The following is a 113,218-nucleotide window of genomic DNA, read 5'->3' on the forward strand; positions in this document are numbered from 1 at the left end:
CATCGCCCCGGAACTCTATGCCCGCCAGGGCAATCCGGCGGCGCAGAGCGACGTGCAACTTCTGATCAAGGACATCGTCTCCAAGGTGCCGGACGCGCAGGTCCTGTCGGACCTGGACCGGACCGTGGCCTGGGCCGGCGCCAACGGCGGCGATGCCAAGCGGCTGGGCATCACCGGCTTCTGCTGGGGCGGCCGCATCACCTGGCTTTACGCTGCCCACACCCCGGCGCTGAAAGCCGGCGTGGCCTGGTATGGACGGCTGGCCAGCCCGCCGACCGACCTGCAGCCCATGGTCCCGATGGATCTGGCCGGCACGCTGAAGGCCCCGGTGCTGGGCCTGTATGGCGAGGCCGACCAGGGCATTCCGGTCAAGGATGTGGAAGCCATGCGCGCCGCCCTGGCCAAGGCCGGAAAGACCGACAGCGAGATCATCCTCTATCCCGAGGCGCCACACGCCTTCTTCGCCGATTACCGGCCCAGCTACCGTCCGGAACCGGCGGCCGATGGCTGGCAGCGCTGCCTGACCTGGTTCAAGCGCCACGGCGTCGCCTGAACCGGACGGGGCCATGCCGCCCGGCATGGCCCCGTCCCCCGCCGCGCTGGCACACCGGCGCCGACACGGCGACATCAAACCGCTGTCTGCACCGGCGCATTAGCGGGTGGAGGCCGTGGGTTCCAGGTTGGCCTGCAGCCCCTGCGCCATCACCAGATGGTGCTGCAGGATCGGCAACTGCTTCTGCGCCAGCTCATGCAGCGGATCGCGCGGGGACGCCTGTTCCGCCACCTCGGCCTTCAGCGCATCCACCACCAGCTGATGCTCCGTGACATTGACGCCGACATACTGCCGGTCGAAGGCCGCGCCGTTCAGCGTGGCCAGGGTCTTGGCCGCCTGCTCCTGGCGTTCGGCGGGGCGGGCCGGCAGGTCGATGTCATAGCGCCGCGCCAGCTGCTGCAGCTGCTGGTGCGCCACCTCGTGGTCCGTGATCATCTGCTGGGCGTAGGCCTTGACCTCTGGGCTCTGGGCGCGGTCCAGGGCCAGCTTGGCGATCACCGGCTCGGCCAGGTTCGACTGGGCCATCATGCGGACAAGGGTCCGGTCCTGTTCGCTGAAGATGAAGCCCGCCTCGGCCGGGACACCGGCCCCGGCCGGCACCTTGGCATCGGAGCCTCCGGCTCCGGCCGTCTGGGCCATGGCCGCCGGGGCGAAAAGCAGGCAGCCCGCGGCCATCAGGGCAAGAGTGCGCATGATCCGTCTCCGTGATCCGTGAAGGTGAGCCCCCAACAGGCCATGGGCGGGAATGTCCCCTTGCGCACCGTCCCCGCCGGACGCATCCTGCGCCCGCCCGGCCAAGGCAGCGCCCTTGCGCGGGGTTCCCGCCGCCCCCATAGTCCCGGCCCATGATGAACAGCCCCGCCCCCGCCCCGGTGCATCCGCACGACCTCGACGGCCGCGCCGCGGCCCTTCCCCACCGCCACCTGCTGGGAATCGAGGGGCTGACGGCCCCCGAGATCAACCTGATCCTGGATCTGGCCGACGGCTATGTGGAGCAGAATCGGGGCACCCGCCCGAAATCGGACGTGCTGGCCGGCCGCACCGTGGTCAACCTGTTCTTCGAGAACAGCACCCGCACCCGCACCAGCTTCGAGCTGGCCGCCAAGCGGCTGGGCGCCGACGCCATCAACATGTCGGTGGATGGCAGCTCGGTGAAGAAGGGCGAGACGCTGATCGACACGGCGATGACCCTGAACGCCATGCATCTGGATGTGCTGGTGGTGCGGCATCAGGAATCGGGCGCGCCGAAGCTGCTGGCCAGCAAGGTCAACTGCGCCGTCATCAACGCCGGCGACGGGCAGCACGAACATCCGACCCAGGCGCTGCTGGATGCGCTGACCATCCGCCGCCACAAGGGAGCCTTGAAGGGGCTGACCGTGGCCATCTGCGGCGACATCCTGCACAGCCGCGTGGCCCGCTCGAACATCCACCTGCTGAACATCATGGGGGCGCAGGTGCGGGTGGTGGCCCCGCCCACCCTGCTGCCCAGCGCCATCGACCGCATGGGCGTCGAGGTGCACCATGACATGAAGAAGGGGCTGAAGGATGCGGACATCGTCATGATGCTGCGCCTGCAGCTGGAGCGCATGCAGGGCCAGTTCCTGCCCAGCCAGCGCGAATATTTCCACTTCTTCGGCCTGGATTACGACAAGCTGGCCCTGGCCAAGCCCGACGCCCTGATCATGCATCCCGGCCCCATGAACCGCGGGGTGGAGATCGACAGCCTGGTGGCCGACGACATCCACCGCAGCGTGATCCTGCAGCAGGTGGAGTTGGGTGTGGCCGTTCGCATGGCCTGCCTGGATCTGCTGACGCGGCCGGACAGCCGCCCGAACCTTTGAGCCCGCCGCCATGACCCAGCGCACCATCTATACCAACGCCCGCCTGCTGGACCCGGCCAGCGGGCTCGACCAGCACGGCTCCCTGCTGGTGGAGGGCAACCGCATCGCCGAAATGGGGCCGGGCCTGTTTCCCGACGGCGTGCCGGAGAGCATCCAGGCCGTGGATTGCGCCGGCGCCTGCCTGGCGCCCGGTCTGGTGGACCTGCGCGCCCAGATCGGCGAGCCGGGGCTGGAGCACAAGGAGACCATCCCCAGCGCCAGCCGCAGCGCCGCCGCCGGCGGCATCACCGCCCTGGCCGCCCTGCCCAACACCGATCCGGTCATCGATGATGTGGCCGGTCTGGAATTCGTGGCCCGCCGGGCCCGCGAGACCAAGCTGGTGAAGATCTTCGCCTATGCCGCCGCCACGCGCGAGACGGCGGGCCGGGAAATCACCGAAATGGGGCTGCTGGCCGAGGCCGGCGCCGTCGGCTTCACCGACGGCACCAGCGCCCTGGCCGATCCGCTGGTCATGCGGCGGGCCCTGGCCTATGCCAGCACCTTCGGCCGCACCATCTTCCAGCGGCCGGAAGAGCCGCGGCTGGCCAGCGGCAGCATGAATGCCGGCGAGATCGCCACGAGGCTGGGCCTGGGCGGCATTTCCGCCATGGCCGAGATCATCATGCTGGAGCGCGATCTGCGGCTGGTGGAGATGACCGGCGGACGCTACCACGCCAGCGGCATCAGCACCGCGGAATCGGTGGAGGTCATCCGCCGGGCCAAGGCCAAGGGGCTGAAGGTCACCTGCGACACCGCCCCGCCCTATTTCGCCCTGACCGAGGTGGATGTGGGCGATTACCGCACCTTCTTCAAACTGTCGCCGCCGCTGCGCGGTGAAATGGACCGGCGCGCCATCGTCGCCGGTCTGGCCGACGGCACCATCGATGCCGTCACCAGCGACCACCAGCCCGAGGATGTGGACAGCAAGCGCGTCCCCTTCGCCCAGGCGGCCTTCGGCGCCGTGGGGCTGGAGACCCTGCTGCCGCTGACGCTGGATCTGGTGCAGAAGGGCGCGCTGCCGCTGCTGCGGGCACTGGCCGCCGTCACCTGCATCCCCGCCGATATCCTGGGCCTGCGGCATCTGGGCCGGCTGACCAAGGGTGGTCCGGCCGACCTAGTGATCTTCGATCCCGACCGGCCCTGGCGCGTGGATGGTGAAAAGCTGCAGTCGAAGTCCAAGAATACCTGCTTCGACAAGCGGCCGGTGCAGGGGATGGTGCTGCGCACCGTCGTCGATGGCCGCAGCGTCTACGCCCGCACCGAGTAAGGGAGCCCCGGGATGAGCTGGTCCGTTCTGCTGGCCGCCTTCGCCGGCGGCTATCTGCTGGGGTCCATCCCCTTCGGTCTGGTGCTGACGCGGCTGGCCGGTTATGGCGACATCCGCAGCATCGGCTCCGGCAATATCGGTGCCACCAATGTGCTGCGCACCGGCAACAAGCCGCTGGCCCTGGCCACGCTGCTGCTGGACAGCGGCAAGGGCGGCATCGCCACGCTGCTGGCCCTGGCCCTGCTGGGACCGGACGCCGCCATCGCCGCCGCGGCCGGCAGCATGCTGGGACACGCCTTCCCGGTCTGGCTGGGCTTCAAGGGCGGCAAGGGCGTGGCCACGGCGCTGGGCGTGCTGCTGGCCATCGACTGGCCGGTCGGCCTGTGCGCCTGCGGCCTGTGGCTGCTGACAGCCCTGCTGTTCCGCATCAGCAGCCTGTCGGCGCTGGTGGCCCTGGCTCTGGCCCCGGCCTTCGCCTGGTGGTGGAGCGGCCCGGCCGTGGCCGGGCTGGGCGCCTTCATCGCCGTGCTGGTGTTCATCCGGCACAAGGACAATATCCGCCGGTTGCTGGATGGCAGTGAGCCGAAGATCGGCACCAAGAAAAAGGCGGCCTGAAGCCCTTCCGCCGCGATTGCGGCGGAAGGTGCGGCGGAAGGTATTGTCCAAGAGCGGCGCGGGCCGGGCTCAGGCCACGGCGGCGGTGCCGTGCGCCTCCAGCCCCTGCTGGAACATCTCGGCTTCGGCCACACGCCGCTTCTGCAGTCCCGGCAGGCGCGGCCATAGCCGCATCATGGCCCGGAACTGGTCGGGCACCTCCTCCGGCCGGCCGGCCTGGATCAGGCTGCGGATGCGCAGCATCTCCACCCGGTTCGGCCCCGCCAGCGACAGGCCGCGGCTGTAGACGAGGCTGACCAGAGCACCGACACAGAGCGGCGGAAGCCCGGCCGCGCCGGGGAAGGCCGCCAGCACCTGCGCTTCCAGCGCCGGCACCGTCACCTCCCGGAAGACCTGGGTCGCCGCGGTCCAGGGGATCACCACATCGCGCAATTGCCGGGTCAGCCCCTGCAACCGGTAATGTCCCGCCGCATCATCGCCGCGCAGACCGATGGCCGGCACCAGCCGGCCCAGGGTTTCCGGTGTCAGCAGGCCGTTCCAGTCCCGCGTCAGCCGCGGGGCGTCGATCTGGCCCAGATCATACCCGATGCCGATGGTGATGCCGGCGGGGCCACCGTGCCAGGCGGGGCGGCTGGCGAATTCCTCATAGAAGGTACGGCCACCACTCTGCTGCACCAAAATATAGTCAACAGACTGCTCCGGAATCATTGTTTCCTCCCGTCACGTGGGCCTGACGCTATCATGGTCATTAAGCCCAAACCATTGTCATACAACTGAAAAGAGATTTGGGCATTGACCTACCGCACATCTCTGGGCATGCTTCCGTCCATGACCGAGAAATCATGCACACTTTCTCCCGCAGATCGACTCGATTGGCTACGGCTGACCCGGACCGAGAATGTAGGTCCGGTCACCTTCCGCCGCCTGCTGGAGCGCTGCGGCAGTGCCGGCGCCGCCTTGGCGGCACTGCCGGAGCTGGCGCGGAAGGGGGGGCGCAACCAGCCCCTGCGCGTCCCCACCCGGTCCGAGGCCGAACGGGAGATGGAGGGGCTGCGGCACCTGGGCGGAACGTTCGTCTTCGCCGCCGAACCGGACTATCCCGAGGCGCTGGCCAGCCTGGACGATGCGCCGCCGGTCCTGGCCCTGCGCGGACATCCCTCGCTGCTGCGCCGGCCGGCCGTGGCCGTGGTCGGCGCCCGCAATGCCAGCATCGCCGGACGTCGCATGGCCGAACGGCTGGCCATGGATCTGTCCAGCGCCGGCTTCCTGGTGGTGTCCGGCATGGCCCGGGGCATCGACACCGCCGCCCATGGCGGGGCGCTGGAGGCGGGAACCGTGGCCGTGCTGGCTGGCGGAATCGATGTGGTCTATCCCCCGGAAAATGGAGGGTTGTACCGGGAGATCGCCGAGCGCGGACTGCTGGTGGCCGAGTCCCCGCTGGGCACGGAGCCGCAGGCCCGCCATTTTCCCCGACGCAACCGCCTGATTTCCGGCCTGTCGCTGGGCGTGGTGGTGGTGGAGGCGGCACTGAAATCGGGCAGCCTGATCACGGCACGGCTGGCGCTGGATCAGGGGCGCGACGTTTTCGCCGTGCCCGGTTCGCCGGTCGATCCCCGCGCCCAGGGCTGCAACCGTCTGATCAAGGACGGCGCCGTGCTGGTGGAGACGGCCGAGGACGTGGTCGCCGTGCTGCGGCAGGCCACGCTGCGCCCGCTGGCCGAGCGGGAGCGCGACCTTTTCCGTGTGCCCGCCCCGGTCCTTCCCGGCGAGCAGGAGCTTGAACGCGCCCGAGCCCTGGTGGTGGAGAGCCTGTCCCCGACCCCGGTTCTCATTGACGAAGTGGTCCGGGGCTGCCAATTGTCTGCCCCTGTGGTGTTGACCGTGCTGCTGGAACTGGAACTGGCGGGACGGTTGCAGCGCCACCCGGGCGGACAGGTCAGCCTGATCTGATCGGGCCTGTCTGGCACCGCCCGTCCCGTTCGTGTTCAGAAGGCGGATGTCCCCGTGGCTGGCAGCAGTGTCCTCATCGTCGAGTCCCCGGCCAAAGCCAAGACGATCAACAAATATCTGGGTTCCGACTTCACGGTCCTGGCCAGCTTCGGCCATGTCCGCGACCTGCCGCCCAAGGACGGCTCGGTGCGGCCGGAGCAGGATTTCGAGATGGACTGGGAGCTGGGCGACCGCTCCAAGCGCCATATGGACGAAATCGCCAAGGCCGTGCGCCATGCCAGCAAAGTCTATCTGGCCACTGACCCGGATCGCGAAGGGGAAGCCATCGCCTGGCATGTGAAGGAACTGCTGGCCGAACGCCGCCTGCTGGGCAAGGCCGACGTCAAGCGCGTCACCTTCAACGAGATCACCAAGAGCGCGGTCCAGGACGCCATCCGCCATCCGCGCGACGTCAACCAGGAGCTGGTACAGGCCTATCTGGCCCGGCGTGCCCTGGATTATCTGGTGGGCTTCACCCTGTCGCCGGTGCTGTGGCGCAAGCTGCCCGGCTCGAAATCGGCCGGCCGCGTGCAGTCGGTGGCGCTGCGTCTGGTCTGCGAGCGGGAATCGGAGATCGAGAGTTTCCGGCCACAGGAATACTGGACCATCGAGGCCGAGTTCAAAACCCATGACGGCCATACCTTCACCGCCCGCCTGACCCAGCTGGACGGCAAGCGGCTGGAGAAATTCTCGCTGGGCGACAAGGGGGCGGCGGACGCCGCCCTGGAGCGCATCCGTCCCATGCTGTTCCGCGTCGGCCGCGTGGAGCGCAAGGAGGTGCGGCGCAACCCCTTCCCGCCCTTCACCACTTCCACCCTGCAGCAGGAGGCCAGCCGCAAGCTGGGCTTCGGCGCCACCAAGACCATGCGCACGGCGCAGAAGCTGTATGAGGGCGTCGATATCGGCGGTGAGACCGTCGGCGTCATCACCTATATGCGAACCGACGGCGTGTCGCTGAGCCAGGAGGCCATCGATGGCGCCCGCGCCCTGATCGGCGGCACCTGGGGCGACGCCTATGTGCCGGACAAGCCGCGGATCTACAAGACCGCCGCCAAGAACGCCCAGGAGGCCCACGAGGCCATCCGCCCCACCGACATGAGCCGGCGGCCGGACCAGATGGCCCGCTATCTCGACCGGGACGAGCTGCGGCTCTACGAGCTGGTCTGGAAGCGCACCGTGGCCAGCCAGATGGCCAGCGCCATTCTGGACCAGGTGACGGTCGACATCATGAGCAAGGGGGCCGAGGCCGTATTCCGCGCCACCGGCTCCGTCGTCCGCTTCGACGGTTTCCTGAAGGTCTATCAGGAGGACCGGGACGATGACGGCGAGGATGAGGAGCATCGCCGCCTGCCGGCCATGAAGGACGGCGACGACCTGACCCGCGGCGCCCTGAAATCCGACCAGCATTTCACCCAGCCGCCGCCCCGCTACACCGAGGCCAGTCTGGTGAAGCGCATGGAGGAGCTGGGCATCGGCCGCCCCTCCACCTATGCCTCGATCCTGCAGGTGCTGCAGGACCGCGAATATGTGCGGCTGGACAAGCGCCGCTTCGTGCCGGAGGACCGTGGCCGGCTGGTCACCACCTTCCTGGAGAGCTTCTTCCCCCGCTATGTGCAGTACGACTTCACGGCGGATCTCGAAGAGAAGCTGGATGACATCTCCGGCGGGCGCATCTTCTGGAAGGAGGTGCTGCGCGACTTCTGGCTGAACTTCTCCAAGGCCATCGACGGGACCAAGGACCTGACCATCACCCAGGTGCTGAACGCCCTGGACGAGGCCCTGGGGCCGCACTTCTTCCCCGCCGTGACCACGCCCGACGGCAAGGTGGTGGACACCCGCGCCTGCCCCCATTGCGGCAGCGGTCGGCTGGGGCTGAAGCTGGGCAAGACCGGCGCCTTCATCGGCTGTTCGCGCTATCCCGAGTGCAAATATACCCGGCCGCTGGCCGTGGCCGGCGAGGAGGGCGAGCAGGCCGAGGGCGACCGCGAACTGGGCAATGATCCGGAGACGGGCCTGCCGGTGGCGCTCAAGCGCGGACCCTATGGCGTCTATGTTCAGCTGGGCGTTGCCGCCAGCAAGGAGGACAAGCCCAAGCGCGTGTCCCTGCCCCGCGGCATGAACCCGGCCGATGTGGACCTGGAGATCGCGCTGAAGCTGCTGGCCCTGCCCCGCAGCCTGGGGCCGCACCCCGAATCCGGGGAGGAGATCCTGGCCGGCATCGGCCGCTTCGGGCCATACCTCAAGCATGGCGATGCGTACAAGAACCTGCCGCCGGATGATGATGTGCTGACCATCGGCCTCAACCGGGCCGTGGTTCTGCTGGGCAACGCCCCGGCCAAGAAGGCGGTGCAGGGCCGCGAGCTGGGGGCCCACCCCAAGGACGGCAAGCCGGTGAAGGTCGGCTCCGGCCGCTTCGGCCCCTATGTCCAGCACAACAAGCTGTTCGCCAGCATCCCCAAGGCCATGAACGCCGACGAGGTGACGCTGGAGCAGGCGCTGGAGCTGCTGGCCGCCAAGGCGGCCAAGGACACGGCGAAGAAGGGTGGGGGCACGGCGGAGGAACCGGCGGCCGACGCGGCCAAGCCGGCGAAGAAGGCCACGACGCGGAAGACCCCGGCCAAGGCCGCGGATGCCGGCAGCAAGGCGGCGACAGCCAAGACCGGCAAGGCGGCGGCCAAAACAGTGGCGGCCAAGAGCACGACCCCGCGCAAGAGCACCACGAAGGCCAAGACCAGCGCCTGATGTCGGGGGCATGGGGGACCCTCCCCATGCCCCGCAGTCCCCAGCCGGACAAGCGGGATGGCCTCCCGCCTGCGGGACGGCATGACGTGTGGTGGTGTGCGTCGCCGCGCCGCCACCCAGGGTTAGCGCAGGTTTCAAACTGAATTTTACAAGTTCTCCGGCATAGTCGGCGGCGTTCCCCCACCGTCGAGGCCCGGCATGTCGCCCGGAGATCTTCCCAAGATCGCCCTTACCCCCGAACTCCTGGCCACAATCAAGCAGGTCGTGGCTTCGGGTGAGTACAATTCGTCCAGTGCGGTCATCCGCGAGGCCCTGGAGCAATGGAAGGAACGGCGGGATCTGCTGGGCCATTCCATCAACAGCCTGCGCCTTCTCTGGGAGGACGGGCTGGCCAGCGGCCGCGCCGAAGAGGGCGAAGGCATGCTGGAGGTGCTGGTCAAGCGCTACCGCGTGCGCGGCAACATGCGGGGAGAGGCGCTGTGAGCTACCTTCTGACCCCCCTGGCCCAGGCCGATATCCAGTCGCTGGGCGAGGAAGCCGCCGCACGCAGCACCAGCGATGCCGCCATCCTGATGGAGCAGCTGCACCGCCGCTTCCAGCTTCTGTCGGAATTTCCGCGATCCGGCGTCGCCCGCGACGATATCCGCCCGCGCATGCGGATCATCACCAGCGGCGATCTGCTGATCCTGTACCGCATCCGCGACCGTTTCGGGGACGAGGATGTGGAGATCATCCGCATCAGTCCGGCCCAACGGCTGACCGGCGCCATCGGCCTGTTTTAAGCGACAGGGAATGGCGCGGCCCGCCGTACAAGAAGGAGATCCCGGCTCGAGGAGCGCCCCCATGCGCCTTATGCTCGCCACCCTGCTGCTGGTCCTGCCCTTCCTGCCGGTGGTGGCCCTGGCCGCCGGTGAGGAGGCCAAGTCCAACGGATTCGTGCTGCTGACCCCGCAGACGGCCGCCCTGCCGGCCGGCGCAAGCGGATCCGTCCATTCCCTGGCGGCCGGAACGGACGATCCGTCCGACAAGGCGGCCGGATGCAGGACGGTACGGACCGTCGAGGCGGGCGTGGCCATGGGCGGCGTCAGCGGCCATTACGGCGCCGCCCGAGTGGATTACGGCCGCGACGACAGGGCCTTGCGCGCCGGGGCTCCGAACCCCTGCCCCTCCTCGGGATTCGCCGCGTCGGTGGCCGTGTCCCAGTCCGACACCACGCTGCATGGCAACCACAACGACCGGCCGGCCGGCCCCTCGCCACGCCCCCCGCCGCGCTAGGACGCCGGCACAGCCGGAGGTGCGACCGGCTGACGGGACATGGCCGGGACAAGATTTCCGGCGGTTGATCTGTTATAGCCAGATCAGAAGGCGCCCCCGGCCCGTGGCCGGGCGGCACCGCTTCCCCGTGGATGATGCTGACCGCTGTGCCGAAGAAAGACGCCCCCTTCCCCACCAAGGACCAGGTCCTGGAATTCATCAAGGACAGTCCCGTCCCCGTGGGCAAGCGGGAGATCGCCCGCGCCTTCCATATCACCGGCGACAACCGCGTGCTGCTGAAGCATCTGCTGAAGGAGCTGGAGCAGGATGGCACCATCGAGAAGGGCGGCAACCGGCGGCTGGCGCCACCGGCCAGCCTGCCCGAGGTCGGCGTGCTGATCGTCACCGGCATCGACCTGGACGGGGAGACGCTGGCGCGGCCGGTCAACTGGACCGACGAGGAGAACGAACCGCCGCGCATCGTGATGATGCCGGAACGGCGCGGCCATCCCGCGCTGACCCCCGGCGACCGGGTCCTGGCCCGGCTGCAGCGCACCCATGACCGGCTGTATGAGGCCCGCACCATCCGCAAGCTGGATGGCGGCGCCGAGGCGCGCATCGTCGGCGTCTATGAGCTGGGGCGCGAGGGCGGACGCCTGCGCCCGGCCGACCGCAAGATGCGCAGCGAGTTCGTCATCCTGCCGCAGAACAGCGAGGGCGCGCGGCCGGGTGAACTGGTGGTGGCGGAGGTGCTGCCCTCGTCCCGCATGGGGCTGAAACAGGCCCGTGTGGTCGAACGGCTGGGCGGCATGGACGAGCCGCGGGCCATCAGCCTGATCGCCATCCACCAGAACGGCATTCCCACCGCCTTCCCCCGCACCGCCATCGAGGAAGCCGAAGCCGCCGCCGAACCGACGCTGGAGGGCCGCAGCGACCTGCGCGACATCCCGCTGGTCACCATCGACGGGCCGGATGCCCGCGATTTCGACGACGCCGTCTTCGCCGAAGCCGACCCGGACAATCCCGGCGGCTGGCACCTGCTGGTGGCCATCGCCGATGTCAGCTTCTATGTGCGGCCCGGCAGCGCCCTGGACCGCAGCGCCTTCGACCGCGGCAACAGCTGCTATTTCCCCGACCGGGTCGTGCCGATGCTGCCGGAAGCCCTGTCCAACGAGCTGTGCAGCCTGAAACCGCAGGTCAACCGCGCCTGTCTGGCCGTGCATCTGTGGATCGACAAGGACGGGCAGTTGAAGCGGCACCGCTTCGTCCGCGGGCTGATGCGCTCGGCCGCGCGCCTGACCTATGAGCAGGTGCAGGCCGCCCATGACGGCGCCCCGGACGAGACGACCGGGCCGCTGCTGGAGCCGGTGATCCGCCCGCTCTACGGCGCCTTCGCCCTGTTGCAGCGGGCGCGGGAAAAGCGTGGCACGCTGGAGCTGGACCTACCGGAACGCAAGGTCAGCATCGGCGCGGACGGACGGGTCGAGGCCATCACCGTGCGGGAACGCCTGGACAGCCACCGGCTGATCGAGGAGTTCATGATCGCCGCCAATGTGGCGGCCGCCGAAGCGCTGGAGGCGCGGCATGCGCCGGTGATGTACCGCGTCCATGCCGAGCCGGCCCGCGACAAGCTGGAACCGCTGCAGGACTTCCTGAAATCCATGGGCTACACCCTGGCCAAGGGCCAGGTGCTGACCCCGTCGGCCTTCACCCGCATTCTCGATAAGGCCAGGGATACCGCCGAAAGCGAGCTGATCAGCACCGTCATCCTGCGCAGCCAGGCCCAGGCCGTCTATGCCCCGGACAATATCGGTCATTTCGGGCTCGCCCTGACCCGCTACGCCCATTTCACCAGCCCGATCCGCCGCTATGCCGACCTGGTCGTCCACCGGGCGCTGGTGCGCGCCTACGGGCTGGGCGATGGCGGGCTGGAGGAACAGGAGGCGGCGTCGATGGAGAAGATCGCCGACCATATCAGCATGACCGAGCGGCGCGCGGCGGATGCCGAGCGCGACAGCCTGGACCGCTATGTGGCCGCCTATCTGGCCGACCGCGTCGGCGCCACCTTCAGCGGCAAGATCGGCGGCGTCACCCGCTTCGGCCTGTTCATCACCCTGGACGAGACCGGCGCCGACGGGCTGGTCCCCGTCTCCACCCTGCCTGACGATTTCTATGACCATGACGAGGCGCGGCACTGCCTGGTGGGACGGCGCACGGGGCGGATGTTCCGCCTGGGCACGCGCGTCCAGGTCCGGCTGCTGGAGGCCGACCCCATCGCCGGCAGCATGGTCTTCCGGCTGCTGGACGAGAGCGGCGCCGACCTTCCCCCCGGCCGCGGCCCCGCCCGTATGGGGAACCACCGGCGCAATGAAGGCCGGCGGCTGCCGCCGCCGAGCCTGGACCAGCCCAAGCCGCCGCGGCGCCGACGCTAGGCCCGGGGAGATGGCGGAGGGCTTTACCTGGGCCACCAACCTGTAGCAGAGTTGCCGCATGGTCATAGAGCCGCCGCACGTTCCCCCGTCCGCTCCCCGTGCTTCCGGCGCACGGCGGGCGGCGCGTTGCGTGCGTCCGGGGGCGGCATGCTGAGGGGCTGGGCTGCGGCGCTTCTGCTCGGGCTCGGTCTCACCGGTGCCGCGACCGCGGCGCCGCCGGACCGGGACAAGGCCGTCCAGGAGAACCCGGCCGCACGGAGCCGTGAACATCCGGCCGCCAACAGCAGCGGCGTGGCCCTGTTCACCAGCGGGTTCACCACCATCGAGGAGACCTTCCTCGATCCCGTCGATATGCGCAGGCTGACCCTGGATGGATTGAGGGGCCTGCAAAGCCTGGACCCCTCCCTGCGGTTCGAGGTCGATGGCCCCTCCCTCCAGCTTGTCAGCGGCGCGGCGGCCCTGGGGCAGTTCACCCTGCCGCCGAACAACGACCCCCGGGCCTGGGCCCTGGTCACGACACGCATCATCGAGCGTCTGCGCGCCAGCGCGTCGCCGCTGGGTGCCATCGACCGGGAGGACATCTATCAGGCCGTCTTCACCGGCATCACCGGCGATCTCGACCCCTATTCCCGCTACACCAGCCCGAAACAGGCGACCGAGGAGCGGTCGATGCGGGAGGGGTATGCCGGTGTCGGGCTGACCCTGGAGCATGTGGGGCGCCAGCACCGCATCGCCGAGATGGTCACGGGCGGGCCGGCCCAGCGGGCCGGTCTGCATGTGGGGGACTTGCTGCTGGCCATCGATGGCGAGAGCACCGTCCCCCTGACACCGGATGAGATTTCCGACCGGCTGCGCGGCCAGTCCGACACGGTGGTGCAACTCAGCATCGGCCCGTCCCTGCATCAGGCCCGGCAAGTGACGCTGCATCGCGCCTGGATCGTTCCCGATACCGTGAGCAGCGAGGTCATCGGTAAGGTCGGGCTGATCCGGATCAGCCGCTTCAACGCCTCCACCGCCGACGGGGTGCGGACGGCCGTGGCCCGGCTGCAGGCCCGCCTGGGCCGCGACGTCCATGGCTATATCCTGGATCTGCGCGGCAATCCCGGTGGCAAGCTGGACCAGGCCACCGCCGTGGCCGATCTGTTCCTGCGCGACGGTCGAATCATCAGCACCCGTGGCCGCCATCGCGGCAGCCTGCAGGAATTCGATGCCCATAGCGACGAGATCCTGGACGACAAGCCGCTGGTGGCGCTGATCGACGGACGCTCGGCCAGTGCAGCGGAAATCGTGGCGGCGGCCCTGCTGGACAGCGGCCGGGCCGTGCTGGTGGGCGCCTCCACCTTCGGCAAGGGCAGTGTCCAGACCGTCACCACCCTGCCGAACGGCGGGGAGCTGTTCCTCACCTGGTCGCGGATGTATGCGCCGAGCGGCTATACCCTGCACCGGCAGGGCGTGCAGCCCACCGTCTGCACCAGCAACGGCTTGCGCAGCGTGGATGAGGCCATGGCGTCCCTGCGTGCCAACCCGACGGTGCCGGCCTCGACCCTGGCCTTGTGGCGGATGCAGGCCCCCGAGAACGAAACGGCCCTGGCCGCCCTGCGCCAGACCTGCCCATGGAAGGAGCATGCTCCGACCCTGGATGTGGACATCGCCCGGGCGCTGCTGGACGATCCCCCCCTCTATAACCGCGCACTGGCCCGGTCGCGGACGAATATGGCGGAGCGCTAGACAGCTTTCTCCTTGACAGGGCGGCGCACATGACTAGATTGCCGCGCTACGCCGCAGCGATGCGGCACGGATTCGTAGTCACTTTTCGGCCGCGCGTGGTGCTGTGGCCGTAGCAAGGCCGCAGGTAGGGCAGGTATCATGGCGAAGCAGAATACCGTACTGATCAAGCTGGTGAGCTCCGCGGACACCGGCTTCTTCTATGTGAAGAAGAAGAACCCCCGCAAGACGACCGAGAAGCTTGAGTTCAACAAGTACGATCCGGTCGCGCGCAAGCACGTTCCGTTCAAGGAATCGAAGATGAAGTAAGCTCTGCGTTCCGCGAGCTTCTCACGATGAAAGGCCGCCCATCCGGGCGGCCTTTTTGTTTATGGCCTCGCGCCATCGGAGCGGCGTCCGCCATCCGGCCCGCATAGAAAAAACAGACCAGCAGAGTCTGAGCCATAGTCCGCCCGATTTGACCCACCGGCTCCGAACGGCCATTTTCATGACCACGCCCCGTAAACACCCGTCAATCATTCCCACAGGGAAGACAAGATGATGGCAGGGCAGTTTTAAAGTCTTTCCTTACGACACATTGATTATTAGACCTTCACGGGAGACACCGAGACATGACCCAGGATTCTGTCAATGTTTTGGATCAGGCGCGCAAGCACATTGAAGAAGCTCTGATCAAGAAGGCCGGCGAGGATGCCGGCTTCCGCGCACGCCTGCTGGCCAATCCCCATGCCGCCATCAAGGAGATGATCGGCATCGATCCCATCCCCGCCACCAAGCTGACGGTGGTCGAGGAGAAGCCCGGCGAAGTGGTCATTGTGCTGCCGGCGGCCCTGTCGAACGTGGAACTGCCGGACGATCTGCTGGACCTCGCCTCCGGCGGCACCAGCTTCAGCGCGTTCCTTCCAGCCGATTACTATATGAATCCTGAGAAGTATCGCCGGAAGAAGTAATCGGACAGCGGGACGTCACGCCTGCCGTTGGGAATGCCACCGACCATGGCCCGCCATGGATCGAGGTCGCGGCAGCCTCTGTGGGGTGGCAGTCCGATCGCAAGGCCGGGAAGGACAACACCGATGGGTCCTCCTCCCGGCCGGCTCCCAGGGTCTGCCGTGGCCTGCACGGGTTCGGCCCCGGGAATGCGTCAGCCCCCCTGCCGATCGGATGGCTTCGCCCCTTTCTTCATCGACCTTTTCAGAAGGACTGAACCGGATGAGCGGTATTTCTTCCGATGCGCTGCATCAGGCGCGCAAACACATCGAAGGCGCGCTGGTCAAGAAGGCCGGCGAGGATGCGGGCTTCCGCGCCCGCCTGCTGGCCAACCCCCATGCCGTCATCGACGAGCTGGTGGGCATGGACCCGATTCCCTCCACCAAAGTGACGGTGATCGAGGAAAAACCCGGTGAGGTGGTCATCGTGCTGCCGGCCGCCCTGTCGGGTGTGGAGCTGCCGGACGATCTGCTGGACCTTGCCTCCGGCGGCACCAGCTTCAGCGCGTTCATCCTCTATGGCCCGCCCTACCCCGACCGCAAGCCCAAGCGGGGCTGACCGCACTCTGCCGCCGGCAGCGATTTCCGCTGCCGGCGGTTCCCGGATCTGGCACAGACAGGTCCGTACCGTGACACGCAGCCGTCGCCATGATCCACGACCTGGTTATCCGCCGGATCCGCCCGGATGAAGCCGGCGTGTTCCGTGGCTTCACCTTCAAGACCTTCTCGGCTCTGCTCGCGCCGCCGGCCGTGCATGCCCCGGAACAGATCTGCCTTGGCGCCTGGGTCCAGGGCATTCCCGTCGGTCTGGCCCTTGCCGGTCCGGCCCTGTTGGCGCTTGGACGTTACCAGCTCTACTCGATCATGGTGGCCCCGGCTTGGCGCCGCCGGGGAATCGGGCGGGAACTGGTCCGGGCGGTCGCGGCTGAAACCGGGCGCCGCGGCGTCGCCACCCTGGCCACGGAATGGTCCGACCGGCTGCCCGGCGCCCACACGTTCGCGGCACTGCTGGCCGGTACGGGCTTCGGGGCACCGCAGGCGACCCTGCTGCGGGTCTCCGGACCGGTGGCCGCGGCAGAGCGGCTGTTCCGTCCGGGATTCGTTGATCGCATCCGGGCCGACGGGCTGCGGCTACGGTCCTGGCAGGACATCGGCCCGGCAGCGCAGGCATTGGCCGATACTCTGGAACGGACCGGCGGGATTCCCCCCTGGGCCAATCCCGTGTCCCAATGGCAGGAGTTGGCCCCCGACCTGTCGCTGGTCCTGACCGACACAGAAGGCAAGATCCAGGGCTGGATCATCTGCACAGCCCAGCGCGCTCTGAACCGCTGGGTCTTTCCCATCGGCTGGGTCTCCCCGGCCTATGCCAAGCGCGGCTGGCTGCTGGCCGGTGTGGCGGAGGCCGCCCGCCTGCTGATGGAGCGGTACGGTCCCGATGCACGCGTGGCCCTGGAAACCAGCCCCCATACCCCCGCCATGTGGCAGATCCTGGAACGGCAGTTCACGCCAGTGGCCCAATGGTCGGACCGCCTGCTTACCGCCTCTGTCACGGTCGACACGATGCAGCCCGCCGCGATGGAGACGACCGCGGCAGCCCCCGGATCCCCATAGAGACATCGCGCAGGCGCGCACGGCCCGAACAATGCCTGAGCGAACCGATCCGACCTAAGCCGCACCCGCGACGTCGGCCACCACCTTGTTGCGGCCCGAGCGCTTGGCCTGATAGAGGGCCACATCGGCGCGCCGCAGCAGACTTTCGCCGGTTTCCACATGCCCGTCGGGACCGGCTTCGGCCACGGCCACCCCGATGCTGATGGATACCCCGATCTCGCCGACGGGCGCCCCCACCTTGAACCCTTCGTCACTGATGCGGCTGCGCAGCCGCTCCGCCACCACCAGAGCCTGAGTCAGGTCGGTGTCCGGCATGACCACGACGAATTCCTCACCCCCCAGCCGCGCCACCAGATCGAAGTTGCGCAGATTGCGACCGGCCCGGCCGGCAACCTCCTTCAGCACCTCGTCGCCGATGGCATGACCATAGCTGTCATTGACCAGCTTGAAATGGTCGATGTCGAACAGCAGGGCCGCCACCGGCTTGGCATTCTCGCGGCCACGGTCGAGCAGGCGCGGCAGATGGGCCGAAAGATAGCGGCGGTTGAACAGGCCGGTCAGGCTGTCGGTCAGCGCCAGGCTGAGGCTCTGTTCGTAATTGGCACGCAGCCGATCCTGGTAACGCTTGCGCCGGACCTGGGTCCGGGCCCTGGCCAGCAGCTCGTTGCGGTCGATCGGTTTGATCAGATAGTCGTTGGCGCCGAGTTCGAGCCCCTTGGCCACCCGGTCCATGTCGGCCTCGTCCGCCAGCAGCAGCACCGGCGCCTGCCGGGTGCGCTCGTGGCTGCGCAGCTGCGAACACAGACGCAGGCCATCCTCGCGCAGCAGGGTCAGGCTGACGATGATCAGCTCGAACTCCTCCTGCTGCGCCCGCTCCAGGGCAGCACCACAACTCTCCAGCGCCACCACGCTGCTGCGGTCCCGGGCCAGCGTCTCGCCGATCTTGTCACGGTCGATGGCGCTGTCTTCCACCACCAGAATCCGCGCGCCCTCGGCCGACTGGGTCTGCACGGAGTCGGTCGAGACCAGCACCCCCAATTGTCCCGAGGTGCTTTCGCGCAGGCGCCACTCGTCCATCATCATCTTCAGCCGCACCAGCGAGCGGACGCGGGCGAACAGGGCCACATCGTTGACCGGCTTGGTCAGGAAATCGTCCGCCCCGGCCTCCAGGCCGCGCACCCGGTCGGCAGCGTCGGACAGGGCTGTGACCATGACCACCGGGATATGCATGATGGCGGGATCGGAACGGATGCGCTCACAGACCTCGAACCCGTCCATGCCCGGCATCATCACGTCGAGAAGAACGATGTCCGGCTGGTGATCCCGGATTCGGTCCAATGCCTCCGGCCCGCTGCTGGCGGTGATGACATCGAAGTACTCCCGCGTCAGCTTGGCGGCGAGCAGCTTCACATTGGGAAGGACGTCATCTACGACCAGAACCCGTGCCGACATGTGTGCTCTTACCTATCGGCCCGGTCCAGGCCGGGCTCATCCAAGAAATTGTCCAATCGTCTGCAGAAAGCCTGCCACCGAGATGGGCTTGGCGATATACCCCTCGCACCCGCCCTGGCGGATCTTTTCCTCATCCCCTTTCATGGCAAAAGCAGTGACGGCGACCACAGGGATGCCCCGCAGCTCGTCATCCTCTTTGATCCATTTGGTGACTTCAAGGCCGGATACCTCCGGCAGTTGAATATCCATCAGGATGAGGTCCGGGCGGTGCTCACGCGCCAGGCGCAGGGCATCCATCCCATCCTTGGTCTGTAGTGTGCGGTAGCCGTGAGCCTCCAGGAGATCGTGGAAGAGCTTCATGTTCAGCTCATTGTCCTCGACGATCAGCACCCGCTTGCAGGGAGCTGTTTCGACGGACGCAGAGCCAGCCCTTGAAATGTCGGCACACATTACGATGCTCCCGGACCCCACACAACAGGGACGGAACGGCCATGGCACTTCGCCCCGACCATCCCGTGCGCTACATTCCAGTGATAGCGCCCAAACGTTAAACGCGCCTTACCCCTTTTGAGCGGAACGAACCGACCGTATCCCGGTCTGGATGCCACCGGGCTGAGCCGGGTCCCACGAGGCCGGATCCAATCGAGCAACCCCATGTCGACTTCGCCGGTAAACGCGACCGATCCCAGCCGGAACTGCCTGTGCCGGACCTGCGGGCGCCTGTTGCCGTCCGGCACCCGGCGCTGCCCGGCCTGTGCCGGCACCCGCATCCTGTCGCACCCTGACGTGCAGGGGTTGGGCATCGCCCATCTGGACTGCGATTCCTTCTATGCCAGTGTGGAGAAGCGGGACGATCCGACCCTGCGCGACCAGCCCGTGATCGTCGGCGGCGGACAGCGCGGCGTGGTGTCCGCCTGCTGCTACGTGGCCCGCATGTATGGCGTGCGCTCGGCCATGCCGATGTTCAAGGCCCGCCAACTCTGTCCCGATGCCGTCGTCATCCGGCCGGACATGCGAAAATATGCCGCTGTCGGCCGGCAAGTGCGGCGGTTACTGGAGTCGGCCACTCCCCTGGTCGAACCCCTGTCCATCGACGAGGCCTTCCTCGACTTGACAGGCACCGAGCAACTGCATGGCGGCAGCCCGGCCCAGACCCTGATCCGGCTGGTCCGGCGCATTGAAACGGAGATCGGCATCACCGCCTCGGTTGGACTGTCCTACAACAAGTTCCTGGCCAAGGTGGCCTCGGACCTGGACAAGCCGCGGGGATTCGCCGTCATCGGCCGGGCCGACGCCCTGTCCTTCCTGGAGGGCAAGCCCGTCTCCATCATCTGGGGCGTGGGCCGGGCCTTGCAGAAGAGGCTGGAGGCCGACGGGATACGGACAGTGGGCCAGTTGCGGGACAGCGATCCGCTGCTGCTGATGCGGCGCTACGGGACCATCGGGCAGAGGCTCTGGCACTTCGCCCGCGGCGAAGACAACCGGACCGTCACGCCGAACGCTCCGGCCAAGAGCATCTCGGCGGAAACCACCTTCGACCGCGACCTCTCGGACGGCGATGCGCTGCGCCGGGCCCTGTGGCCGCTGGCGGAGACCGTGGCCCGGCGGCTGAAGGCCGCCGATCTGGCCGGCCTTACCGTGACGCTGAAGCTGAAATCCGCCGACTTCCACCTGCGCAGCCGCAGCCACCGCCTGCCGTCGCCGACCCAACTGGCCGACCGTCTCTATCAGATGGGGTGCGACCTGCTGCGGCCGGAACTGGACGGGACACCGTTCCGCCTGATCGGCATCGGCTGCGCCGACCTGCGTTCCGGCGCCGATGCCGATCCGCCCGATCTGGCCGATCCGGACCTGGCCCGGCGCAAGCGGGTGGAACAGGTCATCGATCAGGTGCGCGCCAAGCTGGGAACCGGTGCCATCCTGAAAGGGCGCGGCCTGGGCGCCCGCAGCCCCCGTGGGCCGGACAGCGCCGATGATGGGACCACGGACGAGGAGGAGTGAGGTTCAGCAGGGCGGCTTCGGTGCCGCTTCCAGGCTCTCCAGCCGCACATCCACCTTGAAGTCGCCATAGTCGATCTGCATCGAGCGGACGACGCCATTTTCCAGAAGGGTCAGATTGGACTCATACTCCGGCAGAGGCTCCCGGGAGTCGGTCGGGAAAAAGGCCATGTAGACCCGGTGCGCCCTGGCCTGCAGCAGGTCCGTCCCTTTGACGTCGGCCGGTGCCGGCGTCACCATTCTGCCCAGCAGGGCGCCGACATCGCTGGCCCCCTCGGCTTCTGCCCCGTCGAACACCGGCGCCGAGACATACAGGCCCGGCTGCCCCCGGGACAGCAGGTGGAGCGTGTGGGCCGTGGGGAACATGGTGCCGGGCTTCAGCGTCACCTCGTGCGGTTCCGGCAGCACATAGCGGGCCGTCCCGCCCTTGTCGCCGTCCAGCCTGGCTTCGCCCTTCAGCTCCTCATCCAGCTCGCCGTTGGTGCTCTTGCGCACATTGAAGCGATAGGCGCGGCCGTCCTTGGATTCCCAGGTCACATAGCTGGTGTTGAGATCGACCTGCTCCCCCTCGGCGTAGGTGAATTTCACCTGGAAACGCTGCTCGATGGTCCAGGCATCGCAGGCGTCGGCCCAGGTGAAGGTCATGCTGCCGTCGACCCCGGCCACCGAACTCTGAGAGCGGGCATTGGCCAGGCTCAGCTTGTAGGTGGCTTGATGCGGCGCGATGGTAACGACAGCGGCCTGGACGGTGGACGGCAACAGCAGGGCGGCCGCCACCACAAGGCACCGAAGGCCGGCCGCGGCGGAAGAAGCGGGTTTCATCTCGGACACGCGGAACCATCGGGCAGCGGGAACGGTCGGTCATTGTCCCTGATCCCCGGTACGACGCAAGGGAATTTGCGCGAATGCACCGGAACGGGTACCGCCAACCGCAGCCCCCATCCCGGCAACACTTGCCGGCGGCCGGCAGTTTCTACCCGGCCGCCCGGGGCACCGACTCGGCCAGCGGCCATGCATATCCTAGTGTGCGCGGCAGAAAGATTGCATTTTAGCTTTGGCATGTCGTTTGCGACGTCCGATCGGCAGACGTTTCGATCAGGAGCTCGGACATGGGTCCGCTGGATGTCGCCATTGCCCCCCTGCTCACCGGTTCACCGGGCATTCCCCTGGATGCGCCGTTGGCCCGAACCCGCCCCAGCCTGTCGGAAGGAAGCCGCCTGCGCCTCGCCATCCGCCAGTTGCGGGAGGCCGAAGCGCTGATCGCCCGGCAGCAGGCGCGGATCACCGAACTGGAGAAGCTGTCCACCACCGACGTGCTGACCGGCCTGTTGAACCGCCGCGGCTTCGCCGAGGCGTTCCAGCGTGTACTGGCCGACGCGCGCCGCAGCCAGCGCGGTGGCGCCCTGATCTTCGTCGATCTCGATGGATTCAAGGCCATCAATGACCGCAACGGCCACGCCTGCGGCGATGCCTATCTGCAAAGGGCGGCCACGGTCCTGCGCGATCATGTCCGGGGACACGATCTGGTGGCGCGGCTGGGGGGAGACGAGTTCGCCGTGGTGCTGACCGGCAGCACCCCCGCCGCCGCGCGCTCCCGCGCCACCCATCTCGCCGCCCTGTTCCACGGCCGGACCTGCTGCTGGCAGGGCGAGGCCCTGCCATTGCGGGCCAGTTTCGGCCTCCAGCCCTTTGCGCCCGGTGACGCCGTCGACGCGGTTCTGGCGGCGGCCGACGCCGCCATGTACCGGATGAAGCAGGCCCGCCGGGCCATCGCCTGATCCGGCCCGGCACAAGAAAACGCCGCCCGGATCGTCTCCGGGCGGCGTTCGTGCGTCCACCGGTACCCTTGCTGTCAGGCCGTGGCCTTCTTCGGCAGGTCGAGCTTGATATGCAGCTCTTTCAGCCGGTCCGGCGTGACCGTGTTCGGCGCCTGCATCAGCAGATCCTCGGCCCGCTGGTTCAGCGGGAAGACGATGACCTCGCGGATGTTCGGCTCGTCGGCCAGCAGCATGACCATACGGTCGATGCCCGGGGCCGAGCCGCCGTGCGGCGGGGCGCCCAGCTTGAACGCCGACAGCATGCCGCCGAACTTGGCCTCCAGCACCTCCGGCGGATAGCCGGCGATCTCGAAGGCCTTGTACATGATCTCCGGCATGTGGTTCCGGATGGCGCCCGACGACAGTTCCACGCCGTTGCAGACGATGTCGTACTGGTAGGCCTTGATGGTCAGCGGATCGCGGTTCAGCAGCGCGTCCAGACCGCCCTGGGGCATGCTGAACGGGTTGTGGCTGAAATCGACCTTCTTGCGCTCCTCGTCATACTCGAACATCGGGAAGTCGACGATCCAGCAGAACTCGAAGCGGTTCTTGTCGATCAGATCCAGGCGGTTGGCGATCTCCGTGCGGGCCAGACCGGCCAGCTTGGCGGCCGGGCCGGCCTGATCGCAGACGAAGAACACGGCATCGCCGTCCTGGCAGCCGGTCAGGCCGCGCAAGGCCCCCTGGGCCGCCTCCGGCACGAACTTGGCGATGGGGCCGGCACCGGCGCCGTCCTTGAACAGGATGTAGCCGAGGCCTGGAGCGCCCAGGCCGCGGGCCCAGTCGTTGAGCTTGTCGAAGAAGCTGCGCGGCTGCTCGGCCACGGCCGGCACGCGGATGGCGCGCACCACCCCGCCCTTCTCCACCACGCCCTTGAAGGCCTTGAACTCCACATCGTCACGCGTGAACACGGACGTCACGTCGGTGATCAGCAGCGGGTTGCGCAGATCCGGCTTGTCGGAGCCGTATTTCAGCATCGCCTCGTCATAGGGGATGCGGACGAAGGGATAGGCGCTGACCGACTTCTTGGTGCCGGTGAAGCCGCTGAACTCCTCGAAGATGCCGTGGATCACCGGCTCGATGGCGGCGAACACGTCCTCCTGGGTGACGAAGCTCATCTCGAAGTCGAGCTGGTAGAACTCGCCCGGCGAGCGGTCGGCGCGGCTGTCCTCGTCACGGAAACAGGGGGCGATCTGGAAATAGCGGTCGAAGCCCGACACCATCAGCAGCTGCTTGAACTGCTGCGGCGCCTGGGGCAGCGCGTAGAACTTGCCGGGATGGTTGCGCGACGGCACCAGGAAGTCGCGCGCGCCCTCGGGGCTGCTGGCCGTCAGGATCGGGGTCTGGAACTCGACGAAGCCCTGCTCGATCATGCGGCGGCGGGCCGAGGCGATGACATGGCTGCGCAGCAGGATGTTGCGCTGCATCTTCTCGCGGCGCAGATCCAGGAAGCGGTAGCGCAGGCGGAACTCCTCGCCGGCATCCTGTTCGCTGTTGACCTGCAGCGGCAGCGGATCGGCGACCGACTGCACGGCCAGATCCTGCACCTGCACTTCGATATGGCCGGTCGGCAGCTTGTCGTTGATGGTCTCGGCCGTGCGCTTCACCACCTTGCCGGTCACGGTGATGACCGACTCCAGGCGCAGACCCTCGGCGGTCTTGAAGTGGGGACCGGAAATGTCCAGCACGCACTGGGTGATGCCGTAATGGTCCCGCAGGTCCACGAACAGCAGCTGCCCATGGTCGCGCTTGCGGTGAATCCAGCCGGACAGGCGGACGATCTCGCCGGCATTCTCCTGCCGGAGCTGGCCACAATTATGAGTGCGGTACTGGTGCATCGTCGGGACCGATCTCGAGAAAAGGCAAGGTGGCCCGCGGTCCTCCGACCGCAGGCAATGGTGCGCAACACCGCACGGAACCGCCGATCTTGTCAAGGTGCCGCTGGCGCAGCGATTTCATACCTCGTCGCGCCAGCGGGCGATGATGCGGGCCAGCGTGCCGTCCTGGCGGATCATCTCCAGGCCCTGGGCGAGGCGTGCCGCCTTCTCCTCCCGCCCCCGTGGCAGTGCGATGTAGCGGGGGACTTCGGCCAGCACCGTGGGCAGGAAACGGATACGGTCGCCGAGTCCCTCCCGCCGGGCCACCCAGGCCAGGGCCACGCGATCCCCCACCACCGCATCGACCCCGCCGGTCACCAGCTTGCGCAGCGACTGGGCGACGGAAACGGACTCCTCGCGGGTGAAGCCTCTGGCCGCATCGAAATCCGGCGTATAAAGAAAACCGCGCACGGTGCCCACGGTGCGCCCATGCAGGCTGTCGAGTCCGCTGAAGACGAGGCGGCTCTCCTTCGGGACCGCCAGCACCGTCTGGCCGGTCCGGAAGGGACCGACCATCAGATACCGCTCGAACCGGGCCGGAACACCGACCATCTGCACCACGACATCGGCGTCGCCACGATCAAGAGCAGCCAGGACCCGCGGCCAGGGCAGGGTCCGGAATTCCCAGTCGACCCCGATCCGGCCCAATATGGCCTGCACGATCTCCAGATCCATGCCGGAGAAGCGATCACCATCGCGGAAATTATAGGGCGGGAAGGTATCGTCGAAATAGACGGACCAGCGCTCCCGCGCCAATGTCCGCCGCCCCATCAGCAGTCCGCCGCAAAGGGCGGCCAGACCACCCAGGACACGCCGCCGCCTTACGTCGCTCATCCCCCCGCCACACTCCATCCGGCCTGACAACCCACCGCATACAGGTATAACTTTTCCGGCTTTTTTAGCAAAGCCGCTTGCCGCCCGTGTCGAGAGACCCTTGGTTCCCCGGCACCGGGTCGTGTATCTACGGGGAACCATGACTCTGATCACCACCACCGACGCTCTCACCGCCTTCATCCGCAGCCTTCAGGGTGCCGACTACGTCACCGTCGACACCGAGTTCATGCGAGAGAAGACCTATTGGCCTCAGCTCTGCCTGGTCCAGGTGGCCGGCCCCGAGGCCGCCGCCGCCATCGACCCGCTGGCACCGGGCATGGACCTGACGCCGCTGTTCGAGCTGATGGACGATCCGTCGGTGCTGAAGGTGTTCCATGCCGCCCGCCAGGATGTGGAGATCTTCTTCCACCTGACCGGCAAGATCCCCACGCCACTGTTCGATACCCAGGTGGCGGCCATGGTCTGCGGCTTCGGTGATTCCGTGGGCTATGAAACGCTGATCACCAAGCTGACCCCGGCCCGCATCGACAAATCCAGCCGCTTCACCGACTGGTCGCAGCGCCCCCTGACCGACCGGCAGCTGCAATATGCGCTGTCGGATGTGACGCATCTGCGCCCGGCCTTCGAGAAGCTGCGCAAGCGCCTGGCCAAGACCGGGCGGGAACACTGGCTGACCGACGAGATGGCGGTTCTGACCGACCCGGCCACCTATACGCTGACGCCGGAGGATTCCTGGAAGCGGCTGAAGGTGCGCACGGAGAAGCCGCGGTTCCTGGCCATCCTCAAGGAGGTGGCGGCCTGGCGCGAGCGCGAGGCCCAGCGCAAGGATCTGCCGCGCCAGCGCGTGCTGCGCGACGAGGCACTGGTGGAGATCGCCGCCCACGCCCCGGCCACCCCGGACCAGCTGGCCCGCACCCGCGGCCTGGGCGAGAATCTGGCGCGCGGCCGCTATGGCACCGAGCTGCTGGCGACGGTGCAGACGGCCCTGGCCATTCCGGACAGCCAGCTGCCGCGCCCCGAGCCGCGGGTCGAGCCGGCACCGGGCATCGCCCCCATCGTCGAGCTTCTGCGCGTGCTGCTGAAGATGGTCTGCGACGAGAGCGAGGTGGCCAGCCGGCTGGTGGCCAATGCCGCCGACCTGGAGGCCATCGCCGGTGACGATGAGGCCGATGTGCCGGCCCTGCGCGGCTGGCGGCGGGAGCTGTTCGGCGAAGCCGCCCTGCGGCTGAAGCAGGGCCAGCTGGCGCTGGCCATCGCCGGCAAGAAGGTCAAGCTGGTGGAACTGGGAAACTGAAGCCGGAGGCCGCCGGCATCCGGCGAGATGAGTCACTCACGACGTCACGGTCCGAAGGGGACCACCTCCACCCGGCCGGCCTCGGCGGTGAGGAAGCTGCCCTCCGGCACTTCCGTCCAGGTATTGGCATCCTCGTCCAGCGGCTCCGACAGCACCAGCACGCCGTCGCTGCCGCGGGCGAAGCGCACCGTGCCCTGGGAGCATTCGGCCACGCTGCCATGGGCCCAGTACAGGCTGGGCGACTTGCCGTCGCTGGACCAGCGCACGGCGTTGATGCGGCGCCCGTCGGTATAGGCTGCCGTCATGCGGAACGGTTCGCGCACCCCCTCCTCCCGCATCAGGCCGAGGATGGTGGCCAGCATGCGCCGGAATGCCCCCATGGGGTCGTCAGCCAGCCCGTCGCCCAGGGCCAGATAGAACAGGGCCTCGCTGTCGGTCGAGCCCTCCCGGTGCTTGTAGAGGCGTTTGTCGATGCGCCGCTCCACCCCCTGGCGCAGATCGGACCAGCCGCCGACCTGGCCATTGTGCATGAACAGCGACCGGTCATAGCGGAAGGGATGGCAGTTCAGCCGGGCCGTGGCCGGACCTGTGGAGGCACGCACATGGGCGAAGAACAGGGGGGAGCGGATCTGCTCTGCCAGGGAGCGCAGATTGGCATCGTTCCAGGCCGGCATGGTGTCCCGGTAGAGGCCGGGGCGCGGCAGGTCGCCATACCAGCCCAGGCCGAACCCGTCGCCATTGGTGGGGGCGACGCTGCGCTGGGCCGACAGGGACTGGCGGATCAGCGAATTGCACGGCTTGAACAGCAGCGTGTCCATGGCGATCGGTTCACCGCCATAGGCGAGCCACCGGCACATCGCATCATCCTTTCGCAACCCACATCGACCAAGCCAGCCTAGACAGGCTGATGTGGCGGAACAAGGGCGCAAGCAACAGCGGTCCCGGCTGCCCCGCATTGTCCTGCCCGGATCGTGCCCCGGCGCCCCCGCTCCTTTCCGGCCCTCCGGCACTTTCTCGCGGCTGAACTGTTGATCTTTGTGAAGCCGCCACAGCGCGGCTGTTGCAAAGGAGCAGATCATGGCGAATGAAGACAAGATCCGCGGTCGCGGCCAGGAACTGAAGGGCGATGTGAAGCAAACGGCCGGCGACGCTCTGGGCAATGACGATCTCCGCCGTGAAGGTACGACCGACAAGGCCAAGGGCAAGGTCAACCAGGTCAAAGGGGACGTGAAGGACGCCATCGACGATCTGAAGCGCTGAACCGCCAGCCATGGTGCTGACGGCAGAGACCGTTGGAGACAGCCTGCCCTCGCCCGGCCGCCTTTTGCGGCCGGGCGAAACCTGTTGGCGGCTGGAGCGGGCCGAGCGCATGGCGGTCATCGTCGATGCCGCCGATTACTTCGCCACCGTCCGCGACGCGCTATTGCAGGCCCGGCATCAGGTTCTGTTGATCGCCTGGGACTTCGACACGCGGATCAAACTGGTTCCCGGTTCACCAAGGAATGGCATCCCACGGCGACTGGGGCCGTTCCTGACCTGGCTGGTGCGCCGTCGCCCCGACCTGCACATCCATGTGCTGAAATGGCGCCTGAGCGCGGTCAGCGGCGCCTGGAGGGGTATGCTTCCCCTGACGCTGTTGAACTGGCGCGGTGAATCCCGGCTGGAATACCGCTTGGCGGCCGACCATCCCCTCGGCGCCTGCCACCATCAGAAGATCGTCGTCATCGACGATGCCCTGGCCTTCTGCGGCGGGATCGACATGACGGCCGACCGCTGGGACACCCGCGCGCATCTTGATCAGGATCGTCGCCGCCGCCGCCCCAGCGGACTGCGCTATGAACCGTTCCACGACATAACGGCCGCTGTGGACGGCGATGCGGCCCGGTCGTTGGGCGATCTGGCCCGCGGGCGCTGGCGCAGCGCCACCGGCGTTGATCTGCCGGTTCCACCACCGGGACCGGACCTCTGGCCCCAGCGTCTGACACCGTTGCTGCGCCGGGTCGATGTCGGTATCGCCCGCACGCAGCCGGCCCATGACGGGCAGGACGCCGCACATGAAGTAGAGGCATTGTGGCTGGCGGCCATCGCCGGCGCCCGGCGCCGCATCTATATCGAATCCCAGTATTTCGCCTCCCGCCTGATCGCACGCGCGCTGCTCGACCGGCTGGCCGATCCGAACGGGCCGGAGATCGTGGTCATCAACCCGACCGACGCCCACGACTGGCTGGAGCAGCAGGCCATGGGGCGGGCACGCGACCATATCCTGTCCGCCCTGCGCGCCGCGGACACCGGCGGCCGCTTCGCCATCTATGCGCCGGTGACAGCCCGGGGGCGGCGCATCTATGTGCATGCCAAATTGCTGATGGTGGATGACCGTATCCTCCGCATCGGCTCCTCCAACATCAACAACCGTTCCATGGGTCTGGACACCGAGTGCGATCTGGCGGTGGAACCCGGTCCGACACAGGCCCTGACGACGGTGCGCCAGGGGCTGGTGGCGGAACATCTGGGCTGCATGCCCGAGGAGGTGGCGCGGCTGGAGGCGCAGACCGGATCGCTGGTCGCCAGCATCGAGCAGTTGCGCCAGAGGCCCGGCAGAACCCTGCGCCCGCTGGACGCAAAGCCGGTCACCGCCGCCGACGCCTTCGTCGTCGAGCGCGAACTGCTGGACCCGGAACGCCCGCGCTGGCCGTTCCAATCGCTGCTGCACCGGGTGGACTGGTCCTGGCTGCGGCATCACGGGCAGCGCCGTCCGCGCTGATCCGGAACCCGGTTATGGCCCCGCCTGCCAGGGCAGCGCAGCAGACAGCGTGATTCTTCTGCAACACCGGGAGCAAATCCGGCAAAATTTGCCCACTTGATTAAGACCCCCTTCATCCATTCGGTGCATCTTACCTCGAAAAGGCAGGTAAACCCTTGTAGACTCGCGCTGCTTGGGCATCGCGACGTGGGAGCAGCACCCGTGGAGTCGTTTCTGCAGACCTTGCGGAATCTCGGCACCGCCCGTCTGGCGGGCATCGGTGCCGCCGTTCTGGTGACGATCGGCATCATCGGCTATGCCGCGTCGCAATGGTCGACGCCGGACATGGCGCTGCTTTACGGCGATCTCAGCCCGTCCGATGGCGGCGCCATCGTCCAGCAGCTGGAGCAGCAGCAGATCCCCTACCGGGCCAGCCCGGATGGCACCCGCATCGAAGTCCCCTCCGATCAGGTGGGGCGGCTGCGCATGGTGCTGGCCCAGCAGGGCATTCCCACCGGCGGCACGGTGGGCAACGAGATCTTCAACCAGCCGGAAAGTCTGGGCACCACGGCCTTCATGCAGAATGTGCAGCAGCTGCGGGCCAAGGAAGGCGAGCTGGTCAAATCCATCCAGACGCTGCAGCCGGTCATGACCGCCCGCGTACATCTGGTGCTGCCCAAGCGCGAGCTGTTCGCCCGCCAGTCCCAGACCGCCACCGCCAGCGTGCTGTTGAAGCTGCGGCCGGGCCATGCGCTGAAGAAGGAACAGGTGGTGGCGATCCAGACCCTGGTCGCCGCCGCCGTGCCACAGCTGGAGCCGGGCAACGTCTCCATCATCGACGACAAGGGCAATCTGCTGTCGCGCGGGCTGCAGGCCAATTCCGCCGAAGCGCTGGTGGCCAACGCCGAGGAAAAGCGGCTGCAGCGGGAACAGCAACTGACCCAGACCGTGGAAGAGCTGCTGGGCCGCACCGTGGGCCAGGGCCGGGTGCAGGCGCGCGTGTCGGTGGAGATGGATTTCGATCGCATCACCACCAACAGCGAGATCTTCGATCCCGACAGCCAGGTGGTCCGCGGCACCCAGACCGTCAATGAAAGCAGCGAAGCCCAGAACAAGGATGGCGTCGATCCCGTGACCGTGGCCAACAACCTGCCCACGGCCAACGCCGCCGCCAATGCCGCGACCGGCGGCTCCAATGAGAAGCGGAACCGCACCGAAGAGACCGTCAATTACGAGATCAACAAGACGGTCAAGGTGCATGAGCGCGAAACGGGGCAGGTCCGCCGCCTGTCGGTGGCCGTCCTGGTGGATGGCAACTACACCCCGGGCAAGGACGGCGAACAGCCCACCTATCAGCCGCGCAACCAGCAGGATCTGGACCAGCTGCGCCGTCTGGTGGAATCCGCCATCGGCTTCGATGCCGCCCGCGGCGATACCGTCGAAGTCGTCAACATGCAGTTCTCCCGTCCCGACGACATCAGCGCCACCGACGACACCATCCTGGGGCTGGCCCGCGAGGATGTGGTGCGCATCGCCCAGACCATCATCCTGGCCATCGTCGTCATCCTGGTCATCGTCCTGATCATCAAGCCGCTGGTGGCCCGTGCCCTGGACAGGACGCCGCAGCTGGAAGACGAGGTCGATCTGCTGGCCGACGGCAGCGGGGCCATGCCACAGCTGGCCGGCCCTGGCGGCGGCGCCCTGGCCCGCGAACTGGCCATGGAAGCGGCCCAGGCCAACGAGGAGCTGGAGCAGATGATCGACATCAACCGCGTCGACGGCCGCGTCCGCGCCTCGTCGTTGCGCAAGGTCGGCGAGATCGTGGAGAAGCATCCCGAGGAAGCCGTCTCCATCATCCGCAACTGGCTCTACCAGGAAAGCTGAGGGGCCGGCCGTGCCACTGATCCGCAAATTCCAGTTCGACCAGTCCTTCGATGAAGGCGCCGACCTGCTGCCTCCCCCGGCAGCGGAACCCGAGATCATGGCGCCGCCCGAACCGCCGCCACCGCCGGAACCCAGCTTCACCCTGTCCGAGGTGCAGGAGCAGATCCGTCAGGCCAGCGCCGCCGCCCATGCGGCCGGTGTCGAGGAAGGCCGGGTCCGGGGCCGCACCGAAGCCGAAACCGAGACGAGCCAGGCTCTGGCCGCAGCACTGGGCCGGGTGCAGCAGTCCCTTGGCGCCCTGATGCAGGCGCAGTCGGACGAAATGGCCCTGCGCCGCGACAACACGGTCCGCATCGCCCTGGGCGCCGTGGCCAAGCTGCTGCCCGCCTATGTGCAGCAGCACGGGCTGGCCGAGGTGGAGGCTGTGGTCGGCACCTTCCTCGGCGAGCTGGCCGACGAACCCAAGCTGACCATCCGTGTGCATGGGCAATGGCTGGAGGCGTTGCGCGCCAACATCGACGCCCTGGCCACGCGCCAGGGTTTCGGCGGCAGCGTCAGCGTTCTGGCCGACCCGAAGCTGGGGCCGCTGGACGTCAAGGCCGACTGGGGCACCGGCGGCGCCGAGCGTGACGTCACCCGGCTCTGGGCCGATATCGACCGGATCGCCGGCAGCCTGCTGGGGGGACGCACCCCCTTCGCCGGTTCCTAAGACAGCGCAGCCAGGATCACCGCCATGGCAAACGACATGAGCCTCAACGAGTTCGATGCCGGCTCCGGCAAGGGGACCGAGCTGGACATCACGCCGGTGATCAAGGACCTGGAATCGGTCTATGACATCCCGGTGCAGATCTCGGCCGTGCTGGGCAAATGCACCATGCAGGTCAGCCAGCTGATGAAGCTGGGCCGCGGCTCGGTGGTGGAACTGGACCGCAAGGTGGGCGAGGCCATCGACATCTATGTCAACAACCGGCTGGTGGCCCGCGGCGAGGTCGTGGTGGTCGAGGACCGGCTGGGCGTGACCATGACCGAAATCATCAAGACCGACCGGTCGTGACGGGCTGCTGATGGATGATCATCCCGCCACCTCCCGCGCCAGGGCCGCCATGCCCGGACCCGTGTCGGTCATGCCGACGCCGGTGCCGGCATCGCCGGACATGCTGCCGCCCCTGGAGCGGCGGCTGGACCTGACCGTGGTGCTGGGTCTGGGGTCGGCCGCCCTGCTGCTGCTGGCGGCCCTGGCCATGGGGGGCGGTCCCGGCGCCTTTCTGAACCTGCCGTCCATACTGATCGTGCTGGGCGGTACCGCCGCGGTCACCGTCGTCTCCTTCTCCTGGCACGATGTCATGGCGTCCTGGCGTGCCCTGGGCCGCACCGTGCGGACCGGAAGCGCCGAGCCGCAGGATGCCGCCCTGGCGGCGCTGGACATCGCCGACCATGCCCGCCGCAACGGGCCGCTGTCGCTGCAGCCGCTGCTGCAGCCGGCCGCCGACGAGCCGGTGCTGGCCCGTGCCCTGGATCTCATCGTCGACTCGCTGCCGGCCGACAAGATCGAACGCATCCTGCGCACCGAGATCGAGGCCAACCAGGCCCGTGCCCGCATTGCCGCCGCCCTGTTGCGCCGTGGCGCGGAGGTGGCTCCGGCCATGGGGCTGATCGGCACCCTGGTCGGTCTGGTGCAGATGCTGGGCAGCCTCAACGACCCGGCGAAGATCGGCCCGGCCATGGCCGTGGCCCTGCTGACCACCTTCTATGGCGCCATCCTCGGCAGCGTGGTGCTGTCGCCGCTGGCTGCCAAGGTGGAGCGCAATGCCGAACACCAAGCCCTGGTGGAGGGGATCTACCTGCTGACCGCCGGATCGGTGGCACGGCAGGAGAATCCCCGCCATCTGGAGATCCTGATCAACACCGTGCTGCCCCCGGACCTCCGGGTCAGCGCGTATGACTGACTGGGGTCCGGACCCGTGACCGGACCCGGAAGAGGGTATGAGCGATGCGTCTGCTGATCGTTGGAACGCTCGAAGGCTATATCAGTGCGGCCGGCAAGATCGCGCTCCAGAAAGGGGCGAAGGTCGCGCACACCGACAGCATCGACGGCGCCATGACCGCCCTGCGCAGCGGCCAGGGTGCCGATCTGGTCATGGTCGACGTCAAGCTGGATGTGGGCCTGCTGATCGAGGCGCTGAAAGCGGAACGCTTCGCCGTGCCGGTGGTGGCCTGCGGTGTCGGCACCGACGCCCAGTCGGCGGTCAAGGCCATCCGCGCCGGCGCCAAGGAGTACATCCCCCTGCCCCCGGATGCCGCCCTGATCGCCGCGGTGCTGGAGGCGGTGGCGGAGGAAAGCCATGCCATGGTCAGTCACGACCCGGCCATGGCCGTGACCCTGCGCATGGCCGAACAGATCGCCCCGTCCGACGCCAGCGTGCTGATCACCGGCGAGAGCGGCACCGGCAAGGAGCTGATGGCCCGCTTCATCCATCGCAAATCGCGCCGGGCCAACGGCCCCTTCATCAGCGTCAACTGTGCCGCCATCCCCGAGAACCTGCTGGAATCCGAGCTGTTCGGCCATGAAAAGGGCGCCTTCACCGGTGCCGTCAGCCGCCGCATCGGCAAGTTCGAGGAGGCCAATGGCGGCACGCTGCTGCTGGACGAGATCAGCGAGATGGATCTGCGCCTGCAGGCCAAGCTGCTGCGCGCCATCCAGGAACGGGTCATCGACCGGGTCGGCGGCAGCCAGCCGGTGAAGGTGGACATCCGCATCCTCGCCACCTCCAACCGTGACATGCTGGCCGAGGCCAAGGCCGGCAAGTTCCGCGAGGATCTGTATTTCCGCCTCAACGTGGTGAATCTGGCCCTGCCGCCGCTGCGCGAGCGGCCGCAGGACATCGCCCTGCTGGCCCAGCATTTCGCCCGCAAATATTCGGAGGCCAACGGCCTGCCGGAACGCAGCGTCGGGCCGGCGGCCATGGCCATGCTGCAAGCCCATTACTGGCGCGGCAATGTGCGCGAGTTGGAGAACACGCTGCACCGCGCCGTGCTGCTGTCGCGCGGCACCGAGATCGGACCGGAGGCGGTGCTGCTGACCGGCGCCGAGCCGGCCCCGCCGCCCGCCGCCCCCACCCTGGCCCCGGCCGCGGCCCGGGCCAGCGCCACCTATGCCGGTGCCGCCGCGGCCTATGGCGGCGCGGCGCCGGGCCATGCGGGCGCCCCCGCCGGCGGCACGCAGGCGCTGGTCGGACGCACCGTGGCCGAGGTGGAGCGCGACCTCATCCTCGATACCCTTCGGCATACCTTGGGCAACCGCACCCATGCCGCCAACATCCTGGGCATCTCCATCCGCACGCTGCGCAACAAGCTGAAGGAATATTCCGACGATGGTATCCCCGTGCCGCCCGCCGGCGGCCTGGATGCCGCCACCGCCTGAGACAATCCGACCTGTTATCCCCTACTCCCCTAGCCCCTGACTGCCGGCCCCGATGACCGACCAGACGCAGACCAACAGCAATCTTGCCTCCGGGATGGACGCCCTGCGCATCACGCTGGACGCCGTCAAGCGGGGCGAGGTCGGCTTTGCCCTGGCCATCGTCATCATCATCGCGGTGCTGATCTTCCCGCTGCCCACCTTCCTGCTGGATGTGGGTCTGGTGATCTCCTTCGCCTTCTCCATCCTGATCCTGATGGTGGTGCTGAGCATCCAGAAGCCGCTGGAATTCAGCAGCTTTCCCACCATCCTGCTGGTCAGCACCATGCTGCGCCTGTCGCTGAATCTGGCCTCGACCCGGCTGATCCTGGGGCACGGCCATGAAGGCAGTCAGGCCGCCGGCCATGTGATCGCCACCTTCGGCGCCTTCATCATGGGGGGCAACTTCATCATCGGCGTCACGGTGTTCGGCATCCTGATGCTGGTGAACTTCACCGTCATCACCAAGGGGTCCGGCCGTATCGCCGAGGTGGCGGCCCGCTTCACCCTGGACGCCATGCCGGGCAAGCAGATGGCCATCGATGCCGACCTGTCGGCCGGCCTGATCGACGAGACCGAGGCACGGCGGCGCCGCTCGGAACTGGAGCAGGAAAGCCAGTTCTTCGGGTCCATGGACGGTGCCAGCAAGTTCGTGCGCGGCGATGCCGTGGCCGGTCTGGCCATCACCTTCCTGAACATCATCATCGGCATGATCATCGGCATGGCCCAGAAGGACATGGCGTTCCAGGCCGCAGCCAAGTCCTATACGCTGCTGACCGTGGGCGACGGCCTGGTCTCGCAGATCCCGTCGCTGATCGTGTCGCTGGCCGCCGGCCTGATGGTGTCGAAGTCGGGCGGACAGGGTTCCACCGACAAGGCCGTGGTCGGACAGCTGACCTATTATCCGGCGGCCCTGGGGCTGACCGCCGGTCTGGTCTTCTTCTTCGGGCTGATGCCCGGCATGCCGAAGATCCCCTTCTTCCTCATGGGCGCCGGGCTGGCGGCGGCGGCCTATTACCTGCCCAGACTGAAGCTCAAAGCCCAGGAGGAGGCGGTGGAGGCCGAGATCGCCGCCCAGCCGCCGCCGCCGGTGGTGGAGGAACCGATCTCCTCGGCCCTGGCCATCGACCTGATCCGGCTGGAGCTGGGCTACGGCTTGCTGGCCCTGATCAACACCGAGGTCGGACACCGGCTGACCGACCAGATCCGCGGCCTGCGCCGGCAATTGGCCGGCGATATCGGCATCATCCTGCCGTCGGTGCGCATCCAGGACAATCTGCAGCTGCCACCCAACGCCTATGTCATCCGCATCAAGGAGATCGAGGCGGGCCGCGGCGATCTGCGCCCGACCATGCTGCTGTGCATGGACCCGCGCGGCGAGCGCATCACCCTTCCCGGTGAGTCCACGACGGAGCCGACCTTCGGCCTGCCGGCCATGTGGGTCGAGCCGGTCTACCGTGAGGAAGCCCTGTTCAAGGGCTATACCGTGGTTGATCCGCCAACGGTGCTGACCACACACCTGACCGAGATCATCCGGGACAACATGGCGGAACTGTTGTCCTATGCCGAGACGCAGAAGCTGCTGGACGAGCTGGGCAAGGAGCACCAGAAGCTGGTGGCCGACGTCATTCCCAGCCAGATCAATATCGGCGGGCTGCAACGGGTGCTGCAGAGCCTGCTGGCCGAGCGCATCTCCGTCCGCGACCTGCCCACCATCCTGGAAGGCGTGGCCGAGGCCACCGCCTATACCCGCAACATGACGCAGATCAGCGAGCATGTGCGCGCACGCCTGGCCCGCCAGATCTGCGACGCCAATACCAATGACATGGGCTATATCCCGCTGGTAACGCTCAGTCCCGATTGGGAACAGGCCTTTGCCGAATCCATTGTCGGCGAAGGCGAGGACCGGCAATTGTCGATGGCACCGTCGCGGCTGCAGCAGTTCATCAGCAGCGTCCGCCAGACCTATGAGCGCTTCGCCATGCAGGGCGAGGCGCCGGTTCTGCTGACCACACCGGGAATCCGGCCGTTCGTGCGCTCGATCATCGAGCGCTTCCGACCGGCCACGGTGGTGATGTCGCAGAGCGAGATCCACCCGAAGGCCAAGATCAAGACGCTGGGACAGATCTGATGCGAGCGAACCCGGCGAACACCTGGAGTGATGGCATGGCAGAACAGGCAGGCACATCATGCGACTGAAGTCGTTCCATGCGCCCACCATGCATGAGGCCATGCGGCTGGTCCGCGAGGTGCTGGGGGATGACGCCATCATCGTCGCCACCCGCGAGGAGGAGGGCGTCGGCGTCCGCGTCACCGCCGCCATCGAGGAGGATGAGGGGCTGACATCGGGCCATGCCATGCCGCTGGCCGGCCCGCGACTGCCGGAGCCCCTTGGCCCCGACCCGCTGGATCAGGTGTCGGAAGTGCTGATGCGCCATGGCGTGCCGGCCGATCTGAACCAGCAGCTGATGGACACCATCGCCGGTGTCGAGGCGCGGGACCCCATGGCCGCCCTGGCGGGCGGGCTGGACGGCGTCTTCGCATTCCAGCCGCTGCCCGATGGCCGGTCGCCGCGGCCGATCATGCTGGTCGGCCCGCCCGGCGCCGGCAAGACCCTGACCGTCGCCAAGCTCTGTGCCCGGGCGGCGCTGGCCAAGCGGCCGGTGGGGGTCATTTCCACCGATACCATCCGTGCCGGCGGCACCGAACAGTTGCAAGCCTTCACCCGAGTCCTCAAACTAAGGTTGATTACCGTGGAAGACCCGATGGCGCTGGCCGATGCGCTGGAGGTCCACCGCGGGACGGAACAGGTGCTGGTCGACAGTGCCGGCCGTAATCCCTATTCCGAGGCCGACATGAAGGATCTGCGCGACTTCCTGGTGGCGGCCGATATCGAGCCGGTGCTGGTGCTGCCGGCCGGCCTGGACGCCATGGAAGCCGTGGAGATGGCTCAGGCCTTCCGCCAGGTCGGCGCCCGGCGCATGCTGGTCACCCGTCTGGACATGGCCCGCCGCTATGGCAGCATCCTCGCCGCTGCCCATGACGCTGGCCTGGCTTTTGCAGATGCCAGTGCGACGACCAAGGTGGCCGACGGGCTGACCCCCCTGACGCCGATGACGCTCGCCCGATTCATGATGCCCGAACACGAAGCCACCACCCAGCAACCACGCCGAACCAAGCAGACGGGGACACACGCATGACCGACCTGACCATGGCCGCTCCCAATGTGACCCCCCTGCGCCGGCAGAATGTCATCGCCGTTGCCAGCGGCAAGGGTGGAGTAGGCAAAACTTTCTTCTCGATCACTCTTGCCCATGCGCTGTCCCGTCTGGGCAAAAAGACCCTGCTGTTCGACGGCGATCTGGGGCTGGCGAACGTGGACATCCAGCTGGGGCTGATGCCGAAGCGCGACCTGGGACAGGTGATCGACGGGCTGGTCAATCTGTCCGGGGCGACGACCCGGTTCCAGGAGGGGGGTTTCGACATCATCGCCGGCCGGTCCGGCTCCGGCACGTTGGCCAATCTGCCGGCCCAGCGGCTGGGGCATCTGCGGACCGAGCTGGCCGACATGGCCCGCGTCTACGACCATGTGGTCATCGATCTGGGGGCCGGTGTCGACCGCAATGTGCGTACCTTCTCCGGCCCGGCGGGCGTGACCCTGGTGGTCACCACCGACGAGCCCACCAGCATCACCGATGCCTATGCCTTCCTGAAGCTGAGCTATCAGACCAACCCGATGGCGGACCTGCGCGTGGTGGTCAACATGGCCCAGACCCGGGGCGACGGCATGAAGACCTATGAATCGCTGCTGGCGGCCTGCCGCCGGTTCCTGAACAAGTCGCCGCAACTGGCGGGAGTCGTGCGGCGGGACCTGAAGGTGCGGGATTCGATCAAGGCGCAGATGCCGCTGCTGCTGCGCTCGCCCACCAGCGACGCCGCCCATGATGTCGAGGCCATCGCCCAGCGCATCGTCCAGGGCCAATAGGCCGGGACCACCGCGGTGAGCGGCCCCCTGCCCCCGTCCCAGGCCCTCGTCGCCAGCAACGGTCTGACGGTGGCCGGGGTGGCGCTGCCGGTCCCCGTGGGCGAGGTCGAGATCCGGCAACTGCCGGCATGGCTGCTGGGCCTGTCCCGCCCGGTCACGCTGAGCGGGCAGGTGGTGGCGCAGGAGCAGGGCAGCGCCACTTTGCGCACCGCCGCCGGCGATGTGGTGCTGCGCACCAGCACCCCGCTACCGACCGACCGGCCACTGACCCTGCAGATCCCCGGCCAGACCGCGGGGGCCGTCCTGCCGCGGGCACAGATCTATGCGCCGGCGGCCACCACCGCACCGGCATCCCCCTCCCCGGCACCAGCCCCCCAGCCTGCGGCCGGCCAACCGTCCGCGGCCCAGGCGAGCACGGGGCAGGCGAGCACGGGACAAGCCGCCGCGCCCCCCTCGGCGACAACACAGCCGGTGACCAGCCCGCCGTCCGCGCCCGTTCCAGCCGCCTCCCCGCCCCCCACACCGGTACCCGCGGCGCCCCAGGTCCAACCCGGGGCAAGCCTGCCTGCCTTGGTGCTCCCGGCAGCACCAAGGCCCCCATCGCCGCCCGCGGCAAGCCAGTCCGACGGGCGATCCACGGCCGAGGCCCCGATGGATACCGCACCGGAGTCTCCCGGCCTGGGCCTGATCCTTGCCGGCGGCCGGGCGACCGGCAGCGGACAGCAGGGACAGCCGAGCATCGCCTTGCCCACCCCGGCGGCGGCCCCACCAGCGCCGGCGGTCCCCGTGCCTGCCCAGGCCGCCCCGCAGCAGGCCACGCCGCTGCCACGCGTGCCTTCATCGGATGGATCGGTCGCGATCGCGCCCGAGCAGGCGCCCGACCAAGCGCCCGGACCGGTACCGCCGGGTCTGCCCGCCGCCCTGCCTGTCCAGGCGGCAGGCCCGGCGCCAATAGCGGTGTCCCGCGGGGCACTCCCGGTGTCCGCTGAACCGGCACCCACCGGCACGCAGGCGGGGGCCGTCCCCACTGCCCCCGCCATGGCCAACCCCGGGCCGGCAGGACCTGCCGTCCCGGCTTCCCCAGGACCCACCGGCCCATCGACCGCCACCGGTCCTGCCGCGGCAGCCCCCGTTCCTCCCACACCCGGGACGGCCAGCGCGAACCGGTCGGTCCCAGCCGCAGCACCGCCCGCTTCGGGGCGGCCAGACGCCCCGAAGCCCGCCCCGGCCCCAGCCCCAGATGGCCTGCCCCCTCCATCACCATCCGGCCTGGCCATGGCGGCGCCGGCCATGGCACGGGACGGTGCGGGCTGGCGTGGAATGTTGAGCGCGGCAGGGAGGCTGCTGGGGTTCGATCCCGCCCGCCCGCCGGGACAGGTTCCGCCGACGGCCCCGTCGCCCCCGCCTCCATCGGCCACGCCTGTTGCCCAGGACGCGACATCGGCACTGCCGGGGCAGCCACCCCGCGCGGGCACGACCCCGGTCCAGGCCGGAGCCATGACGGCAGTGCTGGCCGCCGCAGATCCCGCCGTTCCGGCACGGTCCATTGCGTCCCAGCCCACGCCGCCGACCGCCCCCCAGAGCCAACCGGCCCAGACGGTACCGGCAGTGGTGCCGGCAGCGGGACCGGCTGTCCTGTCGCCGGGCAGCGTGGTGCAGGTGCGGGTACTGGCGCTGACGCCGCCCGGCCTGACGCTGCCGATGACCGACATGACCGGGCAGGCCCCGCTTGCGGGAACGGTGCTGGCCACGACCACCACGGGCCAGCCGGTGGTGGCGACGGCGCGCGGGACCCTGGTGCTGCAAGGTCAGGCCGATCTGGCACCGGGAACGGCCGTGGCGCTGGAGATCCTGGAGCCGGCCCCCGGCCAGGCCCGGCCCGCGCCCGCCCTGGACCCGCGGCACGGCAGCGACTGGCCGGCCCTGCGGGAGATGATGGAGGTTCTGGCCGGCACCGATCCGGCCCTGGCCCGGACACTGGCCCATGCCGTTCTGCCCCAACCCAACCGGCGCCTGACCACCAACCTGCTGTTCTTCCTCAGCGCCCTGCGCGGGGGCGATGCCGGCGGCTGGTTGGGCGAGGCGACGACGACGGCGCTGGACCGTGGCGGACAGGGCGCGTTGCTGAACCGGCTGATCGAGGATTTCCGCGCCATCGCCCAGCAGGCGGCGGAACCCTTGCCCGATGGCTGGCGCGCCTATGCCATCCCCTTCGGCGAACCGAGCCAGATTGGCCGGCTGCAGCTCTATGTCCGGGCAGCCGGTGACGACGAGGACCAGGCCACCGCCGCCCGCCGCGGCGCCCCCCGGCGCTTCCTGGTGGAGGTGTCGTTCAGTCAGCTCGGTCCCATGCAGCTGGACGGGCTGCTGCAGGCGCGGCGGCTGGATCTGGCGGTGCGGACGCTGGATCTGTTGCCCGGCACGCTGACGGCCGAGCTGTCGGCCCTGTTCCGGACCAGCCTGGACGCCACCGGCTTCACCGGCAGCATCGCCTTCCAGACCGGGGCGCAACGCTGGGCCAAGCTGCACAGCGCGCGGGGCCGTCCGGTCCAGGCCTGAACGGTTCCGCCGCCCCCGGTGGCGCCCCTGGCAAGTTGCCGCGGGACACCGCATAGTTGCCCGGCGGACCCGAACGGAGATAGCGATGGCTGACGCCATGCCGGCGCCCACCGAACATCCCCTGCGCGCCCTGCTGAATGACGAGGTGCATGCACGACCGCACCTGCGCATCGGCACACCGGCCCGCATCACCCATCTGGCCCATCTCACCGGGGAAATGGTGGCGGCCGATCTGGAGCATATTACCGCCCTGTGCCGACAGGCCGGCGCACCGCTGCCGGGGGCGGATGCCCGACAGGTGCAGCTGACGCTGGGCGACCGGCTGCTGAAATGGGAGCGGCATACCGAATTCACCGCCGTGACCATCGCCGCCCCCGATCCCGGCGACGGCCACTGGTCGGCTTTGACCGGGGCGCTGACAGCCTGGACCGATGGGCTGCCGGGACAGCGGCTGGTGGCGGTGCATTTGAGGATCGAGGCGGATACGGCGCCGCCGCACGGGCCGGAGAGCCTGGGCCGCCTGTTCCCCAGCGGCGATCTGGTCGGGTCCGTCATCAATGGCGGTGACGCCCTGGTCTGGACCGATTTCCGCCTGGGTACGGACGGGTTCACCCGCTTCCTGGTGCGCGACCGGGCGCTGACACCATCACGCGCCGGCCGGCTGGCCCGGCGGCTGCTGGAGGTGGAAACCTACCGCATGATGGCGCTGCTGGGCCTACCGCTGGCCCGGGAGGCCCAGCCGATCCTGGCCGGGCTGGAGCGGCGGCTGGATGAGATCGTCTCCCGCACCGCCGCCGCCCGCGGCGTGGAGGAGGAGCACCAGCTGCTGGACGGGCTGACCCGGCTGGCCGCCGAGCTTGAGGCGCTGAATGCCCACAGCCGCTATCGGTTCGGCGCCACCGCCGCCTATGCCGAGCTGGTAGACCAGCGGCTGACGGAGTTGCGGGAGGACCCTATCCCCAGCCTGCAGCGCATCGGCATCTTCCTGGAGCGCCGGTTCCGCCCGGCCGTGCGCACCTGCGAAGCCATGGCCAGGCGCCAGATCCAGCTGGCCCAGGGCGTGGCCCGCGCCAGCGGGCTGCTGCGCACCCGCGTCGATGTCCACCGGGCCGAGCAGAATGTGCAGATCATGCGCTCGCTGGAGCGCCGCACCGCCACCCAGATCCGCATCCAGGAGGCGGTGGAGGGCTTGTCGGTGTTCGCCATCAGCTATTATCTGCTGGGCCTGCTGAAATACGTGTTCGAAGGGTTGCCGGGGCTGGGCCTGCATCTGCCCAAGGAGGCCTTCACGGCCCTGGCCGTGCCGCTGGTGCTGGCCAGCGTCTGGCTGGGGGTCCGCCGTGTCCGCCGCGCCCTGAAACCCGACGAGGAGCATTGAGCCATCGTGCCCGTGGTTCTTCCTGAGCGGCCGCATGTGACGCCGCCGCCAGCCCTGCCGGCCCTGCGCTTCCTGGAACTGGGCAGGCTCGACGGGCGGCGGCCCTGGACCTATGCCGCCGGGCTGGTCCTGGTCTTCGGCATCACCGCCCTGCTGGCCGTGCCGGTGATCGGTCTTCTGGTCCTGATCGGGCAGCGGCTGGGTCCCGGCGCCGCCGGTCCGGCTGCCTTGGACAGCGTGGGCAATGCCCTGCATCTGCTGGCCCTGTTCACCCCGCATCTGCTGGGGCTGCCGATCCTGCTTGTCGTGCTGCGCCGGCTGCACCGCCGCCCGCTGCATACGCTGTGGTCGCCGCGAGCGGGGATCGACGGACGGCTGTTCCTGCGCTCCTTCGGCCTGTCCCTGGGTGTCATTGGCGCCGGGCTGCTGGCCGGGCTGGCACTGGACCAGGACACGCCGCTGCAATGGAGCATCGATCCGCTGCGCTGGATCCTGGCCCTGCTGCTGTTCGGGCCTTTGTGGCTGATCCAGGTGTCGGCGGAGGAGCTGCTGTTCCGCGGCTATCTCAGCCAGGGGCTGATGCGGCTGCTGCCACAACCGGGCCTGGTGGCGCTGGTCGTCGCCGGCCTGTTCGTGCCGCTGCATTACAACCCGGCCTATCCCTGGTGGGCCTATGCCGATCTGATGCTGACCAGCCTGATGCTGTCCGCGCTGACCTGGCGGGCCGACCGGCTGGAGGCGGCCATCGGCCTGCATCTGGCCAACAACCTGTTCCTGTTCGCCGGCATCGGCAATGCGGGCACCGGGATCGTCGATCAGCCGCTGGCCCGCATCCCCGGCGAGGATTTCGGCAGCCCAGAGGGGCTGCTGCTCAGCCTGCTGCAGTTCGCGGTTCTTTATGCGCTGCTGTTCGGCCGCAGCGGAACCGGCCTGTGGCGGCGGGAAACGCCTCCGCCCTGACCGGCAGGGGAGGCCGGGCGTCAGATGCCGGCGCCCTGCTCCACATAATCCGACAGGCGGGTGCGGATGGCGGCGGCTGTCGCCCGCGCCTCGGCATGGTCACGCAAGCGCGGGCGCGGCAGGGCAATGCAATCCTCCGAGCGCACGCCGGCCGGGCTGCCGGCCAGCAGCACCACGCGGTCGGCCAGATAGACGGCCTCGTCGATGTCATGGGTGACGAACAGGATGGTCTTGCCCGTGCGCTGCCACAGATCCACCAGTTCGTCCTGCAGGGTCTGGCGGGTGATGGCGTCCAGCGCCCCGAAGGGCTCGTCCATCATCAGCAGGTCGGGGTCCACGGCCAGGGCGCGGGCAATGGCCACGCGCTGACGCTGACCGCCCGACAGCTGGTGCGGCCAGCGGTCGGCCTTGTCCGCCAGCCCGACCAGGGCCAGGACATCCAGGGCCCGACGTCGCTTCGCCCCGGCATCGAGGCCCAGCCCCTCCAGCCCGAACTCCACGTTCCGCACCACCCGGCGCCAGGGCAACAGCCTTGCATCCTGGAACACCAGGGCATAGGGGCGCCGCCCCGGCGTCGGCGGCTGATCGGTATCCACCGTGCCGGACTGCGCCCGCACCAGACCGGCGATGACGCGCAGCAGGGTGGACTTGCCCACACCGGACGCACCGACCACGGCCACGAACTCCCCCTTGTCGATGGTCAGGGAGAAATCCTTCAGCACGGTGGTGGGGCCGCGGTCGCCGGCGAAGGCCAGCGTCATGTCGGAAATGCGGATCATGCCTTCCACCGCAGCAGGCGGTCGCGCAGGGCGACGAAGCTGGTGTCGATGACACCGTAGAGCACGGCCATGGTGATCATGTAGACGACGACAATGTCGGTCGCCAGCAGACTGGAGGCCTGCATCATGCGCTGGCCCACACCGGGGACGCCGAACAGCTCCGCCGCCACCACGGCCATCCAGGCCTGTCCCAGGCCGGTGCGCAGGCCGGCCATGATGGGGGAAATGGAGGCCGGCAGGATGATCTTCACCAGCTTGGCCAGAGGCGAGCGGTGGCCGAAGGCATCCGCCAGCTCCAGCAGGTCGCGGTCCACGGCCTGCACCGCGCCCAGGGCGGCGAAGTAATTGATCCAGAACACGCCGACGACGATGATGAAGGTGGCGGCACCGGGTGTCACCCCGAACCAGATGATGGCGAAGGGCACCCAGGCCAGACCGGGGATGGGGCGCAGCAGGCGCACCACCCAGCTGGTCAGATCCTCCAGCCGCCGGCTCATGCCCGTGACCACCCCCAGGGCGACCCCGAGAAAGGAGCCGAGCGCCAGTCCCCAGAGATAATGGCCCAGGCTGTGGAGCACCGCCTCGCCCCAGGTGCCGGACCGTATCTCCCGCCAGAAGGTGTCGGGAATGGCGGAGGGCGGCGGCAGCAGCACCGGGCGCACCAGCCCGAGGCGCGGCACCGCCTCCCAGATCGCCAGGAAGACCGCGACGCCGAGAAGGGCGAGCAACAAGCGTGGAATTCTGCGGGACTGCGGCATGGCGTCAGGATGGACTCGCACGGGACTCGGCGCAAGGCGGCCGGGATGGCAGAGAAGCGAACGCCTCCTCCCGGGACCGGGGAGGAGGCGCCGCTTACCGGTCCGGCCGGGGGCCGGGCCGGACCGGTTTCACTTATTCGTCGCCTTGGCGTAGTAGCTGGCGTCGAACAGCCCTTCCAGCGGCGAAGCCTGCTTCACCGCCCCGAGCTTCACCTGATAGTCCTGCATCACACCGGTCTGTTCCGCGATGACGGCGGGATCGACGTTGAATTTCACCGCCTTCGACGTCAGCGCCCGTTCCATCACCTCGGCGCTGATCAAGCCCTTGCCCAGGGCCGCTTCGACCGCCTTGGCCGCAACCTTGGGATCGGCCTTGATGAGGTCCGTGGCCTTGACGGTCAGATCCACGAGTTTCTGCGCGATATCGGGATGGGCCTTGGCGAAGTCGTCCGTCAGGGCGATCACGTTGCCGGGCTGGTTCGGCAGGATGTCGCCGCCATAGGCCAGCACCTTCACCTGCGGATTGCGGTCGGTGATGATGGTCAGGGCCGGCTCGCGCACGATGGCGGCATCGACCGCACCGGCCAGGAGCGCCTGCTGCGTGGCATCGATGCCCATGGGCACCAGTTCGATGGCCGCCTTGTCGGCCTTGGCCCGCTCCCACAACCAGTATTGCAGCATGGTGTTGGGCACCGAGCCGGCCGGCTGGGTCGCCACCTTCAGCGGCCGGCCCAGCTTTTTCGACAGGGCCGCAATGGCCTCGGCCGGGCTGCCGGGCTGGGCCGCCAGATCCGGACCGGCAGCCACCACCAGTTCCTCCACGGCCGTGGCCGCAACCACGCGCACGCCGATGCCCTGGCTGCGGGCCACGATCACCGGCCCGACACCGGCGATATAGGTGTCCAAGGTGCCGGAGGCCAGCGCCTGGATCATGTTCGGTCCGCTGTCGAACTGCTTCAGCTGCAGGTCGAAGCCGTTCTCCTTGTCCCAGCCGAGATTGTCGATGACGAACGCCTGGGCCGCGCCGAGCACGGGGATATAGCCGGCGCGGACCACAACCGGGTCCGCTGCCCGGGCCGTCGGAGACAGCGCCAGGACGGCGACCGCCGCAAGGGCGAAACGGCGAAAGGACGAGATCATGCTACCCCTCGAACGTGGGACGATATGGGTTTTACGCTTCCGTATCCCACCGATTTTGTCAATATAGTGCGTTAAACTTTCTATTTCACTGTTCCGAATTGTTATTCAAAGATAAAAACGCTTGGAAAATGCATAATAGCGATTGAGGGCGCTTGACAGAGCCGCGCTTATCCCCAACTCTGGGGCCAAGGCCGGATGGCCCCGGACCGGCCCGCCGCCTCAGGGCCCGCGGAGATTTGACGGACGCAGCTTGCGCCGCGACACCAAACGCTAAAGCGCCTCGAAGTCCCTTCGAGGTTCTCCGGTTTGTGAGAAGGAAGGGCGCCATGGTCGCCATGACCACGCTTCTGATGCCGCCGATGACCAGCCTCCAGCCGCCGGCGCAGCGCCGGTGTTGTCGACGCTGACCCGCATGAAGCTGCCGTCCGGCCGGCGCGCCTGAGCGCCGCAGCGGACGGGTTCTGACCATACACCCTGTCACGGCCATCAATTTCACAGCGCAGCGGATGTGATCCGCTGCGGGAGGACATCCATGTCTGCACACGCCTTCGTCATCGAGACGGGCCGGCACACCGCCGGACTTGCCATTGTCGAGACCAATGGCTTCCGCTTCTACGCATCCAACTCTTTGTTCTCGGCCCTGGAAGGGCGCCGGTTCGGCAGTATCGCCGCGATCGAGCAGGCCTGCCGCCGGCGCGAAACGGAGGTGCGCCGTTCCACCTCCCGCAGCGACAGCCGCGGTCAGGTCTTCCGCAGCTGGGGACCACAGGCGTCGGCAGGCTGACGCCGCTCCGCCAAGGACAACGCAATAAAGGCGACGGGCCTTACACCGGCTTTCCGTCGAAATACTGCTCCTCGAACTCCCGGATCATCTCCTGCGCCTCGCGCAGCATGCGGCGGATGATCCGGGGATCCGGCTCGGTACACAGGGTTTCGCTCACGGCCTTGCCGAGTACCGCGCCCGCCTGGGCCAGCAGCTTCACCGCCAACCGTTCTTCCAGCGTCATGACCGCCCCATTCTGCCGTCTGCGCCAGCACATAGCGCATCCCCGCCCCCCCTGCCAGAGGCACGGGGCGCGAGACGGTCATGCATGCCGCCGCCCCGCTCCCTTCGCCGGGGCAAGGCTGTCCGAGCGGGACCGTTAAAGAAGCGTATCATCCCTCTGCGCGGGTACTGGACGAGGCAAAGACTCGCCCGTAGAGTGCGAATGACTTTCACCTATCCCGTTTTCTGTCCATCGAGGGATTTCTTCGCATGCGCCCTGCTTCGCTTCGCGCCGCACTGTTTGCCGGCACCGCCCTTCTTGTGCTCTCCGGCTGCGGTGACAAAGGGCCGCCCATCGACGAGGCGGGCGCGCGCAAGATTGAGAACGGGATCCAACAGGGCCTCGACCTCTATCTGTACGACCGTCCGGGCATGGATGTGACGGTTGAAGGCGCACCGAAGGCGGTTCCCGCCGGGGATCATTACGATGTGACCTTCCCCGGCCTCAGCATCCGCCTGGGCGACCAGGATCCGGAAACGGCCGGCGAGGACGGCTCCACCGGCACCGTCGCCAAGGTCGGCAGCACCACGGCGCGCGTCGTCCCGCTGAAGGATGGAACCTACCGCTATGAGGGCAAGTTGCCCGATACGCTTCAGATCGTCGGCGCTGACGACGAGCAGATCGCCTTCAAGATCGGCTCCAGCCGCGTGGCCGGTGTCTGGCTGCCGCAATACGACACCAGTGTCGATTACGAGTTGAAGGCGGAGAAGCTGAGCCTCGACGCCAAGGACCTGGAGATCGACAACTTCGGGATCGACCTGATCGAGAGCAAGCAGACCTCGACCAAGAAGGGAGAAGGCATCAACGCCGTCGATGCCATCCTGTCGATGAAGGGGCTGTCGATTGCTGGCAATGGCGACACCGTCAAGCTCGACGGCCTGTCCTTCGCCTCCGCCCTCAAGGACCTGGACCTGCCGAAATACATGGCGGTGCTGCGCGAATTCCAGACCATGAGCAAGGCCATGGCCGGGAAGGTGGAGACGCCCGCGGCCCAGCATGAGATCCTGGCCAAGGTCGGTCAGCTGTTCCAGACCATGGGCGCCATCTCCGGCACGCTGACCGGAACCGGCCTGTCCATCCAGAGCGATGACGGCGACAAGGTCGCCCTGGCCGAATTCACCTATGGCAGCGACTATAGCGGCGGCGCGGCGGAGTTGGGGCGCGCCGGCACGAGCTTCAGCTTCCGCGGTCTCAGCATCGATCCGGCACCGGAAATGGCCTGGGCCATTCCGCAGTCCATGGAAATCCGCCTGCGTGCGGACAAGATCCCAGCGGCCGCCATGGGCAAGGCCCTGCTGGACGTCGTCGGGGCCGCGCCAGCCGGCACCGATGAGGACGAGGCATCGGAAGCCCAGCAGATGGCGGCCATGGCCGCCATGGCCGCCGTTACCGAGGCGGCCGGCAAGGCCGGCACCACGCTGACCGCCGATGCCATCACCGTCACCCTGCCCGCAGCCGCTGCCAGCCTGACCGGCAGCGCCACCGTGGTGCCGACGGCGGCCAAGGGCGTCACCGCCGACTATACGCTGGTGCTGACCGACCTGGACAAGGCGGTGAAGGCCCTGTCGGCGCCGTCGGGCGGCGCTATCGACCCGCAGCAGATGCAGGCGGCCATGATGCTGGGCATGGTCCAGACCCTGGCGACGCCGGGCAAGGGCAGCGACGGGCGCCCGACCCATACGCTCCGCCTGCTGGTGAAGGAGGATGGCAGCATCCTGGTCAACGACAAGGACATCGCTCAGATCATGCAGGCCATGCAGGGCCAGAACTGAGCCCTGCCGATCCCCAGGTCGGGACGGATCGACGAAGCCGGGCGGGACCTTCCCGCCCGGCTTTGCTTTTGCCGGCAGCGGCCGACGGCACTTGTCCCCCTGCGTATGTTGCAAACGTGTTATGAGGGGCTGCGAAGTTTCGAGCGAAGACGCTATATAGTCGCGGCCTTCCCGCCCCGGAGCCCCAAACCTTGGCCCGAGCCGCCACGCGATACGTCTGCCAGAACTGTGGTGCGTCGTACCCGAAATGGTCCGGCAAGTGTGACGCCTGCGGTGAATGGAACACCCTGGTCGAGGAGCAGGTGGCGGAGTCCGCCCCCAAGGGGCTGGGCAAGACGCCGGGCCGGCGGATCGAGTTCGTGGCCCTGTCCGGCGTGTCCAAGGAGGCGCCGCGGCGCCTGAGCCATATCCAGGAATTCGACCGGGTCTGCGGCGGCGGTCTGGTCAACGGCTCCGCCCTGCTGATCGGCGGCGACCCCGGAATCGGCAAATCCACCCTGCTGCTGCAGGTCACGGCCTGCCTGGCCCAGGAAACCCGCTGCGCCTATATCAGCGGCGAAGAGGCCGTGGAGCAGGTGCGCATGCGCGCCGCCCGCCTGGGCCTGGTCAATGCCCCGGTGGAGTTGGCCTCCGCCACCAATGTCCGCGACATCGTCGCCTCGCTCGACCATGCCGACGGGCCGCGGGTGGCGGTGATCGATTCCATCCAGACCATGTATATCGACACGCTGGACAGCGCACCGGGAACCGTGGCCCAGGTCCGGGCCACGGCGGCAGAACTGATCCGGGTGGCCAAGCGCCGCGGCATCACCCTGCTGATCGTCGGCCACGTCACCAAGGACGGCCAGATCGCCGGCCCCCGCGTGCTGGAGCACATGGTCGACACCGTGCTCTATTTCGAGGGTGAGCGCGGGCACCAGTTCCGCATTCTGCGCGCCGTGAAGAACCGCTTCGGTCCCAGCGACGAGATCGGCGTCTTCGAGATGGGCGAGGACGGGCTGGTGGAGGTAACCAATCCGTCAGAGCTGTTTCTTGCCGACCGCCGTGGGGATATAACCGGGACAGCCGTCTTCGCCGGCATCGAGGGCACGCGCCCTGTACTGGTGGAGGTGCAGGCGCTGGTTGCGCCGTCGCCCCTGGGAACACCGCGTCGTGCCGTCGTCGGCTGGGACAGTTCCCGGCTGGCCATGGTGCTGGCGGTCCTGGAGGCCCGGTGCGGAGTCGCCATCGGAGCCAATGACGTGTACTTGTCTGTCGCCGGCGGGTTGAAGGTCACGGAGCCGGCGGCCGATCTGGCCGTTGCCGCCGCCCTGGTCAGTTCACTGACCGGTGAGCCGGTGCCGGCGGATGCGGTGGTGTTCGGGGAAATCGGACTGTCCGGGGAGGTCCGTCCAGTGAGCCAGACCGACCAGCGCCTGAAGGAAGCGGCCAAGCTGGGGTTCGGCCGGGTGCTGATGCCGGCGCCGCGGCGGTCGCGGGGCGGTGCGGGCGAGGATACGCTGCGGCGGGTCGAACTGGACCATCTCAACGATCTGTTGCCCCTGTTCCAAACGGATTCCCCCCCGCCGCGCCGGGGAAAGGATTGAGCGATGCAGAGCAGCGGCATCAACCCCGTCGACATCATCGCCATTGTCGTCCTGCTGGTTTCGGCCCTGATGGCCTTCGCCCGGGGCTTCGTGCGTGAGGTCCTGTCCATCGCCGGCTGGGTGGCTGCCGCCCTGGTGACCTGGTGGGCCTTCCCGGCCGTGGCCCCGTTCCTGCGGGAGAAGTTCCCGACTCAGGCGGTGGCCGACGGGCTGACTCTGCTGGGGCTGTTCACCCTGTCGCTGATCGTGTTCAGCGTCTTCACCCATTCACTGGCCGGCCGCGTGCAGGAAAGCGCCCTGTCCGCCATCGACCGCAGCCTGGGCTTCGCCTTCGGCGTGCTGCGCGGCGCCGTGCTGGTCAGCCTCGCCTATCTGTTCGCCCTGTGGCTCTGGCCCGACAGCCAGCCGGACTGGCTGCAACAGGCCCGGACCCGGCCGCTGATGGCCGTCGGGGCCGAGATGCTGCAGGATCTGATGCCCGACCCCAATCTGGACCCGGCCCAGCGCGCCGCAGAGCGTGAACGCCGCCGCCGCCAGGAGCAGGTCGAGGCACAACGGACCCTGGAACGCCTCGCCAATCCAGAGCCGGCCCGGCCGGCCTCGACCGGCGGCCCCACCTCGCCGCCCGGCTACAATACCGAAGAGCTTGGCCGGCTGGAGCAGCTGATCAAGAACACGGACGCCGCTTCCCCCGCCCCTGGGGAGCCGCAGGCGCAATGACCCCCTCCCCTCTCTTCCCCGCTTCCACAGCCCGAAAGGCGCCCTGACAATGCTGACCACCCACCCCTTCGACGACGACAAGCTGCGCGAGGAATGTGGCGTCTTCGGCGTTCTCGGGCCGCAGGACGCCGCGGCGCTCGCCGCCCTTGGCCTGCACGCCCTGCAGCACCGCGGACAGGAGGCGGCGGGCATCGTCAGTTTCGATGGCAGCGAGTTCCACGCCCATCGGGCGTTGGGGCAGGTCGGCGACATCTTCGGCAACGAGCAGGTCATGCGCACGCTGAAGGGCGCCGCCGCCATCGGCCATGTGCGTTATGCCACCACCGGCGAGACGGCGCTGCGCAATGTGCAGCCGCTCTATGCCGAGTTCGAGTTCGGCGGCTTCGCCGTGGCCCATAACGGCAACCTAACCAACGCGCTGATGCTGCGCCGCCAGCTGATCCGCCGCGGCTGCCTGTTCCAGTCCACCACCGACACTGAAACCATTATCCATCTGATGGCCACCGCACGCGGCGGCAATGTCATCGACCGGCTGGTGGAGGCCCTGCGGCAGGTGGAGGGCGCCTACAGTCTGGTGTGCGTGGCCAAGGACCAGGTGATCGGCGTGCGCGATCCCTCCGGCGTGCGGCCGCTGGTGCTGGGCAAGCTGGGCGATCACCCCGTGCTGGCCTCGGAAACCGTGGCGCTGGACATCATCGGCGCCGATTATGTGCGCGATATCGAGCCGGGCGAGATGGTGGTGCTGGAGGAAGGCTCGGTGCAGAGCCTGCGCCCCTTCCAGGCCGCGCCTTCTAAGTTCTGCATCTTCGAATACATCTACTTCGCCCGGCCCGACAGCTTCATGGAAGGCCACTCCGTCTATCAGGTGCGCAAGGCCATCGGCTCGCAGCTGGCCATCGAAAGCCACGTGGAGTCCGACGTGGTCATCCCGGTGCCGGACAGCGGCGTACCGGCAGCACTGGGCTATGCCGAGCAGAGCAATGTGCCCTTCGATCTGGGCATCATCCGCAACCATTATGTCGGCCGCACCTTCATCCAGCCCACGGACAAGATCCGGCGGCTGGGGGTGAAGCTGAAGCACAATGCCAACCGGCACTACATCGAAGGCAAGCGCATCGTGCTGGTGGATGACAGCATCGTCCGCGGCACCACCTCGGTGAAGATCGTCGAGATGATGCGCGATGCCGGTGCCAAGGAGGTGCATATGCGCATCTCCAGCCCGCCGACCAGCCATAGCTGCTTCTACGGCATCGATACGCCGGAGAAGGAGAAGCTGCTGGCACACAGGCTGTCGGTCGAGGAGATGTGCAAGTACATCGGTGCCGACAGTCTGGCCTTCATCAGCCTGGACGGGCTGTACAAGGCGCTGGGCCACGCCAAGCGCGACAGCGGCATGCCGCAATATTGCGACGCCTGCTTTACCGGTGACTATCCGCTGGCGCTGACCGATTATGACAGTGCGCGGACCGATGTCTCCTACCTGGCCGAACGCCGGGCCTGAGTCCGTCCCCGCCGACTTTCGCTTGACGCCGGGTCCGGGTGCCACGTACCCGACCCGGCGTTTCCCTGTCCAATGCCCACGAGCCGCCCATGACCTCTGCTTCCCAGCCCCGCCGTCTCGACGGCCGTGTCGCCCTTGTGACCGGCGCCTCCCGCGGCATCGGTGCCGCCATTGCCGAACGGCTGGCCGCCGAAGGCGCCCATGTGGTGCTGGTGGCCCGCACGGTCGGCGGCCTGGAAGAGGTGGACGACCGCATCCGCGCGGCGGGTGGGGCCGCCACCCTGATTCCGCAGGATCTGCTGGACGGAGCCAAGCTGGACATGCTGGGGCCGGCCATCTTCGAGCGGTTCGGCCGTCTGGACGTGTTCGTGGCGGCGGCCGGGCTGCTGGGCACCATCGGTCCCATCGCCCATGCCGACCCCAAGGACTGGGACCGGGTCTTCGGCGTGACGGTGAACGCCAATATGCGCCTGATCCGCACCACCGACCCGCTGCTGCGCCGGTCCGACGCCGGGCGCGCCGTGTTCCTGACCGACCGCTACGCCCAGACGCCGGTGGCCTATTGGAGCGCCTATGCGGCATCCAAGGCGGCGCTGGAAATGATGGCCAGGTTGTGGGTGGCGGAAACACAGGGCAGCAGCCTGCGGGTCAATCTGCTCGATCCCGGCCCGGTGGCCACGGGTCTGCGCCAGACGGCTTTTCCCGGCGAAGACCCGGCGACGCTGCAGACGCCGGACATGGCGGCCCGGGCCATCGTCGAGTTCTGCGTGCCGGCCTGTGATCTGAACGGGGAGCGCGTCGACCTCACCCCCGTTTGATTTTTTTAGGACCGCGTGATTTAGGTCACAGTCGGAGCGGCGATGCCGGGGCTACAGTTTCCTCACTGACGTTTCCCCGCTCAGTGTTCGGATGGGTCCCCCCTTCTTACCCGTCCGGAAAAGAAGCCCGACTGGCAGGCCCGCCGCCCCCCAACGGCGGGCCTTTTTTTGTCTGCACGGGAGCAGTGGAGCCATGATGGACATGGCAACGGACCGGCCGCTCAGCGTGCCAGGGTCCACCCCATGTCCCAGAAACCGGCCTCGAGCCGGCTGGCCGAATCGAAGGTTCGCAAGAGATCGGGGAAGCGCGCAGCCGCCCCACGCCGGTCGCCGAGGCGGTCCAGCAGCTCCACCTGCGCCCGGGCCACGGCCCGATAGTCGGGATCGGCATACATCTCGATCCAGGCCCGGTAAGGATTGCCCTCCAGCCGGGTGGCCGGGTCGGCCATCAGCGCCGCCGCGATGTCGGCATAACCGATGATGCAGGGCGCCAGGGCCACATGCAGATCCAGCAGGTCCCCGGACAGTCCGCGTTCCAGCACGAAGCGGGTGTAGGCCAACGTGGCTTGCGCCTCGGGCGCGGCGGCCATGGCCGCCTCATCAAGGCCCCAGCCGGCGCAGTAGCGCACATGCAGCCCCATCTCCAGATCCAGGATGGCGGTCATGGAGCGGGAGGCTGCCCGCATATCCTCCAGCGTATCCGCCTTGTAGGCGGCCAGGGCGTAGGCGCGGGCGAAATGGATGAGGAACAGATAGTCCTGGATCAGATAATGGCGGAAGCTGGCGTCGGGCAGGCTGCCGTCCCCCAGGGCACGCACGAAGGCATGATCCACATAGCTGTCCCAGGAGGACCGGACGGCGCGGCGCAAACGGTCGAACAGGCCGCCGGGCGTCGCCAGATCCTCCAGGACCACGGGCATGGGTTACTTGCTGCCCGGAACGCGCACCACCAGACCGTCCAGCTCCTCGCTGATGCGGATCTGGCAGCCCAGGCGCGAGGTCTTGGTCAGGCCGAAAGCCAGATCCAGCATGTCCTCCTCGTCCTCATTGGCCTCGGGCAGCACATCATACCATTGCGGATCGATGATGACGTGACAGGTGGAGCAGGCCAACGACCCCTCGCACGCGCCTTCCAGATCGATATTGTGACGACGCGCCACTTCCAGGATCGACAGGCCGAGGGGGGCATCCACCTCGCGGCGGGTCCCGTCGGTTTCAATGAACACCATCTTCGGCATTGCGCCACAACTCCTACAGCCGAACAGCCGGCAGCCGGCCCCATCAGAAATCGCGATGTTGTTACGAGCGGGCGTGCCGCAAGTCCAGTGCGGATTGCACAGCCCGTCAGGGCGCGGACTTCGCGCTCGACAATTCCGCCCGGCGACGGCGGGCCGTCTCGGCAGCCAGCTGCATATCCTCGGCCCGGCGCAGCAGATCCGCCGCCTGATGCAGATTGCCCAGGCGGAAGGCCGTGGACAGGTCGCGCAGCACCAGTTCCAGTTCCAGACCCAGCCGGGCGGCGAAACGATCGATGGCGGTCAGATCGACAGCGACGGCGAGATCGATGGACCAGTCGGCCCGCGGCGGCGTCGCCGGCAGGTTCTGGCCCTCGATCTCCAGCAGGTGGCGCGCACGCGTGATCGGATCGCGCAACATCACCCCGGCCTGCTCCAGAGCCGTGCGCTGGCGTTCAGCCAGTTCCCGCTCACGCGGGCCCTTGCCGGCGAAGCGGAGCGGATCGAAAACGCGACTGAGCCCATGCACCTGACGGTCGAGATCCGCCTGGGCCAGATCGAAACGCCGGGGCAGGTTCAGACGGGTGAAGGCATCGACCGACGCCGGGGGCTGGACACTGCCGCATTGATGGCAGAACAGGGCGCGCGGGCTCACGGCCTTGCCGCAGAACCAGCAACTGCCCAGATCTCCTGCCAGCACAGTCGGGCGCGAAACGGATGGATCGGTCATCATCTGCAAGGAATGTCCATTGCCGAGCCGGATGCAAGCGCGTTTCCACACGCCCTGCCGCCGTGCAGAGTTAACGGGTCAGGCGGCACGACGGCTCCGTGCGCGCATGGAAAGCCAGGTTGAGACGAAACGGTCGATGTCCTCCCCCTTGCTGCTCCAGCCAAGACTGACGCGGATGGCGCTGGCAGCCAGCCCATCATCCGCGCCCATGGCGCGCAGTACATGCGACGACTTGACCTTGCCACTGGAACAGGCGGCACCGCTGCTGACGGCGATACCGGCCAGATCGAACTGCATCAGCTGGCTCTCCGCCCCCACCCCCGGCAGAGCGATGCAGCTGGTGTTGGCCACCCGCGGCGCCGCCCGGCCAAAGATCACCGCTTCGGGCGCGGCGGCCAGCACTCTTTCCTCCAGCCTATCACGCAGAATGGCAAGAGCCGCATAGCCATCCAAATCCCGCCGGGCGGCCGCAGCCGCAGCCCCGAACCCGGCGAGTCCGGCCACATTCTCCGTTCCCGCCCGCTGCCGTCGCTCCTGCCCGCCGCCACGCACCAGGGGATCGAGGTTGATCTGGGGTGCAACCAGCAATGCTCCGACGCCCTGCGGCCCGCCGATTTTGTGACTGGATACCGTCAACAGGTTTACCCCTGACGCCGCAAGGTCAAGGGGAATTCGACCGGCCGCCTGGACCCCGTCACTATGAAGCACCCCGCCGGCTGCCCGGACCAGTGCTGCAACCGCCGGCAGGGGTTGCAGCACACCAGTTTCATTGTTGGCCGCCTGGACGCTGACCAGGGTCGGAGCGCCAACGGACAAGGCGCGTCGCAATGCCTCCAGATCGATCAGCCCATCCGGCCCGACCGGCAGGCGCTCCGCCTCGGGAGCGGCTTCCAGCACCGAGGCATGTTCCGTCGCCAGCACCAGCCGCCGACGCATCCCCGACACCCGCAGGGCAAGGTTGTTGGCCTCGGTTCCGCTGCCGGTGAAAACCACCCAGGAAGATGGAGCGCCGACCAGGGCGGCGACGGCGTCTCGGGCATCCTCCACCAGCCGCCGGGCCTTGCGCCCCGGCCCATGGACGGAACTGGGATTGCCGGTGAGATCAAGCGCCGCCAGCAGGGCGGCCCGGGCTTCGGGCCGCAGCGGCGCGGTCGCATTCCAGTCGAGATACAGGCTCATGCCGCCATCCACGCCGGTTCCCCTACTCAGCCGCGATCGTGGCGGCCCTGTCGTCGGCGATGCGGGCCGGACGGACACGCCGTTCCAGCACATCGGCAAGGCTGACGGAGGAAAGATAAAGAAGGATCTGGTGATCGAGCTCTTCCCATAGGTGATGGGTGAGGCACCGTGTCTTGTCGCTACGGCAACCCTTGCCCTCCCCGCCGGCGGCGCAGCGGGTGGTCCGGATCGGCTCATCAACGGCGAGGATAATGCTGGAGACCGGAATGGCCGCGGGATCGGAGGCCAACAGGTAGCCGCCACCGGGACCACGCACACTGCGCACCAGCGCCGCCGTGCGCAGGCGGGCGAACAGCTGTTCCAGATAGGACAGGGAGATCTCCTGGCGGTCGGCGATCTCGGCCAGAGCAACCGGACAGCCCTGGCTGTGCTTGGCCAGATCCACCATGGCCATGACAGCGTAGCGTCCCTTGGTGCTCAGCTTCATCAGTCCCTCCGTTCGGCCCTTATCGCCCGGCGCTCCGCCCCGCGGAACGTGTCCCGCACCGACGGCCGGAACCGACGCGTTCCAGCCGCCGCGCGATCCTGTCCGCCCCCCCACAATGTCGCGCGAAAGATGCTTGAATTCAGCCGCTCTCGCCGTGATATAGTCCCCCGCCCTGACCGGACCACCCGGCGGCGCCATCCATGGGGGGCTCCCTCCACCCGGGCAGCGTCGCGTCATGGACCGGGACTGTCCCGGATCCGGCCCGGAACTGGCCCGGAACTGGCAATGCCGCCATCGGTTGCGATATAAGATGACCTACCTACATGGTCAAGAATTGCACCTTCAAGAGTCGTCGCCCCTCATGGGGCTTGCAAAGGAAATATGCAAAGATGCAGGCTGCGGGCTCTTGGCGACGTCTGACCCGGGACCGGTATAATGCCTGACGTGATCATCAACGGGCCTGCTGGCCGGATCGAAGGCCGCTATTCGCACGGCAAGATCCCCAACGCCCCCGTCGCCCTGCTGCTGCATCCGCATCCGCAGCATGGCGGGACGATGAACAACCGCGTCGTCTATACCCTGTTCCATGCCTTCACCAAGCGTGGCTTCTCCGCCCTGCGCTTCAATTTCCGTGGCGTGGGACGCAGCCAGGGCAGCTATGACCGTGGCGAGGGGGAACTGTCCGACGCGGCCAGCGCGCTGGACTGGCTGCAAACCTACAACCCCAATGCCAGCAGCTGCTGGATCGGCGGCTTCAGCTTCGGTGCCTGGATCGGCATGCAGCTGCTGATGCGCCGACCGGAAATCGACGGGTTCCTGTCAATCGCCCCGCCGGCCAACATGTTCGATTTCAGCTTCCTGGCACCCTGCCCGGCATCCGGCCTGATCGTGCATGGCGACCGGGACGAGGTGGTGCCGGAGGCGTCGGTGACCCGGCTGGTCAACAAGCTGTCGAGCCAGCGCGACATCCGCATCGAGTACCGCAAGGTCGAAGGCGCCAACCACTTCTTCAACGAGAAGTCCGACGATCTCGGCCGCATCGTCGACGCCTATCTGGACACGGCGCTGGGCACCAGCCAGCCGGCGGCAGTCGGGTAATCCTGCCGCACCGGACGTTTCCCTGGCGGGCGGCCATCGTCGCGATGGCCGCCCGTTTCCTATCAGGGCCGTGTCAGGTCCCCGGCGCCGCGTAACGGCCACCGGTCAGGGGCTGCGGCACGCCCGTGGTGCCCGGCAGTGACAGGGGCAGCCCCAGACGCGACCGTACCGCCAGATAGGCGAAGGCCTCCGCCTCCAGCGCGTCGCCATCCCAGCCCACGGCCTCCACCGGCGCCACGACCGCGCCCAGACGCCGGGCCAGCAGCAGCATCAACGTCCCGTTGAGACGCCCACCACCGGTCACCAGCCAGCGCCGCGGGCGCTGTGGCAGATGCGGCAGTGCCGCGGCCACACTGGCAGCCGTGAAGGCGGTGAGGGTGGCGGCCCCATCCTCGGCCGACAGCCCGTCGACAGCACCGGCGGACCAGGCATCCCGGTCCAGGGACTTCGGCGGCGGCGCGCTGAAATAGGGATGGGCCATCAGCCGGGACACCATGTCCTCGTCCACGCGCCCGCGGGCGGCCAGCCCCCCATCGGCATCGAAGTCCCGGCCGGTGTGGCGCAGAACCCAGTCATCGATCAGGGCATTGCCGGGACCGGTATCGAAGGCCAGGACATCCAGCGCCCCCTCGCCCAGCCAGGTGACATTGGTAACGCCGCCGATGTTCAGCACGGCCACAGGCCGCTCCAGACCGGTGGACAGCGCCTGGTGATAGAGCGGCACCAACGGCGCCCCCTGCCCGCCCGCCGCCACATCGGCGCTGCGGAAATCACAGACGACGGGAATGCCGGTCAGCCCGGCCAGCAAAGTGCCATCCCCGATCTGCCAGGTCCGGCGCTGCTCCGGCGCATGCAGGATGGTGTGGCCGTGGAAGCCGATCAGGTCCACCCGCGCCGCCTCCAGGCCGGCCAGCCGCAGCAGGGCGACCACCGCCTGGGCATGCAGTTCCGTCAGTTCCCGCTCCACCGCCGCCACATCGCCGCGTCCGCCGAGCGCGCCGCGCAACCGCTCGCGGAAGGCACTGCGGTAGGGCACGGTCAGGCGCTGACCCGACCGCTCCACCCGGCCTCGCCCGTCTGTGCGGATCAGGGCAGCATCGATCCCGTCCAGCGAGGTGCCGCTCATCAGACCGAGCGCCAGGGAAAGTCCGTCTTGCATTGTCTGGGTGGTGTCGTTTGTCCGTGGATGTGCTAACACGCCCATCCTTTTCCAGGCCATGCAAGCAACAAGGTGAAGGCCATGAGCACGACCGTTCCCGCATCCGTGAAGTCGGACTTCCTGCGCGTGATGCTGGAGCGCGGCTATTATCACCAGTGCACCGACCTGGACGCCCTGGACAAGAAGCTCTGCGACAGCGTGGTCGTGGCCTACAACGGCTATGATGCCACCGCCGACAGCCTGCATGTGGGCCATCTGCTGCCCACCATGATCCAGCGCTGGCTGACCAAATGCGGTGGCCGCTCGCTGCTGCTGATGGGCGGCGGCACGACCAAGGTCGGCGATCCCTCCGGCCGCGACGAGACGCGGCAGATGCTGACCAACGACCAGATCAACGCCAACATTGCCAAGATCCGCACCGCCTTCGACCGCATGTTCAGCTTCGGCGACGGTCCGGGACAGGCCACGCTGGTCAACAATGCCGATTGGCTGGACAAGCTGGAGTACATCCCGTTCCTGCGGGATATCGGCCGGCATTTCACCATCAACCGCATGCTGACCTTCGATTCGGTCAAGCTGCGGCTGGACCGGGAGCAGCCGCTGACCTTCCTGGAATTCAACTACATGATCCTCCAGGCCTATGATTTCGTGGAACTGCACCGGCGCTATGGCTGCACGCTGCAGACCGGCGGTTCCGACCAGTGGGGCAATATCGTCAACGGCGTCGATCTGGGCCGACGCATCGCCAATGCCGACCTGTTCGGCCTGACCTGCCCGCTGCTGACCACCGCCAGCGGCGCCAAGATGGGCAAGACCGCCGCCGGCGCCGTCTGGCTCAATGCCGACCGCCTGCCCGACTGGGATTTCTGGCAGTACTGGCGCAACACCGAGGATGCGGATGTGGGCCGCTTCCTGAAGCTGTTCACCGAGCTGCCGCTGGACGAGATCCGCCGTCTGGAGGCGTTGCAGGGCGCGGAGATCAACGAGGCCAAGAAGATCCTGGCCACCGAGGTCACCCGGCTGGTCCGTGGACCGGAAGCGGCCGAGGCGGCGGCCGAGACCGCCCGCCGCACCTTCGAGCAGGGCGCCCTGGCCGAGGGGCTGCCCACGGTCGAGGTTCCCGCGTCCGACCTGGCTGGCGGGCTTCCGGTCTATGGTCTGCTGGCGACCGCCGGTCTCGTCGCCTCCAACGGCGAAGCCCGCCGCCAGATCAAGCAGGCGGCGGTCAAGGTCAATGACCGGCCGGTGAGCGATGAGTTTGCCACGGTCAGCGATGCCGACCTCACCGCCGATGGCGCCATCAAGCTTTCGGTGGGCAAGAAGCGCCACGCGCTGGTGAAGCCGGTCTGAGCGGGGCTGCCATGCGACAGCCTGTCCGGCCCCGCGGCCGGACAGGCCCTTGCCGGGGTTTGCGGCGCGCCCATATTGCAGCGTAGAATTCCATCAGGGCGCCGGCCTTTTCGGCGCCCTTTTCCGTGGCGACAGCCTGTCCCGCATCCTGCCCGACGACGCCGCCCCCGTTCGGACTGTCCGCCCCCGGCGCGGCAGCCCCACCCGCATGGAGAAGCCCCATGTCAAAGAAAAAGCCGCACGTCGAAACCGGCAGCGTCCTCTTCGATGTCCTCTACCAGGACGGCACCCGCACCTCGAACCGCAAGGTCCCGGCCGCTCTGCTGGGAGGGCTGGATGGTGACGACCCCGCCCGGGGCTTCATCGAGGAACAGGACCGTAAGATCGCCGAAATGTCCGGTCATCCGCGTGGCCCCATCGCCTCCATCTCCCGCTCGTCCGGGCGCTGACCGGCGGCATATCTAGGGGCGAGACTTGCCTTTCTCCGCCGCAGGCTTATCCCCCCGCGGCGCCGGTGTTTTCTCTTTTTTCCGTGCCTCCTCCCCGGCTGGCTCACCCAGGAAGAACAGGTTGCGCAGGAAGCCGGGCGCCAGGACGGCCAGCGGGTTGACGCCCACGCTGAGATTGTCCAAGGGACCGGTGACCCGGTAGGTGGCGGCGAACAGGCCCTGGCCCTCGCCACCCACCAGGGCTTCCCCCAGCAGCGGGATGACGCCCAGCAGCTTGTTGAACGTGCTGAAGGGCACGATGGTGCCCTGCAGGTCGGCCTTGTCCCGCTTCAGATCGATATTGCCTTCCAGGGTCAGCCCCACCTGTGAGCCGGAGGTGCGGATCTCGCGCAGGCTGATGCCGCTGTCATACCAATGGAAGGCGCCGGTCAGCTTGGTGAAGCCCATGGGCTTGCCGGCCATGAAGTCGGCGAAGCCCTGGGGACCGGCGGCGGCGAGAATGCGGGCCAGCACCGGCGCATCCTGCACCTGATAGTCGGTGACCTCCACCGTGCCGACGACAGTCTCCTTGGGATCATCCGGCGAACTGCTTCCCCGGACGGTCATGGCGCCTCCGCGCACCTGACTCAGCACGCCCAGTTCGCGCAGGGTCGCCCCGGCATCGTCGGTATCGACGCTGAGCGACAGGCTGTGCCCATCGGGCACATAGCGCACCCGGACATGGCCGCTGTCGCTGACCTGGGCATCAAGTTCCGTCCGGCGCCAGATCCTCTCATCCCGTTCCATACGGCCGACGGCACGACGGATCGTCTGCCCCTCCTCGCCCGTGACGACCTGGTCGAGATCGAAGGTGATGTCGAGCGGGCGCTGCTTCTCCGCCTCAGGCTCCGCCTCGGCACCGGCTGCCGCATCCTTCTTGCCGCCCCGGAAGGGACGGGCATCGAAGGATTGTCCGCGGACATCGATGGCGAGGCCGCCATCGGGGCGGTCGCGCAGCTCCAGGCGGGCATTGCTGCTGCCCAGGCGGAAATTGTCGAGCACCAGGTGCTTGAGGTGGTAATCGCGGGCATCCAGTTCCAGACGCCCATCCGCCCGCAACTCCGCAGTCTGCACCTTGACCGACGGAAACAGCAGCGGCTTGCCATCGACGAAACGGATCGACGCCTCGGCCCGGCCGGGCAGGCCCGGCCGCTTGACCCAGTTCAGCACATCGATGCGCACCGTCGAAGGTGTCAGGTCCAGTTGCGCATCGATGGTCTCCACCCGGGCACCGGGCTTTCCGGCCCGGATATAGGTCATGTCGATGCCCGCCGGCCCGTTGAGCCAGTCCGGAAAATCCAGATTGAAGCGCGCCCGTTCGGCATCATTGGGCATGGCCTGCACCCGGACCTGGGTGCCGACAGGTGCCTCGGCCGGAAAATTCTCGTCCCAGGCGACCGTGGCCGGCACGCCATTGAGCTGGGCCGTCCCCTCCACATGCATGGCCTTGCTGTCGACGCTGAGATCGAGTTGGCCCTGTGTCGCCCTGATGTCGGCGACGATGTTGTCGACAGCCACATCCGTCAGCTTGGCGGTTCCGTCGACCTTGACATCGTCCATGGTCAGGCGGGCGATCAGCGGAAAGGCGAAATGCAGATCGGCCTTGGCCGTGCCGCCCACCTTCTTCGGCGTGAGATTGACCTTGCGCGCATAGCCCAGCGGCTCGTGGTCGAGCACGGTCAGGGCGGAGGATATGGGGCCCGAGAGGGGAATCCGGATGTCGATGGCCTCGTCGGAGGTGTCGAGACCATAGATCAGCACCCGGCCGGGTCCGGCCTGCATGTCCAGAAGCTTGCCGGATGTCAGGCTGATGTCGAAAGCCTTGCCGTCGAAGGTCGCCGTTCCCGCCACATCCCGCGCCGGTGGCAGCGGCTTGCGGTAATGCACCGTGAACCCGGACAGGGCGAAGCGCCCCTGCATCCGGGTCGGGTCCACGGCAAAGGGGTCATCGGCCGGCGCCGTTCCGTCCAGTTCGAAGCTGGTACGGTCGAACACCCCGTCGGTCATGTTCTCGACCATCCAACTGCGCACATTGGCCCCGACACCGGCCGGCCAGAGCCGGGCCAGATCGGCCATGGGCAGATCATCCACCTCGGCCTTCAAGGCCAGGTCTGTCGTCTCCGCCTCCCGCTGCGCGGTTCCCGACACGATGAGGCGTGGCCGGCCGAAATCCAGCTCGAAACGGTCGAGGCTGAGGCGCCGCCCGCCTTCATCCAGGCGGCCCGTGAGCTTCAGGCCATCGAAGGCGACCGGTGCGGGATAGCGCTCCGGCAGGATCAGCTGTCCCTTGCCGCCGGACAATCCCAGCACGGCCGAGCGCGGGACCAGATCGGGACCAGCCTCCACCGTCACCGACCCGGCCAACGACACCTCCAGCGCCCCCAACGGCGCCAGCACCGGCGCCAGCACCGCGAACTCCGCCGGGCGCAGGTCGGCCACGTCCAGACGGACGGAGTAGGTGCCCGTGGCGATGCTGTAGGCGATCTCGGCCGCCATCTGGTTGATGCGCCCGCCCAGATCCACGTCCAGCGCCGCCTCGCCCCGCATGCCGGCGGCATTGCGACGAAGGCTGAGGTCGAGTTTCGGCGCGCTCCAGGTCAGGCCGATCTGCCGGTTGTCCACCTCCAGCCTGGCATTGGTGATCCGAAGCTCCGTCAGCGCGCCCAGCGGATCAAGCGGATCAGGCGGCCGGCGCAGTGCGTCCACCAACTCGTTGACCAGGCGGGCACCCGCATCCGGGTCCAACTCGGCCTCATCCCTGCGGACATCGAGCCGGAATTCGCCGCTTTCGGTCCGCTGGGCATAGAGCCGCGGTTCCACCAGTTCCAACCGCGTCGGGGCCACCCGGCCATGCAGCAGGCCGGGCAGCGACAGGTTGAGGCGAAGCTCGGGAATGGCCGCGACCACACCGCCCGATGCGCCGAAGGCCGTGACCTCCCGCGCCCGGATCTCCAGCGGCTGACCGAATCCGGCCCACCCCAGCACGGTTCCGCCGATACCGATCCGCACCGGCGACTGCTGGTTCAGTGCCTGCTCGACATAGGGGGTGAGCCACCCCACCTCCAGCGGCTGCTGCGTCAGACGCCAGGCGAGCAGGCCACCGCCAAGGACCAGCATACCCAGCAGCCCGGCGACGATTTCCAATGCAATCAAGGCGGACCGTTTCAGGATCATCGTGTGTTCGGCGCGCCTTCCGGATAGGCTGAAGCGGGTTCGGCGGCAGAGTTACACCTGCCCCGTCCGACGTTGGCATAGCCCGGTACGCCCCTCATGTTCAATCCTCAAAGCCTCCCTGCCGCCGGTGATTCGCATCAAGCCGCCCTGGGGCTGGAGCGTTGGATGGATGCCGCCGCCACCGGCAATACCGACCTGTCCCGCTTTGCCCGGGAACTTGCCGCCGATGCGGCCGGACATGCCCTGCTGACGGCCATATTCGGCAACAGCCCGTACCTCTCCAACGCGCTGGTGCGGGAGATGGCGTTCTTCCGCGACCTGCACAGCCGCGGTGTCGATGCGACTTTCGCCCGCCTGCTGGCCGATCTGGACCGCGATTATGGCCGGGAGACGGCGACCGAACGGCTGATGCGCAGCTTGCGTCTGGCCAAGCGCCGGGCTGCTCTGCTGATCGGCGTGGCCGATATCACCGGGGCCTGGCCGCTGGAGCAGGTCACCGGGGCTTTGAGCGATCTGGCCCAGACGGCGCTGCGGCTGACGGTGCGGCTGCTGCTGCGCAACGCGGCGGCCGCGGGCAAGCTGGTCCTGCCCGACCCGGATAATGATCCGGAGCGCGGCAGCGGCCTCATCGTGCTGGCCATGGGCAAATTCGGGGCGCGGGAACTCAACTACAGCTCCGACATCGACCTGATCCTGCTCTATGACGACGGGGTGGTGCAGGTTCCGGACGGGGAACCGTCCAAACTGTTCGTGCGCATGGCCCGTGAACTGGTCCGCATCATGGAGGAGCGCACGGCGGACGGCTATGTCTTCCGTACCGACCTGCGCCTGCGGCCCGACCCCGGCGCCACACCGCTTGTGGTCTCCGTCTCGGCGGCGGAGGCCTATTACGGCGCACTGGGCCAGAACTGGGAACGGGCAGCCATGATCAAGGCGCGGCCCGTGGCCGGCGATGCCGAAGCCGGCGACGGCTTCATGGAGATCATCCGCCATTTCGTCTGGCGCCGCGCCCTGGATTTCGCCGCCATCCAGGACATCCATTCCATCAAGCGCCAGATCGGCAGCCACAAGGGCCACCGGGAGACGGCGGTCAACGGCCACAACATCAAGATCGGCCGCGGCGGCATCCGCGAGATCGAGTTCTTCGCCCAGACCCAGCAGCTGATCTTCGGCGGGCGCGACCGTTCCTTGCGCATCTCCGGCACGGTTCCGGCCCTGCGCGCCCTGGTCTGTGCCGGGCGGGTGGAACCGCGGGTGGCGGAAGACTTGGCCGAAGCCTACCGCTTCCTGCGCACGGTGGAACACCGGGTGCAGATGGTGGACGACCAGCAGACCCATGAGCTGCCCAAGAGCGACGAGGGCGTGGCCCGCATCGCCACCTTCATGGGCTTCGCCGCGGTCCAGGACTTCCGCGACCGGCTGATGCTGATGCTGACGCGGGTGGAGGACCATTATGCCCGCCTGTTCGAGGAGGCCCCGCCGCTGTCCGGTCCCGGCAATCTGGTCTTCACCGGCACCGAGGACGATCCGGAGACGCTGGGCACCCTGCGCGGGCTCGGCTACCAGAACCCCTCCGCCGTGGCGGCCCAGATCCGCGCCTGGCACCATGGGCGCTACCGCGCCACCCGCAGCACCCGCGCCCGTGAGCTGCTGACCGAGCTGGTGCCGACCCTGCTGGAGGCCTTCGGCAAGACGCCCCACCCGGATCAGGCCTTCCTGAAATTCGACGAGTTCCTGGCCCGGCTGCCGGCCGGGGTGCAGCTGTTCAGCCTGTTCTATGCCAATCCCAACCTGCTGGACCTGGTGGCCGAGGTTATGGGGACGGCGCCGCGTCTGGCCGAAATGCTGGCCCGGCGTCCGGCCGAGTTGGATGCCGTGCTGCTGCCCGGCTTCTTCGGCCAGTTGCCCGACCGCGACGAGTTGGAGCAGGGATTCCATGCCCTGGTCGGCGAGGCCGCCCATTTCGAGGAGGTGCTGGATCTGGCCCGGCGCTGGACCAACGAGCATCGCTTCCGGGCCGGCGTCCATATCCTGCGCCATATCAGCGACGCCGACCGCTGCGGCCCCTTCCTGACCGAGGTGGCCGAGGTGGGGCTGGCCGGACTGCAGCAGGCGGTGGAGGCGGAGTTCGCCAAGCGGCACGGCCGCTTCCCCGGGGCCGGCTTCGCCATCCTGGGCATGGGGCGGCTGGGGGCCCGCTCCCTGTCCCTGCGCTCCGACCTGGATCTCATTACCGTGTACCAGGTGCCGGCGGAGGTCAGCGCCAGCGACGGCGAACGTCCCCTTTCCCCGGCCGACTATTTCATCAAGCTGACCCAGCGGCTGATCAGCGCCATCACCACCCAGACGGCCGAGGGCCACCTCTACGAGGTGGATATGCGCCTGCGCCCCAGCGGCAATGCCGGGCCGCTGGCCGTCAGCCTGGAGGCCTTCGAGCGCTACCAGCGGGAGAATGCCTGGACCTGGGAGCATATGGCCCTGACCCGCGCCCGCGTCATCACCGGGCCGGATGCCCTGCGCCAGCGGCTGGGGGCCGCCATCACCGCCGTGCTCACGGCCCCCCGCGATCCGGCCAAGCTGCGGCGCGATGTGGCCGACATGCGCGCCCGCATCGACCAGCAGCACCATAGCGACGACCCCTGGGCCGTGAAATATGTGCGCGGCGGCATGATCGATATCCAGTTCATCGCCCAGTATCTGGCCTTGCGCCACGCTTCGGAACGGCCGGAGATCCTGGACCCCAACACCACCGGTGCGCTCGCCTGGCTGGGGGATTGCGGCTATCTCGACACCGCGACCGCCAACACCCTGATCGACGCGCACAAGCTGTACCGCCGCGTGCAGGGCTTCCTGCGCCTGACCACGGAGGGCCGTTTCACCGCCATGAAGGCACCGGCCGCCCTGAAGGCCGGGCTGGCGCGGACGGTGCTGCCAGACGCCGGCGAGGCTGCGCTGTTCGAGACGGCGGAAGCCGAGATGCGCCGCGTTGAGGCCGAGGTCCACGCCCTGTTCCGGCAGGTGGTGGAGGAACACGCTGCCGGACCGGACCGGGCGGACGGTTCTCCCGGTTGACATCGCCCTTCCCCGCCCCACACTTCCTGGCGTTGCGGGCTGGCTCCGGCCGCCCGGTCCATTGTTCTGTCGTCATGTCCAACGAGGATTCCATGAGCGTCGAGGTCGGCTCCCCCGCCCCGGACTTCACCCTGCCCACCGATGGCGGCGGCAGCGTCACCCTGTCAGCCCTGACGGGCAAGACGGTGGTGCTGTATTTCTATCCCAAGGACGACACCTCGGGCTGCACCAAGGAGGCCTGCGGTTTCGGTGAGGCACTGCCGGATTTCTCCGCCGTCGATGCCGTCATCATGGGCATCTCCAAGGACAGCGTGGCCAGCCACGACAAGTTCAAGGCCAAGTACAACCTGCCCTTCACGCTCGCCTCCGACGCCGGGTCGGACGTGACCGAACGCTATGGCGCCTGGGTCGAGAAGAGCATGTATGGCCGCAAATACATGGGCATCGACCGCTCCACCTTCCTGATCGGCAAGGACGGGCTGGTCAAGGCCGTGTGGCGCAAGGTCAAGGTCCCCGGCCATGTGGAGGACGTGCTGAAGGCGGCCAAGGGCGTGTGAGACCGGCGGCCGTTGATCCGTGACCGGTCAGCGGCCGCATCCGCGGCCCTGACCCTCGCGCTGAGGAGACGCGGCCCGGCAGAGTCCGCTTCCCCGGCGCAAGAGTGTTTCCATCCGATCAGTCGGATCTCAACGGGCTATCCTGGCGCCGATAACGGGCCGGTATCGGCCGGCAGGATGAGATCGGGGTCATGCGGGCACGCATCGGAATGATAATGGCCGCCACGCTGCTGCTGGCGGGCTGCGCCGAGCTGGAGGCGCTGGAGCGGCAACAGGCGGAGCGGCAGCGGGCCGAGGATCAGGCCACCTGCGCCGGCTATGGCTTCCAGTTCGGCACGGACAATTTCGCCCGCTGCATGATGCGGCTGGACCAGGACCGCGAGCGCCAAGCCTATATCGAGCGCCGCGACGCCGAGGAGCAGCGGCGGCGCGAGGAATGGAAGGCGGAAAACGCCTATCGCCGCAACGGCCAGTGCGACGATGCCCGCTACAACACCTCCAACGGCGGGCGTGCCGCGCCCGGAGCCGACGAATATGACTGCAAGGTGCTGGGCCTGGGCGACGGGCGGAAATAGGCGGGCCTGATCCCGGCCGGCCGATGGTCCAGGCGGCGGATGGCCCGCCCCCATCGGTTCCGATCGGGGCAAAGGCGGCTCACAGCCGCCCGGCGATCTCCGCCGCCAGGGCTTCGATTTCCTCGGCGCCGCGGCTGCGGCGTTCGGTTTCCTGCAGCGACAACCCCTCCATCACGGCGGCGGCGAAGCCGATGCGGTTGCCCAGATGGGCGCCGGCCACGGTCACGCCCAGCTCGGCCGCCTTGTCGGATACGGCGTCCACCAGCTTGCCGCGGGCGGGAACGCGGTTCAGCACCAGCAGCACCGGGCGCTTTTCCGACCGGGCCAAATCCAGGGTCGGGCGTGTGGCCCACAGATCCATGGGGCTGGGCTGAACCGGCACCACCACCAGATCGGCGGAGCGCACGGCGATCTTGGCCTCCGTCTCAGCATGGGGCGGGCTGTCGATGACCACCAGATCATGCTCACGCGCCAGCTGCTCCACCTCGCGCTGGGTGCGCCAGCCGGACAGGCGCAGATGGGTCAGGCCGGTATCCCCCAGGGCCTGCGCCCGCAGCTCGTGCCAGGCGGTGAAGCTGCCCTGCGGGTCGATATCGACGCTGGCCACGCGCTTTCCGGCCAGGCGCCAGGCCACGGCCAGATGGATGGCCAGCGTGGTCTTGCCGGCCCCGCCCTTCTGCTGCGCGATGGTGATGACCCGTCCCGCCATGACGCTGCACACTCCCTGGTTTCCGCCCGTGCGGAGTGTGCGCCAGCAGCGTGGAGGCGGCAACTGTGCAGTGCAGCACAGCGGCCATGGCCGTTGCGGTTCCGGCCGGGCCGGGGCTAGAACGGCGGAACCGCTTGGATGTCCGCCATGACCGACGCCGAAAACACGCCCTTCCCGTCCCAGGCCCCGCCCACGCCGGCCCCCCAGGTGCTGCCGCCCTCCCCTGCCGCCTATGCCACGGCGCGGAGCGTGCTGGCCGATGGCGGACTGGTGGCCTTCCCGACGGAGACGGTGTACGGGCTGGGCGCCGATGCCGGCAATGACCGGGCCGTAGCCGATATCTTCGCCGCCAAGGGACGGCCCAGCTTCAATCCGCTGATCGTGCATGTGCTGGATCTGGCCCAGGCCGAGCCGCTGGTGCAGGTGGATGAGCGGGCGCGGCAACTGGCCGCCCTGTTCTGGCCCGGCCCGCTGACCCTGGTTCTGCCGCGCCGGGCCGCGGCACCGCTGTCGCTGCTGGTCAGCGCCGGCCTGGATAGCGTGGCCGTGCGGGCGCCGTCGCATCCGGTGGCACGGGCCATGCTGGCCGCGGCCGGCTGCCCCGTCGCCGCCCCCAGCGCCAATGTCTCCGGCCATGTCAGCCCGACGGCGCCGGTGCATGTGGCCGAGGAATTCCCCGAGGGTGGCGGCGGCCGGCTGCGCCTGATTCTGGCCGGCGGGCGCTGCCCGGTCGGCGTGGAGTCCACGGTGCTGGACCTGACCGGTGAACGGCCGGTGCTGCTGCGGCCGGGGGCCGTCACCCGCGAGGAACTGGAACAGGTGCTGGGGCCGGTGGATCTGGCCGGGGCCGGCACCGGCATCAAGGGACCGGGCATGTTGAGCAGCCATTACGCCCCGCGCCTGCCGGTGCGCCTCAACGCCCTGGACCCGCGCCCGGACGAGGCCCTGCTGGCCTTCGGTCCCGACGCCTTCATCCGCGGCGGGCATGAGCGGCTGAACCTGTCGCCCAATGGCGATCTGCACGAGGCCGCCGCCAACCTGTTCGCCATGCTGCGCGCCCTGGACAAGCCCTGCTGCACCGGCATCGCCGTGATGCCCGTGCCCGAGGACGGGTTGGGTGCGGCCATCAATGACCGGCTGCGCCGGGCCGCGGCGCCGCGCTGACGCCTCGTCTCCCGATGGACGGGGCGACGCAGGGACGGATCAGGCCCCGACCATGCCGGCGAGATTGGGCGTGATCCGGGGATTGTTGGTGTTGTCGTTCTCGCTCTTCCGGCCGGCGCGCTGCGGATCGCTGCCGCTGCCCGAAGTCGGCGGGGCAAGGCTGTCCAGGACCATGACGGCGTAGGTGGAGATGGGTTCGCGCCCCGAGGCGACCGAACGGCCGTATTGCCAGGGCTGGGAACCGGTATCGACGCCCTGCACCCGGCCGAAGATGCTGCTGTCGGCATAATGGGCATCGTCGCCGAACTTGGCAGCGAACCGGTCATAGACTTGCCCCACCGACCGCGGGCGGGACCCGTCATAGAAGACGTTGAGATTGGCACGGGCCGCGTCCGGCAACAGCGACGCCGCGGGCTGGTTGGGGTTCTTCTCCAGTGCCTTCAGGAACTTGGCCGCCCCGCCGGCCCCCAGGAAATGGGCCATGTACAGCTCGGTCTTGCCCACAGGCCGGCCCAGCTCGCCCTCCAGATAGTCCTTGTTCTCGTTGGCCAGTTCACCAGCCATGATAGCGGACAGGCGCGGGTCCTTGCGCAGATTGAGGATTTCCTTGCGAGTGGCGGCGTCCTTGGCCTGGATGCGCCCGTTCTCCCCGGTTTCCAGCGCGTCGGCATAGACGCCCAGACCATGCTTGCTCCCGTACTGCTTGACCATCTTCAGCCATGTGCCCTCGGTGAACTGGAACAGCCCGGTGGCACTGCTGGTCTTGGCCTGGACATCGGTGCGGTAGCCGCTTTCCACGGAAGCTTTTTCCATGAGGTAGGAAAAATCGACCCCCGTGCTGGCACTGGCCTGGCGGACGGCATTCATCACATGGGCAGGGGCTGCCTGGCGGGATGCCTGGGGATCGGCCAATCGGGGTGTGGTCAGGGCGCTGGTCACGATATGCCTCATGAACCGGAATTTGCCCTGTAATAAGCAAAGCCTGTGCCAAGCCACCAGCTTCATCGACGCAAGGCCGGCGACAGGGGCGGATTGTCGCCCCACCGGTCCCCCCGGGCGCAGGTCCCGGCAGAAAACCAGCAGATACGCTGGTCATGCGGCCTTTCCCGGCCATGAGCGCCAGAGTTGTATCGATCCGTCCCCCGTCACGGTGCTTGCCCCTGGCGGCGGGCGCCGCCATGTTACGCACTGACGGGGCGCACCCCCTTGGTAATCGGCCGTTCCGGCCGCAGGGATGAGACCGGCCCGCCAGACCGGGCCCCATTGAGGTTGGGAGGACTGCTCAAGCCATGATTCCGTATTCCGCGCCGATCGACGATATGCGCTTCACCCTGACCCATGTGGTCGGCCTGCCCAAGCTGGCCGATCTGCCCGGGTTCGATGCGGTGACCCCCGATCTTGTGGATGCCGTGCTGGAGGAAGCCGGCAAGCTGGCCCGTGACGTGCTGGCCCCGCTGAACACCGTGGGCGACAAGGAAGGTGCGACGCTGGAGAATGGTGTCGTCCGCACCGCCAGCGGCTTCAAGGACGCCTATTGGAAATATGTCGAGGGCGGCTGGAACAGCGTTCCCTTCGATCCGGAGTGGGGCGGCCAGGGCCTGCCCTGGGCCCTGGCCCTGCCGATCCAGGAGATGTGGCAGTCGGCCAATATGAGCTTCAGCCTGTGCCCCATGCTGAATCAGGGCGCGGTGGAACTGCTGACCGCGCATGGCTCGGAGGAGCAGAAGAAGCTCTATCTGGAGAAGATGATCGCCGGCGAATGGGCCGGCACCATGAACCTGACGGAGCCGCAGGCCGGGTCGGATGTGGGCGCCGTGCGCACCAAGGCCGACCCCCAGGGCGACGGCACCTACCGCATCAGCGGCCAGAAGATCTTCATCACCTATGGTGAGCACGACTACACCGACAACATCATCCATCTGGTGCTGGCGCGCACGCCCACGGCGCCGGCCGGTGTCAAGGGCATCAGCCTGTTCGTGGTGCCGAAGTTCCTGGTCAATGCCGACGGTTCGCTGGGGGCGCGCAACGATGTGCGCTGCGCCGGGCTGGAGCACAAGCTGGGCATCCATGCCAGCCCCACCGCCGTCATGGCCTTCGGCGACAACGATGCCTGCATCGGCTACCTCGTGGGTGAGGAGAACCGCGGCATCGAGTACATGTTCACCATGATGAACAATGCCCGGCTGGGCGTGGGGCTGCAGGGCGTCTCCATCGCCGAGCGCGCCTATCAGCAGGCGCGCGACTATGCCAAGAGCCGGGTGCAGAGCCGGGCCCTGACCGGCAAGGACCCGAGCCCGGTGGCCATCATCCACCATCCCGACGTCCGGCGCATGCTACTGACCATGAAGAGCCAGATCGAGGCGGCCCGCGCGCTGTCCTATCTGACGGCTTTCGCCCTGGACAATGCCCACCACAACCCCGACGAGGCGGCACGCAAGCACCATGCCGCCCTGAACGACCTGCTGACCCCGATCACCAAGGCCTGGTGTACCGATCTGGGCGTCGAACTGACCAGCCTGGGCGTGCAGATCCATGGCGGCATGGGCTTCGTCGAGGAGACCGGCGCCGCCCAGCATTACCGCGACGCCCGGATCGCGCCGATCTACGAAGGCACCAACGGCATCCAGGCCAATGATCTGGTGTTCCGCAAGGTCATCCGTGATGGCGGGGCCGCGGCCTTCGCCCTGCTGGCGGAGATCAAGGAGGTGGCCGCCCAGGCCAAGGATGGTCCGGGTGATGATCTGGTGACCATCGGCAGCAATCTGGCCGAGGCCGCCCGTGCCACCGAGCAGGCCACCACCTGGCTGCTGGAGACCGGCAAGGCCGATCCGGCCGCGGCGGCGGCCGGTGCGGTGAATTATCTGCGCCTGTTCGGCATCACCATCGGCGGCTATCTGACCGCCAAGGGCATGCTTGCGGCGGCGGAGCAGCTGCGCCAGCCGGGTGCGGATGCCAAGTTCCTGGATGCCAAGATGATCACCGGCCGGTTCTATGCCGACCAGATCCTGCCGACGGCGCAGGGGCTGCTGCAGCCCATCGTCGCCGGCCATCGCAGCGTCATGGCCCTGGCGGAAGAGCAGTTCTGACCGGGCGGTGGGGCCGGGAAGCCGGCCCCACCTCTTTTTGGCTGCATTAATACAGGAAATTTCCCGTAAGCATTGCAGACGGGAACGAACGTCGGCACAGTTGGGCTGTCGCTGTCGGCCGATGTTGCGCGCATGCGCCGTCTTCTGCTGCCCCTGGTGAGTTGTCTGACCTCTCCGCAGCCCGCCGGGGCGGACGGGTTCGTGCCGCTGCCCGCCAGCCGACCGGAAGCCTTCCTGCCCGGCACGGGCACGGCCTGGCTGGCAACGGAACAGGACCGCTATGGCACCCTGACCGGTGCCGGACTGATCCCTCTGCAAAGCCTCGGCCTGACCGCCCGCCAGGGTCTGATCTCCGACAGTCTGGCCGATCTGGCCCTGCGCCTGCGGGCCGATGGGGAGGATGGCCCCGCTGTTCTGCTGGGATTGAACGGACTCGGCGGGGATGAGCGTGAACGCGCCGACACCATGCTGCTGGGCTGGCGCATCGGGCCGGTGCAACTGTCCGCCGGCACGTCATGGTCGGGGGCGGCGGCTCCGCTGCACGGACGACCTGCGCCGATCGGGCAGGCGCGCTGGACGCCCGCGGACGGGTCCCTGACCCTGGCGGTCCAGGCCGGGCGCTATGGGCTGGAGACCCGGCCCCGGATCGATGCGGGCTGGCGGCCCCTGCCCTGGCTTGAGATCGGCTCGGCATGGCAGTCCGACCGCGGACTGGTCGCCACCATGGCCCTGCGGCTGCATCCGGAGGCACTGCCGGTGCGGCCACCGCCGCGGCCCGTCCTGACCCGAGGCAATGACGGCACCGTCTGGGCCGAGCTTTCGCGCAGCGAGTCCGCAGCCACCGATCTGGGGCTGGCGCTGCGGCAAGCCCAGCCGCAGGCCGACGGAACCATCGTCGTGGCCGGCCACACGTTGGGGCTTCCCGGCGTCGGCCTCCGCCTGCTGGATGCCGATGTGGCCCGGGCCCTCAAGCATGAAGGCAGCCCGGCGGAAATCGGCCGCCATGCCCGCCTGTCCCAGGCGCCGCTCCCGCCCTCGACCGGGCGCCGGCTGGATTTCGACCTTTCCAGCCGGCTGGCCTTGGGGCCGGGATCGGATGGCAGCGGCTGGATCTACCGCTGGACGGCCGATGCCGGCGCACATCTCCGTCCCCTGCCCGGCCTGCAGCTGTCCGCCGCCCTGCGTGGAACACTGGACGACACGGCCTGGCTGCTGCAGCCGCCACAGCGGGAACAGCCCGTGCGCAGCGATCTGGATGCCTATGCCACCCATCCGGTCAGCCTGTCCCGCGCGCTGGTGCAGGGCTGGGGCCGGCCGCTGGCGGATATGGCGGTGCTGGTGGAAGCCGGACATCTGGAGGAGATGTATGGCGGAGCCGGCGGAGAGCTGGAATGGCGGCCCCTTACCGCCCGCTGGGCCGTGGGGCTGGACGCCCATCATGTCTGGAAGCGCCGGCCGGGCAGTTGGCGTCTGGTCCGCGGCAGCGACAGGACCACCGGGGCACTGGCGCTGCGGTGGGACCTCGACCGTCGGTCACTGAGCCGGATCGAGCTTTCGGGCGGGCGCTTCCTGGGCGGCGACTGGGGCGGCGAACTGCGCCTGGACCGGCACTTCACCGGTGGGCTGCGGCTTGCGGCCGGGCTGACGGCGACGGCCGAGGGGCCTGCAGCCCGGCTGACCGTCACCCTGCCCCTGGGCAGTCTGGCCGGGTTGGCCGACAGCTGGGCCGAATTGCGGGTCGAGCCGCTGGCCCGCGACCGGGGCCAGAGGCTCGACCGTCCGTTGTCCCTGCCGGATCTCACGACACCGGCCGGCTATGGCCGCATCGCCGGCAGCTGGAACCGGCTGCTGGGGCCATAAGGGGGCGTGCCGATGGTGTTCAGCGCCGGGCGATGATGGTGCCACTCTGCGGATCGAGCACGACACTGACCCAGTCGCCATCCGCCGTCCTGGCTTCGGACACATAGGTCTCGCCCTCGCGCCGGAACTCCTTGACGTCACTGAACCCGAGCTGGCTGAAGCGGTTCAGCAGCGCCGTCTGCGTCTGGGCCAGACGGCTGCGGCTGGACCCGGCGGTCGGCTTTTCCACCTCCACCAGCACCTCAGACCCCGCGCTGGCCGTCATGCTGTCGCTGCTGCCGGTCCCTGTTGCGCCGGGGGCTGCCGCCGTGCCCATGGTCGAGGCGGCCGGGTCCTGCGCGCCCATGCTCTGGGTCGCCGGGCCGGCCCCGGGCATGGTCTGGCTGTCACCCCTGTCCTGACTGCCGCTCGGCGACTGTGCCAGGGCGCCCGCCGCCGCCGGCAGGGTCAGCATCAGCACGGTCGCCGTGATCTTCATCGGATGCATCGGTGTGGTCCTTTCGTGCGGGATCTTGGTCCCGTCTGGAACGGGCGAGCGCCGTTCGGGTTCCCCGCCCCGCCGAGGCAATGACGAAGGGCATAGGCCGATTTGCCGAGCCCCCTGTCCTTGGCGCCAGTAGACGGCTGGCAGACCCGCACAGTATGTCCGGCGGAGCAGACGCGGCGGCCGGCGGATCGGTCGCTGCCGGGAGGTAGCACCATGACCGAACAGCCGATTGCGGAGTTGCGCGAACTGGCCGTGAAAATCGCCACATCCTATACCCAGGCGAACCCGGTCTCGGTTGAAACCCTCTCCGCCGTCATCCAGTCGGCCTATCGCGGACTGCTGGCCTGCACCCGGCCGCCGGGGCCTGCCGCGGTGGAGAAGACACCGCGGGGACGCTCAACCGGCGCGGGACGGCGGCGGCGCACAGCCTGACCCTTGCCCTGACGACCTCTCCCGCGCGGAACCTTCGCTGACGAACCAGCGTTGTCCCGAGCGATTGCCGGCCGGCACGCCAATAGCCCGCCGGAGCGCAAGGAGGTCAGATCATGCTCTACTGGGCCCTTATCTTCTTCATCGTTGCCCTTGTCGCCGGTGTCCTCGGCTTCGGCGGCATCGCGTCGGCGTCAGCCGGGATCGCGCAGATCCTGTTCTTCGTCTTCCTGGTCGTTTTTGTCGTATCCCTGATCATGGGCCTTGTCCGCCGTCGTTAGACGCCCCGCGGGGGCAGCCAACCGGCTGCCCCCGCCGCTTACGGCGTCAGAACAGATCATTCCCTATGGAGACTCGTCGGCAGCCAATACCGGTTCGGCCACGGCTCCGACCATGAATTGGCTGAGACAGAGCAGCAGCGACAGACCGGCAACGGCCGCCGTCGCCCATAGCGTCCAGGGGGACGGTGCCGATCGTGGCCGACCGGCCTCAAGCGCGACCAGCAGGCGGGGCGGGACCGCTTCCTCCAGGATCGGATCGTAAAGGGCATGCAGCCCCTGGACCTGGGCCTGATACGCCATGGCCCGCATGGCCTCCTGGGGATCGCGCGCCAGGGTCTGCCCAAGCCGCGCCAGCCCCGATGACGGCAACTGGCCGTCGATCCAGGCATGCAGGTCGTCCCAGGCATCATCGTCCGGATCACCGGACACCGGCATCGCGTCCCGTCCTCCGGTTATGACCCGGAGCCCCTGTCCAGGGTCAGGCGGATTCGCGCTCATGCATCGGCTCATAACCGGCATCGGTGCCGCCATCCATCAGGATGCGCAGGGCGCGGCGTCCCCGTGACAGCCGTGACTTCACGGTCCCGATGGACACTTGCAGAATATCGGCAGCCTCGGCGTAGCTGATGCCCTCCAACCCGATCAGCAGCACAACCTCGCGCTGCTCCGCCGGCAGCCGGTCGAGCGCACGGCGCAGGTCCCGCAGTTCCAGCCGGACCACCTGGGAGCCATGCGCCCCTCCAAGCCCCGTCTGCACCTCGCTGTCGATATCGACAAAGGTCTGCTGCCGCCGGATGCCGTTGATGTGCAGGTTACGCAGAATGGTGAAAAGCCAGGCCCGCAGATTGGTTCCCGGCTGCCACAGATGCAGGCGGGAGAGGGCACGTTCCAGACATTCCTGCACCAGATCATCCGCCAGAGCACTGTCCCGTACCATGGCCCGGGCAAAACGGCGCAGCCGCGGGATCTCCTGCTCGATCTGAACGATGACCTCGGGATTGTTCTCGGCGCCGCGCGGAGCGGCGGTTTCGGGATGGGCCGCACCGTCCATCGCCACCGGAACCTGGGTTCCCAACCGGACGGCCGTGTCCGGCAGCATGGGGGTTTCGCATGCCATCACGCTGTCTCCTTACCTATTCGGCTCGTGGGAAAGTATAGGCCGACCGAGGAGAGCGGACAGTGCCTAAAAAGTAATATAGCAATGGACATTGGGAGAAGAATGGAGCTTCTGCGAATTATAACGGCCGATATCGTGATTTTGGCAAAATTTTGATCAGACAAGACCCAAAAATTAAGATACTCACGATCTTCATAGCTTGCTGCATTGCACAGTCTATTCACATAGACCAGTAGAAATGACCGCACAGGGACTCTCTATGACCTTTGTTGCATCCGCCATAGGGCAAGGATCAAAAGAAGAAGCGCGCGGGTTTGGGATAAACCGCATGGCCATGTTGGCCGCCGTCGCCAGGGCATGATATCCGCCCTGTTCCAAACTTCGGGAGGCGAAGCGATGCGGCAATCCACCTGGCCCCTGGCAGCACTGGCACTTGCCGTCATACAGGGCGCGTCCGTTTGCGCGAAGGCAAATGAAGACGTGACCAAGATCCAAACCGCAGCGGCACCTGTGTCTGAAAATATTGCGGATTCCCTTTATGAGCAGGGCCGGCGATTGGAGCGCGGCCTTGGCATTCCCCGCGATTCCGTGCGGGCACTGGAATCCTACTGTGCGGCTGCCCGGGCGGGACATGGCGAGGCCGCGCTGGCGATCGGGCTGATGTTCATGACCGGACAGGGGCTCGGCCAGAACCGGCCCCAGGCGTCGGCCTGGATGAAGACGGCGGCGGATCTGGGCAATGTCACGGCCCGGCGACTGCTGGCCAACCTGCCGAAGCCCGGCCGCACGAAGCCGGCCTGCACCGGCACCGAACTGGCCGAGGTGGAACATGCCCCGCCACGGACACTGATGGCCATGATCCGCAAGCTGGCCCCCCGGTACGGGCTGGATCCCGAGTTCGTCGTCGCCGTCGTTGCCACCGAATCCGGCTTCCGCAGCGACGCGGAGTCCCCCCGAGCCGCCCGCGGACTGATGCAGCTGACGGCGGACACGGCAGATCGTTTCGGCGTGAGCGACCGCTTCGACCCCACCGACAACCTGCATGGCGGCATGCGCTTCCTGCGGCATCTTGTCAGCATCTATGACGGCGATATCGCCCTGGTGCTGGCCGCCTACAACGCGGGCGAGGGTACAGTGCAGCGCTATGGCGGCATCCCACCCTATCCGGAGACGATGGACTACATCGCCAAGGTCCGCCGCTACTACCCGCGCGACCGCCACCCGCCGGGCGGGGCAGCCCAGGCACAGCCGCCTGTCCCGCTGCCCTCCCCGGCCGGTATGCGGACGGCCGGCGCCATCGTCCCCGCCGACCGGCAGGTGGCGGCGCAACCGACGCGGTGAAAGCGAGGCCCCTCCAAGATTCGGACGGCCGATCGAAAGGATAGGATGGCTGTTTAATACTTCTTTGGCAGAGTCTCGGCGACACAATGTCATTCAGCCGGCATCGGCTTTTTCGGCATGATCGGGTATTCCGATACTGTTCCACCTGGGCGAACAGTGTCATAAGGGGGACCTCGGAACCCGCCCCGTGCCGCGGATTTGTGGTTTCGTCAGAGAGAGCCGATGTCGTCTATGCCTCCGGACCAGCACCGTCGCCTGCCCTTCCGCGGCCCCACGGATACCGCCATCCTCTCCATCGTCCTGCCCATGCACAATGAACAGGACAACATCGAGCCCTTGCTGGCGCGGTTGCAGCCGGTTCTGGACAGGATCGGCCTTCCCTACGAGATCATCTGCGTCGATGACGGATCCCGCGACGCAACCTGGCCGATCCTGCTGTCCGCCCGAGCCCAGAACGCCCGGATCAAGCTGCTGCGCTTCAGCCGCAATTTCGGCAAGGAGGTGGCGATGAGCGCCGGCCTCAGCCATGCCGCCGGCCGGGCCGTGATCCTGATGGACAGCGACCTGCAGCACCCGCCGGAGGTGATCGAGAGCTTTGTCGCCCGCTGGCGGGCCGGGGCGCAGATGGTCTATGGCGTGCGGTCGAGCCGGGAGACGGACCCGCCGCTGCGGCGCTGGCTGACCCGCAATTTCTATGGCCTGCTGGACCGCATGTCGGAAGTGCGCCTGCCCCGCGATGCCGGCGACTTCCGCCTGCTGGATCGCGCCGTCGTCGATGCCCTCAATGCCATGCCGGAGCGCACCCGTTTCCTGAAGGGCCTCTATGGCTGGGTCGGATTCCGTCAGGAATCCGTGCCCTTCGATGTGGCCGAACGCCATGCCGGCCGGTCGAATTTCAGCATGTGGAAGCTGCTGCGTCTGGCCATGGACGGCGTTGCCTCCTTCTCCACCGTGCCGCTGCGCATCTGGTCCTGGCTGGGGCTGATCGTGGCTGCCGTCGCCGTCCTCTATGGCGGCGTCATCGTCATGCAGACGCTGCTCTATGGCGTCGATGTGCCGGGCTACGCCTCCCTGATGGTGGCGACCCTGTTCCTGGGCGGCGTGCAGCTGATCTGCCTGGGGGTGCTGGGCAATTATCTCGGCCGCGTCTTCACCGAAGTGAAGGGCCGCCCGCTCTATATCCTCAGCGAGAGCCACGGGCTGGTGGTCGAGGTGCGCCCCGAGGTGCAACATCCCATGCCGGCCGAGCTGCGCAGCGGGATGTAAGTCCCGCATGTCCGGTCTTTTTTGGAACAGGCTCGGGCTGGTCCTGCTGGGACTTGCCCTGCTGGCGGCGGGCCTGGGCTTCCGCCAGTACGGCATCACCTGGGACGAACCGTTGCATGTGGAGTATGGCCGGCGGGCCCTGGCCTGGTACGCCAGCCTGGGACAGGACCGCAGCCTGCTGGATTTCCAGAATCTCTATCTCTACGGTGCCCTGTACGACGTCACGGCGGCCCTGGCCCAGACCATCTCCCCTCTGGATGACTATGGCACGCGCCGACTGCTGGGGGCGCTGGCCGGCCTGCTGGGCGTTGTGGGTGCCGGTCGCCTGGCTGGCGACATGGCCGGTCCACGGGCCGGAACCCTGGCCATGGCCCTGCTGCTGCTGACGCCGGACTGGTGGGGCCATGCCTTCGCCAACCCGAAGGATGTGCCGGTGGGCACGGCCATGGTCTGGGCCCTGGTCTTTGGCCTGCGCACCATCCGCACCCTGCCGGCCCCGGCCGCCGGGACTCTCGTCGGGTTGGGCGCCAGTATCGGTGCCACCCTGGGCATCCGCATCGGCGCCGGCATCATCGTGCTGCCGCTGCTGCTGGGAGCGGCTTTACGGGTCGGCACCGCGGACAACCGGGCGCGGTTCACCGGCACGGCCCTGCTCCGCCTGATGCCGGCCGTGCTGCTGGCCTGGGCGATCATGGTGGCGGCCTGGCCCTGGGCGCAGCTGGCTCCCCTGTCGAACCCGATCCGGGGGCTGGCGGAGTTCAGCCATTTCCCCCTGGACTTCACCTTTCCCCTCTGGGGCGTCCCGGTGCGCAGCACCAACCTGCCCTGGTGGTATGTGCCGGCGGGCTTCGCAGCCAAGCTGCCCGAACCCGTGCTGGTCGGGCTGACCGCAACCGTCATGCTGGCCCTGTTCGGTCTGCACCGTCGCAAACTCCCGGCCGACCGGGCGGCCCTGGCGGCGGCCATCCTGCTGCCGCCGCTGATCGTGGTCGCCACCGGAGCGGTCCTCTATGACGGCATCCGCCATCTGCTGTTCCTGTTGCCGCCGCTGGCGGCGGCCGCCGCGCTGGGGCTGGACGCGCTGCTGGCCCGGCTGTCATTGCGTTGGGCGGCGGCAATGCTGGCGGCCCTGGCGCTGTGGACCGGCCTTCAGACCGCCATCCTGGTCAGGCTCCACCCCTATGAGACCATCTGGTTCAACAGCCTGGTCGGCGGCCCGCGCGGGGCCGAGGGCCGGTTCGAGCTGGATGGCTGGGGCAGCGCCCTGACGGAGGCGGCCCGCACCCTGACGGCCACCGTGCGTGCGCAGGAAGGGGATGCCGCCCTGACCCATCCCTACCGCGTGCGGGTCTGCGGCCCGTCCGGGTCAGCCTTGACCTATCTTCCCGCGGCATGGCGGGCACCGGCCGATGGCAAAGGGCCGGCAGATTTCTTCCTGAGCTTCACCCGCAGCCGCTGCGGCGACGAGCCGGAGGGGCCGGTCCTGGTCCGGATCGAACGCGACGGCGTGCTGCTGGCCTTCGTCAAGGATCTGCGGTCGCTGCCGGACGATCCCGCCATCGGCCACTGACCGGCGGCGTCATCCGGGACGCTTGCCACCGGCCGGACGGCGCCGGTTGGTCGGTGGTTCCGGGCTGTTGGCCGACTGGATCAGGGCGCGGCAGGGGCTGTCCTCCCCGCCCCCTTGCTCCAGGAAGGGAATGATGGCCGCCAGCGGCGTCAGCAACGCGCCCAGCGCCACCGCCGCCCCGCCCTTGACCGCAGCCGAGCCACCTTCGATGCCGATGCGCGGCTGGGACAGGGTGCCGCCAAGGGTGACGGGAACCCGCGCCGCCAGCGGGCTGGGGTCCTTCGGGGCAGCCACCACCCGGCCGGCCAGCGCTTCATCGCCGAGGGCCAGGGTCAGATCGGCGGCAATGTTGGTGTCGGTGGTGTCGAAGATGAAGGTGCGCGTCGTCATCCGTCCGCGTTCCACCGGCAGATCGGCCACCAGACAACGCACGCCCACGGCATCGTCGCCGGAAACCAGCGTGCCCAGCGCCTCGGCGATGTCGAGGCCTGCGGCTTCGATCAGCAGATGGCTGACCGAGCCGCCTTCCATGACCAGGACGATGCGGCCGTCGGAGGCCGCCAGGATGCTGGACAGGGAACGGCCGCGGCCGGTGAGGTCGAGGCGGCCGCCCAGCCGTCCCTCGGTCTCCGGCTCGAAGCGCGTGCCGGCCACGAACGGCTTCAGGCCGAGACCGTCGATGCCGAGGTCGAACCGGCCGAGCGGCACCTCCTGGGTCCCGTCGAGAATGATCCGGCCGGCAACCCGACCGATGGCTGCCGTGAACCGGACCGGGTCGATCACGGCCTTGCCGTTGTTCAGCAGCAGCCGGAACTGCACCTGTTCCAGCGGCAGCACGGGAACCTGGACGTCGTCGCCGGTGAAGGTCACGTCCATGTCGGCGGCCTTCAACCGGTCGAGATCGATGGGCGTATCGGGGATCACCCGCGCATCGCCCGCCGGCATCTTCCGCGGCTTATCGCCCTCCGCCGGGTCCAGGCCGATCAGGCCCCCCAGATCGGCGAAGCGGAGTTGACGGGAGGTCAGGGTGCCACGGATCAGCGGGCGCGGCTGCTTGGGTTCGTAGCGGATGACCCCGGACAGATCGCTTTCACCGACGCGCCCCTGCAAGCCCTCGACCTGCCAGATGCCCTCGTCGCGCCGCAGCTTGCCTTTCAGACTGTAAGGCGCGGTCACCGGTGTGGGGATGCCGAACAGGGGAAAGATCTCCGACAGGTCCGGCCCCTTGAGGTCGAGATCAAGGTCGGCGCCCTGGAGCTTGACCGGATCGCGGAAGGTTCCCTTGACCAGCACGCTGGTCTCGCCGGCCTCCACCGACAGATCGACGGGATAAGGCGCATCCGACAGACGCAGAACCAGGATCGGCCCCGCGGAGAGGGCGATGCGGAACGGCTTGCCCTGCAACGAGCCCTGCCCGTCCACCGATACCCTGTCCTCCCCGCCGCCGCCACTGCCGGCAACCGTATTGATGCGGCTTTCGACCTCCACGCCCTTCTCCGGGTCGTTGAAGCGGAGCACGCCGTCCTGCACGGCCAGACGGCCAATGAGCGGGAATTCGCTGCGATCCTCCGGTGTCGCCGGTTCTGCCGCCACCGGCTCTCGCAGTTGCCAATTCCCCTCCCCTTGCTGGTTCTTCTCCAGCAGCAGGGACGGGCGGACGACGGCGATCTCCGGGATCTCGATCCGCCCCCGCAGGAGCGGGGGAATGCGAACCACCGCCTGCACCTGCTCCACCTCGGCCATCAGCGGCTGCGTCCCCCAGGGGGCATTGGCGATGGTCAGACCGGACAGGGTGAGGCGTGGCGACCAGGACCAGGCGATCCGCGCATCGTCCACGCGCACTTCGCGCTCCAGCGCCGCCGAGGCCCGTTCGGCAGCCCAGCCGGCAAGACGATGGCCATCGACCAACCAGACAGCCACTAGGGCCGCGGTTACGACCAGCAGCACCAGACCGCCGAGAATGCCCGCTCCCCACCGCAGCGCCCGTGGCATGCCATCCCCCTCCCGTCATGGGACGGCAACATCGTCACGGGCAGCACGGTTCCGCCCATGGCGGACTGCGAAACCCGGTGCAGCCGGCGGCGCGTCGTTTCAAATAGAATCAGGCAATGTCCGGAAAACAAAAAAGCGGCCCAGAGGCCGCTTTCTTTGATGCCGTCTTGGTAACGGCCAGCACCCGATAAGAGATCGTGGTGCCCAGGGGCGGAATCGAACCACCGACACGGGGATTTTCAGTCCCCTGCTCTACCAACTGAGCTACCTGGGCCCACCACGTTCGGGCTCTCTTCGGTGTCTCGCCAGAGGCGTTCGCCGTCGAGGCCCGCGGTATAGACAAAATATTTGGGCCTGTCCAGCACCAGATTGCATCCCCGTTACGTTTTTTTCTCTCCGTCCGGACCGGCCGCGGGCTCATCTCCATCCTCGTCCCGAACAGGTACGCGATAGGCCTCGTTCAGCCAGCGGGCGAGGTCGACATCGGCGCAGCGCTTGGAGCAGAAGGGCTTGAACTGGTCATGGGCGGGACGGCCGCAGATGGGGCAGCCGCCGCGTTTCGGCCGGATATCGGCCAGATTGATGGGGTCGCTGGGCATGGGCTTTCAAAGGGTTTCGGTCAGAAGATCAGCCAGGGCGGGTCCGCGGCGGGCACGGGTCATCTCCGCCAGGCCAAGGCGGGACATGCCATAGACATGGGTGGCCACGGGGTCGTTGGAAACGGCGTGGGACAGGGCCTGGATCACGGCCTCGCGGTCGCCGGCCCGGCCCATATTGACAAAATCCACGATGATGATGCCGGCGAGATTGCGCAGGCGCAGCTGGCGCGCGATCTCGCCCGCCGCGTCCAGATTGGTGGCCAGGGGATTGCCACGCTCGCCGCCATTGACGTCGATGACGGTCAGCGCCTCGGTCCGGTCGATGACCAGGGAGCCGCCCTGGCCCAGCGGCACCCGCCGCCCCCCAAGGCCGGCGATGACACCGTCCAGATCCTCGGTCTCGAACAGCAGCGGCCGGCCGGCATGGGGCTGCAGCAGCGCCGCCAGATCGGGGGCGCGGTCGCGGCACCAGAGGCGCACAGTGTCGGCCAGCGCCGGCCCCTCGGCGCGGATGGCCTCCACCCCCCGCCCCGTCCATTCGGCCAGGGCACGGGCCACGGCATCGGGTGCCGGACGCAGCAGCGCCGGCGCCGTGGCCGATGCCGCCGCGGTCTCCGTCCCGTGCCAGAGTTCCAGCAAGGCCTCGGCCTCCAGCGCCACCAGCGCTGGATCGACACCGGCGGCATCGGCACGGACAATCCAGCCGCCGCGGCTGGGCACGCTCTCGGCCAGGGTCTGGCGCAGGCGTCCCACCTCCGGCCCCTTGCCCAGGCGCTTGGACAGGTGCAGCCCGTCCGCCTGCGGCATGAACACCAGGAAACGGCCCGGCAGTGTCACATCCATGGTGACGACGGCGCCCTTGTCGCCATGGGCATCGGCCTTGACCTGGAGCAGCAGGGTCTGGCCGGTCCGCAGCAGCTGGCCGATCCGGGCGCCGCGCCGGGCTGGTCGCATGTCGGCGGCATTCAGCAGGGCGGGCTGGTCCAGCCCGATCTCGACGAAGGCGGCATCCAGGCCGGCGACGATGCGCGCCACCCGGCCCAGGCGGATGTCGCCGGCATGGGCGGGCCGGTCCTCACGGTCGATGGCAAGGTCGGTGAGCACGCCATCCTCCAGCCACGCCGCGCGGCGCAGCGGGCCACGGCGGTCGAGCCAGAGTTCACGGCGCATGGGATCAGTCCGGGTAATGGGGCGTCAGCGGGTCGAGCCCGGCGGCACGCAGCAGACCGGCCACCTCGTACAGCGGCAGGCCGACGATGTTGGAATAGCTGCCGATGATCTCGCGCACGAAGACCGACGCCAAGCCCTGGATGGCATAGCCCCCGGCCTTGCCGTCCCATTCGCCGGAACGGACATAAGCCTCGATTTCCGCGGGCGCCAGCGGGCGGAAGACCACGGCCGTCTGCACCGTGCGCGTCCAGCGCCGGCCATCGGCGCCGATGAGGCAGACACCGCCATAGACGCGATGACGACGGCCCGACAGCAGGCCGAGGCAGCGGCGGGCCGTGGCCGCATCCTCCGCCTTGGGCAGGATGCGGCGGCCGGCCGCCACCACCGTGTCGGCGGCCAGGATCAGGGACCCGGCATGGCGCGGCGCCACCCGCTCCGCCTTCTCCACCGCCATGCGCTGGGCATAGACGGCCGGCAGTTCCCCCGGTCGCTCGCTCTCATCAATGTCGGCGGGATCGATCAGCGCCGGAACCAGGCCGACCAGCCCCAGCAGGTCGCGCCGCCGCGGCGAGGCCGAGGCCAGGATCAACCGCGGGGCAGCCACGTCGGAAACACGCTGACCGCCCGCAGTCGAAGCCGGGGCGGTGTTGGATACCGGATCGCTTGTCATGGACTTCCCGCAGTCCGCTTACTTGAAGCGGAAGGTGATTCGGCCCTTGGTCAGATCGTAGGGCGTCATCTCGACATTGACGCGATCACCCGCCAGGACACGGATGCGGTTCTTACGCATCTTCCCGGAGGTATGCGCCAGCACTTCGTGGTTGTTGTCCAGCTTCACGCGGAACATCGCATTGGGCAGCAGCTCCATAACCGTGCCCGAAAACTCGATCAGGTCTTCCTTCGCCATAACGTCCATTCACCCGGCAAGATCGGCGGCCAAATAGGTGATTGGGCGGCTTCCAGCGGTCAAGCGTTTTTTCCGCACATCGGACGCAGCTTCTTCTATTTGCGGAGACAACTGTATCGGCGGCGCAACGCCGGCCTAGTCTGGGATGCGATGACGTCAGATCGCCGCCTGCTCCAGGCCGAACCGGTTCCGGATCCGGCGGTACAGTGTATCGCGCACGTGACGATAGGCATCCAGCCGCATCTCCCGGCTGCCCTCCACAAGCGAGGGGTCGAACGTATTCCAGAACTCCACATCGCAGGCCATGGTCCGCGTCAGTTCCACCGCCTGGTGCTGAGCCTCCGGCGACAGGGAGACCACCAGATCGAAGCTGGTATCCTCCAGCCGGTCGAAGGTCTTGCAGCGGTGGCGGCTGAGATCGACGCCGATCTCGGCCATGACGGCGGTGACGAAGGGATCGATCGCGCCGTCGCGCACGCCCACCGAATCCACATAGAGCGTGGTTCCGGCCAGCTTCTTCAGCATCCCCTCGGCCATGGGCGACCGGATGGAGTTATGGGTGCAGGCGAACAGGACACTGGTAATCCTGGCGGGGATGATCCGGGAGGATTCGGCCATCGCACCCCTCAGCCCCGGATATGCAGGACACAGATCAGGGTGAACAGCCGGCGGGCCGTGTTGAGGTCCAGCTCGACCCGGCCGGCCAGCCGCTCGCGCAGCAGCTCCGACCCTTCGTTGTGCAGGCCGCGCCGCCCCATGTCGATGGCCTCGATCTGCGACGGCGAAGCCGTCTTGATGGCCTTGTAGTAGCTGTCGCAGATGAGGAAATAGTCGCGGACGATGGTGCGGAAGGGTGTCAGCGGCAGCATGATGCGGCTGAGTTCGCCCTCATCCTCCGCCCGCACATCGAAGACCAGACGATTGTCCTCGATGGCGATCAGCAGCCGGTAGGGACCGCTGTCGGGCTGCTCCACCAGTCCGAAGCGGTTCTCCTCCAGCAGGTCGAACAGCGCGACGGCGCGCTCATGTTCCACCTCGGGGTTGCGGCGGACCACATTCTTTTCAATCAGCTCGACATGGCTGATGCGATGCCTGCCGCTGCCCACGCGCAGCCCTCCCCTGTTTTCATTCTCTCCTATTGAGCCTTGTTCCCCAGGCGAATGGCAACTGAAAGCGCATGCGCCCCCAACCCTTCCGCCTCGGCCAGGGCCACGGCGGCCGGGCCGATGGCGTGAAGACTGGCCTGGGAACAGCCCACCAGCGTGGTGCGCTTCATGAAATCCAGCACATTGAGACCGGAGGAGAACCGGGCCGACCGCGCCGTGGGCAGGACGTGATTCGGCCCGGCCACATAGTCGCCGATGGCTTCCGGTGTGTAGCGTCCCAGGAAGATGGCGCCGGCATTGCGGATCCGGGCCGCCAGGGCGTCCGGATCGGCCACTGCCAGTTCCAGATGCTCCGGCGCCAGCCGGTCCACCAGGTCCACCGCCTGCTCCAGCCGCTCCACCAGGATGATGGCGCCATGGCTGCGCCAGCTCTCCCCGGCAATGTCCGCCCGCGGCAGGCGCGAGAGATGATCCTCCACGGCCGCAGCCACGGCATCGGCGAAGGCGGCATCGTCGGTGATGAGGATCGACTGGGCCGAGGTGTCATGCTCGGCCTGAGACAGCAGGTCGGCGGCGATCCAGGCGGGATCGTTCCGACCGTCCGCCACCACCAGGATTTCCGACGGGCCGGCGATCATGTCGATGCCCACCGTACCGAAGACCTGGCGCTTGGCCGCGGCCACAAAGGCATTGCCGGGCCCGGTGATCTTGTCGACCGCGGCGATGCTCTCCGTGCCATAGGCCAGCGCGGCCACGGCCTGGGCACCGCCGATGCGGTAGATCTCGGTCACGCCGGAGATCCTGGCCGCCGCCAGCACCAGCGGGTTCAGCACCCCGTCGGGGCTGGGCACCACCATGGCGATGCGGGAGACACCGGCCACCCGGGCCGGAATGGCGTTCATCAGCACCGAGCTGGGATAGGCGGCGGTGCCGCCGGGCACATAAAGGCCGACAGCACCGACAGGCGTCCAGCGCGCGCCCAGGCGCACCCCGGCCGCATCCACATAGTCCTGATGCTCCGGCGTCTGCCGCCGGTGGAAGGCCTCGATGCGGGCGGCGGCCAGATGCAGCGCCTCCAGCGTGGCGGCCCCGCAGCGGGCCATCGCCGCCTCCACCTCGTCGGCGGTGATGCGCACTGTCTGCGGCGTCAGCGTCAGCCGGTCCCAGCGCCGGGTATAGTCGATGACGGCGGCATCGCCACGGGCGCGCACATCGGCCAGCACCGCGGCCACGGCAGCGTTGACGTCCTCCTGCACCTCGCGCTTGGCCGAGAGCAGGGCACGGAAGCCGGACTCGAAATCCGGATCGCGGGTGGAGAGCCTAAGCGGCATTCTGAATGGCCTCCTGGAAACGGTCGATCCAGCCCTGGATCTCCCCATGGCGGGTCTTGAAGGCAGCACGGTTGACCACCAGGCGCGAGGAGATGTCGGCGATATGCTCAATCTCCTTCAACCCGTTGGCCTTCAATGTCGTGCCGGTGGAGACCAGATCGACGATGCGGCGGGCCAGGCCCAGGCTGGGCGCCAGTTCCATGGCCCCGTTGAGCTTGATGCACTCGGCCTGGACGCCGCGGGCGGCGAAATGGCGGCGGGTGATCTCGGGATACTTCGTGGCGACGCGCACATGGCTCCAGCGGGCCGGATCGTCGCCATCGCTCAGCGCCACCGGCTCGGCCACGGCGATGCGGCATTTGCCGATGCCGAGATCCAACGGCGTGTAGATCTCGGGATAGTCGAACTCCATCAGCACATCGTTGCCGCAGACCCCCAGTTGGGCGGCGCCGAAAGCCACGAACGTGGCCACGTCGAAGCTGCGCACACGGATGATCTGCACATCGGGCCGGTTGGTGGCGAAGCGCAGGGCACGGGATTTGGGATTGTCGAAATCCGGTTCCGGCTCGATACCGACATGATGCAGCAGCGGCCTCACCTCATCCAGGATGCGGCCCTTGGGCAGGGCCAGTACCAGGAGGTCATTGGCGGGCGGCGTCATGTCTATACAGCTCCAGCGGCGGTGTCGGGTTCCGCGGCCGGAACACCCCGACCGCGGGGCGCCTTTACTTGGCATGCCACAGCACGGTCGTCCAGCCGCAAGGCCCCGCCGTCGGGACAAGGCACGCTTGCGGGGATGGAACGCTGACAAGAACGGCTATCGCTCCGCCCAAGGGGCTTGGGCGCATCCGGATCAGACGGGGCAGGACGGGGCAACCCGGGATTCAGGCGCCCTGCCGGGCCTCTTCGTGGCAGGGCTTGAGGCCGGTGGGCCAGGGTTCGCCGATATCCTCCAGACGCACATCCAGGCCGCTGACCTCCAGGCGGATGCCATGGCCGCCGGAGAAATGCAGCAGCACGCCCCCCTCCCCCGCTTCCACCGCCAGCAGGTTCAGCATCTGCGTGCGGTCGCGCAGATCGAGATTGCGGTAACTGGCGCGGCTGACCCCATGGAAGCGCAGGGCGCAGTTGGTGCGCTCGAAACTGCAATCCGCGTCCGGCGTCGGCCCGCCCGCGGATATGCCATCCGCACGGTCGGCACATTCCCACCTGAACCGGTTGGCAATGACAATGAAGGACTGCTCCTCCGCCAGAAAGGCGATGTCGCAGATGGGAACAATGGCGTCCTGCACCATGGCCGACACCACCTTCAGATCCTCCGCATCGCCTGCGCGCAGCTTCAGCCCCGTGGCCATTCCCCGACGTCCCCTGATGAACCCCGGGCCGCCCCGGACGGGACGGCCCCATAGCCTTATTTAGGTAGCGTCCTTCAGCCGTTCCATATCCGCGCCGCAGGCGATCAGCTTCTCTTCCAGCCGCTCATAGCCGCGGTCCAGGTGATAGATGCGGTTGACCACCGTCTCGCCACCGGCGGCGAGGCCGGCCAGCACCAGACTGACCGAGGCGCGCAGATCGGTGGCCATGACCGGAGCGCCGGTCAGCTTCGGCACGCCGCGGACCAGGGCGGAGGAACCATGGACCGTGATCTTGGCCCCCATGCGCGCCAGCTCCGGCACATGCATGAAACGGTTCTCGAAAATGGTCTCGGTGATCATCGAGGCGCCGTTGGCCACGCACATCAGGGCCATCATCTGGGCCTGAAGATCGGTGGGGAAGCCGGGGAACGGCTCGGTCATGGCATCCACGCCCAGCAGCGGGCCGGTGGGCTGAACCCGAAAGCCGCGCTCGGTCGGGACAAAGGCGACATTGGCTCCGGCCAGGGTGATGGCCACGGCCTGCAGGTCCTGCAGGCGCGCGCCGATCAGCTCCACCTCGCCACCGGTGATGGCGGCGGCCATGGCATAGGTGCCGGTCTCGATGCGATCGGGCAGGATGGCGTGGGTGGCGCCGTGCAGCCGCTCCTTGCCGCGGATGCGCAGCTTGTCGCTGCCGATCCCCTCGATCTCGGCCCCCATGGCGATGAGGCAATGGGCCAGGTCGCCGATTTCCGGCTCGCGGGCGGCGTTGACCAGCACGGTCTCGCCCTTGGCCAGGGCCGCCGCCATCATGAGATTCTCGGTGGCGCCCACGGATACCTGCGGAAAGACGAACTCGGCTCCGCGCAGACCGCCCGGCGGGGCCTTGGCGACGACATAGCCGCCTTCGATCTCGATCTCCGCACCCATGGCCTGCAGGCCCTTGATGTGCAGGTCCACCGGGCGTGGCCCGATGGCGCAGCCACCGGGCAGGCTGACCTTGGCCTGGCCGAAGCGGGCCAGCAGCGGCCCCAGCACCAGCACGCTGGCGCGCATCTTGCGTACCAGATCGTAGGGCGCTTCCAGGCTGGTGATGGTGCCGGCGTTCAACTCCACCACCCGCCCCTGGCAGCCATGCGCACCGCCCTGGCCATTGAGATGGATGTCCACCCCGTGCTGGGCCAGCAGGTTGGCCATGGTGGTGATGTCGGCCAGATGCGGCAGGTTCGAGAGCGTCAGCGTCTCGTCCGTCAGCAGGCAGGCGGCCAACAGGGGAAGGGCGGCATTCTTGGCACCGCTGATGGCGATCTCGCCCTTCAGCGTGCGGCCGCCGCGGATGCGGAGCTTGTCCATGGGTCAGGTTCGTTGCGGCAGGAGGAACGGGAAAAGGCGGTGTCGACCGGAAACATGGCACGAAGATGGTCGCGGATACCGGGATGAGGGCAACCGGATTAAGGATCGGTCACCCGTCCCAAAGCGGTCACGGCCTGGAGCGGTCACGGCCTGGAGCGGTCACGGCCCGGCTCCGCGCGGTAGCGGGTCACAGGCGCGGCAGGGTCACGCCGCGCTGGCCCATATATTTGCCGGACCGGTCAGCATAGGACACCTCGCAGATGCTGTCGCCCTTGAAGAACAGGAACTGGCACAGCCCCTCGTTGGCGTAGACCTTGGCCGGCAGCGGCGTGGTGTTGGAGATCTCCAGCGTCACATGACCTTCCCATTCCGGCTCCAGCGGCGTGACATTGACGATCAGGCCGCAGCGGGCATAGGTGGATTTGCCCAGGCAGACCACCAGCACATCGCGGGGAATGCGGAAATACTCCACTGTCCGCGCCAGGGCGAAGCTGTTGGGCGGGATGATGCAGATGTCGGTCTTACGGTCGACGAAGCTGGTCTCGTCGAAGCGCTTGGGATCGACGATGGCATTATCGACATTGGTGAAGATCTTGAACTCGTCGGCCACCCGGGCGTCATAGCCGTAGGAGGACAGGCCGTAGGAGATCACCCCTTCCCGCTTCTGCGCCTCGGTGAATGGCGTGATCATGCCATGCTTGGTCGCCATGTCGCGGATCCAGGTGTCGGGCATGATCGCCATGGGGCAGTCCTTCCGTGGGAGAGGCAATAGGGATGCGGCCGGTCAGCCAGGCCGGCGGGTCCAGGGCTTGTAGCCCAGCCCCCCGTCGCGCTCAAGCAGGAGCGCGGCTCGAGCCGGGGTCGGACGGGGCCGGCTGATCGTCGCGGGCGCGCTCCTGCTCCTTGCGCTTGCGAAGATTGTCGCGCAAGGCCTTGGCGAGACGGGCGTTACGGTCATCGGGCTTGGCGGGCTTCTGCGGTCCGGCGGTCATCGGCAGCATCGGGGGTTGGCGGCAGCGGAACCGGGATTCCAGGCATTCCACCCGCCTGCGTCAAGTCCGGGTTTTTTTCGCCCGGGGAGTCGATTATGCTTGCACACCCCGGCCGAGCATGGCACATAGCCGCCCACTTCCGGGGTGCCCGGAGCTGCCGTAGCTCAGTCGGTAGAGCGCGTCCTTGGTAAGGACGAGGTCGTTGGTTCGATTCCAATCGGCAGCACCATCCCCCGCCCGAGTGTCCTCCCGCTGCATGCGGGAGAGGCAGGATGCCTTGGCGGACATCGGCTTGCCATCTGGGCAGTGCCTGCTACAATATCCTTAACTGACGCTGAAATCAGGACGATTGTGTGGGCATCGACCCTTCGGAAGGGTGGGATGAGGCCGCCGGGCGATTCATGTCCGCCCGCTCCGGCATTGGCACATCGCTGGTCCGCTCCTGGGCACAGGATCATTTGCCGCGGCGCGGCTGCATCGTGGATGTGGGCTGCGGGTCCGGCGTGCCGATCGCGCAAGCCCTGATCGAGGACGGGTTCCAAGTCTTTGGAATCGATGCCTCGCCCACCCTGATCGCTGCGTTCCGCAGCCGCTTCCCGACGGCGCCAAGCGCCTGCGAGCCTGCGCAGGACAGTGCCTTCTTCCACCGCACATTTGATGCGGCGCTTGCGGTCGGTCTGTTGTTTCTTCTTGCAGAGAAGGATCAGCGGGCCGTGATCCGCCGCGTTGCAAAGGCCCTTGGACCCGGCGGGCGGTTCCTGTTCAGCGCACCGCGCGAGATCTGCCAATGGCGAGACAGCCTGACCGGGCGCAGGTCGAGGTCGCTCGGTGTGCAGGAATACAAGCGGGCGCTCCAGGCCTCCGGCCTGCACCTCGCCGGCTGCCGGCGCGATGAGGGGGAGAACAACTACTATGACGCCGTGAAGGCGGCGGCGGAGCCTCTCCGGTGATCAGTGCGGCGCAGGCGGGAAGGCTTCCCCTTCTCAGTGGTCGGACCCCTGCAGGATCTGGCGGCGCATGCCGGTTTCATAGTCCAGCCCGTCCCGGGTCAGCACGACGCTGACGGGGAAATTGCCGCGGATCAGACCCTTGCGCTCCAGCACCGTCCAGGGGGCCGGGTTGCGCAAGCCTGTCGCGTCCTGGGCAAACACCAGCCAGGGGCCGAGATGGAAATGGTTGCCGTGGGCGGTGAAAGGCAGCTCCATCACCTCGATCTCACCATCGCCCAGCGGGCGGCTGATATCCTCGAACTCCGCCAGAGCCTGGAACAGGGTCAGGGTCTTCAGCTGCAGCGGGTTCAGGTTCAGCGGATTCTTCTTCTGGGCCATGGCTGTCCGGATGCAAGGCGGGGAACGGGCGCCTGTTGAACTCCCTCCGTCCGCGCCCGTCAAGCGCCATGCCGCACAAGCCCGAACGTGACGTTGCAGAAGAATGGGCTTCTGGCATCCTGGGGTGGTCATGCGCTGCCCTGCTGGAGGAGAAGCCATGCGTCATCTGACCCCGGCCCTGCTGGCCCTGACCCTGATTCTGCACCCGGCCGGCCCCGCCGCCAGCGATGCGGTGACGGCGGGCCGGGAAGCCCTGCGGGCTGGAGATGACACTGCGGCTCTGGCGGCGTTCCGGGCCGGAGCGGCCTCGGGCGATCGCACGGCCCAGTTCCTGGCAGGGCAGATGCTGCTGCAGGGCAAGGGGGCCGCCCGCGACGTGCCGGCGGCCCTGGCCTATCTGGAGCAGGCGGCCAGGGCCGGCCATGTGGGGGCACAGACCACGGCGGGATCGCTCTACGCCTTCGGTGACCCGGTTCCGGCGGATTATGACAAGGCCTTTGCCTATCTGCTGCCGGCGGCGCGGGCCGGCGATGCCCATGCCCAGAACAATCTGGCGACGCTGTACTGGTTCGGGCTGGGGACGGCGCGCGATCCCGTACAGGCCCTGCACTGGGCGATGCGGGCCGAGCGACGGCATCTCATGGCCGCGATCCGGCTGAAGGATGAAATCGAGCGTCAGGTGACACCGGCGGTGGAGGCGGAGGCGACGGCGCTGGCAACCCAGCCGCTGACGCCCGACAGTCCAGGCACGCCCCCACCGCGGCGGGATGCGCTGTCACCGCCCGCCGTGCCCGGGCCGGACTCCCCGCGGGATGCCGTGCCGACACCGGCTGGAGACTGGGCCGTGCAGCTGGGCGCCCTGCCATCGGCCGCGGACGCCGACCGTCACTGGCGCCGGTTGTCACGGCGCCATACGGCGCTGCTGGCCGCCCGGACGCCGCGCTTCGCCAGCGTGGTGCTGGAGGGCAAGGGCAGTGTCACCCGGATCCTGGTGCCCGGATTCGACAGGGCCGGGGCCGAGGATCTCTGCTCCCGCCTCAAGGCCGCGGGAGCGGCTTGTCTGATCCGGCGCGACGGGCCGCCACCGTGAACAGCAGCGCGGTGAACAGCTGGGCGCAGATCCACCAGGTCTGCCAGGCGCCGTAGGCGAAGCAGGCGATGGTCAGCGCGCTGGCGTAGCAGGCCAGCACGAAGGGCCGCAGGCCCGGATCCAGGCGGGCGGCCCACCGCAGCAGCGCAACCCCGAACCAGGCCAGCAGGCCGGCACCGATCCACCCCAGTTCCAGCCGGGTCTGCAGGAAGATGTTGTGCGGATGCAGCGGCAGGCTCTGCCGGTCCAGCGCCAGACCGGCCAGGATCTGGCCACCCTCGGGAATGGCGCGGGACGCATCCAGCCCCCAGCCCAGCCAGGGATGCTCCGCCGCGCGCTGGGCCACGAAATGCCAAATGCCGACACGGTGGGCGAAGCTGAAGGGCAACCGGTTGAGGATCTCCGGATCGACGGCGGCCAGCCACAGACCGAAGGGCACACTGGCGGCGAACCCCAGGATGGTCACGCCCATCCACAGGCGGGCCGTGGTCAGCGGCCAGCGCCAGGCCGCCAGCAGCGTCAGCAGGCCGGCGGCGCTGCCGACCACGGCCGAGGCGCTGGGGGTGGCCAGGGTCAGCAGGAAATAGCCCGCCGGCAGGGCCAGGGCGGCCGCCTTGCCGCGGGCGGCCAGGATGAAGGCCACCGGCCACAGCAGCAGGGCCAGGATGACGGAGGGTCGGTTCAGCGCCCGCTCCTCTGCCACCAGCGTGCCTTCCAGCAGCTTGGCCAGACGGTAGAGCGGCTGGTCGGCCAGCGTTTCGACGGCGAACAGGGCCAGCCCGATGCCCAGGCCCCAGACGGCAATGCGCGTGAGAGACCGGGCCAGGGCCGGCGGCAGATCCAGAAGGAAGCCCAGCAGCAGCAGCGCCGGCACCGCCTCATAAAGGAAGGTGATGGCCTGGGCCAGCCCGGAGACCGGCACCGGGGTCCAGGCAATGCTGACCGCGCCCAACAGCCAGAACAGCAACAGCGGCAGCACCAGCGATGGCGGCAGGGCGGGTAGCCGGCGACGGCGCCAGAGCAGCAGGCCGCCGGACAGTACCGACAGGGTGATGAGGGCGGGCGCCATGCCCAGCGGCACCAGCGGGGCCATCACGGCTGTCGCCAGGGCGATCAGCCCCCCGGTCAGACCGAGGAAGGGGAAAGCGAAACTGTCCGGCACGGGCGGGGAGACCGGGTCCGGCCGCTCCCGCCGCGCCATGGGCGCACTCACCAAAACGCATCTCCCTTGGTGCGGGCCAGGAGGCCGAGGACGGCGGCTTCCACCTCGTCCACCGACAGGCGGCGCATCCGCGCCTCCGGGCTGTCACCAGGAACGTTCTGGGCGATGATATGGTCCGCATGTGCCCCCCACGGACCATAGATCTCGGCCGGGGTAGGCCCGAAGACACCCAGGGTCGGCGTACCGCTGGCGGCCGCCACATGCATCAGGCCACTGTCATTGCCGACGAACAGCACGGCCCGGGCGATGCAGGCCCCCGCCAACAGCGGGTCCGTCCGCCCGATCAGGTCCACGGCCCGGCCGGCGCCCAAGCGCTCCAGCACCGGCCGGCACCGCTCGGCCTCCCCCGGCCCGGCCAGCACCAGCACCCTGGCCCCGGACAGGGGACCACCGGGACCGGTCAGCCGGTCGGCCAGTTCGGCATAGCGGTCGGCCGGCCATTCCTTGCCGGTCCAGTTGGCCGCCGGCCCCAGGGCCAGCAGCGGTCCCGGGCCGGTCAGACGCTCCGCCTCGGCCCGCAGCGGCGCATCGAACCACAGGCGCGGTGCCGGCGGCGGCTCCGCCCGCAGCACCGAAGCCAGCTGCTCCACCTTGTGGCGCACGGGACCGCCATGGCGGAAGACGGCGCGCTTGCGCGCCAGCACCAGACGCGACACGGCGGAATCGCGCAGATCCACCACCAGATCCCAGCGTGTCCCGGCCACCTGACGCCAGAGATCGAACCAATGCAGCGACCAGCGGCGCTTGCCCATAGGGATCAGGCGGCGCAGACGCGGCACCGTGCGGAACAGGGGAGCCGGGATCGGACCACAGGCGATGGTGAACCGGGCCTCGGGCAACGTCTCGACCAGATGGCCCAGCAGGCCGGTGGTGAGGACGGCATCGCCCAGCCGGTTGGAGGTGATGAAGAGAACGTCCACGGGGTGCGACACTCGGCTGACACGGACCCGGAAGCGCGCCGGACGCGGCCGGACGCAGGCGTCCGCCCTTATAGCCGGGGGCATGGGCGATTGCCACCGCCGCGGGCCGGACCCGACCAGCCCGCACCGACCACCCCACACCGGCCCGCCAGCCCCGGCTGGTGCGCGGCGAAGTGCAGCCGGGCGCGGACCCATCTTGCTTCGGCGACCGAACCGACCCACCTTTAGCGGTATCCGTAGCCATCGGGTCCAGAATGTCCGCCGTCCCGTCCGTATCGTCCAGCCTGTCCAGCCCCTCCGCCATCCCCCTGACCGCCCGCGGCGTCATCGCCCTGACGGGGGCGGACCGCATCAGTTTCCTGCAGGGGCTGGTGACGGCGGATGTGAGCCGGGTGACGCCGACACGGGCCGGCTGGGGCGCCCTGCTGACGCCGCAGGGCAAGTTCCTGCACGATATCTTCTTCCTGGCCACCGGCGACCAGATGCTGCTGGATGTGGAGGCGGAGCGGCTGCCGGACCTGCTGAAGCGGCTGCGGCTCTACCGCCTGCGCGCCAAGGTCGAGCTGACCGATGCCAGCGACCGCTTCACCGTCGCCGCCGTGATCGGCGATGGGGCGGCGGCACTGCTGGGGGTGCCGGCCGAGGCCGGCGCCGCCCGTCCCTATGAGGAGGGGGCTGCCTGTGTCGACCCGCGCCTGCCGGACCTGGGTTGCCGGCTGCTGCTGCCACGGGAGGCCCCCCTGCCGGCCCCTGTGGGCGACGCGGCTGACTGGGACCGGCTGCGGCTGGGTCTGGGCGTTCCCGACGGCAGCCGCGACCTGATCCCGGACAAATCCATCCTGCTGGAAAACGGTTTCGATGAGCTGGGCGGCGTCGCCTGGGATAAGGGCTGCTACATGGGGCAGGAGCTGACGGCGCGCACGCGCTATCGTGGCCTGGTGAAGAAGCGTCTGCTGCCGGTACGGCTGGACGGTCCCCTGCCCGCCCCCGGCACCATCATCCTGGCCGGCGACCGCGATGTGGGCGAGATCCGCAGCGGCCGCGACGGCATGGCCCTGGCGCTGCTGCGCCTGGATGCGCTGGCGCAGGAGACACCGCTGCGGGCGGGGGACACCCGGCTGACCCCGGCCATTCCCGACTGGGTGCGCCTGCCGGCGAAGGCGTGAGCCCGGCGGTGCTGCCCGGTCAGCGCCTGTCCACCGCGCCACCGCCAGCCGCCATCGCCGCATAGATCCGGTCCAGCCCGTCGAGATGCCGGTCCAGCGACCAGCGCGACAGGTCGGGCCGGTGCCGCGCCAGCGGGCCGGACAGCGCCGCGGCCAGGGCGCGCTCCAGCGCGTCGGCGTCGCCCGGGGGGACGAAGGCCGTCGGCCCCAGGCTGGCCCTGGCCCCGTCGGTGGCCGTGGCCACGATGGGCAGACCGGCATCCAGCGCCTCCAGCGCCACCAACCCGAACGGTTCCTCGCGCGAGGGGAACACGAACAGGTCGAAGGCGTGGTAAAGCGCACGCACATCGCTGCGGAAACCGGCGAAGCGGATGCGCCCGTCGCCGGTCGCAAGCGCCTCCAGCGCGGCGCGGTCCGGCCCCTGCCCCACCAGGGCCAGCCGCAGCCGCGGGTCCGGCAGGCCGCGGAAAGCCCGGATCAGCGTGTCCATGCCCTTGACCGGCATCAGCGCTCCCACGGCCCCGACCAGGATCTCACCCGCTCCGGCCCCCAACTCGGCCCGCAGGGCCGCCACCCGCTCCGCCGAGGGGGCGGGATGCGGCGTGAACCACAGGTCCAGGCGATGGATGGGACCGCCGAAGCCCTTGGCGCGCGCATCCTCGGCCTGCCAGTCGGTCGGCGCCACCAGGGCCTGCTGCCGGCGATACCAGTTGGCCCGATAGTCCAGATGCATGGTCGCCAGCCGCGGCACAGCGCCGCCCCAGCGGCCGACCACACGCCCGGCCCGACCGCCATGGCTATGGACCACATCCGGGCGGAAGCGCCGCAGCGCCAGCCAGGTGGACGGCCCCAGCAGCGCCGGCGGCACGGTCGCCACATCCACCGATGGGTCGAGGAACTGGCGGATCGACACGCCCGCCTCCTCCGCGTCGGCGCGCAGCAGCAGGCGCACGCAGTGCCGCCGGCTCTGGGCATTGACCAGATCGGCCACATGCCGCTCGGCACCGCGGAAGCCACGGGAGAATAGAAGCTGGAGGATACGCATGCGGGCCGCTCGTGTGGACATGGGGGGGCTGCCGCCCCTTCCGGCCCCGTTCCCGGAAACGATAAGGATGCTGCGGGGCCAAGAATTTGTTAGCCTTTCCGCGGTAAACCGCAAGATGAGCGCGTGGGAGGCGGAATGGACACGGGATCGCGGCTGTCGTCGGTGCGCGGGATCTGCGCGGCGATCGCGGTTTCCGCCACCCTGGTCGTGGGTGGATTGGCCGGCGCCGCCGCCTTCCACTGGGCCTGGCTGGAGCGGGTCAAGACCTCCCAGCAGGAGCTGCCAGCAGACACCGAGGCCAAGAACCGCCTGCTGGACGAGGTGCAGACGGCGCTGGGACACTCCGGCTTCCTGCAGAACCTGGCCCTGCAGGCGGAAACCGGCTCGGCCGATGCCCGCCGCGACATGCAGACCAATCTGGAGACGGCGGACAAGGCCCTGCGCGCACTTGAGGCCAAGCGCCTGACGCCGGCCGAGTCGCAGTTGGCGGGCGAGATCAAGCGGTTGCTGGACGGCTATCGCAAGGCCCTGGCTGCCGCCGGCGACAGGCCCCAGCCCCTGGACGGGGCCAGCGGCTTCGCCCTGCTGGCTGGCCATGCCGCCCTGGCCGACCGCATCGCCGCCTTTCATCTCGGCCAGTCGCAGATGGATGTGGGGCGGTTCGAGCAGCTGGCCTTGCGTGGATTCTGGCTGGGGCTGGGCGCCGTGGGCGCCCTGGTCGCCCTGCTGGCCGCCGTCCTGCTGCTGATCGGCACGCGGGTGCTGCGGCCCCTGCACGAGCTGACGGCCAGCACCGCCGGTCTGGCCAAGGGCGACTGGCGCGCGCCGGTCTGGGGCATCGGCCGCGCCGACGAGTTCGGCACCCTGGCCCGCGCCGTGGACGGGTTCCGCAAGGTCGCGTCGGAGGTGCCCGACATCTCGGTCATGACCGATGACGGGCGCATGCGGCTGAAGTTCGAGGGCGATTACGCCGACCTGTTCGAGGCGCTGACGGCGCGTCTGCGCGGTGCCGGCGGCACGCTGTCGGTGCTGGGCGCCGATGTGGGCCGCATGGTCAGCGACACCAAGACCCAGCTGACCGACACGCTGGGACAGGTCAACGCCCTCTGCACCGCCGCCGTGCGCACGGTCAATGAGAGCAATCGCGAGATCCGCCAGTCCACCGAGATGCTGGCCCATGCCGTGGCCCAGGTGAAGGCCTTCGACGACCGCAGCCCCGGCGGTGGCCTGGACGGGTTGATCGCCACGCTGAAGGGTCATGCCGACACGCTGGCCGCCACCCTGTCCACCGCCGGCGAGGAGGTGACGGCCACCATGGCCAGCCTCGCCAGCAGCGACGGCGGCATGCGCCATGCCAGCGCCCAGGCGCGCGAGGCCGCACAACAGCTGATGTCCAGCATGGCCGAGGCGCAGCAGCACCTGCTGACCGCCGCCAAGCTGATGCGCGCCTCGGGCGATCTGCTGTCCACCTCCGCCGAGCAGACCGGCGGCCGTCTGATCCGGGCGGCGGAGGCGGTGGAGGCCGGCGAGCATGCGCTGGTGGCCGCCCTGGGCGAAGCCACGGCCCGGCTGGACACGGCGACGGAGCAGGCCAGCGCCCGGCTGGAGGATGCCGGCCATCAGGTCGCCCGCGCCGCCGATCTGCTGGACGACCGCTCCCGCGACATCAGCGCCAACCTGGACTCGACCCTGGATGAGATGCGGCAGGCCAAATCCGTCATGGAGGCCTCCGCCGACATCGCCAGCCAGCGGCTGGAACCGCTGGCCGAGCGCTTCGAGCAGGTGCAGGACGGGCTGTCCACCCTGGTCGGCGATGTGGCCGCCCGTGCGGGCGAAATGGCCGAAGCGGCGGAGACCGTGCGCGAGGCGGGCGACGGGCTGCGGGCGGAGTTCGACCGCCGCCGCATCGAACCCGACACCCAGGAAGCCATGGCCGACATGCTGGCCCGGCTGCGCGGCAGCGCCGCCCAGATCCAGGAGCGGGTGCAGGAGATCGGCGGCACGGCCCAGCGGCTGGCCCAGACCCTGGCCAGCGGTGTGGACGACGCCACGGCCCGGCTGCGCGACGCCACCGGCGAGCTGCGGCTGGAGACGCGGCAGCTGGCCAATCAGGCCGGCGAGGCCACGGGAACCCTGTCGCGGACCGCCGCCCGGCAGGACCAGCTGGTGGAACAGCTGCGCGCCCTGGCCGACGCGCTGGAGCAGCGCCGCACGCAGGAGAGCGACACGGGCGATCTGGCCGGCCTAGCCGCCGGCCTGTCGGCCGCCACCGACGCGGTGCATGCCCTGATCGCCAGCAGCGACCGCCAGGGGGCCGAGGCCGTGCGCGATGCCGTGGCCCTGGTGCAGAGCCTGAAGGACCGCATCGACTCCATCGAAGGCGCCGCGGCCGGCCTGGGCGCCGCCACCGAGGCCGTGCATGCCCTGATCGCCAGCGGCGAGGAGCGGCGTGGCGTCGACGAGCTGGCCAGCATCGCCGAAGCGTTGAAGCAGCGCCTGGAGGGCATCGAACGGCTGGGCGAACGGCTGGACGGCTCCGCCAGCAGCATCCGTTCCCTGCTGGACAGCAACCGGCAGCGCGAATCCCTGGATCTGACCGTGATCGCCGAACTGGCCCAGTCCCTGCGCGAGCGCGTGCTGCGCATGGACGGGCTGACCGTGGACCTGTCGCGGGCCATCGAGGGGCTGAAATCCAGCAGCCGCCAGGGCGAGGCCGCCCAGTCCCAGGCAACGCGGGAACTGGGCAACAGGCTGGCCCAGATCGCCGAACAGCTGCGGGCCACCGCCACGGGGGTGCAGACGCTGACAGGCGGCAGCAGCGCGGCCTGACCGCCCCGGAGTACCCCGCGGCGCACCCCGGATTTGCGCGTCGCTCCTTTGGAATATCCGGCCGTCTGTCCTGTTGGTGCAGGCGAAGGTGGGGGGCCGTGACCCTCTGCCACGGACAAAGGAGAAATCGACATGCGCAAGCACCTGATCGGAGCGGCGTCGGCTTTCGCCCTGACCATGACCGGGGCCGCCTTCGCCCAGGACAGCAGCCAGACGACACCTTCCGGCCCGACGGGAAGTGTCAGCAGTCAGACCTCACCGTCACCCGCTGCCAACTCCACCTCAGCCCGCACGCAGGACAACAGCGCCACCGGCAGCATGGCCGGCGGCTCGGCGTCGCACACAGCCTCGACCGGCACGGACCGCACCACGGCCGAGAAGCTCATTGGCAAGACCGTGGTCGGGGCCAACAATGAGGAGATCGGCGAGATCTCCGACGTGGTCCTGGACCCGCAATCCGGCCAGGCCCGGCAGCTGGTGATCTCCAGCGGCGGGTTCCTGGGGCTGGGGGACAAGACCGTGGCCGTGGATTTCCAGCAGGCCCAGATCAGCCCGGGTGCCGACGATGTGCGCATCCAGAGCCTGACCCAGCAGCAGATCCAGGCCATGCAGGAGTTCGAGTATGACGACAGCACCGTGTCGCTGAACCGCAATTCCGGCGATACGGCAGGCACCTCCATGGGCCGCACCGGCACAACATCGGGCACGGGCTCCGGCACCGGCTCGACTGCCACCGGCGGCAGCGACTCCGCCGGCACGGGCCGCACGGAATCCCATGGCAGCAGCATGGGGACGACCAGCAGCACCGGCTCGACCGGCGGCAGCAGCAGCTCGACCGGCAGCGCGGGCGGCGGCCAGTAACCTTGTTCCCATGGCGCCGGCGGCATCAGCCGGCCGGCACGGCAAAAGGAAAGGCCCCCGCGGGATCCCGCGGGGGCCTTTTTCATGCGACCGGACGGACCCGGCGATCAGGCCTCGCTGACGGCCTGTTCCCCCAGGATGGCGGCCTGGGCGGCGGCCAGACGGGCGATCGGCACGCGGTAGGGCGAGCAGGACACGTAATCCAGCCCCACCTTCTCGCAGAAATAGATCGACGACGGATCGCCGCCATGCTCGCCGCAGATGCCGAGCTTGATGCCGCCGCGGGTCGCACGGCCACGCTCGGCAGCGATCTTCACCAGCTCGCCCACACCCTCGGTATCGAGCGTGACGAACGGGTCATGCTCGAAGATGCCGGCCCGCTGATAGTCCGGCAGGAAGCTGCCGGCATCGTCGCGGCTGATGCCGAAGGTGGTCTGGGTCAGGTCGTTGGTGCCGAAGCTGAAGAACTGCGCGGTTTCGGCGATCTTGCCGGCCTGCAGCGCGGCGCGCGGCAGTTCGATCATGGTGCCGACGAGGTAATCGATCTTGTGGTTGGAGGCGGTGATGACCTCCTGCGCCACGCGGTCGATCACCGCCTTCAGGATGTCCAGCTCCTTCTTGGTGCCGGCCAGGGGGATCATGATCTCCGGCGTCACCGTCTCGCCGGTCTCCTTGAAGACCTGGACCGCGGCCTCGAAGATGGCGCGGGCCTGCATCTCGTAGATTTCCGGGAAGGAGATGCCCAGACGGCAGCCGCGATGGCCCAGCATCGGGTTGGCCTCGTGCAGCTGGATGGCGCGGTGCTGCACCTTCTGCACATCGGTCCCGGCGGCGCGGGCCACCTCCTCGATCTCCGCTTCCGAGTTCGGCAGGAACTCGTGCAGCGGCGGGTCCAGCAGGCGGATGGTGACCGGCAGGCCCTTCATGATCTTGAACAGCTCGACGAAGTCCTGGCACTGCATCGGCGCGATCTTGGCCAGGGCGGCGCGGCGGCCGGCCTCGGTATCGGCCAGGATCATCTCGCGCACGGCGACGATGCGGTCGGCATCGAAGAACATGTGCTCGGTGCGGCAGAGACCGATGCCCTCGCAGCCGAACTTGCGGGCGGTGCGGGCATCCAGCGGGGTTTCGGCGTTGGTGCGCACCGTCATGCGGCGCAGACTGTCGGCCCAGCCCATCAGCTCGGCGAAATCGCCGCTCAGCTCCGGCTGCAGCGTCGGCACCTCACCCAGGATGACCTCGCCGGTGGAGCCGTCGATGGTGATGATGTCGCCGGCCTTCACCTCGCCGCTGCGGGTCAGGATGAAGCCGCGCTTGTAGTCGATGCGCAGTTCACCGGCACCGGCAACGCAGGCGCGGCCCATGCCGCGGGCCACCACGGCGGCGTGGCTGGTCATGCCGCCGCGGGTGGTGAGGATGCCGCGGGCGGCGTGCATGCCGTGGATGTCCTCCGGCGAGGTCTCCACACGGCAGAGGATGACGCTTTCCCCCTGCCCGGCCATGCGCTCGGCCTCCTCGGCGGAGAAGACGACCTTGCCGGAGGCGGCGCCGGGGCTGGCCGGCAGGCCCTTGGCGATGATCTGCTTCTTGGCCTTGGGGTCCAGGGTCGGGTGCAGCAGCTGGTCGAGCGACTTCGGCTCGATGCGCAGCACGCCTTCCTTCTGGGTGATCAGCCCCTCGCGCACCATGTCCACGGCGATCTTCAGGGCCGCCGGGGCCGTGCGCTTGCCGGTGCGGGTCTGCAGCATGTAGAGCTTGGACTGCTGCACCGTGAACTCGATGTCCTGCATGTCGCGGTAATGCCGCTCAAGCTTCAGGCGCACCGCGTCCAGCTGCTTGAACACCTCCGGCATGCTCTCTTCCATGGCCGGCAGCGTGGAGCCGTTGGCCAGCTTGCCGGCGATGGTGAGGTGCTGCGGCGTGCGGATACCCGCCACCACGTCTTCGCCCTGGGCGTTGATCAGATATTCGCCATAGAAGGCGTTCTCGCCCGTGGAGGGGTTGCGGGTGAAGGCCACGCCGGTGGCGCAGTCATCGCCCATATTGCCGAACACCATGGCCTGGACGTTGACGGCGGTGCCCCATTCGGCCGGGATCTCGTGCAGCTTGCGATAGGTGATGGCGCGCTGGTTCATCCAGCTGCCGAACACGGCGCCGATGGCGCCCCACAGCTGTTCCTGCGGGTCCTGCGGGAAGGGATGGCCCAGTTCCTGCTGCACCACGTCCTTGTAGCCGACGATGACGGACTGCCAGTCCTCGGCCGTCAGTTCGGTGTCGAGGGTGAGGTCGCGGTCGCGCTTGACCTGCTCCAGCACCTCCTCGAAATGGTGGTGGTCGACGCCCAGCACCACATTGCCGAACATCTGGATGAAGCGGCGGTAGCTGTCATAGGCGAAACGGGCATCGCCCGAGCGCTTGGCCAGACCCTGCACCGTGACGTCGTTGAGGCCCAGGTTCAGGACCGTGTCCATCATGCCCGGCATGGAGGCGCGGGCACCGGAGCGCACCGAGACCAGCAGCGGGTTGGCGGCATCGCCGAACACCGTGCCGACGATCCGCTCGATCTGCGCCAGGGCTGCCGCGACCTCGTCGCGCAACGTGCCCGGATATTCCCGGCCGTTGGCGTAGAAGTAGGTGCAGACCTCTGTCGTGATCGTGAAGCCCGGAGGCACGGGCAGGCCGAGATTGCTCATCTCCGCCAGATTGGCGCCCTTGCCGCCGAGCAGGTTCTTCATGTCCGCCCGGCCTTCGGCCTTGCCTTCACCGAAGCTGTAGACCCACTTCGTCATGGTGCTGGTCCCGTCTCAAGGTTTGAGGCTGAAAGTGTACGCATCGACAGCGAGGTGCAACACGGTGCAACCGTTTTTGCGCCATGCCGCACATGTCGCACCTCCAACCCGCCGCCCCTCCGTTCGGGAGGGAGGGCAAGAAGATCGTAAGGGGTAGCAAGGACAACGGTCAATAATCTGACCATCGTTGCTAAATCGAACCATTGTCCGCGAAGGGTAATGGCGATTTCCGGCAGAAAAACGCAAGAGCCGTGCGGCACCGGCAAGCAAGTTACCGTTACCAACGCTCCCGCCCGTAATTCCGCTACAAACGCGACCAACCCCATCCCCCGGTCGGGGGATGGGGCGGCGGCGGAGCGTCATGGCGGGGATCAGCCCTCGATGCGGGAGAAGTCGGCCACGCGGTTCAGCGTGGTTCGGATTCGCGACAGCAGTCGCAACCGGTTGGCGCGCAGATCGGCCTCGGGCGCATTGACCGTGACCTTGTCGAAGAAGGCATCGACCGGAACCCGCAGCGCCGACAGCACCCGCATGGCCCCGGCGAAATCCTCCGCCGCCAGCAACGGCTCGATCCCGGCGGTGGCGTCGTTCAGGGCGCCCAGCAGCGACTGTTCCTCCGGCAGGGCCATCTGGCGGAGATCGACGGCCTGCTCGGCATAGGAGACGCCGTCTTTCTTCTCCTCGATGCGCAGGATGTTGGCGGCCCGCTTGTAGGCCGTCAGCAGGTTGGCGCCATCCTCCGACGCGACAAAGCCGGCCAGCGCATCGACCCGCTTCAACAGCAGCACCAGATCGTCCTGCCCCCCCAGCCCGAACACGGCGTCGATCAGGTCGTGCCGGACGCCCTTTTCCTTCAACGCCACCTTCAGCCGGTCAGCGAAGAACGCGAGAAGCTCCTGCCCCACGGACGGTGCGGCGCCGGCTGCGGCGAAGACATCCAGCAACGTCAGCCGCAGCCCGTTCTCCACGATCAGGCGGATGACGCCCAGGGCGGCCCGGCGCAGGGCGAAGGGGTCGCGGCTGCCGGTGGGCTTCTCGTCGATACCGAAGAAGGCCACCAACGTGTCGATCTTGTCGGCCAGGGCGACGGCGACGGCCACCCGGTCGGCTGGCAGGCGGTCGCTGGGTCCCAGCGGCTTGTAATGGTCGGCGATGGCCGTGACCACGGCGTCGGGCTGGCCCTGGGCGCGGGCGATATAGCCGCCCAGGATGCCCTGCACCTCCGGGAACTCGCCCACCACGCCGGTGACCAGATCGGCCTTGCACAGCCGGGCGGCGGTGCGGACCTGATCGGTGGTCGCGGCGTCGTCGCCGAGGATGCGGGCGATCTCCACCGCCAGCGCCTCGATGCGCTCCACCCGCTGGAGCATGGTGCCGAGCTTCTCGTGGAAGGTGATCGCGCCCAGGGCCGCGCGGCGATCGGCCAGCGGCGTGGCCAGATCCTGATCCCAGAAGAACTTGGCGTCGGACAGGCGGGCGCGCAGGACGCGTTCATTGCCGGCCACGACAGCCTTGCCGCCATCGGCCGTGGTCCGGTTGGCGACGACGACGAAGCGCGGCGCCAGCGCGCCGTCCGCCGTCTGCAGGGCGAAGTAGCGCTGGTGCGTGCGCATGGAGGTGGTCAGCACCTCGGCCGGCACATCCATGAACTCGTCGTCGATGGTGCCGGTCAGCACGACAGGCCATTCCACCAGCCCGACCACCTCGTCCAGCAGGCCCGGATCATCCTTCAGCACGAAGCCCTGGGCCGTTGCCGCCTTCTGCGCGCCGTCCAGGATCAGGCGCTTGCGCTCCTCACGGTCGAGGACGACGAAGGCCTGGCGCAGGGCCGTCTTGTACTGGTCGAAAGAGGTGACGGTGATGGCGTCGGGGGCCAGGAAGCGATGGCCGTGGGTGGTGTCACCATAGGGCAGCGTGACGGATGTCACCTCCCCGGCCAGACAGGTATTGCCCTCGCTGGCTTCCGGCGCCGGCTCGGCCGTGCGCAGGGTCAGGGCGCCGGGAACGACCTTTCCGTCGAACAGGGCGACGATGCCGTGCAGCGGCCGCACCCAGCGGAACTGGTTGGCGCCCCAGCGCATGGATTTCGGCCAGGGCAGTTCGCGGATGGCGGCGTCGATGAGGGCCGGCAGAGCATCGGCGGTGTTGCCGCCCGGCTTCTCCGTCACAGCGAAATAGAACACACCCTTGCCGGTGTCGCGCTGCTCCGCCTGATCGATGCTGGCAAGACCCGATGCCTTGAGGAAGCCCTGCAGCGCCTGTTCGGGCGAACCCACGCGCGGCCCCTTGCGCTCCTCCCGCACATCGGCCTGCCGCGTGGGCAGCCCCTGCACCGCCAGGGCGATGCGGCGGGGCGTGGTATGGACCTCCCCCCGGGCGAAATGGATGCCGGCACCGGTCAGCTTGTCCTCAACCAGACGCTTGAACTCCTCCCCGGCACGCACCTGCATGCGGGCGGGGATCTCTTCCATGAACAGTTCGATGAAAAGCTCGGCCATGGGGCGGGTGGTCCGGTCAGGAAAGCGGAAAATGGGGAGCGACAGGCAGGGCGCGAGCATAGCCGGGCACAGACAGGGAAAACAGGGCGCCGGCGGCGCCACCTTGATCCCGGACTGTGTTCCTGCGTGTCATGGGGCGAGGTCCTGTGGCGGGCGGGCGGTCAGGCCGCCCGCTCCTTGCGGAAACGGTCGGCCAGCCAGGCCTCGCAACAGGCCTTGGCCAGGGTGCGGACACGCAGGATGTAGCTCTGCCGCTCGACCACGCTGATGACGCCGCGCGCATCCAGCAGGTTGAACAGATGGCTGGCCTTGATGCACTGGTCGTAGGCCGGCTGGGCCAGCCCCCGTGACAGCAGCGCCTGGCATTCGGCCTCGGCATCCTGGAAGTGCCGCAGCAGGGTGTCGGTGTTGGCGAATTCGAAATTGTGGGCGCTGTATTCCACCTCGGCCCGGTGGAACACCTCGCCATAGGTCTTCGGCGCCCGCGAGGTCGGGTCGTTGTAGGGCAGATCGTAGACGTTGTTGACGTCCAGGATGTACATGGCCAGCCGTTCCAGCCCGTAGGTCAGCTCGGCCGACACCGGGTTGCACTCGATGCCGCCCACCTGCTGGAAATAGGTGAACTGGCTGACCTCCATGCCGTCGCACCAGACCTCCCAGCCCAGGCCCCAGGCGCCCAGGGTCGGGCTTTCCCAGTCATCCTCGACGAAGCGGATGTCGTGCAGGGCGGGATCGATCCCCAGCGCCACCAGCGACTGCAGATACAGGTCCTGGATGTTGGCCGGCGACGGCTTCATGATGACCTGGAACTGGTAGTAATGCTGCAGCCGGTTGGGATTCTCGCCATAGCGGCCGTCCTTGGGCCGGCGCGAGGGCTGCACATAGCAGGCGTTCCAGCTGTCCGGCCCCAGCGCGCGCAGCGTGGTCGCGGGATGGAAGGTGCCGGCGCCGACCTCCATGTCATAGGGCTGCATGACAAGGCATCCCTGCTCCGCCCAGAAGCGCTGGAGAGTCAGGATCAAACCCTGGAAGCTGAGGGGCTTCCCGCCCGTGCCGGTTTCAGCCATGCCCGCTGCCGTTCCCGCTGACTTTTGTCGTTTTGTTGCAGTGCGGGGCACCTTAGTCGGGCGCATGGGCGGAATCAAGGCAGGCGGGTGCCCGTGCCGCAGTCACCCTCCTGCGCAGGAAACGCAGGCCAGGCCTGGATCAGCGCCGGGGACAGCCCGGCGTGCCGCATTTGCGGGCGTCGGCTGCGACGTAAACGCCGCAGCCCGGACATTTCACCATCTCCTCGGCCGCGACAGCGGTGCGCCCGCTGCGGTCGCTGGTGGCGCTGCGTCCGGCTGAAGCCGCCATCTCGCGGCGACGGGCGTCGCGCCGCTGCACCGTCCGCCAGACGGTCCAGACGATATAGAGGACAAGGGCCAGGAGCAGAAGTTTGGGCAGTGACAGCATGAGTCCCAAGATGGCGATGCGCGCGTCCGGCGCAAGCGGTAATCCGACAGACACGATGTGACGGGCGTGTCCGTCCCGTCCTCACAGCCCGTACCGGGCCCAGAGCGCCCGCTGCTCGGCCGCGGCGACCAGCCCCGCGGCCGCCCCGGTGGCGAGATCGGCCGCCGGCAGGGCGGCCCCGGCCATGCCCAGGCGGCGGGCCAGCCAGGGCTTGCGCTCCTCGACCAGCCGGAAGCGGACCGTGTCGCCGAAGCGGGCGCGCAGGGTGGCGCGCAGGTCGCCCAGGGAATCAACCAGCCCCAGCCCCAGGCCGCGGCTGCCGGTCCAGAACTCGCCGGTGAACAGCGTATCGTCGTCCGCCTTGAGACGGGGACCGCGGCGGGCCTTGACCCAGGCGATGAAACTGGCGTGGATTTCCAGCTGCAGCGCCTTCAGCCGTTCCACATCCTCGGACTTTTCCGGCTGGAACGGGTCGAGCATGGCCTTGTTGCGGCCGGCCGTGTAGACGCGCCGCTCCACCCCGATGCGGGCAAGGAGGTCCTGGAAACCGAATCCCTGGGAGACCACGCCGATGGAACCGACGATGGAGGCGGGGTCGGCGATGATCTCGTCGGCGGCGCAGGCCAGCCAATAGCCGCCGGAGGCCGCCACATCCTCGACGAAGGCCAGCACCGGCAGCTTCTTTTCGTCCGCCAGTTGCCGGATACGGTTCCCGATCAGCGCCGACTGCACCGGGCTGCCGCCCGGCGAGTTGATGACCAGGGCCACGGCCTGCTGGTCCTTGGGCGCGAAGGCGCGCTCGATGGACTCGGCTGTTGCCTCCAGGGTCAGCCCACCGCGCATCGGGCCGATGGCACCGATGACACCGGACAGGCGCAGAACGGAAACGACGGGCGGGGTGGCGAGGCCAAGGGCCCTGCGCAGGCGGACGAGCATGGACATGGCCTATAGTTTGGGTGTGCCGGTGCCCAGATCCAGGGGGGCGGCATCACGCAGCACGGCATCGGCATCGGCCGTATAACGCCCGTCCGCCGCGTGCAGCACCAGCCCCGGCAGCAGACGGGTCGGCCCGCGGCCATCGCGCACGGCCTGGACAAGCAGGCGCCTGGCCGGCTGACCCGCCCGCGGCCAGAGCGGGAACAGGCCGATATCGCCGAAGCGGCCGGCCAGCAGCGCCATCAGCCGATCCAGCCTGTCCACCGGATAGACCACCGACAGGGTGCCGCGGCTGCGCAGGGCCCGCAGGGCCGCCTGCACCCAGGCGGCCAGATCCGCCGCCCCTTCGCCATGGCTGACGGCCTTATGGCCACTGGGCGACGCCGTGTGACGGCCGGCGGGATAGTAGGGCGGATTCATCAGGACGCGGTGGAACCCGTTGGCCGCTACCGCCGCCGGTGGCGCGGTCAGGTCCCCCTCGACCACCGTCAGCACCAGACCGGACAGGGCAGCGCTCTGCCGGGCCAGATCCGCGGCGGCCGCCTGCAGCTCCAGCCCGGTGAGATCGAGGCCGGACACGCGGGCCGCCAGGCAAAGGGCGGCGGCGCCAGTGCCGCAGCCGAGTTCCAGCACCCGCTCCCCCGGCTGCGCCGGCACCGCGGCGGCCAGCAGCACCGGGTCGATGGCGGCACGGTAGCCCTGGCGCGGTTGCAACAGGCGCACACGCCCGCCGAGCAGTCCCGTCTCCTCCACCATCCCTGCCGCAGGCAATGGGCCCGGAGCCTCACCCTCCGACATGGCCGATATCCCGCAGCACGGCGCGGGCCGCCTCCCAATCCTCGTCCGCAACCATCAGGCGGCGTGGAATGGCGCCGATACTACCCTCAAGAATCGACATATGTGTGTCCAGTACCAGCGTTTCGATTCCCGCATCGCTCAGCATCGCCTGCAGGAAAGACAGCTCCACCGGGTCATTGGTCCGCACCAAATCCTTCATGGTTTCTCCATCGCCCGCCCGGATTATGGCAGAAATGAAGCGGCGGCGCTTGACCGCAGGGGCTTCGGCAGTATGCTCCCGAACCGGCGGTCGGTCGTCAATCCGAACGCTGATATAATCTTGTATTTGCCGTGTGCAGGAGCGCGCCGTTGGCTACCGTGACCCCCCTCGACCCGAAGCGCCGCAAGGGCGGCACGGATGCGCTCGACGCCCTGATCGCTCTGGTCGATGACGACCTGAAGCAGGTCAACGACATCATCATCAAGCGGATGCACTCACCGGTCGCTCTGATCCCGCAACTGGCCGGCTATATCGTCGCCAGCGGCGGCAAGCGCCTGCGCCCGGTGCTGACGCTGGCAGCGGCCAAACTCTGCGGCTACCAGGGCGAGCGCCACCGGCCGCTGGCCGCCTGCGTGGAGTTCATCCACACCGCCACGCTGCTGCATGACGATGTGGTCGACGAAAGCGACCTGCGCCGCGGCCAGGCCAGCGCCAACGCCGTGTTCGGCAATAAATCGTCGGTGCTGGTCGGCGATTTCCTGTTCGCCCGCGCCTTCCAGGTGATGACCGAGGACGGCTCGCTGGAGGTGCTGCGCATCCTCTCCAACGCGTCGGCCGTGATTTCCGAGGGTGAGGTGTTGCAGCTGACCACCAGCAACGACACCGAGACCAGCGAAGAGGCCTATCTGGAGGTCATCAAGGCCAAGACGGCGGAGCTGTTCGCCGCCGCCTGCCGCATCGGCGCCGTGGTGGCCAGCGCCTCCACCGCCGAGGTCGAGGCCCTGCGCAGCTACGGCCTCAATCTGGGCATCGCCTTCCAGCTGGTGGACGATGTGCTGGACTATTCTGCCGTGCAGGCCCGGCTGGGTAAGACCATCGGCGACGATTTCCGCGAAGGCAAGATCACCCTGCCCATCGTCCTGGCCTTCCGCCGCGGCACCGATGAGGAACGCGCCTTCTGGCGCCGGACCATGGAGGACATGGAGCAGCAGGAGGGCGATCTGGAACGGGCCATCAGCCTGATGCAGAGCCACAACGCGCTGCGCGACAGCGTGGAACGCGCCCGCCATTACGGTGCCGTCGCCCGCGACGCGCTGGGCCTGTTCCCGGCCAGCCCGATGAAGCGCGCCCTGCTGGACGTCATCGATTTCGTCGTCGATCGCGACTTCTGAGCCGGCACGACGAGGCATCGAAAAAAAGTTTAACGGAATGCTTGCAGCCCGGCGCGGAGGGCGTTATATACCCCGCCACCCCGGACGGCCGGACGAAACGGCGGCGACGCCAAAGCGACGGAACGGACGGGACGCCAGGATGACGGAGTGTAGCTTAGCCTGGTAAAGCGCCTGCTTCGGGAGCAGGAGAGCGGAGGTTCGAATCCTCTCACTCCGACCAGTTGGAAAAGGGCCGTTCTTCGGAACGGCCCTTTTTCTTTGTCCCCGCCGGGCCGACCGACC

General features: G+C 68.4%; 105 protein-coding genes and 3 tRNA genes (1 of these 108 cut by a window edge). 59 read left to right on the forward strand and 49 right to left on the reverse strand.

What is annotated here, in order from left to right; genetic code table 11:
- Positions 1-553: the 3' portion of a dienelactone hydrolase family protein gene (locus DK368_RS08780; protein WP_114393568.1), read on the forward strand. It extends 320 nt beyond the left edge of the window; the window shows 553 of its 873 coding nt (coding positions 321-873); its start codon lies beyond the left edge, outside the window; the stop codon is at positions 551-553.
- Between the two features lie 99 nt (positions 554-652).
- Here DK368_RS08780 and DK368_RS08785 read toward each other — a convergent pair whose 3' ends face one another.
- A complete protein-coding gene (locus DK368_RS08785) occupies positions 653-1,246 on the reverse strand; it encodes a DUF4142 domain-containing protein (RefSeq protein WP_162305942.1) in 594 nt (197 codons plus the stop codon).
- Between the two features lie 152 nt (positions 1,247-1,398).
- On the opposite strand from DK368_RS08785, the gene DK368_RS08790 reads away from it, so the two are divergent.
- From DK368_RS08790 to plsY, 3 genes are read left to right on the forward strand one after another with little or no spacing between them, the layout of a single operon-like run.
- A complete protein-coding gene (locus DK368_RS08790; RefSeq protein WP_240002410.1) occupies positions 1,399-2,394 on the forward strand; it encodes an aspartate carbamoyltransferase catalytic subunit in 996 nt (331 codons plus the stop codon).
- 10 nt (positions 2,395-2,404) lie between these two features.
- A complete protein-coding gene (pyrC, locus tag DK368_RS08795) occupies positions 2,405-3,700 on the forward strand; it encodes a dihydroorotase (RefSeq protein WP_114393570.1) in 1,296 nt (431 codons plus the stop codon).
- Between the two features lie 12 nt (positions 3,701-3,712).
- The gene (gene plsY, locus DK368_RS08800) at positions 3,713-4,315 is read left to right on the forward strand and encodes a glycerol-3-phosphate 1-O-acyltransferase PlsY (protein WP_114393571.1); all 603 of its coding nucleotides are present in this window, start codon (positions 3,713-3,715) and stop codon (positions 4,313-4,315) included.
- 69 nt (positions 4,316-4,384) lie between these two features.
- On the opposite strand, the gene DK368_RS08805 is transcribed toward plsY, so the two are convergent.
- Complete coding sequence (locus DK368_RS08805) at positions 4,385-5,023, reverse strand: lysozyme family protein (RefSeq protein WP_114393572.1); 639 nt, start codon at positions 5,021-5,023, stop codon at positions 4,385-4,387.
- A gap of 120 nt (positions 5,024-5,143) precedes the next feature.
- Here DK368_RS08805 and dprA point away from each other — a divergent pair, with 120 nt between their 5' ends.
- The 11 genes from dprA to DK368_RS21740 all read left to right on the forward strand — a co-directional run bounded on the left by dprA (position 5,144) and on the right by DK368_RS21740 (position 17,054).
- Complete coding sequence (dprA, locus tag DK368_RS08810; protein WP_114393750.1) at positions 5,144-6,265, forward strand: DNA-processing protein DprA; 1,122 nt, start codon at positions 5,144-5,146, stop codon at positions 6,263-6,265.
- A gap of 54 nt (positions 6,266-6,319) precedes the next feature.
- A complete protein-coding gene (gene topA, locus DK368_RS08815; RefSeq protein WP_114393573.1) occupies positions 6,320-9,046 on the forward strand; it encodes a type I DNA topoisomerase in 2,727 nt (908 codons plus the stop codon).
- A gap of 198 nt (positions 9,047-9,244) precedes the next feature.
- Positions 9,245-9,529 carry a ribbon-helix-helix domain-containing protein gene (locus DK368_RS08820; RefSeq protein WP_114393574.1) on the forward strand — a complete coding sequence of 95 codons (285 nt, stop codon included), beginning with the start codon at positions 9,245-9,247 and terminating at the stop codon, positions 9,527-9,529.
- Positions 9,526-9,828, forward strand: a complete 303-nt coding sequence (locus DK368_RS08825; protein WP_162305943.1) for a type II toxin-antitoxin system RelE/ParE family toxin — start codon at positions 9,526-9,528, stop codon at positions 9,826-9,828. The genes DK368_RS08820 and DK368_RS08825 overlap by 4 nt, the downstream gene beginning before the upstream one ends.
- A gap of 61 nt (positions 9,829-9,889) precedes the next feature.
- Complete coding sequence (locus DK368_RS08830) at positions 9,890-10,321, forward strand: hypothetical protein (protein WP_155524526.1); 432 nt, start codon at positions 9,890-9,892, stop codon at positions 10,319-10,321.
- Positions 10,322-10,452: 131 nt separating this feature from the next.
- Positions 10,453-12,732, forward strand: a complete 2,280-nt coding sequence (rnr, locus tag DK368_RS08835; RefSeq protein WP_240002411.1) for a ribonuclease R — start codon at positions 10,453-10,455, stop codon at positions 12,730-12,732.
- Between the two features lie 147 nt (positions 12,733-12,879).
- Positions 12,880-14,460 (forward strand): S41 family peptidase, encoded by a 1,581-nt coding sequence (locus DK368_RS08840; RefSeq protein WP_114393578.1) that lies wholly within the window; start codon positions 12,880-12,882, stop codon positions 14,458-14,460.
- Between the two features lie 138 nt (positions 14,461-14,598).
- Positions 14,599-14,766 (forward strand): 50S ribosomal protein L33, encoded by a 168-nt coding sequence (gene rpmG, locus DK368_RS08845; RefSeq protein ID WP_114393579.1) that lies wholly within the window; start codon positions 14,599-14,601, stop codon positions 14,764-14,766.
- A gap of 302 nt (positions 14,767-15,068) precedes the next feature.
- Positions 15,069-15,407: an NHLP leader peptide family RiPP precursor gene (locus DK368_RS08850; protein ID WP_114393580.1), complete on the forward strand. Its 339-nt coding sequence runs from the start codon at positions 15,069-15,071 to the stop codon at positions 15,405-15,407.
- Positions 15,408-15,666: 259 nt separating this feature from the next.
- Positions 15,667-16,002 (forward strand): NHLP leader peptide family RiPP precursor, encoded by a 336-nt coding sequence (locus DK368_RS08855; protein ID WP_114393581.1) that lies wholly within the window; start codon positions 15,667-15,669, stop codon positions 16,000-16,002.
- A gap of 89 nt (positions 16,003-16,091) precedes the next feature.
- Positions 16,092-17,054, forward strand: a complete 963-nt coding sequence (locus tag DK368_RS21740; protein WP_193552272.1) for a GNAT family N-acetyltransferase — start codon at positions 16,092-16,094, stop codon at positions 17,052-17,054.
- Between the two features lie 54 nt (positions 17,055-17,108).
- Here DK368_RS21740 and DK368_RS08865 read toward each other — a convergent pair whose 3' ends face one another.
- Together DK368_RS08865 and DK368_RS08870 are read right to left on the reverse strand one after the other, a co-directional pair.
- Positions 17,109-18,506: a PleD family two-component system response regulator gene (locus DK368_RS08865; protein WP_114393582.1), complete on the reverse strand. Its 1,398-nt coding sequence runs from the start codon at positions 18,504-18,506 to the stop codon at positions 17,109-17,111.
- Positions 18,507-18,542: 36 nt separating this feature from the next.
- The gene (locus DK368_RS08870; RefSeq protein ID WP_114393583.1) at positions 18,543-18,956 is read right to left on the reverse strand and encodes a response regulator; all 414 of its coding nucleotides are present in this window, start codon (positions 18,954-18,956) and stop codon (positions 18,543-18,545) included.
- A 204-nt stretch (positions 18,957-19,160) separates the two neighbouring features.
- Between DK368_RS08870 and DK368_RS08875 the strand changes: the two genes are divergently transcribed.
- Positions 19,161-20,507, forward strand: a complete 1,347-nt coding sequence (locus DK368_RS08875) for a DNA polymerase IV (protein WP_114393584.1) — start codon at positions 19,161-19,163, stop codon at positions 20,505-20,507.
- A gap of 3 nt (positions 20,508-20,510) precedes the next feature.
- On the opposite strand, the gene DK368_RS08880 is transcribed toward DK368_RS08875, so the two are convergent.
- A complete protein-coding gene (locus DK368_RS08880; RefSeq protein ID WP_162305944.1) occupies positions 20,511-21,281 on the reverse strand; it encodes a cell envelope integrity EipB family protein in 771 nt (256 codons plus the stop codon).
- A 332-nt stretch (positions 21,282-21,613) separates the two neighbouring features.
- Between DK368_RS08880 and DK368_RS08885 the strand changes: the two genes are divergently transcribed.
- Positions 21,614-22,282 carry a GGDEF domain-containing protein gene (locus DK368_RS08885; RefSeq protein WP_114393586.1) on the forward strand — a complete coding sequence of 223 codons (669 nt, stop codon included), beginning with the start codon at positions 21,614-21,616 and terminating at the stop codon, positions 22,280-22,282.
- Positions 22,283-22,356: 74 nt separating this feature from the next.
- Here the strand turns inward: DK368_RS08885 and aspS are convergent, their stop codons facing one another.
- Together aspS and DK368_RS08895 are read right to left on the reverse strand one after the other, a co-directional pair.
- Complete coding sequence (gene aspS / locus DK368_RS08890; RefSeq protein WP_114393587.1) at positions 22,357-24,159, reverse strand: aspartate--tRNA ligase; 1,803 nt, start codon at positions 24,157-24,159, stop codon at positions 22,357-22,359.
- 117 nt (positions 24,160-24,276) lie between these two features.
- Positions 24,277-25,032 carry a substrate-binding periplasmic protein gene (locus DK368_RS08895; RefSeq protein WP_162305945.1) on the reverse strand — a complete coding sequence of 252 codons (756 nt, stop codon included), beginning with the start codon at positions 25,030-25,032 and terminating at the stop codon, positions 24,277-24,279.
- A 139-nt stretch (positions 25,033-25,171) separates the two neighbouring features.
- On the opposite strand from DK368_RS08895, the gene rnd reads away from it, so the two are divergent.
- Positions 25,172-26,326 carry a ribonuclease D gene (gene rnd / locus DK368_RS08900; protein WP_114393589.1) on the forward strand — a complete coding sequence of 385 codons (1,155 nt, stop codon included), beginning with the start codon at positions 25,172-25,174 and terminating at the stop codon, positions 26,324-26,326.
- Between the two features lie 44 nt (positions 26,327-26,370).
- Here the strand turns inward: rnd and DK368_RS08905 are convergent, their stop codons facing one another.
- Positions 26,371-27,183 (reverse strand): class II glutamine amidotransferase, encoded by an 813-nt coding sequence (locus tag DK368_RS08905; RefSeq protein ID WP_114393590.1) that lies wholly within the window; start codon positions 27,181-27,183, stop codon positions 26,371-26,373.
- 220 nt (positions 27,184-27,403) lie between these two features.
- Between DK368_RS08905 and DK368_RS08910 the strand changes: the two genes are divergently transcribed.
- From DK368_RS08910 to DK368_RS08970, 13 genes are all read left to right on the forward strand, one after another.
- Positions 27,404-27,586, forward strand: coding sequence for a CsbD family protein (locus DK368_RS08910; RefSeq protein ID WP_114393591.1), 183 nt, complete (start codon positions 27,404-27,406; stop codon positions 27,584-27,586).
- 10 nt (positions 27,587-27,596) lie between these two features.
- Complete coding sequence (locus DK368_RS08915) at positions 27,597-29,087, forward strand: phospholipase D-like domain-containing protein (protein ID WP_114393592.1); 1,491 nt, start codon at positions 27,597-27,599, stop codon at positions 29,085-29,087.
- Positions 29,088-29,288: 201 nt separating this feature from the next.
- Positions 29,289-30,950, forward strand: a complete 1,662-nt coding sequence (gene fliF, locus DK368_RS08920) for a flagellar basal-body MS-ring/collar protein FliF (RefSeq protein ID WP_193552273.1) — start codon at positions 29,289-29,291, stop codon at positions 30,948-30,950.
- 10 nt (positions 30,951-30,960) lie between these two features.
- Entirely contained in the window at positions 30,961-31,659 is a 699-nt protein-coding gene (locus DK368_RS08925) for a FliH/SctL family protein (protein ID WP_114393594.1), read from the forward strand.
- A gap of 24 nt (positions 31,660-31,683) precedes the next feature.
- The gene (fliN, locus tag DK368_RS08930) at positions 31,684-32,004 is read left to right on the forward strand and encodes a flagellar motor switch protein FliN (protein ID WP_114393595.1); all 321 of its coding nucleotides are present in this window, start codon (positions 31,684-31,686) and stop codon (positions 32,002-32,004) included.
- Positions 32,005-32,014: 10 nt separating this feature from the next.
- Positions 32,015-32,896 (forward strand): motility protein A, encoded by an 882-nt coding sequence (locus DK368_RS08935; protein WP_114393596.1) that lies wholly within the window; start codon positions 32,015-32,017, stop codon positions 32,894-32,896.
- Between the two features lie 44 nt (positions 32,897-32,940).
- A complete protein-coding gene (flbD, locus tag DK368_RS08940; RefSeq protein ID WP_114393597.1) occupies positions 32,941-34,371 on the forward strand; it encodes a sigma-54-dependent transcriptional regulator FlbD in 1,431 nt (476 codons plus the stop codon).
- A gap of 52 nt (positions 34,372-34,423) precedes the next feature.
- A complete protein-coding gene (flhA, locus tag DK368_RS08945) occupies positions 34,424-36,538 on the forward strand; it encodes a flagellar biosynthesis protein FlhA (RefSeq protein WP_114393598.1) in 2,115 nt (704 codons plus the stop codon).
- A 58-nt stretch (positions 36,539-36,596) separates the two neighbouring features.
- Entirely contained in the window at positions 36,597-37,607 is a 1,011-nt protein-coding gene (locus DK368_RS08950; protein WP_114393599.1) for a flagellar biosynthesis protein FlhF, read from the forward strand.
- Positions 37,604-38,392 carry a MinD/ParA family protein gene (locus DK368_RS08955; RefSeq protein WP_114393600.1) on the forward strand — a complete coding sequence of 263 codons (789 nt, stop codon included), beginning with the start codon at positions 37,604-37,606 and terminating at the stop codon, positions 38,390-38,392. The genes DK368_RS08950 and DK368_RS08955 overlap by 4 nt, the downstream gene beginning before the upstream one ends.
- A 1,497-nt stretch (positions 38,393-39,889) precedes the next feature.
- A complete protein-coding gene (locus DK368_RS08960) occupies positions 39,890-40,951 on the forward strand; it encodes a hypothetical protein (RefSeq protein ID WP_114393601.1) in 1,062 nt (353 codons plus the stop codon).
- An 85-nt stretch (positions 40,952-41,036) separates the two neighbouring features.
- Positions 41,037-42,329 carry a DUF3422 family protein gene (locus tag DK368_RS08965; RefSeq protein ID WP_114393602.1) on the forward strand — a complete coding sequence of 431 codons (1,293 nt, stop codon included), beginning with the start codon at positions 41,037-41,039 and terminating at the stop codon, positions 42,327-42,329.
- Positions 42,330-42,335: 6 nt separating this feature from the next.
- Positions 42,336-43,289 (forward strand): CPBP family intramembrane glutamic endopeptidase, encoded by a 954-nt coding sequence (locus DK368_RS08970; protein ID WP_162305946.1) that lies wholly within the window; start codon positions 42,336-42,338, stop codon positions 43,287-43,289.
- A 20-nt stretch (positions 43,290-43,309) separates the two neighbouring features.
- On the opposite strand, the gene DK368_RS08975 is transcribed toward DK368_RS08970, so the two are convergent.
- The 3 genes from DK368_RS08975 to DK368_RS08985 all read right to left on the reverse strand — a co-directional run bounded on the left by DK368_RS08975 (position 43,310) and on the right by DK368_RS08985 (position 45,966).
- Positions 43,310-44,068, reverse strand: coding sequence for an ABC transporter ATP-binding protein (locus DK368_RS08975; RefSeq protein ID WP_114393604.1), 759 nt, complete (start codon positions 44,066-44,068; stop codon positions 43,310-43,312).
- The gene (locus DK368_RS08980) at positions 44,065-44,799 is read right to left on the reverse strand and encodes an ABC transporter permease (RefSeq protein WP_420818894.1); all 735 of its coding nucleotides are present in this window, start codon (positions 44,797-44,799) and stop codon (positions 44,065-44,067) included. The genes DK368_RS08975 and DK368_RS08980 overlap by 4 nt, the downstream gene beginning before the upstream one ends.
- 156 nt (positions 44,800-44,955) lie before the next feature.
- Complete coding sequence (locus DK368_RS08985; protein WP_114393606.1) at positions 44,956-45,966, reverse strand: ABC transporter substrate-binding protein; 1,011 nt, start codon at positions 45,964-45,966, stop codon at positions 44,956-44,958.
- A gap of 532 nt (positions 45,967-46,498) precedes the next feature.
- Here DK368_RS08985 and DK368_RS08990 point away from each other — a divergent pair.
- Positions 46,499-46,750: a hypothetical protein gene (locus DK368_RS08990; protein WP_114393607.1), complete on the forward strand. Its 252-nt coding sequence runs from the start codon at positions 46,499-46,501 to the stop codon at positions 46,748-46,750.
- Positions 46,751-46,790: 40 nt separating this feature from the next.
- Here DK368_RS08990 and DK368_RS08995 read toward each other — a convergent pair whose 3' ends face one another.
- The gene (locus DK368_RS08995) at positions 46,791-46,973 is read right to left on the reverse strand and encodes a hypothetical protein (RefSeq protein WP_155524527.1); all 183 of its coding nucleotides are present in this window, start codon (positions 46,971-46,973) and stop codon (positions 46,791-46,793) included.
- Positions 46,974-47,221: 248 nt separating this feature from the next.
- Here DK368_RS08995 and DK368_RS09000 point away from each other — a divergent pair, with 248 nt between their 5' ends.
- The 5 genes from DK368_RS09000 (at position 47,222) to DK368_RS09020 (ending at position 53,409) form a co-directional block, all read left to right on the forward strand.
- Positions 47,222-48,784: a hypothetical protein gene (locus DK368_RS09000; protein WP_114393609.1), complete on the forward strand. Its 1,563-nt coding sequence runs from the start codon at positions 47,222-47,224 to the stop codon at positions 48,782-48,784.
- A 191-nt stretch (positions 48,785-48,975) separates the two neighbouring features.
- Complete coding sequence (gene radA / locus DK368_RS09005) at positions 48,976-50,370, forward strand: DNA repair protein RadA (protein WP_114393610.1); 1,395 nt, start codon at positions 48,976-48,978, stop codon at positions 50,368-50,370.
- Between the two features lie 3 nt (positions 50,371-50,373).
- Positions 50,374-51,090 (forward strand): CvpA family protein, encoded by a 717-nt coding sequence (locus tag DK368_RS09010; RefSeq protein ID WP_114393611.1) that lies wholly within the window; start codon positions 50,374-50,376, stop codon positions 51,088-51,090.
- A gap of 49 nt (positions 51,091-51,139) precedes the next feature.
- Positions 51,140-52,591, forward strand: coding sequence for an amidophosphoribosyltransferase (purF, locus tag DK368_RS09015; RefSeq protein ID WP_114393612.1), 1,452 nt, complete (start codon positions 51,140-51,142; stop codon positions 52,589-52,591).
- A gap of 89 nt (positions 52,592-52,680) precedes the next feature.
- On the forward strand, positions 52,681-53,409 hold the full coding sequence (locus DK368_RS09020; RefSeq protein WP_114393613.1) for an SDR family NAD(P)-dependent oxidoreductase: 729 nt from the start codon (positions 52,681-52,683) through the stop codon (positions 53,407-53,409).
- Between the two features lie 221 nt (positions 53,410-53,630).
- Here DK368_RS09020 and tenA read toward each other — a convergent pair whose 3' ends face one another.
- The 5 genes from tenA to DK368_RS09045 all read right to left on the reverse strand — a co-directional run bounded on the left by tenA (position 53,631) and on the right by DK368_RS09045 (position 57,040).
- Positions 53,631-54,329 (reverse strand): thiaminase II, encoded by a 699-nt coding sequence (gene tenA, locus DK368_RS09025; protein ID WP_114393614.1) that lies wholly within the window; start codon positions 54,327-54,329, stop codon positions 53,631-53,633.
- A 3-nt stretch (positions 54,330-54,332) separates the two neighbouring features.
- Positions 54,333-54,647, reverse strand: a complete 315-nt coding sequence (locus DK368_RS09030; protein ID WP_114393615.1) for a ferredoxin family 2Fe-2S iron-sulfur cluster binding protein — start codon at positions 54,645-54,647, stop codon at positions 54,333-54,335.
- A 106-nt stretch (positions 54,648-54,753) separates the two neighbouring features.
- Positions 54,754-55,377 (reverse strand): molecular chaperone DnaJ, encoded by a 624-nt coding sequence (locus DK368_RS09035; protein ID WP_114393616.1) that lies wholly within the window; start codon positions 55,375-55,377, stop codon positions 54,754-54,756.
- A 75-nt stretch (positions 55,378-55,452) separates the two neighbouring features.
- The gene (locus tag DK368_RS09040; RefSeq protein ID WP_114393617.1) at positions 55,453-56,553 is read right to left on the reverse strand and encodes a cysteine desulfurase family protein; all 1,101 of its coding nucleotides are present in this window, start codon (positions 56,551-56,553) and stop codon (positions 55,453-55,455) included.
- Positions 56,554-56,575: 22 nt separating this feature from the next.
- Positions 56,576-57,040: an Rrf2 family transcriptional regulator gene (locus tag DK368_RS09045; protein WP_114393618.1), complete on the reverse strand. Its 465-nt coding sequence runs from the start codon at positions 57,038-57,040 to the stop codon at positions 56,576-56,578.
- 435 nt (positions 57,041-57,475) lie between these two features.
- Between DK368_RS09045 and DK368_RS09050 the strand changes: the two genes are divergently transcribed.
- Positions 57,476-58,138 carry an alpha/beta hydrolase gene (locus DK368_RS09050; protein ID WP_114393619.1) on the forward strand — a complete coding sequence of 221 codons (663 nt, stop codon included), beginning with the start codon at positions 57,476-57,478 and terminating at the stop codon, positions 58,136-58,138.
- A gap of 73 nt (positions 58,139-58,211) precedes the next feature.
- Here the strand turns inward: DK368_RS09050 and DK368_RS09055 are convergent, their stop codons facing one another.
- A complete protein-coding gene (locus tag DK368_RS09055; protein ID WP_114393620.1) occupies positions 58,212-59,297 on the reverse strand; it encodes an anhydro-N-acetylmuramic acid kinase in 1,086 nt (361 codons plus the stop codon).
- A gap of 81 nt (positions 59,298-59,378) precedes the next feature.
- On the opposite strand from DK368_RS09055, the gene tyrS reads away from it, so the two are divergent.
- Both tyrS and DK368_RS09065 read left to right on the forward strand, forming a co-directional pair.
- Complete coding sequence (gene tyrS / locus DK368_RS09060) at positions 59,379-60,647, forward strand: tyrosine--tRNA ligase (RefSeq protein ID WP_114393621.1); 1,269 nt, start codon at positions 59,379-59,381, stop codon at positions 60,645-60,647.
- Between the two features lie 221 nt (positions 60,648-60,868).
- The gene (locus tag DK368_RS09065) at positions 60,869-61,096 is read left to right on the forward strand and encodes a hypothetical protein (protein ID WP_114393622.1); all 228 of its coding nucleotides are present in this window, start codon (positions 60,869-60,871) and stop codon (positions 61,094-61,096) included.
- Positions 61,097-61,108: 12 nt separating this feature from the next.
- Here the strand turns inward: DK368_RS09065 and DK368_RS09070 are convergent, their stop codons facing one another.
- Positions 61,109-64,288: a YhdP family protein gene (locus DK368_RS09070; RefSeq protein ID WP_155524528.1), complete on the reverse strand. Its 3,180-nt coding sequence runs from the start codon at positions 64,286-64,288 to the stop codon at positions 61,109-61,111.
- Between the two features lie 186 nt (positions 64,289-64,474).
- On the opposite strand from DK368_RS09070, the gene DK368_RS09075 reads away from it, so the two are divergent.
- The 3 genes from DK368_RS09075 to DK368_RS21745 all read left to right on the forward strand — a co-directional run bounded on the left by DK368_RS09075 (position 64,475) and on the right by DK368_RS21745 (position 68,513).
- Positions 64,475-67,381 carry a bifunctional [glutamine synthetase] adenylyltransferase/[glutamine synthetase]-adenylyl-L-tyrosine phosphorylase gene (locus DK368_RS09075; protein ID WP_240002412.1) on the forward strand — a complete coding sequence of 969 codons (2,907 nt, stop codon included), beginning with the start codon at positions 64,475-64,477 and terminating at the stop codon, positions 67,379-67,381.
- 92 nt (positions 67,382-67,473) lie between these two features.
- Entirely contained in the window at positions 67,474-67,938 is a 465-nt protein-coding gene (locus DK368_RS09080; protein WP_114393625.1) for a peroxiredoxin, read from the forward strand.
- Between the two features lie 191 nt (positions 67,939-68,129).
- The gene (locus DK368_RS21745) at positions 68,130-68,513 is read left to right on the forward strand and encodes a hypothetical protein (RefSeq protein WP_193552278.1); all 384 of its coding nucleotides are present in this window, start codon (positions 68,130-68,132) and stop codon (positions 68,511-68,513) included.
- 79 nt (positions 68,514-68,592) lie between these two features.
- Here the strand turns inward: DK368_RS21745 and parA are convergent, their stop codons facing one another.
- Positions 68,593-69,222, reverse strand: a complete 630-nt coding sequence (parA, locus tag DK368_RS09090; RefSeq protein WP_114393626.1) for a ParA family partition ATPase — start codon at positions 69,220-69,222, stop codon at positions 68,593-68,595.
- Positions 69,223-69,369: 147 nt separating this feature from the next.
- Here parA and DK368_RS09095 point away from each other — a divergent pair, with 147 nt between their 5' ends.
- A complete protein-coding gene (locus tag DK368_RS09095; RefSeq protein ID WP_114393751.1) occupies positions 69,370-70,386 on the forward strand; it encodes an L-threonylcarbamoyladenylate synthase in 1,017 nt (338 codons plus the stop codon).
- A gap of 39 nt (positions 70,387-70,425) precedes the next feature.
- Here the strand turns inward: DK368_RS09095 and DK368_RS09100 are convergent, their stop codons facing one another.
- The gene (locus DK368_RS09100) at positions 70,426-71,325 is read right to left on the reverse strand and encodes a hypothetical protein (RefSeq protein WP_114393627.1); all 900 of its coding nucleotides are present in this window, start codon (positions 71,323-71,325) and stop codon (positions 70,426-70,428) included.
- Between the two features lie 350 nt (positions 71,326-71,675).
- On the opposite strand from DK368_RS09100, the gene DK368_RS09105 reads away from it, so the two are divergent.
- Together DK368_RS09105 and DK368_RS09110 are read left to right on the forward strand one after the other, a co-directional pair.
- Entirely contained in the window at positions 71,676-73,472 is a 1,797-nt protein-coding gene (locus tag DK368_RS09105) for an acyl-CoA dehydrogenase (protein WP_114393628.1), read from the forward strand.
- A gap of 132 nt (positions 73,473-73,604) precedes the next feature.
- Positions 73,605-75,332, forward strand: coding sequence for a YjbH domain-containing protein (locus tag DK368_RS09110; RefSeq protein ID WP_155524529.1), 1,728 nt, complete (start codon positions 73,605-73,607; stop codon positions 75,330-75,332).
- Between the two features lie 19 nt (positions 75,333-75,351).
- Here DK368_RS09110 and DK368_RS09115 read toward each other — a convergent pair whose 3' ends face one another.
- The gene (locus DK368_RS09115; protein WP_114393630.1) at positions 75,352-75,819 is read right to left on the reverse strand and encodes a hypothetical protein; all 468 of its coding nucleotides are present in this window, start codon (positions 75,817-75,819) and stop codon (positions 75,352-75,354) included.
- A 213-nt stretch (positions 75,820-76,032) separates the two neighbouring features.
- Between DK368_RS09115 and DK368_RS09120 the strand changes: the two genes are divergently transcribed.
- Positions 76,033-76,251: a hypothetical protein gene (locus DK368_RS09120; RefSeq protein ID WP_114393631.1), complete on the forward strand. Its 219-nt coding sequence runs from the start codon at positions 76,033-76,035 to the stop codon at positions 76,249-76,251.
- Positions 76,252-76,364: 113 nt separating this feature from the next.
- Positions 76,365-76,529, forward strand: a complete 165-nt coding sequence (locus DK368_RS09125; protein WP_114393632.1) for a DUF1328 domain-containing protein — start codon at positions 76,365-76,367, stop codon at positions 76,527-76,529.
- Between the two features lie 63 nt (positions 76,530-76,592).
- Here DK368_RS09125 and DK368_RS09130 read toward each other — a convergent pair whose 3' ends face one another.
- Together DK368_RS09130 and DK368_RS09135 are read right to left on the reverse strand one after the other, a co-directional pair.
- Positions 76,593-76,964, reverse strand: a complete 372-nt coding sequence (locus DK368_RS09130) for an anti-sigma factor family protein (protein WP_114393633.1) — start codon at positions 76,962-76,964, stop codon at positions 76,593-76,595.
- A 43-nt stretch (positions 76,965-77,007) separates the two neighbouring features.
- Positions 77,008-77,646 carry a sigma-70 family RNA polymerase sigma factor gene (locus tag DK368_RS09135; RefSeq protein ID WP_240002413.1) on the reverse strand — a complete coding sequence of 213 codons (639 nt, stop codon included), beginning with the start codon at positions 77,644-77,646 and terminating at the stop codon, positions 77,008-77,010.
- A gap of 396 nt (positions 77,647-78,042) precedes the next feature.
- Between DK368_RS09135 and DK368_RS09140 the strand changes: the two genes are divergently transcribed.
- The 3 genes from DK368_RS09140 to DK368_RS09150 all read left to right on the forward strand — a co-directional run bounded on the left by DK368_RS09140 (position 78,043) and on the right by DK368_RS09150 (position 81,823).
- On the forward strand, positions 78,043-78,987 hold the full coding sequence (locus DK368_RS09140) for a lytic transglycosylase domain-containing protein (protein WP_338045698.1): 945 nt from the start codon (positions 78,043-78,045) through the stop codon (positions 78,985-78,987).
- A 222-nt stretch (positions 78,988-79,209) separates the two neighbouring features.
- Entirely contained in the window at positions 79,210-80,253 is a 1,044-nt protein-coding gene (locus DK368_RS09145) for a glycosyltransferase family 2 protein (RefSeq protein ID WP_114393635.1), read from the forward strand.
- A gap of 7 nt (positions 80,254-80,260) precedes the next feature.
- On the forward strand, positions 80,261-81,823 hold the full coding sequence (locus tag DK368_RS09150; protein WP_114393636.1) for a hypothetical protein: 1,563 nt from the start codon (positions 80,261-80,263) through the stop codon (positions 81,821-81,823).
- A 9-nt stretch (positions 81,824-81,832) separates the two neighbouring features.
- On the opposite strand, the gene DK368_RS09155 is transcribed toward DK368_RS09150, so the two are convergent.
- From DK368_RS09155 to DK368_RS21345, 14 genes are all read right to left on the reverse strand, one after another.
- Positions 81,833-83,815 (reverse strand): AsmA family protein, encoded by a 1,983-nt coding sequence (locus DK368_RS09155; RefSeq protein ID WP_114393637.1) that lies wholly within the window; start codon positions 83,813-83,815, stop codon positions 81,833-81,835.
- 198 nt (positions 83,816-84,013) lie between these two features.
- Positions 84,014-84,089 (reverse strand) — tRNA-Phe (locus DK368_RS09160).
- A gap of 106 nt (positions 84,090-84,195) precedes the next feature.
- Positions 84,196-84,414: a DNA gyrase inhibitor YacG gene (locus DK368_RS09165; RefSeq protein WP_114393638.1), complete on the reverse strand. Its 219-nt coding sequence runs from the start codon at positions 84,412-84,414 to the stop codon at positions 84,196-84,198.
- 6 nt (positions 84,415-84,420) lie between these two features.
- Positions 84,421-85,584, reverse strand: a complete 1,164-nt coding sequence (locus DK368_RS09170; protein WP_114393639.1) for a ribonuclease E/G — start codon at positions 85,582-85,584, stop codon at positions 84,421-84,423.
- Between the two features lie 4 nt (positions 85,585-85,588).
- Positions 85,589-86,254 carry a Maf family protein gene (locus tag DK368_RS09175; protein WP_114393640.1) on the reverse strand — a complete coding sequence of 222 codons (666 nt, stop codon included), beginning with the start codon at positions 86,252-86,254 and terminating at the stop codon, positions 85,589-85,591.
- Positions 86,255-86,272: 18 nt separating this feature from the next.
- Positions 86,273-86,491: a translation initiation factor IF-1 gene (gene infA, locus DK368_RS09180; protein ID WP_114393641.1), complete on the reverse strand. Its 219-nt coding sequence runs from the start codon at positions 86,489-86,491 to the stop codon at positions 86,273-86,275.
- A gap of 156 nt (positions 86,492-86,647) precedes the next feature.
- Entirely contained in the window at positions 86,648-87,109 is a 462-nt protein-coding gene (locus DK368_RS09185) for an arsenate reductase ArsC (protein ID WP_114393642.1), read from the reverse strand.
- An 8-nt stretch (positions 87,110-87,117) separates the two neighbouring features.
- Positions 87,118-87,597 carry a UPF0262 family protein gene (locus DK368_RS09190; RefSeq protein ID WP_114393643.1) on the reverse strand — a complete coding sequence of 160 codons (480 nt, stop codon included), beginning with the start codon at positions 87,595-87,597 and terminating at the stop codon, positions 87,118-87,120.
- 29 nt (positions 87,598-87,626) lie between these two features.
- Positions 87,627-88,928 carry a histidinol dehydrogenase gene (gene hisD / locus DK368_RS09195; protein WP_114393644.1) on the reverse strand — a complete coding sequence of 434 codons (1,302 nt, stop codon included), beginning with the start codon at positions 88,926-88,928 and terminating at the stop codon, positions 87,627-87,629.
- Positions 88,918-89,589, reverse strand: a complete 672-nt coding sequence (gene hisG, locus DK368_RS09200) for an ATP phosphoribosyltransferase (protein ID WP_114393645.1) — start codon at positions 89,587-89,589, stop codon at positions 88,918-88,920. Before hisG ends, hisD begins: the two co-directional genes overlap by 11 nt.
- Positions 89,590-89,812: 223 nt before the next feature.
- A complete protein-coding gene (locus tag DK368_RS09205; protein ID WP_114393646.1) occupies positions 89,813-90,283 on the reverse strand; it encodes a DUF2948 family protein in 471 nt (156 codons plus the stop codon).
- Positions 90,284-90,343: 60 nt separating this feature from the next.
- A complete protein-coding gene (murA, locus tag DK368_RS09210; protein ID WP_114393647.1) occupies positions 90,344-91,636 on the reverse strand; it encodes a UDP-N-acetylglucosamine 1-carboxyvinyltransferase in 1,293 nt (430 codons plus the stop codon).
- A gap of 187 nt (positions 91,637-91,823) precedes the next feature.
- Positions 91,824-92,378, reverse strand: coding sequence for a dCTP deaminase (gene dcd, locus DK368_RS09215; RefSeq protein ID WP_114393648.1), 555 nt, complete (start codon positions 92,376-92,378; stop codon positions 91,824-91,826).
- A gap of 91 nt (positions 92,379-92,469) precedes the next feature.
- On the reverse strand, positions 92,470-92,637 hold the full coding sequence (locus tag DK368_RS21345; RefSeq protein ID WP_155524530.1) for a hypothetical protein: 168 nt from the start codon (positions 92,635-92,637) through the stop codon (positions 92,470-92,472).
- Positions 92,638-92,781: 144 nt separating this feature from the next.
- Between DK368_RS21345 and DK368_RS09220 the strand changes: the two genes are divergently transcribed.
- Together DK368_RS09220 and DK368_RS09225 are read left to right on the forward strand one after the other, a co-directional pair.
- Positions 92,782-92,857 (forward strand) — tRNA-Thr (locus tag DK368_RS09220).
- Between the two features lie 124 nt (positions 92,858-92,981).
- On the forward strand, positions 92,982-93,578 hold the full coding sequence (locus DK368_RS09225) for a class I SAM-dependent methyltransferase (protein ID WP_114393649.1): 597 nt from the start codon (positions 92,982-92,984) through the stop codon (positions 93,576-93,578).
- A gap of 33 nt (positions 93,579-93,611) precedes the next feature.
- On the opposite strand, the gene DK368_RS09230 is transcribed toward DK368_RS09225, so the two are convergent.
- A complete protein-coding gene (locus DK368_RS09230) occupies positions 93,612-93,956 on the reverse strand; it encodes a hypothetical protein (protein WP_114393650.1) in 345 nt (114 codons plus the stop codon).
- Positions 93,957-94,113: 157 nt separating this feature from the next.
- Here DK368_RS09230 and DK368_RS09235 point away from each other — a divergent pair, with 157 nt between their 5' ends.
- A complete protein-coding gene (locus DK368_RS09235; RefSeq protein ID WP_114393651.1) occupies positions 94,114-95,046 on the forward strand; it encodes an SPOR domain-containing protein in 933 nt (310 codons plus the stop codon).
- Here the strand turns inward: DK368_RS09235 and DK368_RS09240 are convergent.
- Both DK368_RS09240 and DK368_RS09245 read right to left on the reverse strand, forming a co-directional pair.
- Positions 94,994-96,259 (reverse strand): O-antigen ligase family protein, encoded by a 1,266-nt coding sequence (locus tag DK368_RS09240; protein ID WP_155524531.1) that lies wholly within the window; start codon positions 96,257-96,259, stop codon positions 94,994-94,996. The genes DK368_RS09235 and DK368_RS09240 overlap by 53 nt on opposite strands.
- Complete coding sequence (locus tag DK368_RS09245) at positions 96,256-97,188, reverse strand: glycosyltransferase family 9 protein (RefSeq protein ID WP_114393653.1); 933 nt, start codon at positions 97,186-97,188, stop codon at positions 96,256-96,258. Before DK368_RS09245 ends, DK368_RS09240 begins: the two co-directional genes overlap by 4 nt.
- A gap of 254 nt (positions 97,189-97,442) precedes the next feature.
- On the opposite strand from DK368_RS09245, the gene ygfZ reads away from it, so the two are divergent.
- Positions 97,443-98,354 (forward strand): CAF17-like 4Fe-4S cluster assembly/insertion protein YgfZ, encoded by a 912-nt coding sequence (gene ygfZ, locus DK368_RS09250; RefSeq protein WP_114393654.1) that lies wholly within the window; start codon positions 97,443-97,445, stop codon positions 98,352-98,354.
- Positions 98,355-98,373: 19 nt separating this feature from the next.
- On the opposite strand, the gene DK368_RS21615 is transcribed toward ygfZ, so the two are convergent.
- The gene (locus tag DK368_RS21615) at positions 98,374-99,399 is read right to left on the reverse strand and encodes a glycosyltransferase (RefSeq protein WP_162305948.1); all 1,026 of its coding nucleotides are present in this window, start codon (positions 99,397-99,399) and stop codon (positions 98,374-98,376) included.
- A 135-nt stretch (positions 99,400-99,534) separates the two neighbouring features.
- Here DK368_RS21615 and DK368_RS09260 point away from each other — a divergent pair, with 135 nt between their 5' ends.
- Together DK368_RS09260 and DK368_RS09265 are read left to right on the forward strand one after the other, a co-directional pair.
- A complete protein-coding gene (locus DK368_RS09260; RefSeq protein WP_114393655.1) occupies positions 99,535-102,228 on the forward strand; it encodes a HAMP domain-containing protein in 2,694 nt (897 codons plus the stop codon).
- Between the two features lie 132 nt (positions 102,229-102,360).
- Positions 102,361-103,089, forward strand: a complete 729-nt coding sequence (locus tag DK368_RS09265; protein WP_114393656.1) for a PRC-barrel domain-containing protein — start codon at positions 102,361-102,363, stop codon at positions 103,087-103,089.
- Positions 103,090-103,196: 107 nt separating this feature from the next.
- Here DK368_RS09265 and ppdK read toward each other — a convergent pair whose 3' ends face one another.
- The 7 genes from ppdK to DK368_RS09300 form a co-directional block, all read right to left on the reverse strand.
- Positions 103,197-105,878, reverse strand: coding sequence for a pyruvate, phosphate dikinase (gene ppdK, locus DK368_RS09270; RefSeq protein ID WP_114393657.1), 2,682 nt, complete (start codon positions 105,876-105,878; stop codon positions 103,197-103,199).
- 371 nt (positions 105,879-106,249) lie between these two features.
- Entirely contained in the window at positions 106,250-108,376 is a 2,127-nt protein-coding gene (glyS, locus tag DK368_RS09275) for a glycine--tRNA ligase subunit beta (protein WP_114393658.1), read from the reverse strand.
- 161 nt (positions 108,377-108,537) lie between these two features.
- Positions 108,538-109,443 (reverse strand): glycine--tRNA ligase subunit alpha, encoded by a 906-nt coding sequence (locus tag DK368_RS09280; RefSeq protein WP_114393659.1) that lies wholly within the window; start codon positions 109,441-109,443, stop codon positions 108,538-108,540.
- A gap of 139 nt (positions 109,444-109,582) precedes the next feature.
- Positions 109,583-109,831 carry a hypothetical protein gene (locus DK368_RS09285; RefSeq protein WP_114393660.1) on the reverse strand — a complete coding sequence of 83 codons (249 nt, stop codon included), beginning with the start codon at positions 109,829-109,831 and terminating at the stop codon, positions 109,583-109,585.
- An 81-nt stretch (positions 109,832-109,912) separates the two neighbouring features.
- Positions 109,913-110,767, reverse strand: a complete 855-nt coding sequence (locus tag DK368_RS09290) for a S49 family peptidase (RefSeq protein ID WP_240002414.1) — start codon at positions 110,765-110,767, stop codon at positions 109,913-109,915.
- Positions 110,768-110,776: 9 nt separating this feature from the next.
- Positions 110,777-111,565, reverse strand: coding sequence for a tRNA1(Val) (adenine(37)-N6)-methyltransferase (locus DK368_RS09295; protein ID WP_114393662.1), 789 nt, complete (start codon positions 111,563-111,565; stop codon positions 110,777-110,779).
- On the reverse strand, positions 111,552-111,764 hold the full coding sequence (locus DK368_RS09300; protein ID WP_114393663.1) for a putative signal transducing protein: 213 nt from the start codon (positions 111,762-111,764) through the stop codon (positions 111,552-111,554). Before DK368_RS09300 ends, DK368_RS09295 begins: the two co-directional genes overlap by 14 nt.
- A gap of 149 nt (positions 111,765-111,913) precedes the next feature.
- Between DK368_RS09300 and DK368_RS09305 the strand changes: the two genes are divergently transcribed.
- Complete coding sequence (locus DK368_RS09305) at positions 111,914-112,936, forward strand: polyprenyl synthetase family protein (protein WP_114393664.1); 1,023 nt, start codon at positions 111,914-111,916, stop codon at positions 112,934-112,936.
- Between the two features lie 143 nt (positions 112,937-113,079).
- Positions 113,080-113,156: transfer RNA gene (locus DK368_RS09310), tRNA-Pro, on the forward strand.
- Positions 113,157-113,218 lie beyond the last annotated feature (62 nt).

This window comes from Oleisolibacter albus (assembly GCF_003336875.1).
In the GTDB taxonomy this organism is placed as follows: domain Bacteria; phylum Pseudomonadota; class Alphaproteobacteria; order Azospirillales; family Azospirillaceae; genus Niveispirillum; species Niveispirillum album.

Coding starts and splice junctions, on each gene's coding strand:
- DK368_RS08785 (WP_162305942.1), bottom strand. CDS start 1,246: ATGCGCACTCTTGCCCTGATGGCCGCGGGCTGCCTGCTTTTCGCCCCG.
- DK368_RS08790 (WP_240002410.1), top strand. CDS start 1,399: ATGATGAACAGCCCCGCCCCCGCCCCGGTGCATCCGCACGACCTCGAC.
- pyrC (WP_114393570.1), top strand. CDS start 2,405: ATGACCCAGCGCACCATCTATACCAACGCCCGCCTGCTGGACCCGGCC.
- plsY (WP_114393571.1), top strand. CDS start 3,713: ATGAGCTGGTCCGTTCTGCTGGCCGCCTTCGCCGGCGGCTATCTGCTG.
- DK368_RS08805 (WP_114393572.1), bottom strand. CDS start 5,023: ATGATTCCGGAGCAGTCTGTTGACTATATTTTGGTGCAGCAGAGTGGT.
- dprA (WP_114393750.1), top strand. CDS start 5,144: ATGACCGAGAAATCATGCACACTTTCTCCCGCAGATCGACTCGATTGG.
- DK368_RS08820 (WP_114393574.1), top strand. CDS start 9,245: ATGTCGCCCGGAGATCTTCCCAAGATCGCCCTTACCCCCGAACTCCTG.
- DK368_RS08830 (WP_155524526.1), top strand. CDS start 9,890: ATGCGCCTTATGCTCGCCACCCTGCTGCTGGTCCTGCCCTTCCTGCCG.
- rnr (WP_240002411.1), top strand. CDS start 10,453: ATGATGCTGACCGCTGTGCCGAAGAAAGACGCCCCCTTCCCCACCAAG.
- DK368_RS08840 (WP_114393578.1), top strand. CDS start 12,880: ATGCTGAGGGGCTGGGCTGCGGCGCTTCTGCTCGGGCTCGGTCTCACC.
- rpmG (WP_114393579.1), top strand. CDS start 14,599: ATGGCGAAGCAGAATACCGTACTGATCAAGCTGGTGAGCTCCGCGGAC.
- DK368_RS08850 (WP_114393580.1), top strand. CDS start 15,069: ATGACCCAGGATTCTGTCAATGTTTTGGATCAGGCGCGCAAGCACATT.
- DK368_RS08855 (WP_114393581.1), top strand. CDS start 15,667: ATGAGCGGTATTTCTTCCGATGCGCTGCATCAGGCGCGCAAACACATC.
- DK368_RS21740 (WP_193552272.1), top strand. CDS start 16,092: ATGATCCACGACCTGGTTATCCGCCGGATCCGCCCGGATGAAGCCGGC.
- DK368_RS08865 (WP_114393582.1), bottom strand. CDS start 18,506: ATGTCGGCACGGGTTCTGGTCGTAGATGACGTCCTTCCCAATGTGAAG.
- DK368_RS08870 (WP_114393583.1), bottom strand. CDS start 18,956: ATGTGTGCCGACATTTCAAGGGCTGGCTCTGCGTCCGTCGAAACAGCT.
- DK368_RS08875 (WP_114393584.1), top strand. CDS start 19,161: ATGTCGACTTCGCCGGTAAACGCGACCGATCCCAGCCGGAACTGCCTG.
- DK368_RS08885 (WP_114393586.1), top strand. CDS start 21,614: ATGGGTCCGCTGGATGTCGCCATTGCCCCCCTGCTCACCGGTTCACCG.
- aspS (WP_114393587.1), bottom strand. CDS start 24,159: ATGCACCAGTACCGCACTCATAATTGTGGCCAGCTCCGGCAGGAGAAT.
- DK368_RS08895 (WP_162305945.1), bottom strand. CDS start 25,032: ATGAGCGACGTAAGGCGGCGGCGTGTCCTGGGTGGTCTGGCCGCCCTT.
- rnd (WP_114393589.1), top strand. CDS start 25,172: ATGACTCTGATCACCACCACCGACGCTCTCACCGCCTTCATCCGCAGC.
- DK368_RS08905 (WP_114393590.1), bottom strand. CDS start 27,183: ATGTGCCGGTGGCTCGCCTATGGCGGTGAACCGATCGCCATGGACACG.
- DK368_RS08910 (WP_114393591.1), top strand. CDS start 27,404: ATGGCGAATGAAGACAAGATCCGCGGTCGCGGCCAGGAACTGAAGGGC.
- DK368_RS08915 (WP_114393592.1), top strand. CDS start 27,597: ATGGTGCTGACGGCAGAGACCGTTGGAGACAGCCTGCCCTCGCCCGGC.
- fliN (WP_114393595.1), top strand. CDS start 31,684: ATGGCAAACGACATGAGCCTCAACGAGTTCGATGCCGGCTCCGGCAAG.
- DK368_RS08935 (WP_114393596.1), top strand. CDS start 32,015: ATGGATGATCATCCCGCCACCTCCCGCGCCAGGGCCGCCATGCCCGGA.
- flbD (WP_114393597.1), top strand. CDS start 32,941: ATGCGTCTGCTGATCGTTGGAACGCTCGAAGGCTATATCAGTGCGGCC.
- flhA (WP_114393598.1), top strand. CDS start 34,424: ATGACCGACCAGACGCAGACCAACAGCAATCTTGCCTCCGGGATGGAC.
- DK368_RS08950 (WP_114393599.1), top strand. CDS start 36,597: ATGCGACTGAAGTCGTTCCATGCGCCCACCATGCATGAGGCCATGCGG.
- DK368_RS08955 (WP_114393600.1), top strand. CDS start 37,604: ATGACCGACCTGACCATGGCCGCTCCCAATGTGACCCCCCTGCGCCGG.
- DK368_RS08960 (WP_114393601.1), top strand. CDS start 39,890: ATGACGGCAGTGCTGGCCGCCGCAGATCCCGCCGTTCCGGCACGGTCC.
- DK368_RS08965 (WP_114393602.1), top strand. CDS start 41,037: ATGGCTGACGCCATGCCGGCGCCCACCGAACATCCCCTGCGCGCCCTG.
- DK368_RS08975 (WP_114393604.1), bottom strand. CDS start 44,068: ATGATCCGCATTTCCGACATGACGCTGGCCTTCGCCGGCGACCGCGGC.
- DK368_RS08985 (WP_114393606.1), bottom strand. CDS start 45,966: ATGATCTCGTCCTTTCGCCGTTTCGCCCTTGCGGCGGTCGCCGTCCTG.
- DK368_RS08990 (WP_114393607.1), top strand. CDS start 46,499: ATGTCTGCACACGCCTTCGTCATCGAGACGGGCCGGCACACCGCCGGA.
- DK368_RS08995 (WP_155524527.1), bottom strand. CDS start 46,973: ATGACGCTGGAAGAACGGTTGGCGGTGAAGCTGCTGGCCCAGGCGGGC.
- DK368_RS09000 (WP_114393609.1), top strand. CDS start 47,222: ATGCGCCCTGCTTCGCTTCGCGCCGCACTGTTTGCCGGCACCGCCCTT.
- DK368_RS09010 (WP_114393611.1), top strand. CDS start 50,374: ATGCAGAGCAGCGGCATCAACCCCGTCGACATCATCGCCATTGTCGTC.
- purF (WP_114393612.1), top strand. CDS start 51,140: ATGCTGACCACCCACCCCTTCGACGACGACAAGCTGCGCGAGGAATGT.
- DK368_RS09020 (WP_114393613.1), top strand. CDS start 52,681: ATGACCTCTGCTTCCCAGCCCCGCCGTCTCGACGGCCGTGTCGCCCTT.
- tenA (WP_114393614.1), bottom strand. CDS start 54,329: ATGCCCGTGGTCCTGGAGGATCTGGCGACGCCCGGCGGCCTGTTCGAC.
- DK368_RS09030 (WP_114393615.1), bottom strand. CDS start 54,647: ATGCCGAAGATGGTGTTCATTGAAACCGACGGGACCCGCCGCGAGGTG.
- DK368_RS09035 (WP_114393616.1), bottom strand. CDS start 55,377: ATGATGACCGATCCATCCGTTTCGCGCCCGACTGTGCTGGCAGGAGAT.
- DK368_RS09040 (WP_114393617.1), bottom strand. CDS start 56,553: ATGAGCCTGTATCTCGACTGGAATGCGACCGCGCCGCTGCGGCCCGAA.
- DK368_RS09045 (WP_114393618.1), bottom strand. CDS start 57,040: ATGAAGCTGAGCACCAAGGGACGCTACGCTGTCATGGCCATGGTGGAT.
- DK368_RS09050 (WP_114393619.1), top strand. CDS start 57,476: ATGCCTGACGTGATCATCAACGGGCCTGCTGGCCGGATCGAAGGCCGC.
- DK368_RS09055 (WP_114393620.1), bottom strand. CDS start 59,297: ATGCAAGACGGACTTTCCCTGGCGCTCGGTCTGATGAGCGGCACCTCG.
- tyrS (WP_114393621.1), top strand. CDS start 59,379: ATGAGCACGACCGTTCCCGCATCCGTGAAGTCGGACTTCCTGCGCGTG.
- DK368_RS09065 (WP_114393622.1), top strand. CDS start 60,869: ATGTCAAAGAAAAAGCCGCACGTCGAAACCGGCAGCGTCCTCTTCGAT.
- DK368_RS09075 (WP_240002412.1), top strand. CDS start 64,475: ATGGATGCCGCCGCCACCGGCAATACCGACCTGTCCCGCTTTGCCCGG.
- DK368_RS09080 (WP_114393625.1), top strand. CDS start 67,474: ATGAGCGTCGAGGTCGGCTCCCCCGCCCCGGACTTCACCCTGCCCACC.
- DK368_RS21745 (WP_193552278.1), top strand. CDS start 68,130: ATGCGGGCACGCATCGGAATGATAATGGCCGCCACGCTGCTGCTGGCG.
- parA (WP_114393626.1), bottom strand. CDS start 69,222: ATGGCGGGACGGGTCATCACCATCGCGCAGCAGAAGGGCGGGGCCGGC.
- DK368_RS09095 (WP_114393751.1), top strand. CDS start 69,370: ATGACCGACGCCGAAAACACGCCCTTCCCGTCCCAGGCCCCGCCCACG.
- DK368_RS09105 (WP_114393628.1), top strand. CDS start 71,676: ATGATTCCGTATTCCGCGCCGATCGACGATATGCGCTTCACCCTGACC.
- DK368_RS09110 (WP_155524529.1), top strand. CDS start 73,605: ATGCGCCGTCTTCTGCTGCCCCTGGTGAGTTGTCTGACCTCTCCGCAG.
- DK368_RS09115 (WP_114393630.1), bottom strand. CDS start 75,819: ATGCATCCGATGAAGATCACGGCGACCGTGCTGATGCTGACCCTGCCG.
- DK368_RS09120 (WP_114393631.1), top strand. CDS start 76,033: ATGACCGAACAGCCGATTGCGGAGTTGCGCGAACTGGCCGTGAAAATC.
- DK368_RS09125 (WP_114393632.1), top strand. CDS start 76,365: ATGCTCTACTGGGCCCTTATCTTCTTCATCGTTGCCCTTGTCGCCGGT.
- DK368_RS09130 (WP_114393633.1), bottom strand. CDS start 76,964: ATGCCGGTGTCCGGTGATCCGGACGATGATGCCTGGGACGACCTGCAT.
- DK368_RS09135 (WP_240002413.1), bottom strand. CDS start 77,646: ATGGCATGCGAAACCCCCATGCTGCCGGACACGGCCGTCCGGTTGGGA.
- DK368_RS09140 (WP_338045698.1), top strand. CDS start 78,043: ATGCGGCAATCCACCTGGCCCCTGGCAGCACTGGCACTTGCCGTCATA.
- DK368_RS09145 (WP_114393635.1), top strand. CDS start 79,210: ATGTCGTCTATGCCTCCGGACCAGCACCGTCGCCTGCCCTTCCGCGGC.
- DK368_RS09150 (WP_114393636.1), top strand. CDS start 80,261: ATGTCCGGTCTTTTTTGGAACAGGCTCGGGCTGGTCCTGCTGGGACTT.
- DK368_RS09155 (WP_114393637.1), bottom strand. CDS start 83,815: ATGCCACGGGCGCTGCGGTGGGGAGCGGGCATTCTCGGCGGTCTGGTG.
- DK368_RS09165 (WP_114393638.1), bottom strand. CDS start 84,414: ATGCCCAGCGACCCCATCAATCTGGCCGATATCCGGCCGAAACGCGGC.
- DK368_RS09170 (WP_114393639.1), bottom strand. CDS start 85,584: ATGCGCCGTGAACTCTGGCTCGACCGCCGTGGCCCGCTGCGCCGCGCG.
- DK368_RS09175 (WP_114393640.1), bottom strand. CDS start 86,254: ATGACAAGCGATCCGGTATCCAACACCGCCCCGGCTTCGACTGCGGGC.
- infA (WP_114393641.1), bottom strand. CDS start 86,491: ATGGCGAAGGAAGACCTGATCGAGTTTTCGGGCACGGTTATGGAGCTG.
- DK368_RS09185 (WP_114393642.1), bottom strand. CDS start 87,109: ATGGCCGAATCCTCCCGGATCATCCCCGCCAGGATTACCAGTGTCCTG.
- hisD (WP_114393644.1), bottom strand. CDS start 88,928: ATGCCGCTTAGGCTCTCCACCCGCGATCCGGATTTCGAGTCCGGCTTC.
- hisG (WP_114393645.1), bottom strand. CDS start 89,589: ATGACGCCGCCCGCCAATGACCTCCTGGTACTGGCCCTGCCCAAGGGC.
- DK368_RS09205 (WP_114393646.1), bottom strand. CDS start 90,283: ATGGCCACGGGGCTGAAGCTGCGCGCAGGCGATGCGGAGGATCTGAAG.
- murA (WP_114393647.1), bottom strand. CDS start 91,636: ATGGACAAGCTCCGCATCCGCGGCGGCCGCACGCTGAAGGGCGAGATC.
- dcd (WP_114393648.1), bottom strand. CDS start 92,378: ATGGCGATCATGCCCGACACCTGGATCCGCGACATGGCGACCAAGCAT.
- DK368_RS21345 (WP_155524530.1), bottom strand. CDS start 92,637: ATGCTGCCGATGACCGCCGGACCGCAGAAGCCCGCCAAGCCCGATGAC.
- DK368_RS09230 (WP_114393650.1), bottom strand. CDS start 93,956: ATGGCCCAGAAGAAGAATCCGCTGAACCTGAACCCGCTGCAGCTGAAG.
- DK368_RS09235 (WP_114393651.1), top strand. CDS start 94,114: ATGCGTCATCTGACCCCGGCCCTGCTGGCCCTGACCCTGATTCTGCAC.
- ygfZ (WP_114393654.1), top strand. CDS start 97,443: ATGTCCGCCGTCCCGTCCGTATCGTCCAGCCTGTCCAGCCCCTCCGCC.
- DK368_RS21615 (WP_162305948.1), bottom strand. CDS start 99,399: ATGCGTATCCTCCAGCTTCTATTCTCCCGTGGCTTCCGCGGTGCCGAG.
- DK368_RS09260 (WP_114393655.1), top strand. CDS start 99,535: ATGGACACGGGATCGCGGCTGTCGTCGGTGCGCGGGATCTGCGCGGCG.
- DK368_RS09265 (WP_114393656.1), top strand. CDS start 102,361: ATGCGCAAGCACCTGATCGGAGCGGCGTCGGCTTTCGCCCTGACCATG.
- ppdK (WP_114393657.1), bottom strand. CDS start 105,878: ATGACGAAGTGGGTCTACAGCTTCGGTGAAGGCAAGGCCGAAGGCCGG.
- glyS (WP_114393658.1), bottom strand. CDS start 108,376: ATGGCCGAGCTTTTCATCGAACTGTTCATGGAAGAGATCCCCGCCCGC.
- DK368_RS09280 (WP_114393659.1), bottom strand. CDS start 109,443: ATGGCTGAAACCGGCACGGGCGGGAAGCCCCTCAGCTTCCAGGGTTTG.
- DK368_RS09285 (WP_114393660.1), bottom strand. CDS start 109,831: ATGCTGTCACTGCCCAAACTTCTGCTCCTGGCCCTTGTCCTCTATATC.
- DK368_RS09290 (WP_240002414.1), bottom strand. CDS start 110,767: ATGCTCGTCCGCCTGCGCAGGGCCCTTGGCCTCGCCACCCCGCCCGTC.
- DK368_RS09295 (WP_114393662.1), bottom strand. CDS start 111,565: ATGTCGGAGGGTGAGGCTCCGGGCCCATTGCCTGCGGCAGGGATGGTG.
- DK368_RS09300 (WP_114393663.1), bottom strand. CDS start 111,764: ATGAAGGATTTGGTGCGGACCAATGACCCGGTGGAGCTGTCTTTCCTG.